The organism is Planococcus lenghuensis (assembly GCF_001999905.1).
Taxonomy (GTDB): Bacteria; Bacillota; Bacilli; order Bacillales_A; family Planococcaceae; genus Indiicoccus; species Indiicoccus lenghuensis.
The window spans coordinates 1,037,682-1,150,948 of the sequence record NZ_CP019640.1; the positions used below are offsets into that span (position 1 = coordinate 1,037,682).

Genomic DNA, 113,267 nt, shown 5'->3' on the forward strand with positions numbered 1-113,267 from the left:
GAAAGAAGGTTCCGGATTCATGTGCAGATAGCGGCGGATTTCCACCATATCATTAAATCGGCTATCCAGCTTTTTGTATAACTCATTCAACATATGCAACACCTCTAAAGTCAGAATTCTTGTACTTCTTTAGAGTAGCATAAAAAAAGAGCGGAGGCGCTCTTTTTTTCAATAGATGAAATTCAAATAAGAAGCGGTGAAGTACACAAGCAAAATCAGAATGGCCGGAGCTGTATATGTCGCCAATGAACCGGTTTTCCCCCTGCGGAGCATATACAGCACAAGAAGAGCCATGGCGATTACACCGGATGCGATAATAACATGCGCACCGGATGCCGCTGACAATACAGCGCCATCCCGATAAGAAAGATCCGCAACTGCTAAGATCACCATGTTGAAAATATTACTGCCTAAAATAGAACCGACAGCAAGATTAGCATTGTTCAGCCGCAGGGCAATGAAGACTGAGACGGCTTCAGGAAGTGAAGTCGTCGCAGCAATCAGGAAGCTGCCGACAAAGCTTGAACCAAGTCCTGTTACAACCGCAATCCGGTCACCCAGCACAGACAAGGCAGTACCGGCTGCCATGATCAGAAGTGCCGCAAGTGCAAAGCGGATGCCTGCCTGCCGAATGGACAGCATGGATTGCGCACGCACGGGTGAATCAGGAGCAGATGCCGGTTCCGCAGGTTCCAGGGGCGGACTCGGCAGTCTGCTGATTACTGCCATACCGATGGCATAGAACAGCAGAATGATTATTGTATCAATGCCAACACCAAAAATAGAGGCGTCGATTTCGAGATATAATGCTGTAAGCGCAAGTACGGTCAGGAAAAGGCCAAGCAAGGCTGTGTATGTATGTGCATAGCTTGCCTGTTCAAGAAGCTTGCGCCTCCGGTAAGCAATATCAAAAACTGCTAAGATAAATAAATTGAATAAATTCGACCCGAATACATTACCGACAGCGATATCAGCATTGCCGATTATGCCGGCTGATATGCTCGTTGTCACTTCCGGGAGGGATGTGGCGCCTGCGAGGAGAAGTGTGCCGACCATCATGCCACCGAGGGCCGACTTCTCACTAATTACGTCAGCATAAGAAGATAATTTGATGGCAGCAAAAACCGTCACTGCCGCTGCGAGGATAAAATAAACAAAAACCATCGGCTAAACTCCTTTCAGTATGGAAAGCCTCCCGTTATTTCAACGGGAGGCTGGCATTGATTATTCATCGTCCGGTTTAGCCCAGTATGTCGTGACGTATGACGAACCGGAGAAAATTTCCTGGCTTTTCAGTCCGCTTCCCGAATCACGCTGAGCATGGGCCTCCTTGTATGCCTGTGATTGCTTCCATTTTTCAAAAAAGATGGGGGCTTCCCACTCTGTTAGGACAACATACGTATCGGATTTCACCGGCCGGAGTAAACGGAAGGCAATAAACCCGGGTTCATTTTCAACTGCTCCGGCCCGGTTGGTGAAGCGATGTTCGAAAATCGGACGGCCTTCATCGGTCACCGGGATATTATTGAAGACAAAAAAGCCTTTTTCCTTCAATTCACCCACGCTGCTGATTACTTCAAAACGGCGCGGAGTGGCAAATTTCGTTTTTTTCTCCGTCTCGTGGAGCACGAGTGTCGTATTTTCGCCCTGCATGACGACCATTGTTTCGTCTGCGTGCTTCTCACGGAGCTTCTGCATATACTCATATGTGCCTGTGGTCATGTAAAGATTCAACCAAAACGCCTCCTTCTATCCTCTTCGTATCTGTTCTTCTCTATTATAAACTTCCCGGAAACGAAACCGGCAAAACAATCTATGACGAAACCGTGAATCAGGAAACGTCTTTTTTATGACATTTCAGTTCCGTCCCTATACAATGTAGAATGGAGCGTCTATAGTGTAAGCGAATATAGAACGGAACTGAACATAGAAGGGAAGACTGATTTATGCCACAGGAGTTTAATGACACTTATCTGCGTGCAGCCCGGGGACAGAAAACTGATCATGTACCGGTCTGGTTCATGCGGCAGGCAGGGCGTTCGCAGCCGGAATACCGAAAATTGAAAGAGAAGTACTCTCTTGAAGAAATTACGAAACAGCCAGAGCTGTGCGCGTATGTAACAAAGCTGCCGGTTGACCAATATAATGTCGACGCAGCAATTTTGTATAAGGATATCGTGACGCCGCTCCCTGCAATCGGTGTGGATGTCGAAATTAAGGCTGGCGTCGGACCTGTCATTTCGAATCCGATCCGTTCAGCTGCAGATGTAGCAAAGTTGGGCGAAATCCATCCGGAACAAGACGTGCCGTATGTGCTTGAGACCATCCGGCTCTTGACCCGGGAACAGCTGAATGTGCCACTGATCGGCTTTGCCGGCGCACCGTTTACGTTAGCGAGTTACATGATTGAAGGCGGACCATCCCGCAGCTACAATAAAACGAAAGCATTGATGGTCTCAGAGCCTGAGACATGGTTCGCACTGATGGATAAGCTGGCGGATACAATCATTCCATATATGAAAGCACAGATTCAGGCTGGTGCGAAAGCGATTCAAGTGTTTGATTCGTGGGTGGGAGCGCTGAATAAAGAAGACTATCGTATTTTTATCAAACCGGTTATGGACCGGATTTTCCGCGAGCTCCGGGAAGAAGGAGTGCCGCTGACGATTTTCGGTGTCGGTGCGAGCCATCTGGCACTGGAATGGCATGATCTGCCGGTGGATGTTGTCGGCCTTGACTGGCGGCTGCCGATTCGCGAAGCGCGGGAAATGGGCATGACAAAGACTGTGCAGGGTAATTTTGATCCTTCCTATCTGCTGGCTGACTGGCCGGTGATTGAAGAACGGGCAAAAGCGATTCTTGACCAGGGTTTGGAGACGGACGGTTATATTTTCAATCTTGGCCATGGCGTATTCCCGGAAGTGAATCCGGATACCCTGAAACGGCTGACTGCATTTGTACATGAATACAGTGCAAAACATAAAGCGAATTCTTAAACTGATATGAGGTGACGGATGATGAAAAAAACAATGGGCTTGTTGGTGATGGCTTATGGCACGCCATATACCGAAGATGATATAGAACGCTATTATACGCATATCCGGCATGGCAGAAAGCCAAGCCAGGAAAGCATCGATGATCTTCGCTCGCGCTATGAAGCGATCGGGGGCATCTCTCCGCTTGCAGCAATCACAAAACAACAGGGAGAAGCGCTGTGCGCCCGGTTGAACGAAGTGCAGGATGAAGTTGAATTTAAGGTGTATTTTGGATTGAAGCATATTGAACCATTCGTAGAAGATGCAGTAGAAGCGATGCATCGTGACGGGATTCAGGAAGCAGTATCGATTGTACTTGCCCCGCATTTTTCTACATTTTCGATTAAATCTTATAACGGACGTGCAAAAGAAGCAGCTGCAAAATTGGGCGGGCCGCATATCGTATCTGTGGAAAGCTGGTATGATGAGCCGAAATTCATCCAGTACTGGAGCTCAAAAGTAAAAGAAATTCTTGATCCCATGTCGGAAGAAGCAAAAAGGAAAACTTGCCTGGTGGTTTCGGCTCATTCACTGCCTGAAAAAATCACCCAGGCTGGTGATCCGTATCCGGAACAATTGCATGAAACAGCCCGCCTGGTTGCAGAGCAGTCCGGTGCGAAAAATGTGGTGGTCGGCTGGCAGAGTGCCGGACAGACACCTGAACCGTGGCTTGGTCCGGATGTACAGGATTTAACACGGGACTTATTCGAACATGAAGGATACACAGCGTTCATTTACACCCCAGTTGGCTTTGTCGCAGACCATCTGGAAGTATTGTATGACAATGATTATGAATGTAAGGTGGTCTGTGACGATGTTGGGGCTGACTATTACCGGCCGGCGATGCCAAACACGGATCCTCTTTTTATCGATGCCATGGCGGATGCAGTCCTGAAAAAACTCGGCAGCGAGTGAGTTCATAACGGAAGTGTGATAAACAGTGACGGAAACAATGCGGAAAGTAACAGTAATCGGCGGTGGTATTACCGGTCTTTCGACAGCTTTTTATCTGCAGAAGGAAGCGCGGGAGAGAGGCATCTCGCTTGAACTGACGCTGATTGAAGCGGCGCATCGGCTCGGCGGTAAAATCCAGACTATAAAACGGGACGGGTTTATCATAGAGCGGGGGCCGGATGCATTTTTAGCACGGAAGGACAGCATGCGAACGCTGGTGAAAGAATTAGGACTGGAAAGCGAACTCATCAGAAGTTCAGCAGGACAGACCTTTGTTTTGGCAGGTGAAGAGCTTCATCCGGTGCCGGGCGGCTCGGCGTACCGGGGGATTTCACTCCGTTTCTGACAAGCAATCTTTTATCATGGAGCGGGAAAATGCGGGCGGCAGCCGATTTGGTGCTTCCGAAGTCGGCAGAATCCGGCGATCAGTCCGTCGGCACGTTCTTCCGCCGGCGTTTCGGCAGGGAGATCGTCGATAACCTTATTGAGCCGCTGCTGTCAGGCATTTATGCCGGGGATATCGACCGGCTGAGCCTGGAAGCGACATTTCCGCAGTTTCGTCAATTGGAGCGAGAGCACAGAAGCCTGATATTCGGCATAAGAAAATCCATCTCACATGCCGGTCCGCAGCCGCTTAATCCGGGGGAAGGCATATATCATACATTCCGGGGCGGACTCAGTACGGTTGTGCGTAAGCTGGAAGCAGCACTGTCAGATGCCGCGATTTTAAAAGGGGTAAAAGCTGAACACATCAGTCAGACAGAGACCGGAGTGTCATTATCCTTGAATAATAAATCAGTCATTGAAGCAGATGCTGTGGTGCTGGCTGTGCCGCATTTTGCAGCACGGCAGCTTTTCCAGTCATTTGGACTTCTTGAGAGTCTTACGGACATGCCTTCCGCTACCATTGCATCCATTTCACTGGCGTTTCGGGCAGATGCCATTCAGCAGCCATTGGATGGAACCGGCTTTGTGGTATCCCGTCACAGTGATTCGGCTATCACAGCCTGTACGTGGACGAGCCGAAAGTGGCCGCACAGTACACCGGAAGGGTTCACCTTGTTCAGAGCATATGTCGGCCGGCGCGGCAATGAAATGATTGTCGACCTGTCAGATTCGGAAATTGAAAAAGCGGTGCTCGAAGACTTGCAGAAAACGATGAAGATCAGCAGAGAACCGGAATTCATGATTGTATCCCGCTTTCCGAATGCCATGCCGCAATACGCAGTCGGCCATATGGAACAGGTTGCGAAGGCGAAGGCTGAACTTCATGCAATGTTTCCAATGATCGAACTGGCCGGCAGCTCTTACGGCGGCGTTGGGATTCCCGATTGCGTGGCCCAGGGAAGAACAGCCGCCCGCCAGCTGATGGACCGGCTGTAATGGAAAGGATGGGCAATTCATGAGGAAAGTGTGGATGGGGCTGGGACTTATAGCTGTTATGACAACAGCTGGTTGTGGAGCAGAAGAAGCTGGGCATAACAGCCCCGAAGAACAAGTTGATGCTGAAGGTACACTGGAAATGATCACTGTTGAAATCATAACTTCCGAAACAGCTGAGCCCGGCGATGAAGTTCGGCTTGCCGCCGAAGTGGTGCAGGGAACAGAAGCAGTGGCTGATGCCGATGAAGTCATGTTTGAAGTTTGGAAATCCGGCCGCCGGGAACAGGGTGAGATGATTGAAGGCATCCATACGGAGAATGGAATTTACGAAGCTTCACGTGTTTTTGAGGAAAAAGGGCTTTATTTTATACAGGCACATACCAGCGCACGAGGTCTTCATATAATGCCGCAACAGGAAATCACAGTCGGCAATCCGGATTCAGAATCCATCGAATCAGATGGTAATGAAACCGGAAGTGCAATGGAAAATATGGAAAATCATTTAGAAGAATAAAGCGGAGACCGGTCTGAAACAGGGACCGGTTTTTTTATTTCTCATGAGCCAGTTGTTTTCCTGAAATAATTATTAGAATTTTAAAAAAACTGTATTGACGAAGCGGTTTGGAAGCGGTTACAATTAAAGCGTTATTTTATTGCAGTCGTCTTTGTGGAGGTGTGGGGTGAAACTGAGCGCTTGCTCAGAATGCAGAAAGGCAATAACGGATGCTTCTGGCCATGGGAATTGAAAAGGAGGAATGTCATGAAAGCGTACAAGAAAGAAGTTCAGTTTACGATTTGGATGACAGTCGCATTTGTGCTGGTGGGGAATGTGGGACTGTTGTTTTCGATTTTCCCTGTTGATGCAATGCTGTTTGGGTTTCCTGTCATGTATATAGTTCCAATCCTGATGGGCTGGTTCGGGGTGTTCTTTTTGACCATTGTCGCTGGCCGGATCGGAAACAAAATCGATGATGAAATCGAAGCGGAGAATGAAGGGCGGATTTTTACTTCAGAACCTGTGCCACTCAGACAGCACGAACCAACTGGAACAGTGACAGCTGCCGGTGAAGAAGTGAAAGGGGTGTAAGAAATGAACGGTGAAAACTGGCAGTTATCTAATCCGGTTATAGGACTTGTTGTTGTTGGCCTTACTTTCTTATTATTTTATGTTGTTGGATTTTTAGCTAACCGGAAAAGTGCTTCAGCGAAAGATTTGTATGTCGGGGGCGCCAACGTAGGGGCAGCGACGAACGGACTCGCAATGGCGGCCACCTACATGAGTTTGGCGACATTCCTGGGAATCACTGCACTGATTCTGCAATTGCAGGTGCCGTTCATCCTGTTGTGGATTCAGCTGATCCTAGCCATTCCGCTGATCACAATTATTTACGGAACAAGCCTGCGCCGGATGGGCGCTTTCTCACCTACTCACTTCATCCGTGACCGCTATGGGGTTTCGGCATCAATTATTGCTGCACTATTTATGATTCTTGTTTCCATCATGTATGCACTTGGCCAAATGATTGGGATTGCGGTGACATTTGAAACGTTGCTGGGTATCCCGTATATGACCGGGCTGATCGTTGGAGGATTGCTCATTGTCGGTTATATTACAATCGGCGGAATGGCCGGTGCTACGAAAAATGCCGCTATCCAAATGTTTATCATAGCGCTGATGTTCATTGTGCCGCTGGCAGCGATCATGAAGGCGGTAGGAGGAACAGGCTGGTTTTTCCCGCCATTGTTCTATGCGGATATGGTGCCGGCAATGATGGAAGCCATGCCGACATTCTTCGACTATCAGTTCTCGCCTAAATGGTATTTCTCCATCATTCCAGCACTGACAATCGGAGCGCTCGGTCTGCCTCACTTGGCGATGCGTGTGTATACGGCTTCAAGCCTGAAAAGCGCCCGCTCAGCTATGGTCTGGTTCGCTTTTATTCTGGGCCTGGTTTTCTCGGCAACTTATGCAATGGGATTTGTGGGTGTGTTCGCAACAGCGACGCAAGGGCTGACAGTGGCACCTGCCGACGCTGATAAACTGACAATCATCCTGAACCTTGTCTATAACCCGGAATGGGTGACAGCTCTCGTTATCGCCGGAGCGATTTCCGCTGGTCTGTCTACGTTGAGTGGGAACTTGCTGGCAATCGGAGCTCTTCTCTCTCAGGATATCGTATCGACACTGAAACCGGATATCTCACAGAAGGCAAGTCTTCGTCTCGGTTATGCGGCAATCTTTTTCGGAGGGGTTGCGAGCATTTTGCTGGCGATTGAACCGCCTGCCTTTTTGGTAGTCAGCATTCTCTGGGCTTTTGGTCTGGCAGGCGTGACGAATGCGCCGCTTATCATCGTTGGCGTATGGTGGAAGGAAGCCAATAAATTCGGTGCCATGGCAGCCGCGGTCGTCGGCGGTCTGCTGTATATCATCGTTTCACCATTCGTCTTCCCGAACATTGTACTGACCGGCCATGCACTGACAGACGGACTCGGCTTATCCGGGGCCATGCTCGCCGTACCGATCAGTTTCATTCTCCTGATCGTGGTTTCGTATATAACAAACCGGATGCCGTCATTGTCTAATAAGCTGACGACACAGGCGGATACCGAGTTAGTGGAGCGGATCCACGGCTGGACCGATGTCCAGTCATACCGCTACAGCAGTAAAATCGGTGCCGGCATCACGGTCGTCGCATGTACGGCTGTTGCTGTGTGGGCATTGATGCCTTGGAATATGTGACGGGGCGGTAGGGGGGATCAAAATGGTCGGGAGAATGGTAGCACTAGATGAACAGTCTTTTCAGGCATTCCTTAGCGCATCGAACACGAAACGAATCAGCCGTATCATTCTGATTGCAGCGGGCATCGGATATGGGGCAATATCCATTATGTCCAATGCTGCTTACGTGGAAAGTTTTGACTCGCAGCTGCTTCAGAATGTTCTGGTCCCGTTCATTTTTATTGTATTTGGCATATTGACTGCCTGGCTGACCAAGGTAGGGTTCTCTCTTTTGCTGTGGGCGAGTGCGAAGGGACTTGGAGGCAAGGGACTGCTTCGGCAGATCAGTCTGGCAGTTCCGGTCATTCTGATTCCGGGCATGCTCGGTGTACCTTTTCTGAGCGGAACAGGTCTTGAAAATCCATTGTACTTGGTACTGCTGGTGATCAGTCTCGTTTGGATGTATCTCATCAGTGTGAAAATCATTATGATTGTTGAAAAATTCGATGCAAAAAAAGCTTATATTGCAGTGGCGCTGGCATTCATTTTCATGGCGAGCATCTATTACTTGGTGATTCCAGCTGCATAAGAGAAACCGGACCAGAAATTGGTCCGGTTTTTTATATATAAAAGTCAACACATACAAAAAACCGAAACCCTGTTACGGTTCCGGCTGTCAGTGTCTGGTTATAGGCTTATACTTTATTGCATGAATCGCATTCATTGCCGTAGCATTCATGCTGTTCTTCGATCGCTTGGCCACAGGATGCACATTGTTTAGGAGGCAGGTTTTTGAAAAATTCGATGACGTTTTCCATGTTTGATCCACTCCTTTGTATTAGCACTGTGTTGATTAAATGAATTGTATTATAACAGTTGCTCGATGTCAACCCAAAGTATGCAACTATTTCGTATTTCCGTTAAAATAAAGAATGGAACTATAAGCAAAGGAAGTGATACTGTGTATTTTGTTGACAATAAAGGTATAACAGATCCCCGTATTAACCTGGCGATCGAAGAGTATGTGCTCAGAAAAGGGGACGTAGAGAAAGATTCCTATTTTCTGTTCTATATCAATGGACCATCGATCATTATCGGAAAGAATCAAAATACAGTAGAAGAGATCAATACAGAATACGTGGATGCGAACGGTATCCACATCGTTCGCAGGTTATCCGGCGGCGGTGCCGTCTATCATGATCTCGGCAATCTCAATTACAGCTTCATCACGAAAGACGATGGCGACAGTTTCCGCAATTTCCGGAAATTCACCGGTCCGATCGTCGATGCGCTGCAATCATTAGGAGTAAACGCGGAATTGTCCGGCCGTAACGACTTAGTGGTGGAAGGGCGTAAAATTTCAGGAAATGCACAGTTCTCGACGCAGGGCCGTATGTTCAGTCATGGCACATTGATGCTGGATACTGAAATCGGGGAAGTCGTGAATGCCCTGAAAGTAAGTAAGGATAAAATCGAGTCCAAGGGAATTAAATCGGTCAGAAGCCGGGTCGCGAATATTTCAGAGTTTCTGGAGAAACCGCTGACAATCGAAGAGTTCCGCAAGTATATTCTGCATTCCATTTTTGAAGGAGAAGCGAATGTAAAGTACTGGGAGCTGTCTGATGAAGATTGGGATAATATTCGCAAGTTATCAGAAGAGCGCTATGGCAATTGGGATTGGAATTTCGGCAAATCCCCAAAATTCAATGTCCGTCATTCCAACCGCTTCCCGGTCGGCGGTATTGATGTCCGGCTGCAGGTGGAAAATGGAACAGTGAAAGAAGCGCATATTTATGGCGACTTTTTCGGACTTGGGGATATCGGTGAAGTGGAACAGGCACTGGCCGGTACAAAGTATGAACGTGCGGCCTTATCGGATGCATTGGAGGGGCTGGATATTCCAGCGCTTCTTGGCGGCATTACGAAAGAGGAATTCGTGAACCTGATTTATTAAGATTTTCTGAAGAGCCTGCAGAAATGCAGGCTCTTTTGCTACAATAAGGGCAGCAGGAAAGGAGGAGAGGGCATAGTGGCACACCGTATTTTTATAGTGGAAGATGACCCTAAAATCGCTGACCTGTTGGCAGCGACACTGCGCAAATACCATTACGAAGTGAAAGCGGCAAAGGATTTTGATGAAATCCTGGGAGAAGCTGCAGCATTCCAGCCGCATCTTATATTACTGGATATCAATCTTCCGTCCTATGACGGCTATTACTGGTGCCGGCAGCTTCGGCAGGAAACCACATGCCCGATTCTGTTCATTTCCGCCAGGTCCGGTGATATGGACCAAGTATTTGCACTGGAGAATGGCGGCGATGATTTCATTACGAAACCTTTCCATTACGAAATCGTCCTTGCGAAGATAAGAAGCTATTTGCGACGGGCATATGGCGAGTATGCACCCAAGCAGGAGGAACGGGCTGTACAGGTCGGGAAATTGACATTATACCTGGAACGGATGGAACTCCATGCGGCTTCTCGTGTAATCCCGCTTCAGAAGAAAGAATGCGCGATTCTTGAGTTGCTGATGAAGCAACATCCGAAAGTGGTGTCACGTGAACAGTTGCTGGAGGAACTATGGGATGATCAGGCGTTTGTTGATGAGAATACGCTGAATGTCAATATGACACGCGTACGCAAAAAGCTGATGGATTATGATGTCCAGTCCACGATTGAAACAGTACGCGGGGCCGGGTACCGCTTTGCGCTGGATGAGAGGGAAGTGTAATGATCCGGCTGTTTTTTCGGGAACATGCAGCTTTTATCATTTTCGAATTTCTCCTTGTTGTGTTCATCCTGCTCCTGTTCTGGCTGGATGGATTCCGCCGCGCCGATACATTCAGTTATGTTTTCATCATCAGCACTGTTCTGATTGCCACATTTCTGCTGGCAAAGTTCGTCCGGCGATACACTTTCTACAAACGGGTGCTTCATAAACCGGATACAATGGAAAAAGCACTGGAGCGAAATGCGAAAACACCGGAATTTCTGGAGGCTGAGCGATATTTACACGATCTGTACAAGCTATATCAAGATGAAGTGCAGGCGCTGTATGCCACCCAGAGCCGACAAATCCGCTTTATGAATCAATGGGTGCACCAGATGAAAACGCCGCTGGCTGTTCTGGAAATGCTGCTGCAGGAAGAGGGCGAGCTCGATAAACGCAGCATGCGGGAAGAGCTGGACCGGATGAAAGCCGGCCTGGAAACTGTCCTGATGAACGCGAGGATAGAAACATTTGAAGAAGATATGCAGATTGACCAAGTCCAGCTCCAGGCGCTTGTACAGGAGACCATATCAGAAAACAAGCGGCTGTTTATTTCAAAGCGGGTGTATCCGGTGATTGATGTGCCGGCGGATTTCATCGTAACAACGGACCGCAAATGGATGAAATTCACGATCGGCCAATTTTTGACAAATGCGGTTAAGTATACATTCGAACCTGAACGGAAAGTATTCGTCACTGCCAACTGCAGGGAGGGGGATATCCTGCTGACAGTGAAAGACGAGGGGATCGGCATTCCAGCTTCAGATCTGGCGCGGATCCGCCGGCCTTTTTTTACAGGAGAAAACGGCCGAAAAACAGGTGAATCAACAGGCATGGGGCTGTACTTGGCAGATGAAGTATGTAAAAAACTTGGACATCAGCTTGATATCAGTTCATCTCCGGGTGAAGGGACAGCAATTTCTGTGTTGTTTCATCAGCAGGAGCAGGCAAGCAAGGAGTGAAACATATGGCGCTTCTAAAAATTGAAGACGTGACAAAAGTATATGAAGGAAAAGTGACTCACCGGGCGCTCAATCAACTGAGCTTCGAAGTGGAACACGGAGAGTTTCTGGCAATCATGGGCCCGTCAGGAAGCGGAAAAACCACTCTTCTCAATGTCATTTCAACGGTCGATTCCTTGACGGGCGGAAGTGTGCAGATCGGTCCAACCAATCCGCATCAGCTGTCGAAAAATGAATTGGCATTGTTCCGACGGAGAGAACTTGGATTTGTATTCCAGGATTTCGGATTACTGGAGATGCTGACGGTGGAAGAAAATCTGGTGCTGCCGCTGACGCTCGATAATGTGCCGGTTGACCGCATGGCCAAACGGGTACTGGAAGTGGCAGGCAAATTGAACCTGACCGGTATTCTCCATAAGCGGCCGAATGAAATCTCAGGCGGGGAAGCGCAGCGGACGGCGATCGGCCGCGCACTGATTCATGAACCTTCCCTTATTCTGGCGGATGAACCAACCGGCAACCTGGATTCCAAAGCTTCCCGGGATGTACTTGAATTGCTGTCAGGCGCAAGCAGGGAACGGGGGGCCACCATTATCATGGTGACCCATGACCCCGTGACTGCCAGCTATTGTGACCGGGTGCTGTTCATCAAAGATGGCGAATTTTTCAATGAGATCTACCGGGATGACCGGCGGCAGACATTTTATCAGCGTGTGCTGAACGTACTGTCGCTGCTTGGAGGCAATGTCAATGACCTTTCAGCAATTCGCCTTTCGTAATGTGCTGAGAAGCAGGCGGAGCTATGCCGCCTTTTTCCTTGCGAGCGTCTTTTCAGTCATGGTGTTTTTCGTGTATTCGATTTTCATCTTCCATCCGCTGTTCAATGGACAGGGACTGGAACAGCTGGCTGTTCGCGGCATGTTCATCGCAGAGCTTGTGCTGTATGTGTTCACGCTGTTTTTTCTGCTGTATTCAATGGGGGCGTTTCTGCAGGCGCGGTCCAAGGAATTCGGCCTGCTCATGCAATTGGGGATGACGAAAGGCCAATTAGGCCGGCTGATATTTCTGGAAACAATGATTATCGGTTCTGTGTCAATACTTGCAGGCACATTATTCGGTTTTGCGTTTTCCAAGTTTTTTCTCATGATCGGCCGGGAATTGATGGCGATGGACAATCTGCCGCTCTATGTGTCATGGAAACCGTTTGCACTGACTTTCCTCTCGTTCTTCAGCTTATTTGTGCTTATTTCCATAATCAGCATGTTTTTTATCCGCACGCGCGAAATAACGGATCTATTGCGCGGTGACTGGAATGGCAGAAGAGCAGGCAGCTATTCATCGCCTCTGGCAGTAGGCGGGATTGTGTTGTTGGGTATGTCGTACATTCTTGCTTCTGTTGTCCAGGATGGTTCCGTCTCTATTATGACAATGGTTATCGTGCCGCTTGCCACTGTCGGCACTTATCTGTTTTTCACCCATACAGTCCACTGGATTTTAGCCTTGTACCAAAATCGCAAGACTGCTTACTGGCACCGGACCCGTCTGATTTCAATTGCAGAATCCGCCGTTAAACTGAAGGAAAGCGCTCATATGTTCTTTCTGGTAACCATTGTTTCCACAGTTGCTTTTCTGACAGTCGGAACGCTGGCCTCCTTTATGTCCTATACGGGAGATTTCCGGCAGCTGAATCCGCTTGGCCTGCTGTATATGTCATATGGGAACGAAAAAGTGGCGGAAACGCATATTGCTTATCTTGAACAGGAACTTGCAGAAGAACAGCTCGGCTATCAACTGGTGCCATTGACAATCAAAAGACAGACCATCGAACAGACGGGGAGCACAGTGGATTTACTGAAGGAATCCGAATTCAATGCGCTGGCCCGGACACTTGGATTTCCTGCTGTTGAACTGGCAAAGGGCGAAAGTGTGCTGCTGGCCGGAGCAGAAGATATACAACAGCACCTGACCGACGGGACTGCAGTCAATTTAACGGAAAGCGGAGTCACCGTGCAGATGCAGGCGGCATACCCGAATTTACTGTTTCCGGCACATACACTCAGCCCCACCGCACTAGTGCTGTCGGACTTTGATTATTTGGCAGTGGATGAGCCGCCGGAAGGACAGCAAAAAGCGGTAGCACTGACCTATTACGCATTCAATGTGAATCAATGGACAGAGACGGCCGGAGTCGGTGAAGTACTGCTTGAAAAGATGCAGGAACTCGGTGAGATACAGCATTCTGCCTCGCTGAGCTATTATTTTGAGAATCCGGGATTCAATTACCGTTGGTTTAAATCGTCATTTGCACTCCTGCTGTTCATCGGGGTACTCGTCGCTGCTGTTTTTCTGCTTGCAGCAGGCAGTTTCATTTACTTTAAGCTATATACCGGATTGGAGCGTGACCGGAAACAATACGCACTGCTAATCCGGCTGGGCATGACAGAAAAAGAGCTTGTTAAAATTGTCAACCGGCAGCTGGTTCCGCAGTTTTTTCTGCCATGGACACTTGCACTGATTCACAGTGTGTTTGCGTTTATCACCTTGCAGACAGTGTGGGATGAATTTGCCGCTTCTTCCATTTTTCTTGAGATGACACTTGTTCTCGCTGCGTTTACAGTTCTGCAGATTCTTTATTTTTATTTGATCCGCTGGCGATACTTGGTCCATTTACAGGCACCGTAAATTTTTCAGTGCCTGTTGTTTTGTCTGAACATTTATTCTATAATGAAAACGATAATAATGAATGAGTATTCATTCAATAGAAAGAGGGATGAGCATGAATCTAGTGACACGGGTCCGCGAAATTGCAGAAGAACAGCCACAAAAAATCGCTTATTTTTTTCAGGGGAAAGAAACATCATACGGTGAATTTGAGCAGACAGTTGCCCGGTTCGCTTCAGCACTTGAAAAACGCGGCGTAAAAAAAGGCGATCATGTCGCTTTTCTTCTTGGTAACACACCACATTTTCTTATCGCTTTATATGCAACCATGCGGCTTGGTGCTACTGCTGTGCCGATCAATCCGATTTATACACCGGATGAGATTGCCTATATCGTCAAAAACAGTGAAGCAAAAGCTGTTATTGCCCTGGATCTCCTGCTGCCGCTTGTTGAAAAAGCCCATGCTGCATTGCCAGATGTAGAGGCATATATAATTTGTGAAACCGATCCTGCAACCGGCGATAAACTGAAAGCGCTTCCTGCTGAAGTGGCTCAGAAAACATACGCGTTTTCAGCTCTTCTGAGCGGAACTTCCGGCGGCATAGAACCAGCGGCAGTGGATATGGATGATACTGCTGTGATTCTCTATACATCCGGTACGACAGGTAAGCCGAAAGGAGCCATGCTCACACACGGCAATCTGTACTCCAATGCACGGGACGTGGGCGATTATCTGCACATTGCAACGGATGACCGGGTGGTTGCCACGCTTCCGGTATTCCATGTGTTTGCGCTGACTGTCGTCGTGAATGCCCCCTTGTTAAAGGGTGCTGAAATTTTACTTGTACCGAAATTCAGTCCCGGCGATGTGTTTGATATTATCCGTTCCCAAAAAGCGACCGTGTTCGCCGGTGTTCCGACGATGTACAATTTCCTGTATCAGTTCCCTGAGGGTAAGACTGAGGACTTTGAAACGATCCGCCTGGCTATCTCGGGAGGCGCTTCACTGCCGGTTGCACTTCTTCATAACTTCGAAGAAAAATTCAAAGTGCGGATATCAGAAGGATACGGATTATCTGAAGCTTCACCAGTGACATGCTTCAATCCGCTGGACCGTGAACGAAAGGCCGGCTCGATCGGTCAGTCCATCCTCAATGTGGAAAATAAAGTCGTCAATGAACTGGGAGATGAAGTATCCCCGGGAGAAGTTGGAGAACTCATCGTCCGCGGCCCGAATGTCATGAAAGGTTATTATAATATGCCCGAAGAGACGAATGCTGCAATCCGTGACGGTTGGCTGTACACAGGGGATCTTGCCCGAGTGGACGAAGAAGGTTATTTCTATATCGTGGACCGTAAAAAAGATATGATCATTGTCGGCGGTTATAACGTGTACCCGCGCGAAGTGGAAGAAGTGCTGTATGACCATCCAGGTATTGTAGAAGCGGCAGTGCTTGGTCTGCCGGATACAGATTTTGGCGAGAAAGTGGTCGCATATGTTGTGTTGAAAGATCAGACACTGACCGAAGAGGATTTATTCGCCTATACACGTAAGCATCTGGCTAAATATAAAGTGCCGAAGCAATTCGAAATCATTGATGAACTTCCAAAAAATACGACCGGTAAAATTTTGCGCCGGGCACTGAAAGATAAAGCAGGTGTTAAATAATTGATGGACCGCCCTTCACACGGAAGGGCGGTTTTTTCAGCAAAGTTTGAAAATTTCCAGCTGCTCAGCTATAGTAGTATGTATTACGGAATTCGAAGTAAAGGGAGGAACACCAGTGAAAAAAGCAGTAGACATCCATGATTTGGCGAAACTGGCATCAGTGACGGATCCGCAGCTGTCGCCGGATGGGCGCCAAGCGGTATTCATTAAAACGGTGATGGACGAAGAAGAGAATACATACCGGGCCCAGCTTTGGCATGCTGATCTGGAAACGGAAAAACTGACCCAATGGACATTCGGGAAAGAGCGGGTATCGCAGCCCCGTTGGTCGGCCGATGGAAAACAGATTGCCTTTCTGTCCGACCGAACGGAGTCGAAGCAATTGTATGTTCTTCAGACAGCCGGCGGGGAAGCGCACGCCATCACTTCTTTTGAAAGAGGAGTGGAAACATTCTGCTGGGCACCATCCGGCAAAAAAATCTGGTTCGGTGCGAATGTGAAAGATGGCGGAACATTTACGGATAAAGAAGAAAAGAAAGAAAAGGAAAAGGAAAAGCCCGAGCCGGTGCGCGTGACGAAGATGAAGTATAAGATGGACGGCGCCGGGCTGCTGCAGCAGGATGTACACCAGCACATCGGCATCGCTGACCTTGAAACAGGTAGCGTCCAGCAAGTGACAGCCGGTAATTTCAATTACCTGCTGCAGACCGTATCCCACGATGGCAATCAGCTTGTCTATGCAGTGACACGGGAAGAAAATCTCGATTTCATTTTCCGGACATCACTTTTTCTGTATGATGTACATTCTCAGGAAGAAACGAAGATCCTGGAAGAAGAAGGTTCGTTCAATGACGCTGCATTTTCAAAGGATGATCAGCGGATCGCATTTGTCGGCAATACCCGAGGGTACGAGAATGCGACGCATGCGGAAGTATATGTATACAATATCGCAGACGGTAGCCGGCAAACGCTGACTGAATCGCTCGATGCACCGGTGGGGGATTACGTCGTTGCGGATATCCAGCAGGGAGCCAGTGCGCCGGGAATCGTCTGGACACAAAATAATGATTTGTACTTCCAAGTGTCGGTGATGGGCGATGTCCGCCTGTATTTCGCCTCACTCGATGGAGCCATTTATCCGGCATCCGGTGAAGGAGAGCATATTTATGGTTATGCCGTTACGTTCGACGGAGAACGGGCAGTAATTGCAGCGAGCAATCCGGTCAACCCGGGAGAGCTTTATATTCTTGACATTGCTTCAGGAGAGCGGAAAGCCTTGACGGCATTCAATAGCGCTTACCTGGAAGAAACAGAACTGATCGCACCGGAAGAACTGTCGTTCAGTTCCGATGAATTTGATGTGAACGGCTGGCTCATGAAGCCATACGGTTATGAGGAAGGACAGAAGTTTCCGCTCGTCGTCAATATCCACGGCGGACCGCATGCTTTTTATGCCAATACGTTTTTCCATGAAATGCAGCTGCTTGCAGCCCGCGGCTTCGGAGTCCTGTATATCAATCCGCGCGGCAGTCACAGCTACAGCCAGATCTTTGTGGATGCGGTGCGTGGAGATTATGGCGGCGGTGACTACCGGGATATCATGCGTGCGTTGGATACTGTGCTTGCAGAAAACGATTGGATAGATGAAAAAAGGCTTGGTGTGACAGGCGGCAGCTATGGCGGATTCATGACCAACTGGATCGTAGGGCATACAAATCGCTTCAAGGCTGCGGTGACGCAGCGGTCCATCTCGAACTGGATCAGCTTTTTCGGCGTATCCGATATCGGTTATTACTTCAGCGAATGGCAGCACTTCACAGATATGCGTGAACCGGATAAACTATGGGAAATCTCGCCGCTGAAATACGCAGAGAATGTAGAAACACCACTGTTGATCCTGCACGGAGAAAACGATTACCGCTGTCCGATTGAGCAGGCGGAACAGCTATTCATCACATTAAAGCATATGAAAAAAGAAACTGAGTTCGTCCGATTCCCGGAATCGAGCCATAATTTGTCTCGGACGGGGAAGCCGAATTTGCGTTATGTGCGGCTTGAAGAAATCGTCGGCTGGATGGAAAAACATTTGAATCAAGAATAAGATGAAGCGGCCTGCGGAAGCGGGCCGTTTTCAAATTGAGTGACATCGAGAAGTTGAGTGCAAAAAGAAAAAGCCGCACATGGCGGCTTTTTCACTTGCCTTTAAATTCCGGTTTGCGTTTTTCACCGAACGCGATAAGTGCTTCAACCCGATCTTCAGTCGGAATCGTGATTTCATACGACTTCCGTTCAATGTGGAGGCCGGTCTGCAAATCGGCATTCATGCCGTTTTTAATGGCAAATTTTGCTTGCTGGACAGCGATCGGGCCGTTCGACAGCATGAGGTCGGCGAATTCACCGGTTGTCTCTGCAAGTCTCTCAAGCGGCGCAATCTGCGTAACGACTCCGTAGTCGAGTGCTTCTTGCGCTGTCAGTCGTTTTGCCGTCAGGATAAGTTCCATTGCCTTCGCTTCTCCGATTAATCTGGGCAGACGCTGTGTGCCGCCCGCTCCCGGGATGATAGCGAGACTGGTCTCGGTCAGCCCGATGAGTGCTTCTTCCGCAAGAATCCGGAAATCACAAGCAAGTGCCAGTTCCATTCCGCCGCCGAATGCATAGCCATTCATCATGGCGATTGTCGGCTGCGGCAAGTTCTCAATGGTCGTGAACACTTCGCCGATTTTGTAAATATTGCGCTTTACCTGCTGTTCATTCAGTGTTTTCCGTTCCTTCAAATCAGCACCGACGCTGAATGCTTTTTCGCCTGCCCCTGTGAATACGACAATCCGGATATCCGGATTAATGCGAATCGACTCAGTCACCTGACTGAGTTCCGCCAGCATTTCATAATTGAATGCATTCATGGCGTCCGGCCGGTCCAGCGTAATAAACGCCAGGTGGCCCCGCTGTTCATAGCGGATTGTTTCCATTTCCATCCCCCCAAGTTCAAGTCCATCCGTATCAAACATACCACTTTTGGACGCAAGCGCCAACTGTCTATATAATAGAGCCAAAAGGAGGTGGCGGCGTGAACAGAATGGCAGCATACCGGATTTACCGCATTGTTTGGCTGGCACTGAAGTTCTATCTGCAGATCATGCTGTTCCGGAAACGGCACCAGGGCACTTGGGACCCGCTCACGGTGAATAAATGGAATCAGCTTGTGACAAAGCAGGCGAAGGAATATAAAAAAGCGGCTCAGCAGCTGGGCGGATTGCTTATTAAAGTGGGCCAATTCCTGTCGACCCGGGCGGATATTATGCCGCCGACCTTTCTGGCAGAGCTTGAAGGGCTGACAGACCGGGTGCCATCCGTATCCCGCGGCAAAATTGTCAGCGTTATTGAGACGGAATGGAATGCCCCATATACTCAGTACCTGCAGACGCTGTCCGATGAAGTGGTTGCTTCCGCTTCAATCGGTGAGGTATACAAAGGCATTTTAAAAGATGGAACAGAAGTGGCGATTAAAGTGCAGCGGCCGGGAACAGAGCGGATTATTCACGCGGATTTTCAGGCGTTTGCATTCATCATGTGGTTTTTCAGGAAGTTCACGCCGCTTGATAAGAAAGCGGATCTGCCGGCACTTTATGGCGAGATGATCCGGACAATCGGCAATGAACTGGATTTTCTGGAAGAACTGAAAAGCGGCCGCTCCTTCTCCGATCGCTTCGGGACATTTCCTGGCGTCCGGATTCCGAGCTATTATGAGGAACTGTCGACAAAACGAGTGCTCGTCATGGAGTGGATCGAAGGTTCGAGAATCACGGATCTGTCATTTATCGAGAAACATGACCTTGAGCGGAAAGAGCTTGCAGAGCGGCTGTTTCTGCTGTTTCTTGAACAGGTGCTGAACGGTGGTCAATTTCATGCGGATCCACATGGCGGAAATATTTTGCTGACAGCTGACGGAACGATTACGTTGATCGATTTCGGGATGACCGGCACCATCACAAAAGCCGATGCACAGGCTGGCCTGCGCATCGCAGAAGGCGTCATTTTCAAGAACTATGATCAGGTGCTTGATGCGCTCGAAGAACTGGGCTTTTTGCTGCCCCATGCCAATCGCAGCCTTCTGAAAGATGCGATCAACCGGACGGTGAAAATGTATGAGTCCTCAGAACTGTTCCAGATGGATAGCCTGATGCTACAGCAATTACTTGAAGATTTGCAGGAACTGGTGCTGACACAGCCGGTTCAGCTGCCTGCGGAATTTGCCTTTTTCGGCCGGGCTGCTTCCACATTCGTCGGTGTGCTGTACGTACTTGACCCGGAAGTTGACCTGCTCGGTCTGGCTCGCCCCCGTGTGCTCGAGTGGGCGAAGAGTCAGGAAACGGGCGGCCGCGTGTTCGGCAGGGAAGACGTCTTGCGCTGGCTGCTGAATGCGACGGATCCGGCACGTGCGCTGCCGCAGAAGCTTGCAGGCTTCCTGGAAGAGCCCGATCGGTTCCGCCATTACCTGCAGCGGCGGGATGAAACGGACCGCGAGTGGAAGCGGACACTCCAGACCCGTACATTTGCCGGTTGCTTCGGCTTGCTGTCATTTATCGGTCTGTCGGTTGGCATCTGGTTTGAGCATGAGCCGTATATCTGGGTATCCGCTGTTGTGCTGCTGGGTTCATTATGGACATTCCGGACGATCGACTGAAGCGCAGAACGATCCGCTTCGCGCCTTTTATAAATACTGAATCAGGGCCGTCTTGAATTTATGTGCCTCTTCGGGAAAGGGGGAATGGCTGATTTCTTCAAATATGACAAGTTCGGCTCCGGGAATCCCGTCTGCTGTTTCGATGGAGTATTCCAGAGGATCCTGGACATCATGCCGGCCGCACATTACGAGTACAGGTGCTGAAATCCGGTTCCAGCATACTGAGCTCATAAGGTTCTTGTGCCTTTTCCGACTGGCTCGCTTTCCGGAGATTCACTGTGATCACCTGATGTTTATCCGCAAACACATCGGCGAATTGGTCACCGGTTTCATTAAATTTCGTATAATGGTGGATGACGCATACAGGCGCTCCTGAATCTTTGCTGAACACTTCAAATGCGCCCCGCGCAGTGCTGATCTTGTTTCTTTTCCAATCGGTCACCGGTTCATCTTCCGCTTTCCTTCTTGATTGTAGATTACTGCATCGCGTTATAGGGAAATGAGAGTACAAGCGACGCAAGAAGTTCGTATTTATTCAGCAGAAGGATTTTTTGCAGAACTCGGAGAGGAGAATAATCATGGCAAATGAACAGGCAAAATCTGCTGCAGGGCGCTACAGTGCAGGTGAGCGATTGAAAATTGCATCCGTGGCAATGTCGAGCAACTCCAGGCTGCATGCCGCTTCTGGCAGTCAAACCCAGCCGCCTGCCGAATTGCAGAACCCGGAAGAAGTGGAGCGGCTTATCGAGGGGTGGCCAGCTACAGCAAAACAAGCTGCAGAAACAACGATGCGTTTCTACGGCCCGCCGAACGAAATGACACCCAGCCGGCTCATCTGGTTCAATAATGCACCATGGAAGCGGACAGTCGTACATCGTGATGAAGTGCCGCATGACTTTCCTGTGCCGCATGCCGATGTGCTTGAACAAGTGATCAATTACCCGGTGCCGGCTGATAAAGTCGGAGAAGTGGGGCTGTTTGATAAAAGTGTCATCATTGCACAGACAATGGGTGAAGTCTCTGCCTGCTGTGATAACGAAGCATCGAATGTACTGGCGCTGAATATGGTGCATGAAATCGTTTCAGGCACTAAAACTCCTGAACAGGCGCGCGAAACTGCGAGTGAGCAAATCACCGCCTGGCTGATGAACCGGCCGGCGCCTTACGCGGAAGATTTTCAGTTTGCGCTTCCGGAAGAGCAGTTTCAGACAGATGAACCGGCTGTGCAGCACGATATCGTTGATCAGGCGATAAAAAAAGTGAAGGATTTCTTTTCCGGAGACGAGCATAAATAAATAGGTAAAACTGAATTGAAAAGCCGCCGGGGGAACTCGGCGGCTTTTAGAGTTAGGAAAAGGACAGAAAGAGAGACTAACCCGCGTTCAGAGATGCCTGATCCTGATCCGCGTTCAGTGTTTCCCTTATTTTAACGCAGTCAATATGTACTGCTGATGGCAGGACTTATTGCGTCTTCCGGCTTCCAGATTTTCCAGCATGCAGTATGTCACATCCGGCGATTCGATTTCCTGAAACGCAAGAGGAGCAGCGGACGGCAGCTTCTGCCTGCTGATTTTTATGAGATGATTTGATGTTTCAGATGAACCATCGGCAGCCGGTACATCAAGCCTCTGCAATCCTTCTGTCTTCCCAGATGATTCGATCAGCAATCGCATTTCTCCTTCAGCCGTTCGATCATACCGGACAGTTCTTCTAAATTCTTGATCACAAAGTCAGCTGAACCCTCATGCCACTGATCATTTTCCTTCCATATGCCCTTCATACCGACGGCCTGAGCCGCCAGCACATCATTCAGCGGATGGTCACCGACGAAACAGCTGGCTTCAGGGGATACATCCAGCATGCGCAGCGCCTTCTGAAAAATCCGCGGATCCGGTTTTTTCAAGCCTTCCTGTTCAGAAACCAAAAGGACATCAAACACTTCTTCAATGCCAAGCGCCCGGATGTTGCCAAGCTGGAATGCCGTGCGGCCATTGGTAATCATACCGAGCCGGACATTCATGTGCTGCAGCTTGCCGAGCATTTTCTCCAGACCGGTGAATGGCACGCAATACTCTCTAAAATTCGTCACATAATCTGCAAGAAGTTCGTCTGCGGAAATCCCGGTGATTTCAAATTCCGAGATGAGCGTCCGGTAAACTTTATCTTTCCAGACGTAGCCGTGTGCATCAAGCGTGATGAAGCGTTCGGTATATAACTTCTTTGGAATATGGCCGACCCAACCCGCCAGCCGGTCATACTGCGCTTCGATAAACAACCGGATTGATGCATCCCGGTCCAGCAATGTTCCATCCAAATCAAACAGGACTGCGTGAATCATGCAATCAATCTCCTTTAAAAAAGTGTTTTCAATCATATGATTTTTGGGTAGAATGAATTAAGAACGTTTGTTCCGATAAAGAAGGAGGTGCTGAAATGCCGGTCATCGCACAGCAAGATCTCCATCACTTTGAAAAAATGATTTATTTGCCAATGGTGCTCACTGTACTGGCACTCGACCGGCAGGCATTTGAAAAAGGCCCCTTCAAACTGAAGCGGCCATACGTTGAAATGGTGGATAGGGCAATGAAGAATATTCATGCCGAATTGCGGGAAACGAAGATTTATTTGCATAAGCGGCAGATGAAGGTGCTGCGCGGTAAGCGTGATGATACATTCACTGAATACATATTCCATCACGGCGGCTACGAACAGCGCCGCCGTTACTTGAATTTGCGCATCCGCAATCGGGTTGAAGAACTGATTTGCGTTTACTTTTCCCAAACGGAAAAACTGGATTAATCTGTGAAATATTTTCTCTGCACGGAGGAAGGATCGCTGATGAACATTTGCTGGCGGAGCGATTTCCGGCTTTCTTCGAAGTACTTTATCAGGAACGAACTATAGACGTACTGCCGGGTAAGGCTCTGGATGGATACATCGACAGGCACTGCCAGGCCGTTTGCAAGATGAACAATACTGCTTCCTGGAACATCGGATGCTTCAAAGAACGTGATGCCGTGAAAAGCAAACCAAGTTGTGTCTTTCCGCATCGGCGAACTGATTGGGAAGAATACACAGGGTGATCCGTACTCATGGCCGATGATAATCGGGGGTTTATGCGGAATGCCGATGGCGTCCTGAGAATACCTGATTGCCTGCCTCAGACTTCCGCCGTAGAAGCCGCAAGTCTTTGAAATGATGCCGTACGGGGAATCCTGGGCGATGAATTCACTCCGGTCCTCGATTACGCGGGTAAAGATCCGATGTCCATCCATGTACGGTTCCAGCATAAGAGTATTGATTGACATGAAGTAGTGCAGAGATAGCTTTTTCCGTCTGCTCAACGCAGCACCTCCTAATATAGTCCTAGATTTATTGTAGCTAAATTTGGAAACTGCACAAGGTGTTTTCTGGAAAAAAGTTTTATTTTCAATGTCATTAGAATTTTCAAAAAAGTTATTGCAAGCTCCGTTTTTTTCCTGTATACTAACGAAAAGCATTCGGGGTGAGACATGATGGAAAACTATCATTCATATGCTGATTTCATGAAAGCCATGAGCCAATCGAAAAAAATGAGCGAAGCTGAGAAGCTGCTCAATGATATCTACCTGGATCTCTTCCTGAAGCACGTGCACCGTTCTCAACTGGAGGCACACTTGATGACGAAAATTGACACTGCCTTGGATTCGCGGGATCAGACCGCGTTTTTGAAATACTCACTTGAGCTGCAGACGCTGCAGCAGGAAGATGAGTTATGAACTGAAACAAAAAAAGCGCCGCTGTCTGCGGCGCTTTTTCTTTTGGGCTATAATTTGTCTGAGAGGGGTTGGTTCTATGAATCACGCATTGGTAATCGGCGGGACCGGTATGCTGGCAGATGTGACCCGGTGGCTGGCGGAACAGGGCTATCACGTATCAGTGGTTGCCCGGAATCCCGATAAAATGCAACCGCTGCGAACGGCTGGTGATGTCCATCCGGTCTTCGCTGATTATACGAACACGGCGGAACTCATCGCCGGCATTATAGAACAGATCCGGCAGCATGGCCCGATTGCATTGGTGGTCGCCTGGGTTCATTCCAATGCACCGCATGCCTTGCCTGCTGTCATCCGCTTAATTGACGAGACCGAAGAAAAATGGTCGCTTTTCCAGGTTCTCGGCAGCAGCTGGGATCAGGAAAATATCCGAAAAGCGGTCGATGTGCCGGCAACGTGCCGCTACCATGGGATCCAGCTCGGGTTTATTGTTGAAGAGGGGCAGTCACGCTGGCTGACGAATCATGAAATTTCTGCTGGTGTCATTGAAGCGATCCGGACAAACGCGCCAATTTCAGTAATTGGAACACTTGAACCGTGGGAACGGCGACCGTAACAGAAGAATCGAGGGATAAAGATGGGGTTGGAACTGGGAAACGGGGCGGCTATTACTGTGCGTCCCTATGAAGACCGGGATTTTGAGCGTATCCAGCGGCTCAATGAAGCAGAAGGCTGGAACGGACTTGTGGAGCGGTACAGCGACACGCGAGCCGCTTGGGAACATTTGAATATCGCGTTCGTTACAGAACAAGATGGCCGCATCAACGGCTGCATCCGGGGAATGACAGATGGCTACATAACGCTCTACATTTGTGAATTGCTAATAGATGAAGCGCATAGAGGGTGGGGAATTGGAAGCGCCTTGCTTCAGCATGTGCACCGGCTGTACCCGAAAACACGGATTGAACTGCTGGCAAGCAGTACATCCCGTACATTCTACGAGGCACAGGGATACCGGCCATTTTACGGATTTCGAAAGACGATTGATGAGTAAATCAAGCAAGGAGAGCTGGATATGAGTTTTGGAAAGTATATGACCGCGTTACTGGCGATGCTGCTCATCAGCCGGCTGACATTTCTGCGATTCGAGTTTTTTGACTACCGGATGTTCGAAAATTCGGCTTCAGTCGGAAAACTGTTCGTGGAGCTGCTGCTGTACGGTTTGATCTTCGGAACGGTTCTTTTCGTAGCGGACCGGTTTCCGGATTGGCGCACACGGGCGAAATACCGAAAGCGGCAACAGGAATCGGATGGCAGTTAATCAGGGAGGGGATAAGCGTGATCAAGCAAATGAAAAGAGGGCGGCTGATCATGCGTGAATTCAAGGTCAGTGACTGGCGGGGCGTCCATGACTATGCATCTGTGGAAGCAGTATGCCGGTATCAGCCTTGGGGACCGAATACGATAGAAGATTCACGGGGATTCGTCCGGCAGGTGCTGACCGACCGGGAAGAAGAACCGCGTATCCGGTATGCGTTTGCAGTGACGGCAAGAGATGAGCAGTTCATCGGTGCCGGTGAGTTGAACATCAAAAGCTTCAATCACCGTTCGGCAGAAATCGGCTATATGGTGAATCCGGCTTTCTGGAGACAGGGGATCGGCACTGAGATTGCGGAACAGCTGTTGGTATTCGGATTCCGGAAATTGAAAATGCACCGGATAGCCGCGACATGCGATGTGCGGAATACAGGGTCGCAGAAAGTGCTGGAAAACATCGGCATGATGCGGGAAGGGACGGTACCGGATCATTTGCTGCTGGCAGATGGCTGGCGGGATTCCTTTTTGTATAGCATATTGGCACCTGAATGGGAAAAGGGGAGAAAAAATGGACGTTAACGTCAGACGGGCAACGGAAGAAGATGCGACGCAATTGTACGGTTTAATGAAGCAGTATATCGTGGATTTTTACGCAAAGGCGGAGCCGGAAGCACAGGAAGTGAAAGCGCATATCCGTTATTTGCTGGCGAATCCGGCAACTGGGCTTCAATTTGTAGCAGAAGAAAATGGCCGGCTGCTTGGTTTCGCGACCTTGTACTTTTCATTCAGCACCTTGCAGCTGAAGCGCCAGGCGATCATGAATGATTTGTTTGTCACAGCGGAAGCCCGAGGTAAAAAAGTCGGGGAAAAGCTGTTTCAGGCATGCGTCAGCTACACCCGGGTCAACGATCTTGCCTATATGTCCTGGGAGACCGGCCGGGATAATGTGCGGGCTCAGGCATTTTACGACAAGATGGGCGGCCTCATCTCTGATCAGGTGTATTACGAAATTGATTAAGGAAAAACAGTTCTGTCCCTTCGACGGAGCTGTTTTTTGTTTAACTTAAAAAAATGAAATTAATGCTAATTTTATAGGAGACAAAAATTTGGTTAGCGGCCACTATTAGAAAAGGAATTCCAGTTTTTTGAAAGTGAGGTAAATGCAATGACTGCATTAAGGGAAATGACCCCTGATGAATTCGACCAGTATTTATCATCTGCTGTCGTTAATTATGCAAATGATCATGCACAGGCAGGAACGTGGACAGAGGAAGAGGCGCTTGGTCAATCAAAACAGCAATATGCAGAGCTACTGCCAAAAGGTACAGACACTAAAAATAATTATTTATACACCGTCGTGGACGGTGCAGAACCGGTCGGTATGATCTGGCTGAAGAAGGAGTCCGACCGGGAAGGGTTCATCTATGATATCTGTATTCGGGAACAGCACCAAAGTAAAGGTCATGGTGAAAAGACGATGAAGCTTATTGAGGGGGAGGGCCGCAAGCTCGGTCTTCAGAAAATCGGCCTGCATGTATTCGGACACAACCAGCCGGCACGTACGTTGTATGAAAAGCTTGGCTATAAAACCACGAATGTCATTATGGCCAAAGATATTATTAACCCGCAGGAAAAGCATTAATGACCGCCGAAAATTGGAGACGGTGAAAAAGGGACTTTTTAATGGCTACGATTGAAATGTATGCTGAATAACTGGAGGAACGGAATGAGGAAGCGGACGCTTGTGTTGCTGACATTATTAATGATTTATGTGGTGACTCACTGTACGCCGGAACTGGCACTGCGAACGCATGTGTTTTTTATGGGGTATCCGGTCATAGCAGTTACAACCGATATTGAAGATGACCCGTATCATAATGATTATCACAGGACAGCATTTGAACAAATGAATGCCCGTGCCTATATGCTGACGAAACCGCCTATTGAAAAGGCGACGGAAAGTGAATTGGTCAGCTTTTTAGTAAAGAAAAAAGGGTTTTTGCATTATGCGGAATACTTGGGAGAAATGTAAGACAATACATAATTGAAATTAAAAGATGAGCGGTGGATAAAAACGGAAGCAAGTATTATCTGGCTTTTTGCTGCTTAAACTGATCGATGAATAATCTTAAGAAAGCAAGCTGGCTGTTGAGAAGGGAATGGGGAAATGGTTCCGCGTGCCAACGCATTAGGATTGATCATCAGGGACGGCTCTTTTCTGCTCGAAGAACAGAAGGGGAAACATTCAAACGGGGATGGGTATTTCTACCGGCCGATTGGCGGCACCATCGAGCTTGGCGAGTGGTCGGAAGAAACACTGAAGCGGGAATTTGTTGAAGAGCTTGGCGTATCAATACGTATACGCCGCTATCTCTCCTGCATGGAAAATATCTACCGGATTGAAGGGAAAATCGGACACGAAATCACCCAAATGTATCTCGTTGAATTCGAGGACGAGCGCCATTATGCGCAGGAAATTTTTGCTGTAGCAGAAGGCGACCGTGTGACACATGCAAAATGGATTCCAAAAGCAGAATTGCTGACAGGCGAATTAGTCCTGTATCCGGAAGGATTAATCGATTTAATCGCAGTGGAATTCTGATTGGATAATATACCTGAAGGTAAGTTCATTTTCTTGCAAAAGTTTGTGAAATTATTCACAAAACCTTGTGATTCTCTATATAAGCTAAAAGCATTTTGGTATAATGAAGGTGGAAGTAAATATAGGAATCGAGGAGGAAACAGCATGAACTTGGACGGAAAAGTGGCAGTTGTAACAGGCGGAGCTTCAGGGATCGGACTGGCGGCAGCGAAATCGTATTTGGAAAAAGGCGCGAAAGTAGTGATCGCGGACTACAACGAAGAAGGCGGACAGCAAGCCGTTGAGCAGCTGAAAAACAGTGGAGAAGTGCTCTTTATTGCAGTCGATGTTGCCAAAGAAGAGTCAGTGGAACAGCTTATCGCTAAAACCGTAGACCAATTCGGCCGGGTGGATATCATGGTGAACAATGCCGGAGTAGGCACGCTGGGTGAAACTCACGAATTGAGTTATGAGGATTACCACCGGGTCATTGCCATCAATCAAGATGGTGTCTTTTTTGGCGCCAAGCACGCGATCAGACAGATACTGAAGCAAGGTGACGGCGGTGTCATCATCAATACCTCCTCGATTCTCGGTTCTGTTGGTGAAGGCGGCGCATTTGCTTATAACGCAACAAAAGGTGCCGTAAATCTGATGACAAAATCCCTGGCACTCCAGTATGCACCGAATGGTATCCGGGTGAATGCGGTGGCGCCGGGTTATGTGGAGTCCGGAATGGTGAACAAAGAAGCACTCGGTGATTTTTATGATGCGCTCGTTGACAGACACCCTGTCGGCCGTCTTGGCCAGCCTGATGAAATCGCCCATGCAATTATCTTCCTGAGCGAAAACGAATTTGTTACAGGCACTACCTTAATGATCGATGGCGGCTACACCGCCCAATAATAATGCAGAGAGCTGCCAGCTGGCAGCTCTTTTATTATGCAGGAAAATATTATTATTGGAATTAATAGATTTTTTTGCAAAATCCCCGCCCGCTTTTTTGTGTTGGAGTATAATGGAGTCAATTAGTATAAAAGGTGGGATGGCCATGTCCTCGTTTTCCCGATTTGCTGAATATGTGAGTGCCCATGCGGAACAATTGGCAGCAGAAGTAGTCGAAACGGTGATGCGGAAAATGCAGTTTTACATATCGGAAAATGAACAGCAATCAACGTTTAATATGTATGTCCAACTCCTTAGCTTTTTCGGGGAGTCCCTTTTGAAGCCGGAGCGGGATGAAATGCCTGCGGCGGTGATTGATTGGAGTAAAAAGAACGCAGCAAAACAAGTGGCTGCAGGCGGTGCTGTCTCAGAAATCGTGATCCGGTACCCGCTGACGAGAAGTACATTCAATGACCTGCTGACGCGGATCAGCATCGATCTCGGTCTTTCCCAGCAGGAGACGGCCCATGTCATTAAACAGATTGACGGGATACTGGATGTCAGTCTCAACGAAACCATCTTTGCGTTTGAAGAGTATTCAGACCGGCTGCAGCGGGAGACACAGCAGGAACTCGCAAAACTTTCTGCTCCTATTGTGCCGGTGAAAGATGATATTGTCATTTTGCCGCTCATCGGAAAAATTGATATGGACCGGGCTGATTACATATTGGATTACATCGTCCCGCAATTGGCGGACCGGGGAGTGACACATGTGATTTCAGACTATTCCGGTGTGTATGCCATCGATGAACAGATTGCGGCAGCGCTCGGCAAAATCGGCAATACGCTGCGCCTTATGGGTATCCGGGTAATCGTAGCCGGACTCAGGCCGGACTTGGCGCAATCGATTGTGAACAGTGGTCTCGATATGAAAAAGATGGAATCGTACGCAACAGTGAAACAGGCCCTGAAGAACCTCAGTTGACGAAATAGCCTGAAATACAGTAAAGGGGAAGAACGATGGAGAGACTGCTTATCTGCCAAAACGGATCTTCGAACAAATTCTGGTTTCTAAAGGTGACTGGAACGAAATACAGCGTGACATACGGAAAAATCGGCACAGCCGGCACAGTGAAAGTAAAGCATTTTGAGTCAGAAGAGGCATGCCGGAGTGAAGCGGAGAGACTGATCCGATCGAAAATGAAAAAAGGATACAGTGAAACCGGACTGAAAACCCCGAATTCCGTTAGGAAAGAAAGTGAAATGGATGATGCGCTCTTTTGGGAACTGATCGAGACGTCACGCATGGAAGCAGACGATTCAGAAGAGCAAGTGGAGTGGCTGATTGGAAAGTTGCGGAAAAGACCGGTTCAAGACATCATCCGATTCGACTGGCTCTTCAATCAGCATTACGCCAAATCTTATACATCTGATTTATGGGCTGCCGCATTCATTGCGATGGGCGGGTGCTCCGATGATTCGTTTGATTATTTCAGAGCATGGCTCATTTCCCTTGGGAAACATGCATACGAAAGAGCTGTGGCGGATCCGGAATCGATTTTGCCGTTTTTGAAAGCTATGGAAGCCGCTGGAGAGGTGCCGGAACTGGAAGGGCTACTGTATGTTGCGGGTCAGGCATATGAGGAGAAAACCGGGCAAGATGATGAACAGTACTTTGAATTGTATACCGAATTGACGGGTGATTTGGCGCTGAATCCCGAAATTGAACTGGATTGGGCAGAAGATGACGAAGAAGAGCTTCGGACCAGGTTTCCGTTATTATGGCATCATTTCGGCGAAACACCGTTGGGATAACTCAATCATGGAGGCACTGCAGATATGCAGTGTTTTTTTATCTTCAATATACCTTGTGCAACGATGCATAGAATGTTACCTTGGAGTCAAGGGGTGATCCCATTGGATAAAGATCTGATGCGCGGCAGTGTGGACATTTTGATTTTATCGCTCATTGCGCGGCAAGACACATATGGCTATGAAATCGTAAAAAATTTGAAAGAATCAAGCCAGGAACTGTATACGATGAGTGAAGGCACACTTTATCCGGCGCTGAAACGGCTGGAGAAAAAGGACTGGATCGAGTCATACTGGGGAGATGCGGAAACGGGTGGGAGACGCAAATACTACCGTATCACTGCTGCCGGCAAGCAAGAGTTGGCAAAGAAGCTGAATGAATGGAACAAGGTGAATCAGCTGATCAGCATGAACTCGGAGGGGATTCCATGGACGAGCAATTTCAGAACTACGTAGACGGCATCATGCGGGAAGTCGTCTGCCGGGATGAACAGAAAGCGGAAATCGCGGAAGAGATGCATGACCATTTGCAGTTGCTGAAAGCGGAATACATGGAAGCGGGCAAAACAGAACAGCAAGCCGCACAGCTGGCAATCTCCGCTTTCGGACAGAAAAAGCAAGTGGGCCGGCAGCTTCAGAAAGAGTTGTTTCCTCATTTGCAACTCTTGAAATGGATCAGTTCAGGACTGTGTCTGTTCATCGCCTATTTTCTTTTGAAGCAAGGACTGGCATTGCAGCAAATGGGAACTGATGTGGATGGTGAGGGAATCGGCATTCACTTCTTCATTTTCGAAGTGAACGACCGGGTGCCTGAAGAGAATATCCCACACTATGCGCTAAGATTTCTGACAGCGGGTGTTGCGATGATGTGGCTTTCTTTACTCGTGTTCAATAAAAAAGTTCTTAATTATATTGCACAGATCTAAGCAGCCCCTCGGAGCTGCTTTATTTTTTTCCATTCTCCTTCCAAAAAGTTCCGAGAAATATTATGATAATATTGAGACGAAATATTCTGAACAAAAAAGTACGGAAAACAATGAGTATCTGGAAGGTGGGAATGCAATTGGGTAAGAACATACTGCTAATTGCACTGCTTGGCATGCTCCTCGCAGGATGTGAAGAAACTGGGGAAACAGAAGCGGCAGTAGAAGTGGAAATGAAAAGCATGGAAGAGCAGCAGAAGCAATTGGAGACATTTACGTATGAAGATTACCGGATGGTTTTCGATGAAGCGGCAGCCCGTGCCGAAGAACTGGCGACTGAAGACGATTTGCTGAATAAATGGATTTTGCGGGTGCTGGCAGATGATGAACTTCTCTACGCATCTGACTTTTCGGATGAAGAAGCCATCCGGTTCGCCAGGCAGGAAATGGTTGAAAATGAAGCATGGAAGCGTTACGCACAGGAAGAATACGGCGTTTCAATTACTGAAACTGAAGTGGATGAATTTATCACAAAAGGACCGATTGCGAGTCTCGACCCCGATTCAGATTTGGCATACGATGAATCTTACATGGCCATGCAAAAAGCCATCGCAGATTCCCTGGGACTGACACAGGAAGAATTGGAATATGAATTTCAGCGGGACCTGTACGAACGTGCTGTGATTTGGGAGAAGCTGGAACCTGAATTGACGGAAAAATACGGTGAGTCTGCTGACGTGCGGGCAGAATATAATGAAGAAGTCAATGCCTATATGAACAGCTGAGGCTGTATGGAGTTGATCCGGACTAAGCAGAAATGCGGAGAAGAGGAACGGATATGCGAAAAGGAAATGTTCTGCCGGTGATTCTGTCAGCTGGGCTGCTGGTCGGGTGTTCAGAGATCGGCATGGGACCTGATGCCGCTGCCTGCCCGCCGAATGCAGTAATTGACTGGATGGATGTCCTCATGGTGAATGGTATCACTTATGCAGCTGATGCTGAAGGCTTGAACGATGGGAATGAAGAGCAGGGCGAACGGATCGGTGAAGTGAAATACTCCATGGATGGTCATGCGTGTTCCGACCATCAATTGAGAAATGGCGATGCCGCTTTTCTGAGTACAGGTACTGATATTTATGAAGTTGCGGAGTACGATCCGGATTTCCGGGTGCTGGCAGGCGGGAAAGTGTACCAAGTGCAGGAGAATCAGCAGGCAGCAACTATCAGTGAACTTGTATGACATCGAAGGTAAAGTGTCGAAAATGAGCCTGGCCAGTCCATTTGACGGCAGTCATGTTACAGACTTTGCACCGGAAGAAACAGCAGTGTTCCTGGAACAGTTCCTGGCGCTCGAATATGTCGGTTTGATGCGGTTTATCCTGAGATTAAAAGTGATAAGAGAGCATTTCTGCGGATTCATTTGGAAGATGGCTCATCATTTCAGATTGTATACTGGCCCACAGAAAACGTTCTGAATCCAGGTGCGAGAGGAACGGCGACCATGCAGGGAATTGTCCAGCAGAAAGTGGAGTCAGTTCAATAGAAAGGGAGGAGAATTCATGAAAATATCAAAAATCCGTACAGTTCTGTACACGACCGCCCGGATTCTCGGTGACATTTCCGCTGTTAAAAACGGAACAATTCATAAACGGATTGCGCGGAGAACACTTGGTAAAGCGGCCGGACGCATCATTGGGAAAATCATCAAATAAACCGGACATCAGGAAAGTGACTAGACCAGCAACACGGAAAGGAAGATTGGATGAATAAAGGGATACTCATACTGCTGCTTGCTGCATTGCTGGCTGCCTGTTCTATAGAAAGCGGGATATCACAGAGTGAAGCGGAAGAAATCGCATTGGAGCAGGCAGCAGCTGACGGCTTTGGGTCTCCTGAACTATGGACCCGCTTTGGGGAAGAAACAGCGCCAGTCTATCAGTATTCCAAAACGCTTAATAAAGATGTGGGAGCATGGGCAGTCAGCATCGAAGCAGAGGGCAATCCGGCAATAAAAAATACTCCTGCCGCCATCTACTACATTAGCAAAGAAAAAGGTGAAGTGGTCGATCAAATCCGCGGAATTGATCCGTCATGAAATACCGCAAAAAGAATTTTCATTTAGATTTTGAAAATAGTTTGCCATACAGAAACAAAAGAAATTGAATGAATAAAAATCGAAAACGGGCAGCCGCCAGTTAAGGCTGTTTTTTTATTGTCTTATAAGAGGATGTCAAATGAGAGATTGACCGAAAGCCTAATGAGTGTAAAAATACACATATGAGGAGGCTGGGTACTTATGGACAAAGAAGAGTTTATCGGCCTGATATCAGGCAAAATGAAATTGGTGCGGACTGAACAGGATTTATCACAAGATAAAATGGCGGAAATCTTAGGCATCTCCAAGAAAACATTGGTTCAGATTGAAAAAGGGCGGATGGATGCCAATTGGACCACCGTCGTTGCGTTCTGTGCACTTTTCAATAATAGCGAGTTACTTAACTCGATTATTGGAGACCGTCCGATGGAATTCGTTCATATGTTCAGCAATAAAGACGCAGCATTCCCGAAAGGCAGGACAAGGGGCGGGAAAGTCTGGTGGAAAGATATCGAACACCGGCAGGATTTCCGTCTGCAGCAAAACCTGATTAGCAATCATTACCGCATCCTGGATAGTGATGAATTCCGCTGGTTCAGTACATTCGATCAAGCGGAGGGCTTGCGGCGATTAAAGGAACTGCAGGATTCGGGGAAATAACTGGATTCATTTAAAGCAGTAATTTCTCTCGAGAAAAAAGAGCGGGGGAAACACCCCGCTTTGAAATCCGGATAAGATAAGTCACTTTAATAAGAGCAGGCAGCGAGTAATGGATTGTTATTCGCTGCCGGTTTTTTTGGTTAACTTTTTTTGACAAAAGCAGTCATTTCCGCTCAGGGCTTGATCATGATTTTTTCCACCCAGCTACCAAATGACTCCAGCTAACGGTATGATGAGAATAAGTTGATAGACCTTTCAGCCATTAAAGATGGATGGCAGCCGAAATGAAGTGACAAATAGTTGAAATGTATCAGGAAGGTCAACGTTATTTACTCGGATGGACTGCGGGAAACGGAAAAGATAAGGGCACGGAAAGGGGAAGTGTGGAATGGCACGACTCATACTGGCATGTCTCGTGATTGTTTCCATTGCTGCAGCTTGGTTGGGATACAGCCGGCTGACCGATGATACGTATGAAGGAATGTCGATCATACCGGAAGAGCATGAGGATATTCCCTTGTATGAAGGGCTTGAACCGCAGGAACATCAGTACACGCTGCAAGGGAATGAATGGCAGGAAGTCCGGGGCTTCTATCTCGATACATTTCCCGGGCTGGGCTGGCGGCTGGTACATGAAGAATCAGCCCTCGATGACCCTGACGTCAGCAATGATTCGAGCGGATTTATGACCCGGTGGCGTAAAGATGGTTTCGATGGTGAACTGTGGATTTCCGGAGGCTATAACCAATTCGATGATAAAACAGAAATCATATTTGATCAAACCCAAATTAGGACACAGTCCGTCTGGCTGGAAGAGGCACCGGACAGCATCTGCATTTATCAGACTGAAGAGGACGACCACTGCAGCCGAACGGAAGACCCCGACATCATCCGCGTCTTGACTGATTTCGTAAATGCAGGAAACGACTGGGAAGATGCTGCGGATCTGAGCGAAGAACTGGCGGTTATTGATTTTGGCACCTTAGAGGTAAAAGTGGCACAGCCGGAAGGTGGAGATGTTTTTCTGCAATCAACTGAAGGCGTGAAAACTATGAAACCGGAACCGGAGTTTCTGAAGTTACTGGAATATGTAGTTGAGCATAACTGATATGCAGGGGTTGATAGATAACCGAATTCACTCAGTTCTGTACGAACTGGGATTTTTTTTGCCGTTTTTTGATTTTCGCTGAACTTTTTTCTTCCCGGTGTGTCTAATGGATACAGACAAAACGAAGGAGGTGCCGGAGTGGATGACAGGGAATTGGCCCAAAAAGCGATTGCCGGGGATGATGAGGCGTTTTTGGCTGTGATGCAATTGCACAAAAAAGATCTGCTAAGAACTGCACTTGCCTTTTTGAAAAATGAGTATGAAGCGCTTGAAGCACTCCAGGAAGTGACGTACCGTGCGTATAAGAAAAGACGGACCGTGAAAGAACCTGCTTACATAAAAACGTGGCTCATCCGCATCATGATCAATTATTGTCAGGATCAGCTGAAAAAGAACAAGCGGTTTATATCACAGGATCGGGTTGCCGACACAGCGGTGACGGATGATTTTTCACGGCTCGAGCTGCAGGAAGCCTTAGCGATACTATCACCGGAAGAACAGCAGCTGATTTACTTAAAGTACTTCCAGGACGTGAAAATCAAAGACTTGGCAAGGCAGGAACAGATTCCGGAAGGAACAGTCAAATCGAGACTCCATAAAACACTTCGCACATTGCGGAAGCATTTCGATGACAAAGGAGGGAGCGACCATGGCAGAACGGGAAGAAGCAAAACTCAATGAGCTCCGGAAGCGGATTGAAGCGACAGAACTGCCGCTGAACAAAGCGGATGGTGCTATTCTGCAAGGCATGGCCCGGGCAAAACGGGAACAGGAGCAGAAGCGCAGAAAACGGAAGCGAGGATTGTTGATGTTCGCTGCAGCGGCTGTTCTGTTTCTTGCGTTGGTCACTTCGATCCGGGTATCGCCGGCGTTCGCCTCATCCGTCGCATCGATTCCTGGAATGGAACGCTTCGTTGAAATGATCCGGTACGATAAAGGGCTGCGGAGCATCGTCGAAAACGACTATGTCCAGAACATTGGCGTTTCACAGACCAAGGAAAAGGTGACACTGACTATTGACGGGGTCATACTCGACGAATCGGGGATCAACGTTCATTACACGCTGACGTCTCCGAAGTCTTTGGAACACGTGACCATCAGGCGGCCATCCATTGAAAATGGAGGCCAAGAGCTGCCGCCCGCGAGCATCGGTTATGGATTTCCGCATAACGGGGAATCGCCGACTGTCTATACGGATGTGATCGAATACCGTTTTTCGGAACTTGTTCAGTATGACAGTCTTGATTTTACGCTGGGACTTGAAGTGGGTCTGGGAAAAGAAAAAATCGGATTCTTGGTGCCGTTCGAGGTTCCGGAACCGCCGAACCCCCCAATCCGGTTTGATGTGAACCAATCCGCGAGCATCGAAGGACAGGCATTTACAGTGGAAACGGTGACCATCCACCCGCTGCAGGTGGCTGTTGATATTAAATTCGATTCGGATAACTCAATGAAAATCTTGAATATTGAAGATATGCGTCTCGTGGACGAAACAGGAGAAATCTGGAGTTCCATCGCGAACGGATTGACATCGACAGGCGAACAGGGAGCAGATGTAACTTACTATCTGCAAAGCAATTACTTCGAAACACCGGAAGAATTGGTTCTGAAAATCGGGAAGTTGCAGGCTGTGGACCAAGAAAACGCGGCGGTTGTTGTCGATACTGAAAGTGAAGTTCTCCTCCGCAGTCCGTCAGACGGACAATTAAAGCTTGATGAAGTGTCAAATGGCCTTATCCGATTTTACATGGAAGATCAGGCGGACGATGGGCATACGTACGATATGTTCGGTCAAGTGACGGATGCAACCGGCAAACAAATCAATTTGTCTGCCATCGGCATGTATCAGGATGGAAACAGAGAGTATTGGGAAGTTATGCTCGACGAAGACTATACAGGTCCGCTTGCCATCGAATTGACCGCTTACCCGACTGTTATCGAAGGAGATGTCGAGATCCCGCTAAAAAAACCACAATAAGCGGTTCGTCAGCAGATGAATTTCTAAGAAAACAGCCTCAAAAAACAGGCGGAGAAGAATCTTGGATTTTTCTTCGCCTGTTTTTGACTTGGGCATGGATTTCTTAATTTTAGTTAAGGGGCTCGAAGTTTCCACTTTCACATGGAGCTCGTCCTTTCTTAGAAGAGAAAATGGATGAAACAGCTAAATTAATTGGAAAAATAATTACTTTTTTGAAACTTTCAACATTGAAGTTCGTACTACAAGTAAGCAAGCAATACATACTAAGGGGGAGAACGAATGGAAACAGCAGGAATTATCACATTCATTATCGTGTTGCTGATTGTGGCAGCGCTCGCGGGGGTCGGGTATTTCTTTTGGATGAAGCTCCGGTACCGGACAGCAAAATCAAATGAAGCGTTGATCATTACAGGGCCGAAACTCGGTGATCCGGAGAAAGACCGTAACATTTTCACGGATGACGAAGGCCGGTCGATGAAGATCATCCGCGGGGGTGGTTATCGCCTCAAGCGGTTCCAGACATCAACGCCGGTCAACCTGACCTCATTTCAATTGAAACTGTCAACACCGCGCGTCTATACGAACGCGGGCGTGCCGATCGTAGCGGATGCCGTGGCGATGGTGAAAGTGGCGGATACCCTGAACGGAATCGCCAATTACGCGGAGCAATTCCTTGGAAAAGCACAGGCGGAAATCGAGACGGAAATCATCGAAGTGCTTGGAAGTAACCTGCGGGCGATCCTATCGAAAATGACGGTGGAAGACATCAATAGTGACCGTGAAAAATTCAACACGGACGTTCAGGAAGTCGCCCAGAAGCAACTCGATCTCATGGGCTTTAAAATCACTTCCCTCGGATTGACGGATCTCCGGGATGCCGATGAGCAGAACGGCTATCTTGAGAATCTCGGCCGGCCACGGATTGCAGAAGTGCGCAAGCAGGCGGAAATCGCCGAGGCGAATACGGAGCGTGAAACGCGGATCCATCGGGCACGGACAGATCAGGAAGCGAAAGAAGAAGAGTATATCCGGCAGATTGCGATTGCTGAATCCAAAAAGCATAAAGACATCCAGGACGCCGCGTTCAAAGAAGAGACGGAACGCGCGCGTGCGAAATCAGAACAGTCCTATGAGCTTGAAAGAGCAAAACTTGCAAAAGAAGTACAGGACGAGCAATTGAACCTGAGATTCATGGAACGTGAACGCGCGGTTCAACTGGAAGCGGAAGAAAGCAAGGTCCGTAAAACGAAAGCCGACGCGACCTACTATGAAACCACCCGCGCTGCAGAAGCGGAGGCCCGCAAAGCGGCGATTGCCGGTGAAGCGAAGGCGAAAATCCGCCGGGAAGAAGGGGCTGCGGAAGCGGAAGTCATCCGTGAACGCGGGAAAGCGGAAGCGGAATCCCGGAAATTATTGGCCGAAGCGATGGAAGAACACGGCGATGTGATTATCACGGAGAAACTTATCGACATGCTGCCGGTCTTTGCAGAAAAAGTGGCACAGCCGCTCAATAATATCGATTCAGTGAAAATCATCGATTCCGGCAATGGCCAAGGCATTCCATCGTTCGGCAAGAGCGTGACAAAAACGATGGTCGATATGCAGGAGCCGCTGAGAGAGATGACAGGCATCGACATCGGCGAACTGCTGAAATCATACGCCAGCGGCAATAAGAAGAAAATATTTTATTCGACACCTGGGGCTCTTCCGGTTGGATCGGAAGAAGCCGCGACCTTGGAGATTAAAGAAGTGGATGAAGATACGGAAGAACAATAACGAAACGATAAAGGGGTGGCCCAATGGGGGTCATCCTTTTCTGATGGGTATTTTTTGAAACTCTTGCCTGCTCATTTCGTCTAACAGCAATAAGGGGATGTGAAAACCATGCGAACTCTATGGACCGGTTTACTGCTGCTGTCAGCAGGATGCAGCGGTCAGCAAATAATGACCGAAACAATCGGCAATCCAACTGTGGAAGAAGTGCTGGATGAAGGCAGGGAAGATATCTTCCTCCTTGATGACATCGTGTATTTGAATGGAGAAGAGATCGATTGGGTACAGGAGCGGGAATATGTTCTCGGAGAAGAAGTCGGTGAAGTCACGGCCCAGGCGACAGAACCTGAAGAATTTAAAGATGGGACAGCGAATGTCCTTCCTGTTGGAACGGTCATTTACACTACCGATACGGAATTAAATATTGCGATTGTAAACGGGAAAAAAATTCCTTACATTCCGTTGGTTGAAGGGTAGAAATATTCAGTCGTAATGGATATCCATTGGATTTATTGAACGACAAGGATTTTGCAGTGCCGGTACAGAAAGAAAAGACAGTCGAAACGAAAAATGGGGAGGCCGAGAGATGCACGGAAAGAAATACATGTCATTGATCATGACAGCCCTGATTTTGAGCGGTTGCAATGCCGGACAGGAAACGGAAGAAGCAGAACCGATCGAAGAAGAATCGGTAGTACCGGATATTGCGGAAGTCAAAGAATCGACAGAAGAATCAGTAGAGGAACCGGCCGAAACAGAAGAACCGGTGCCAGAACTCACTGCAGTTCAATTGGAAGACATTGAAGGAAGTCCGGCTTACGGGATTTCCATGGTGATGGATGAAGAGGGACTTTTCCGTATGAATGTGCAGGTGCGTGTGACCAATGAGACAGAGGAAGCTTGGCAGGACCTCGGCTTTCATTTTGTGCCGAACGCGTTTACAGAAGAGAACAAGCCGCTGTTTCTTGAAGAACCGGCAATTGCTGACATCATCGGTATTAAAATTGAAGAGGAAGAAGTCCCTTATGAACTCGACAGCGGCCGTCTTTTGCTGCAGCTGACTGAACCGCTCGAACCGGGAGCGGAGCAAATGGTGGAAGCCGAATATACACTTGGCCTGCCTGAAAATGGCGTCCGGCTATCTAAGGTGGATGGCAGTTTCTTTCTCGCTCATTGGTATCCGATGCTTGGACGCTATGACGAAGGCTGGAAAATCGAGGACTTCAATCTTAAAGGGGAATCATATGAGACAGGTTACGGCAATTATGTGATCAATTATGAACTGCCCCGTGAATTCCTTGTTGCGAGCTCCGCAGTTGATGATGAAACGAAACCAGTATCGTCAGGTACAGTTGAGGGCGAGCAAATCAAGGATTTTTACATCGCATTTATGGATCCTGAAAATTGGGTGAAGGAGACAACGACTGCAAATGACACGGAATTGCGGATTTTCATGCCTGCCGGTTCGGATTATATAGATAAGGTTGCGATTTCAGCAGAAAATGCATTTGCTTTTTTTGAACAAAAGATCGGAGATAACCCGGCCGCACAGCTGGATATTATCGCGAATAACGGGGCGATGGAATATCCGAACATCATTGAAGTGCGTGACGCACCGGATGATTTCAGGTCAACACTCGTTCATGAAATCGGCCACCAATGGTTCTACTATCTGGTATCAAATGATCCGTTCAGCGATGCGTTCCTTGATGAGGGCCTCACCGAGTGGGCATCAGCCATGTACTTGGAAGAGATGGGGGATGCCAAGGGTTTTGAGCTTTCCGAGCGATTGACCGAGTCGAATTCCATTACTGAGTTTGCCAATGTACGCTTGGATGAGTTTGGAGAAATGGACTATTACGCAACCGTCTATGGCAAAGTGCCGCTGCTTTTACAGGAATACTTTGAAGCGAATGGCGGAGAAGAAAAAGCGTTTGAATTCCTGTCTGCTTATTACAAGGAATTTAAGTACGAGTACGTAGATGCGGAAACATTTGCTGTGTTCTTTGAAGAACAACTTGAAGGCGATCAGCAAGAGTTCCTGAATAGCTGGCTTCGGCTTGAATGAAGATAAAATGGGAAGGAACTTGTTGATGGCTTCAAACGTAAAAGTGCTGGGAGGCAGTAAAATTCACTTGCGTCCATTAGAACTTGCGGACACCAACATACTCTGCCAGGCGCTGAATAATGACAAGAAAATGCGGCATCACACCGGCAAAAAAGCAAAAATCCTTTTTCAATTGGTTACCCTTGTCCACAAAGCCTGCCGAATGGCAGCCGATCAGCTGAAACGGGTCAATGAAGCAAATAAAGCCGCTGCCTGACTTTTATCCGATTATAGAAACCATTCCCTTTTCATCTAGGAGGAACGGGAACTTATGAAATGAGCTCAACTATGTATTTTTAAAATTCCCAGGAGTATCCTTTGAAATTATTGGAAGTATTGGTACAATTAAAGAAAGAGAAATAGTCTGACTATAAAAAGAGGGGAATCCGATAATAAGGAAGGAGATGGGATCGTGTTCTTGCCTGGTGAGTCACTCTGGCCCGTCCTTGTATACGGTGTTCTAATGGTGATTGTGTTGTTGGGGCTGTTTATGTTATATGCGGAAGAGCAGCGGAAATAAAAACGTACGATAAGAGGAGTTGAACACCTGGCGGCTGCCAGGTGTTTTTTTTTTAAAACCCAACCGGTGAAACTATTTGATAGCCTTAATCGTACAAAACCTTATAGAAGGAAAACATGGAGCGGATAAGCTGTGAAAAATCCTCTTTGACTGTTTCATTACAGTGAACTAAGCGGAAAGAAAATGGGAATGGGGGCGAAAAAATCATGAAAAATGCTGCAATGCTACTGGCGGTACTGCTTCTAGTCATAGCCACAGGTTTTAAGATTGCATATGCCAGTTCTCCGACTCAGGAGAATTCCGAAATACAGGTAGCGGCAGTGAATGCTGGGCTCGATGAAAATGGCGATACGGTATTTAAAATATATTTCATGTTTGACTTGGACAAGAACCCCATTTTGGCAAATCGGAATGCGGTACAAGTGGATTGGCCGGATGGCTGGAGGCTTGAAAGTTACAACTTGATGGAAGACGGAAAGTACAGGGACAATGGCACGACGGTTCGGTCTGTTAACAAGCGCAGTGATATCAGAATTGCTGTGGATTCAGCGCGGCACTTTAATCAGTACGGTCAAGGACAAGGCTATATCATCCTTACTTCTGAAGATAAAGAAGTGATCTGCGAGCAGATCAATTCCAGCGTTCACGTCGGATTCCATTACACGAGTCCGGTAAAGAAATTCAAATTCGCTGATTCTGCTGCATGGAATAATGAGGCGGCTGTGGGCTTTCATTAATAACAATTGATCAGATTGCTGTCAGCGACCGGTACTGCGAGTGACTGGTCTTGTTTCTTTCATTTGCGGTCTATCAGGGCAACAGACATTGACGATCATTTACGGAACGTGAATGAGAAGTTTACAGTCAGACAGCTTGACGGAGGTGGAGAAATGAAAAAAGCGATGCTGCTTTTTATTTCATTATTCTTTCTGAGCGTGCCTGCAGTCAGTGCACTTGAGTGGGCGAATTTTTTTGTTGTATGGGATGGGAATATTTATGAGATTACAGAAGAGGAGATTCCTTCAAGTAAAATCGGAGAACGAATTGGAGAAGTTACGTCTCAGGCAAATGATATGACAGGAGATTTTTTCGGGAATGCATCTAATTATTTCCCGACAGGAACAGATTATTTTACCATTGATGGCTTTTCGGCAAACACGGCCATCGCCGTAGAGACAGAAGAAGGAAAGTGGATTCGTGCTGTCTATGCGCATGAAGCCCCAATCAGCTGGCTACCGGTCAGATGGTCAACACTGTCCGGCAAATTGCTGGCGGGAATTGCTGTCTGTATTGCCGGTGCATTGGTGTATGCGGTAGCAGTCAGCAAAAACTGACTACTGGTAATCATCATGAAACGGTGTAGGGGTTGTGCTCGCTTTCAGACTGGAGGACAATAGGGATAACTTACATTTGTCTGGAGGAATTTTCTATGTCAACGATACCGATTATGGCAATGTTAGGTATCGGCTATGTCGTTTTTATGGTGGATAAGAAACAGAAGAACTTTCCGATTCCTGTCGCCTTGTTGCTGGTTGGCATTGGTTTGTCGTTTATTCCGTTCTTTACTCAAATCGAAGTGACGGAAACACTTATTTACCATATTTTCATTCCAGGCTTGCTGTTTGCTTCTGCTTACCAGGTCTCTGTAAAGGCGTTACGGGAAAATGCAAAAGTGATCGGGCTGCTCAGTACAGTGGGTTTACTTTTGACGGTTCTCTTGTTAGGAGCGGGCATTTATTACCTGGGCAATTTCTTTTTCCCGATCTCCTTCATTGAGTCAATGGTGGTTGCAGCTGTGCTGGCCCCGACCGATCCGGTATCCGTAGTAGCAATACTGAAGCAAGCAGCGTCTGACGAAGATATTGCAAACATCGTAGAAGGAGAATCGCTGATCAATGATGGTACAAGCATTGTGCTGTTCAGCGTGCTTGCTGAGATGTACATAAGTCACAATATGTTTAACTTTGGCTCTTTCGCCTATGAGTTTGCTTATGTTTCCATTGGCGGAGCGGCCTTGGGATTACTGGTCGGCTGGCTTTTAAGTAAAGCTGTGAATGTTACCCACCACCATGACTATCAAGTAATGCTCAGCATCATTATTGCTTATGGGGCATTTGAGCTTGCAGAGCAGTTCGGTTTTTCCGGTGTGCTGGCGACTGTTGCAGCGGGTATCATGCTGTCATGGCAATTCACCCACGGAATTAAAGAAAAGGATTATCGAAAATCACTATATGGTTTCTGGTCAGTGTTAGAACCCTCACTGCTTATTATCCTGTTCCTGCTACTGGGCATCGTTGCGACGGAATTCTTATTATATGCGAATTGGGCGATTGCCTTGGGGATTTTGTTATTGTCTCTTGTCGTTCGGTTTCTTGTTGTGTTTGGAACCATGCAGTTATTCAGGGGGCTGCATCACGTGGTGGACTGGAAGAAAGTGTTTCTTATCTCCTGGTCGGGAATTCGCGGATCCATGTCCATCTTTTTATTGCTTACATTGAGTGTGATGGTACTTGGCGATACAAATAAACTGCTTCTGCTGTCTTATCCCGTGGTTTTCCTGTCACTAGTCATCCAAAGTGTAGGTCTTTATCCGTTATCGAGACGTATGGAAGAGTGATAAATGGATTTCTTTAATGGAAAGGAGGATGGCAAATGCCAGTTATCAGGCATGAAATCAGGATAGCTGCACCGATTGACGTCTGTTTCGATTTGGCGCGGAATGTTGAACTGTTCGCTATGGCTTCACCCCAACCGAAACAATGGGCGGTCGCTGGCATGACTACTGGTTTGCTGGAACGCGGAGATACTGTGATATGGGAGAGCCGACATCTGGGAATCAGGCAATACATATCAGCGGTAATCACAGAGATGGAAAAGCCGGTCCATTTCACAGATGTAATGGTGGAAGGGATTTTCCGGTCATTTATAACTCATCATGAATTTGAAGAGGTCAAAGGCGGCACCCGCATGACAACTGTGTTTTCGTATCAGTCCCCGTTCGGCATTGCCGGAAAACTGGCAGACAGGCTGTTTCTTGAAAGATATATGGAACAATTCATTATAGAACGGGCGAACGGTTTAAGGCGGGTTGCGGAGATGAACGAGTCGCAGGTTATGCGCCTGTAAATGCAACCTGGCATTCACTGTTGACGTTGTAGTAACAGAGACTGCGCTGATTAAACTGAGCGGTTATCACGACTAAGGGGATAGTGAACATGGGGAACAGGGCGCTGATTTTGGTCGATATCCAAAAAGCCTTTCATGATCCGAAATGGGGAGAACGGAACAACCCGGATGCAGAGAAAAACGCCGGGAAGATTCTGAAGCTCTGGCGGGAAAAGGGCTGGAAAATAATTCACGTCAGGCACCGAAATGATACGCCGGGTTCTGTCTTCCACCCTGAGGGAGCAGGTTTTGCCTTTCAGGAAGAGGTGATGCCGCTTATAGGTGAAACGATCATCACGAAAACTGTGAACTCAAGCTTCATTGGAACCGGCTTGGAAGAGATATTAAGAGAGAATGGGATTACGACTGCTGTCATTTTTGGACTAACAACCCCACATTGTGTATCTACAACGACGCGGATGAGCGGGAACCTTGGATTCACGACTTACTTGGTCTCTGATGCAACAGCGGCATTCGGCTTAGAGGATCAGCATGGCACATATTATGATCCGCAAACCATCCACGATGTGTCGCTTGCAACCCTACATGAAGAATTCGCGATGATTGTGACAACTGAGGAACTGATAAGTGAAATGGAGCTGGAGGCTCAATCAGTTTAATAAAAAAAGAGGACAGGCCGTCTGCAGGCGGCCTGTCCTTTCTGTGTTATTTCTTCCCGAGTGCCTTTACAAGTTCTTCACCCATCCGTTCAGAGGAAAATGGATCCCGGCTTGTAACAATCTGATCGTCGGCCCAGACGGCATGACCGTTTTGCTCTAGATTGCCCTGGTCATAATCACTGATCTTACGCATTTCCTGCTCGAGGCTGAATGGCAAAATCTCCAGAAGGCCTTCCGGTTCAATTACATCCGGATAACCCGTCACTTTTTTTTCAGCGATAATGCTCTCGCCGTTCGGCCGCATCGTATGGAGCAGCGGTGCCGGTCCATGACATTCCGCTCCGACAATGCCGCCAGCATCGTAAATTGTATTGATGATGTTGTGAAGATCCTGATCTTTCGCAAGATCATACATCGCCCCGTGGCCGCCGACAATCAGTACTGCGTCATAATCGGCCGGATTGATATCTGCCAGTTTTTTTGTTTCATCCGCTTTTCCTGATTCATACAATTCCTTGTAGATCCGTTCCGGGTCCACATCTTCACTCAGGCTTGCCTGGTCGATCGTCGGTTTGCCGCCGAGCGGGGAGGCAAGATCCACTTGGTGGCCCGCTTCCTGAAGAATCTTCATCGGCGCAAATAGCTCCTCTGCCCACCAGCCGGTCTCATACATATGTTCCTCATCTTTGTATCCGCTTGATAATACTGCAAGTACGTTTGCCATTATAAAACCTCCAGTTCTTATTCGTGCCAGTCCTTACTTTACCCGTTACAGGGAAAATGAAATCCGGAAATTTTTTATAAAAATGAAACCAAGTCGTCTTATGGTTTCGTGGGCAACCCATAGTAAACGAAGAGAAATCAGAAGACTGCGGGGAGAAGATAGGCAGTCGATGAGGAGCCTGGAGAATCCATTAAGCTGAAAACAACCGGTTTGTGATCATACAGGCATGGAAGCATCTTAATAGAAGTGCTTTTTCTTTTTGCTAAATCGTATAATGAAAGCAGGAAGGTGAATGAATATGGAATTTCAGTTCCTAACGATGACTCAACAAGAGGCGCAGGAAATCGCTTTTAAATGGCATTACGACGGGCAGTACGCATTTTATGACATGGAAGCGGACCGGGGAGATTTGGAAGAATTTCTGGATCCCGCAGAGCGGAAAGGAATAGTTTTCGCAGCATATATGGCGGGCGCGCTTGCCGGCTTTATCAGTATTACTCGCCAGGATGCCGAAACCATTGAACTTGGTCTTGGAATGCGGCCGGATTTGACCGGACGAGGGCTCGGCAGTTCATTTTTGGCAGCCGGCTTGGCATTTGCGAAAGCGCATTTTTCTTTCTTTCGGGTAACGCTGGCTGTGGCTGCGTTCAACATGCGTGCGATCCGGCTCTATGAAAAATACGGGTTCAGTCAGACAGCCGTCTTTAAACAACAAACCAATGGCGGCGAATATGACTTTCTTAAGATGGACTATCGGCTTCTTCCACCTTCTGCAGAGGCTGTTATCCGAACATTGATGAGCGAAATAGGAACTGTGCTTAATGGTAACTTTGCCGGTTTTTATATTCATGGTTCACTTGCAATGGGCGGCTTTAATCCGGCAAGGAGTGATGCTGATGTGCTGGTTATTACAGCACAGCCGCTTTCAGTGCATGAAAAGCAGCAACTCCGGAAAATTTTGTTGATCCGATCCCTGGAATCTCTTCCTATTGAAATAACTGTCATGAATAAAGAACAATTGACCAAGTGGCAGCATCCATCACCGTTTGATTTCCATTTCAGTGAAGTATGGCGGTACCGGACGGATCAGCCGGCTGCTGATCCGGATCTCGCTGCACATCTGACCGTGCTGAAACACCGGGGATTCTGCATTTGTGGTGAGCCGGCCGCGAAGATAATGCCCGAAATCCCGTGGCCAGACTATGTGGATGCGATTCTCAGTGACTTCGATGATTGCCGAAAAGCGCCAATGATAAATCCGGTTTATAGCGTGCTGAATGCCATTCGGGTGCTGATGGCAGTGAAGGAGCGCATGATTGCTTCAAAAAAAGAAGCGGGAGACTGGGGACTGGGCGAATTGCCGGAAGAGTGGCACGGACTGGTACGCTTGGCTGCGGATAATTATGCCAGTGGCAAGGATAAGGAGATGGACAGCATGAAAGTAGACGAATTTTTGGGATATATAGAAAATGAAATCAAACAGGAAATGAGGAATGGACATGCTGAAGAAAATTACAGATCGGGTTTATTATAAAGAACAGGTAAACGAGACGGACCGGCCGGCACTCGGACTGATTGTAGGAGACATATGCAGCCTAGTGGTAGATGCAGGCAATTCACCAGCTCATGCACGGGATTTTCTCGCTGAAGCTGCTGAAACGGCAACATCTCCACTGAAGTATTTGGCGCTGACGCATTGGCATTGGGATCATAGCTTTGGTACGGAAACGATGGGGTTGACAACCATCAGTCACGAGCAGACGAAAGAGCGGCTGGAACACTTAAAAACGTTGTCCTGGAGCGATGAAGCAATCGATGCCCGGGTGGAAACCGGTGAGGAGATTGCTTTTTGCCGCGATATGATGAAGAAAGAGATGCCGGATAGAAGCGGGCTTACAATCCAATCTCCCGATATCACATTTTCTGAGCGGCTGGAAATCGACCTCGGCGGTGTAACTGTCGTACTCGAGCATATCGGTGGAGATCATGCCCCGGATTCTGTGGTGGTGTTTGTGAAGGAAGAAAAAGTGCTGTTTCTTGGAGATTGCACATCGGTGGATTTATACAGCGGCGACTGGAGCTACGACCGGGACAACGTGGAATCGTTATTGGCGCGCCTCAGCACATTCGACGCGGATGTATTCCTTCATTCACATCATTATCCCGAATCGAAGGAGGAGACGTGGACTTACTTGGAATTGATCCGCAATGCAGGAGAAGCGACGGGCGATGCCAAGATGGTAGAGGAAGCCGTGTCACGTTTTAAGGCGATGTATGAAGCGGCGCCGGATGAAGAAACTTTCGAATTGATGGGGTACTTTGTGAGCGGCAACAAGAAGAAGGAAGGCATCTGATGGATATCTTTCCGCTCACTGCTGCCTGCGCGGAAGCGATTGCCATCGGAAATGCCATTGCTCAGGGGAAGAACGAATTCCATACAATCGTAGCGGTCCGGCAGCCGCATCCGGATGAAGGAAAGATGGAGCCGAAAGTCGTCAGTCCATGCGGCATGTGCAGGGAACTTATCTCCGATTACTCACCTGAATGCTTCGTGATTTTGAAAATGGACGGAGAATTGAAGAAAACGAAGATTGAGGAATTGATCCCGCTGAAGTATATGAGATGAAAAGGGGTAATGGGGATGGAAATCAGAAAAGCGCGTGCGGGTGATGAAGCTGGCATTATCCAAGTCTGCAGTGAAGGATACTGGCATACATACAAGGAACTGCTGCCTGAAAACACGATCAGTCAAATCATCACCGATTTCTATACAGCACAACGAGTCGCTGAAGAAATCCGGAACACCTCACAGAGCTGGAATGGCTGGTTCGTAGTAGACGATGGCCGAGCGATTCTCGGAGCTGGCGAAGGGGGCTTTATTGGAGAACGGATTGCGGAACTGTTCGTTCTCTATTTGGAACCTTCAAGAAAACAGGAAGGCATTGGCAGCCGGCTGCTTGAAATGATTACGCAGGATCAAATCAGCCGGGGAGCTGTCGAACAATGGGTCTCTGTGAGCAAAGGGAATGAGATGGGCATTCCTTTTTACGAAGCCTGCGGATTTGAGCTGCAAAGGGAGGAGCCGATGCATGGAGTGCCTGGAGAACACGGCTTCCGGGCACTGCGCTACAGGAGGATACTCAGGTGATAAGCACTTTCGTGCAATGGGGAGAAGCGACCGTGAAATTGACCTGGGTGCCGGGAGCAGAAGTTCCGGACGCCGGACTGGTCACCAGCGTGCACGGGATGTGTATGCAAGGCGAGGAACTATTGCTTGTCAACTTGGATCACCGCGGATGGGACATTCCAGGAGGCCGGATTGAAGGAAGGGAAGACCCGGAAACTTGTTTTAAGCGGGAAGCCATGGAAGAGGGTTATGTTTCAGGGCAGTGCCGATTGTTGGGTATGTCGTTGTTGATCATACGGATAATCCCTCATGGACAGAGGAAAACGCATATCCCAAAATCGGGTATCAGGTTTATTACAAAATGAAGATCACTTGCTGGCACTTTTTTGAAGGCGGTTTTGAATCCGGCGGGAGAGTATTGCTGCCTGCAGAGCAGGCGGCGGCAATCCATCACGATTGGAATAATGTGTTGCAGGCAATACTGCAGTTTGCACAGGGAAACTAATAACGTTTTTATGTGAAAAGTATTCGCTTACAAGGAAAAGCATTTGATCTGTTTACAAAAGCAGCTTTGATACTTGTATTTGTCTTGACCGACAGCAAAAACGCAGTCAGTCAATGAACAGAAGGGAAGATGTTATCATGAAAGCAGTCATGGTGACCGAATTCGGAAGCGCGGATTCTATGCATTATACAGAAGTGGATATGCCTGATGTGAAAGCGCATGATGTGCTGATCCGGGTGGAGAAAACCAGCGTGAACTTTGCGGATATTAAATCCCGCTATGGGAAGAAAGGGGCACAAATTCCTTTTATTCCAGGACTTGATGCCGCAGGAGTTATTGAAAAAGTCGGAGCGGATGTACAAGCGTTGCGCGCTGGCCAGCGGGTCATCGCTTTTCCGAAACATGGATCTTATGCAGAATTCGTACTGGCATCAGAACAACTGGTTTTTCCGATTCCTGATGGCTTGGATATCAATACGGCAGCAGCTTGCCCGACGGTTTCTTTCTTATCTCACCGCTTATTGACCAATATCGCTGATTTGCAGCAGGGCGAATCGGTGTTGATTCATGCAGCTGCAGGAGGTGTAGGGACGACCGCTATCCAGTTGGCGAAGTTGCTTGGCGCCGGTCAAGTAATTGGGACAGTCGGAAGTTACGATAAGGTGGAGATCGTCCGTGCAAATGGAGCGGATCACATCATTAATTACCGTAAGGAGGATTTTGCGGCAGCAGTAAATGAACTTACGAATGGACAAGGCGTCGATGTTATTCTCGATTCAGTTGCCGGTGAAATCACAGAAACTAGCTTGGAATGCTTGGCTCCATATGGCCGGCTCGTGCAGTTTGGCAACTCAGGGGGTAGAGCAGGGACGATTAAAACTAATGATCTGCATGCAAGCTGTCGATCAGTGCTCGGGTTCAGCCTTGGAACAACAAGAAAAAAGCGGCCGTATTTATTGAAGGAGACAGCAACGCAGATATTCCCATTACTGGCGGATGGCCGGCTGAAGATGAACATCGGTCATGAATTCACCCTTCGCGAGGCGGCTGATGCACACCGGCTGATGGAAAACAGATTGAGCACAGGGAAGATCCTGCTGAATGTCCGAAATGGGGAATGAAAAGAAGGGAAGCGCCTGTCTCTGGTGAGTTTTTGAAAGGAAACAAATCAATTCCTCCGCATATCGGGTGATACGGACTCTTTCTTTGTTCCATGATATAGTAGAGATAAAGATAAACAGTTCAGGCTGACTGAGCTGATTGCCGGAAAGCGGGCGGGACAGCAAAATCAGAGGGGTTGAAAATCATGCCGAGGTGTGAGAACTGCGGCAGGAAATGGCCGTGGCGCGATGCTTTTATAAAATCCTGGTTTCTGATCAGTGGAAAGGCATGCCGGTATTGCGGCGTGAAGCAGTATGTTACACCATCCTCAAGACGCCGGATGGGATTTTTATCGATTATTCCGGTGGCTGTGCTGCTGCTGACAGAGTCGGTAATAGAAGTTAACCTATTAGACCATTTCTATATTGCAGCAGCAGTTGTCGTATTGATTGTTGCATTTCTGCCTTTTTCGATGGAATTGACAAGTGAAGAGCAGCCGTTATGGTGAGAAGTTATAACACACAAAAACGAGGAACAGGAGTCCTCGTTTTTGTGTGTTATTATTCAGTTATTCCACTTCCCGCAGAACTTTTTCAATCCCTGTTAAGCGCTCATTCAATTCACTGATCATTTGAGTCTGCTGCAGCTGAATGTCAGCATTCTCTTTATCAAGCTGGAGCCGTTCTTCGGCCCGCCGTTCTGTCCGGCGCACGAGCCGGACGACGTATACAATGACCGCCACCAGCAAAGCGAGCGGCAGAAGCGTGAACAGGAACATCGTGATGAGCGGGACTAACGGAACTAAACCTTCCATCGAAACACCCTTTCCGGATACTGTTTACTGGACATCTTTCAAAAACTTTTCAATCGTTGTCAATCGTCTGTTCAGACTCTGGAGCATCTCCAATTGTTGCGTCTGAGTTGCACTTTTTTCCTTATCGAGCTGAAGCCGTTCCTCTGATCTGCGTTCTGTCCGCTTTACCAGCCGGATAATATAAACAGCCGCCGCCACCGCGAGAATCAGCGGAATCAGCATAAAACCAATTGTCAGTAATGTGAAAATGAGATCTCCGGTGTTCATAACATTACTTTCCGTCATCCATTCAACTCCTTTGATCCGCAACTTTGGGCATGACGTCTTAATGATTTGCTATTCCCTTATGCAATTTACTCCTTTCGCTTAGCAGGGAGGCTGTCCCTGTGTTTTTCAATCACTTCTCCAGTCAACTGGAGATCGAACGGTTCAAGTTCATAGTACTTCATCGATTTCCCTGTATCGGAGACTTCATGGTACCCATTGATCAGTCCAGCTTCCTCCAATTTCTGCAGATGCAAGTAAAGGAGTGGACGGCTGATGCCAAGCTCACGGGAAAGCTGGCTGACATACTGCCGTTCGGCGTGAAGAATGGCGATGATCTTCAGCCGGTACGGATTTGATAAAGCCTCCAGCGTCTGCAGTAACTGACTTCCATTCATTATTTCTTTCATATGTAAGTATTTTATTACTGGTTAGAAGGAAATGCAAATGAATTTAGAAAATTATGTTATGTATCTGAAAAAGTTGCTTCTTAAGCTGTTTCCGGATAAAATAAAACGAATCATGAAACTACATACTGTATCACATCCTTATTAAGAGAGGCAGAGGGACTGGCCCAATGACGCCCGGCAACCGCTATTTTTTAAATAGCATGGTGCCAAATCCTGCGGAACATGAAAGTTCTGAGTGATAAGGAAGAGCTGACATCAGATGAAACTCTTCCTTTTTGACAGGGAAGAGTTTTCATTTTGTTGAAAAAGGGGGAGAAAAAATGAAATTGAATAAAGCTGAACGCATTAAACGCACCCGGGTTCCGGTGACCGATCCGGCACTCGGCGATCGGTTGCCGCCGGGCCAGGTATTAACAGAGCGGTTCCCGGTCCTCCATGAAGGTGACGTTCCGGAATATGATTTGAACACGTGGACGCTGAAAGTATGGGGACATGGCGGTGAGGAAATCATATTGTCGTATGAAGATATTCTCGGAATGCCACAGACGACAGTGACTCGGGATATTCACTGTGTAACGCGCTGGTCCCGTTTTGATAATACGTTTACGGGCGTGAAGTTTCAGGATTTGCTGAAGGAAATCGGCGTCACGCCGACCAGTGAATACCTCATGCTTCATGGCGATTACGATTATACAGCAAATGTGGCGCTGAGTGATTTGGACTGTGAGGATGTGCTGCTGGCACATTCACTCGACGGAGAACCATTGACGGCAAAGCATGGCTTCCCACTGCGGTTCGTCGTACCTCACCTCTATTTCTGGAAAAGTGTAAAGTGGATTCGCGGAATCGAATTTATTGGAGAAAATCAGCCTGGCTTTTGGGAACAGAACGGATTCCATATTAATGGAGATCCATTTAAAGAAGAACGGTTTTCAGGGGAAGATTTGGATATCCCGGAAGATGAATGGGAAAAGAAAGAATTTGACTGAATGAATAAGCCCAGCAGGTGACGATTTCTTGTTACCTGCCGGGCTTTTTTGCATTTTGCGGGAGCAACTTTTGCTGACAAAGAAGAATAGCGACGTGGAAAAGATTTATTAAGATAGGAAAAACGATTTTTTTAAACAAATCGTAAAAAGAAAGTTATTGTGTTCTTGCTTGGATTTTCCAATTTATCAATGAAAATAAGAAAGATTTCACATAGCAAACCTGCATAACAGCTTGGTTTCTTAATATAATGTAATATTATTCCATGTAAATTTTTCTCCTCTTTTATTTTCTATATTCTGAAAAATAATACAATAGACTAATTTAATTTGTCAGAAATAAGTGCTTTTAACCTATTTAAAAAACTCAGAATCTTTATATACTTGAAAACAGACAGTAAAAAACAACAGCAGCAACTCAGAGAGGAATGGACAATTTGATCAAAGTTTTATCGACAACAGCGTTAGTAACAGCATTAGCCGGAACTGCCGTATTCGCAGGAACAGCTGGGACAACTGATTCCGCAGCGGGGCAGCAGGAAGCAAAACCCAATTTAGAACTCGCTCATTATGTAGGAGCTTCTCCGGAACTTGCACAAAAAGCGAAAGAATTTGGTGTGGATGTATCCAAAGCAGATCCGGCTGAAAAAATCGCTAATCATGGTGCGAAGTTTGAACAGGCTGGCGATAACCACGTAGCTTATAAAGAAGCAACAGGCGATGTGCCGGTTCTTGTAATCTTGGCAAAATATAAAGATGGCGATGAACCAATAGGCGATCTGGAAGGACAAGTTCCAGCTCACTACTATGAGGATTTGATTTTTGGTACTGAATATAATCCGTATGAATATGGGCCATTCCAGAAATATGCAGAGCTAAATGGACAAGAAGCACCGACAGACAGCACGATGCAGAATATTTATAAAGAATCGAGTAATGATAGAATAAATCTTGTCCGCAAAGAAAATACGGAATTTGTGTGGGTAGAGCTTCCGCATGGTGCTTCTTACTATCTCGACCAGACAGGCGAGCATGCTGAAAACGGGACATACGTTAACGGCAACGCTAACGGAGATGCCCATACGGGTGAATTCATTCGTGATTTGCTTAAAGCGGCGGATGAGCAGATTGATTTTTCTAACTATGCAGTAGAAGGTGAAGTTCCATCCGTGTTTGTTGTACATGAAGGAACAGGGGCGGAATTCAGCCGCGATCCGGCGCAGTTCTGGTCGCATAAATGGGGACTTTTAAGTGCTCTGTACTATGGAAAGTACTATGAAACTGGATTCGTCGCTGCAGATAAAGACAGAGATGGAAAAGTTTCAGATGAAGAATGGGTAGCATGGCGAACTGCTGTTGATTCTGATCTAAAATATGATGGCGTCACAGTTAACACATATAACATCCAGCCGGGTATCGGCGGGAATGTCGCTGGGTACGATCTTGTAACAGACGGATACAAAGATGAACTGAAAGAAGGTCCGTTCCCAGCCCAGCCTGGCGTGTATGCACATGAATTCGGCCACGCACTCGGATTGCCTGACTACTATGATACAGAGTATGATTCTCAGGGAGTCGGTAACTACTCCATGATGGCCGGTGGCTCTTGGATGCGTTATCCGGATGCTGCACCATATTCCGGTAACTCGCCGACAGCTTTTGATCCATTCTCGAAAGTCTTCCTCGGTTGGGCTGAGCCAATTGAAGTGACGCCGGAAGAGGGTGTTCAGGAAATCACACTTCCGGCAATCAATGCAGCGACTGCTGAAAACGGCATCGTGAAGATGGAAGTTCCAGGTTCTAACGGAACTGAATACTTCCTGTTCGAAAACATTCAACAGGAAGGGTTCAACAAAGGCCTGATCCGTCAGGGAGCGGACTCTGAAGGACTTGTTGCATGGCATGTTGATGAAAACATTCTCAGCCTTTATCAAACTGAAGGAATGCGCATCAACAACGTAGAGAATTATATGAACAAGCGTTTCCAAAGCAACAAAACAGTAATTGCTCCAAATGGATATGAAGTGGATCACTATGGTCTGGCAGTCGTCCAGGCTGACGGTAATTACGATCTTGAGAAGTACGTAAACCGTGGCGACGCTGGTGACTTCTTCAACGAAGGTGAAGACCTTACACCTGTTTCCGGCAAAGCACACACTGGGTCGTACTACTTCTGGAAAGGCAACGGTTCAACACCGGCTGATTCCGGAATCCATGTAACAGATATCACAGAGAACGAAGACGGATCCATCTCTGCTAAGTTCTTCTATGATACAAACTCAAGTTCGAATGGCAAGAAGCAGTAATTAAAGAAAATCCCGTGACCGGATAACTTTCCAGTCACGGGATTTTTCTGTTTATTTGAAGATAAAGTAAAGAACAATGACAGCAATCACCACTGCACCGCCAATTGTCGGTGTGCCGAGGAATGTTCTGCTGTATGAATCATCTTCATTATTAATTTTGCTTTTCTCTCTGGAGTTCCGGTCGTTTCTCAAGAAGCTGCCACCTCCCAAAAATTGCATATGTCTATTGTAACTTTTATCCCTGTTTCCAGTCTAATGGCAAAAGAGAGATGGAAAGAATTTAAAAATTTATAACGCGGTGTCACTGATTTCAATGTTGAGTGGGTGCACAGCGCTGAACTGCGATATGAGAAAATGGAAAGCGGACTAATCGGCTTCTGTTTGTTGAAAAACATTCGGCCAGATGGAGGGATGAAATATGTGGAAACTGATCGGTTTCGTGGGACTGCTCATCTTAGGGATTTGGGGATTCAATGCATATGCTGAATCACAGGCTCATCCTATTCCGGAAGTGACAGCGAACGGAGAAGCGCTGGAAGTGAGGGAAGGTTCTTACTGCTGGGACGGATTCATGAATGCAATGTGTGCCGATATGGTCTATACCTCCGCTTTTGAGATGGGCGATCGGGAAAAGGCTCCGGCACTTTCGACGGATGATGTCATTCAATTCCGGTTTGACCGTAAACCGCTGCCCGGAACGCTTACTGCTGAACTTTGGAGCGGTACGGAGCAGTCGATGCCAATTGATTTTCAAAATGGAACAATACCGGTGCCTGACCAGGAAGGATATTATGTTATCAATCTGTCGGCGCGGTGGGAGCAAGGGAGCGGAAACTATGGATTTGGCTTTTACGTCAACAATTCCTACGAAGAGACCGGGGTAGTGGTTCCGTTCATCCATCCTCCCGCATTGACCGTCCGAGCTGGAGATGAAGTAAAAGTTATTGAGGCCGGTACTAGTGAGTGGACATATACAGACCCATCCAGTGAGACGGTCAGCACCAGCGGTATTGCACCGCCTCGGCAGGAACTGATGGCTTCATTGGATCCACTGTTGGTCAGATCCAATGAGGGAATCGCATTTGAATTCGGGCTGGAGCCGCTCAAGACGGATCTTGAAGTGTGGAAAGCAGACGGCAGTTCACTGCCCATATCGGAAAAACCGGATTTATCAGGTTTTGAAGGAGTTACCGTTTTCGAGTTGACCGCAACTTGGGAGCAGGGAAACGGTCAATATGTCTTCGCATTGGACATCCAGAACTGACCGGAATATGTTACTATTTGGAAAAGAGGAAAGAAGTGACACAATGAGACAAGGAATTGCCCTGTTAATCCTGGCTACAATGCTATGGGGCGGCAATTACATCTGCGGCCGCTTTCTGGCCGATGCATTGCCGCCCACTTTACTGAACACAGTCCGCTGGACCATTTCATCTGTTCTGCTTTGGGGGCTGCTTGTATTCAATAAGAAGAAATTCCCGATTCTATCAATGTGGAAAGAATTTCTGATTCTCGGGTTCTTCGGTATTTTTGCGTTCTCCACGCTGGTTTACGCTGGATTGCAATCCATCAGTGCCTCTTCTGCCGGTATGATCACGGCAGGAATTCCCATCGGGATTCTCTTTTTCACCCCCCTGATCCTGAAAGAGAAAATCAGCAAAAAAGCGTGGATTGGGAGCATTATTTCAATCTTTGGCGTAATCCTGCTGTTTCAGGGAATGCGGGAGGGTAATGCGAATGATTCGTGGACTGGCCAGGTCGCCATCTTGTTAGCGTGTATTGCCTGGGCGCTGTATACCGTGCTCGGAAAGCGTTACGGCAGGAAAACCGACCCGTTGACCTTAACAGCGGGAGCCGCAGTGTATGGAACCGTGTTGAGCGCCATTAGCTGCATCGGAACGGTCGATCCAAGTGCGATTCAACTGGACGGTGCAGCGTACCTTGCCATTTTGTATGTCAGCACATTTGCTTCTGTCATTGCGTATCTAGCCTGGAATGCGGGCGTGAAGAAAGTCGGCCCCGGAACTGCTGCCCCGTTCATTAACCTGCTGCCCGTCTGGACGGTCGTTTTCGGGCTCGTCCTGCTCGATGAACAACTGGCCATGCTGACACTGATTGGCGGCATTATCACGATTTTCGGTGCGCTGCTTGCAAGCATCCGAAAACCTGTGCGTAAAGAAGTCAGGAGAACAGCATGATTAAGAAAAAGGAGAACAAAATGAATATCAGTCAATTTAGAGATGCCATGACAAAATTATTTCCGGAAGAATTGCTTGCGGAATTCGAAGGTGATTTCGGATTTCTCAATACCTCGAACAATAATATTGCAACCATCGGCTATGCGACCAATATTTCACTGGAAGTGATCGATCAGGCGGCCGCTCTCAGCGTCGACCTCATCGTTACCCACCACGACGCCTGGGATTTCATTTACGGCTTGCGGGAAGCTTGTGTAAGCAGATTGAAGGAACACAATATCAGCCATTTTTTTATCCACGGGCCGCTTGATTTCATCTCATTCGGAACCTATGCAGCGTTGATGGATGTGATGGGTATTAACCGCATTGAACAGCATTCTGTTTACGAAGAGGAGGAGTTTCCGGGGATTGGTGAATTCAATGAACCGGTTTTATTCAAAGACCTTGTACAGAAGATGAGAACAGAACTGGATGAACCGGTGAGAGCCTGGAGAAATAATGATCGGAATGTAAAGCGGGTCGGCGTGCTGACAGGGGCAGGCCATGCAACGAATCATATTCAATGGGCGCTTGATCATGACTGCGATACATACATAACGGGTGAAGCAACGCTCTATTCCATTCAATATGCCCAATATGCCGGCATCAATCTCATTGCGGGCAGCCATACGTTCACTGAAATTTTTGGGGTGAAGAATCTGGCAGAAAAAACGAAAGATACCCACCCTGAACTCGAACTGATTCAGTTAAAGGAATCTCATTTTGAATTAAATCACTGACGCGGAGGACTTTATGAAACTTGTACTTCTATTCGGCCCGCAGGCGGTCGGTAAAATGATGGTCGGCCAGGAATTGGAAAAGCTGACTGGTCTGAAATTATTCCATAATCATATGACCATCGATCTGCTGCATCCGTTCTTTGGCTTCAGCAAAGAAATGTGGCGGCTATCCGGAATGTTCCGGGAAGAAATTTTCAAATCAGTTGCATCCAGCGAGCTTGAAGGACTGATTTTCACCTATGTGTGGGCGTTTGATCTGGAAGAGGATTGGGCATTCATCCAGAAACTGACCGGCATTTTTGAAGAGGCAGGAGCTGATGTCTGTTTTGTGGAATTGGAAGCGGATGTGGCTGAACGATTAATACATAACAATACACCGAACCGGCTGACGCATAAACCGACGAAACGGAATCTTGCAGAATCGGAAGGTAATCTGAAAGAGACGATGGAGAAACACCGGCTGAACTCACGGGAAGGCGAAATTCAGCGGGCCAGCTATCTCCGGATTAATAACACCAACCTGTCTGCATCAGAGACCGCTGAATTGATTCAGAGCCGGTTCGCATTATGAGAAATAGAGGAGCAGCCGTTATTATTCAAAACGGGCAAGTCGTTTTGATTAAACGGGTCAGGGAAGGCATTACGTATTATGTCTTTCCCGGCGGAGGAATCGAAGAAGGGGAAACGCCGGAACAGGCAGCAGGGCGGGAAGCGTTCGAAGAATTGGGTGTCACCGTTGAAGTGACGGAGCTGCTGACCACGATGGATCATGATGGAAAGCAATTCTTTTTTACGGCTGGCCTCCTGACAGGGGCAATCGGCAAGGGAACTGGCGAGGAATTCACAGACCTTGAAAGAGGAAGAGGGACGTATGAACCGATGTGGGTCCCGATTGATCAACTGTCTTCTTTGGATCTTCGACCGAAAAGAATTGGAACTCTGCTGCTGGAAAAGGAGAGAAATGATGACCGGCCAAGCTAGAAAGATCCATATCATAGGTTCTGTCGGCAGCGGAAAAACGACATTGGCGCGGAAATTATCAGAGCAGCTCGGCATCCTGCACATTGAACTCGATAATGTTGTATGGAAACGTGGGCCCAATGGTGATATCCGCCGGACAATAGTGGAACGGGATTCCGTGCTGCACAAGATCTTGGAAACGGAGGACTGGATAATCGAAGGAGCGCATTTCGGCTGGGTGGCTGCCAGTTTTGAACAAGCTGATCTGATTATTCTGCTCGATACAAACTGGCGGGTGCGTACATACCGAATCATACGACGCTTTTGTCTGCAGCGATTCGGCAGCGAACAGGCGAATTACAAACCGACGTTTCACATGTTACGAAAGATGTTCCGGTGGAGTGCAGATTTTGACCGACAGCATCGAACCGAAATCCTGAACTCCCTTCATCAGTATGGAGATAAGGTAATCGTCGCAGCGACCGATAGGGATATCCGGAGCATCAGCGGGTAAAAGGGGGGATTGGATGCTGGAAAAGAAGTTTGGTGACCGCAATGGCTGGGAGCGCATCAAGCGTAAAGAAACAGCGAAGACCTATATCGAAACTGAAGAATTCGTCGGGTATGTCACATTGTTCCGGGCACTGCAGGTGACAGAACCGCTGGAATTCGAATACCGGGGGCAAGTCGTCCGGGTCCTTGGCGACGGATATACGTGGCTGCAGCATTTCCCGGAACACGAGCGGTATTCATTGACGACGATGTTCGATGAGAACGGGAAAGTCGTGCAATGGTATATCGATGTGTGCAGAAGGAATGGTGTGGAAAATGACCGGCCGTTTATGGAGGATTTATTCCTTGATATTATTGTGCTGCCGGATGGGGAAGTGCTTCAAGTGGATACGGCTGATCTCGAGCAGGCGCTAGAAGATGGCGTTATAGGCGAGGATCTTTATGAAACCTCCTGGAACGAAATGAACAGAATTTATAACTTGGTCGAAAACAACGAATTCAAGTTGCTGAAAGAAGCGAAAGCCCACCGGGAACATTTGCTCCGGCAGTTAAGCTGATACCGAACCGGTTCCGGAAAAGGGACCGGTTTTAGTTTTCAGATCATTCGCTTTTTAATGGGAAATTCATGGTAAAATGGAAGAGAGGAGGAAATTCTTTTGCCTTATAATCTATTCGATTACATACCGTGGACCCGCCTGCTTGTATTGATAGCAGGGATATTCCTTTTGCAGGCAGTGTTCAATGCGGGGATGAGGAAGATACTGAATATTAAAAAACGGAAGACTTTCGGCTATCAATATGTCAATGAAACGCATAAGGAGCGGGCTGCGACAGTCAGAATTATTCTTATCATCATTTTTTTCCTTTTGCTTCTCTGGCAAGTGTTGACCGGTTTTCACTTTGCGCTGTTTCCCTTGTTGCCGATCGTCATTCCCGTTACATTAGCAATTCTGCAGGCATACGTGGAATGGAAGCACGGAAACAGTAAGAAGGAAGCGATTCAAACCTTGTCAGAAATGGGGGTTGTGCTTCTGGCTGCAGCGGCTTTGACATTCCTCCTGTTTCCGGAGATTTTTGTATAACTTAAAAATAAAACAAGAGAATTGGTGCTGTCAGTTGGAAAAACAGGGAGAAAAGAGTAACATTTCATATAGAAGGCGAATTTGGGGAAGTGGGGTGTTAATGTGATCGATATTTCATCAGATGGAAACATCTCAAACGAAGAAAGAGAAGATATGTACAGGCAGATTGTTGAGTATTCTTTCGAGACGACAGTCATCCACGCAGACCAGCAGGTGCTCTACATCAATCAGGCGGGTGCTGATTTCATAGGTGCTTCAAAAGAAGAATTAATCGGCTCGAACGTCATCGAAATATTTCCTGTAGAGGAACGAGAGCACATCATCAAGCGGGCAGAACGGGTCGCTGAAAGCAACCAGGCCGGTGAATTGATTGAAACAGTTATCTTTAAAGCTGACGGATCGCTTGCTGAAGTGGAGTTGTATTGCCATCCGGCTATGTTTGGTGATAAGCCGGCCATTCAGTCAATCATGCGGGATGTTTCCGGCCGGAAAGAAGCTGAACGGAACCTTCGGAGAGCAAAAATGGAAGTGGCAACGCCAATTGTTCCTGTGTCTGAAGGAATCTCTGTTGTCCCACTCGTCGGCACAATCGATGCTGACAGAGCCGGACAGCTGCTGGAACTGATCCCTAAAAAAGTGCAGGGGCAGCAATTACGGTATCTTATATTAGACTTTTCAGGCATTCACAGCATTGATGCGACCGTCATCGATTTCATGTACAATATCAATTCAACGCTGAAGTTGCTCGGGATTTCACCGGTATGTACGGGGTTGAGACCGGAACTGGCACGCAAAGCGATTGAGACATGCCGTTCAATCACCGGACTTTGGACAATGGCTACTGTCAAGCAGGCGTTGAACCGATTGGCCGATTGATTTTGAATAATTAAGCAAAAGGAACGGAGAGGTTATATGGCGAAAGCGAAAGGAAAAGGCGGGACTGGCCGGGGAACAGGCAAGAAAGGCTGGACCCGCTGGCAGACCGGCGCTAACAAGGCGAAAACGAAGCCCTATGTAAGTAAGCGAACGAAAAAGGCGGCCGAATCGAAAGCCGACAGCCGCAAAAACGATTCGTCGGATTAAGAGTCAAGCTGATTCTTCCTGTCTAAGTTGTCCGTAGCGGCAGCTTTTTTTATTTTTGCACAGATGAATGATGAGCAGCATCAACAATGAATAAGGAGTGACTGTATGGATATTCGAATCATTCTTGCCTACGGGCTGGCAATCATCTTATGGGGATCGGCATTTCCGGGAATCCGGGTAGCCCTGGAATCCTATAATCCGTATCACTTGGCGCTTCTTCGCATGGTAACAGCGGCATTGATCCTGCTGATTTTCGCTGTTGCCGTCAAAATGAAACTGCCGGATAAAAAGGATATCCCAATCATTTTGCTGCTCGGCTTCCTCGGGTTCTCAATCTATCATACGTTCTTAAGCATCGGGGAAAAGACTGTCAATGCCGGGGCGGCAAGCTTGCTGATCATGACAGTGCCGCTGATGTCCGCACTGCTCGCCACTATTTTCTTGCGGGAGAAGTTTGGTGTGTTTGGTTGGATCGGGTCGCTTGTCGCATTTGTGGGCGTTGCCTTGATATCCATCGAAACCGGCGGCCAATTCAGCATTGAATGGGGAGCAGTCATCATCCTCCTCGGCGCGCTCGGGGAGAGCTGTTATTTTGTGTTTCAATCATCTTACTTACGGAAGTACGGCTTTTTGCCGTTTACAGTTTATACGATTTTTGCTGGCACGCTGTTCATGCTGCCGTTCAGCGGCGGCCTTTGGTCAGCAGTCACGCAGGCATCGATGGAAAGTACATTGACTGTTATTTACTTGGGTATTTTCCCGACGGTGATTCCATATTTCGCCGTTGCGTATGCGACCGCGAGACAAGGAGCTTCGGAAGCAACAAGCTTTTTATATTTGGTGCCGGCTGCCGCTATTTTCATTTCATGGATTTGGCTGGATGAAGTTCCGGCGCTGCTGTCAATTGCTGGTGGTGCGCTGGCACTGGTCGGTGTTTCCCTCACGAAACTGCGCACAGCTCCCGGGCGGGAAAATTCCCTGTCCAATTGATAAAGGCAATGAAACCGGCAGGAACGAAGAGGGTAAACAGCGAATGGAATAAGAGAGAAGGCAAATCGGGGAGGCGGAGAAATGGCAATCCAAGCGGAGCAGACATTCATCAATATGTCAGTGAAAAACCTGGATAAGTCCAGAACTTTTTTTGAACAGATCGGCTTCGAGTTCAATGAAAATTTTTCGGATAATAATGCAGCCTGCATGATCATTAATAGCCAGACATTTGTTATGCTGCTGGGTGAGGAGTTTTTTCAAACGTTCACCAAAAAGAGCGTAGCAGACAGCACGAAGATGACAGAAGTGATCATCGCCTTGTCGGCAGATAGCCGGGAAGCGGTGGATGAGTTGGTCAATAAGGCATTTGCGGCCGGTGCGTCGCCTTCAGGAGACCAGATGGATCATGGGTTCATGTACGGCTGGAGTTTTCAGGACCTCGATGGACACTTGTGGGAAGTAGCCTATATGGAAGAACCGGAATTGCCGCTTGAATAGCAGATAGAATGAGACACAGCCCTGGAAAGGTCTGTGTCTTTTTTATAAAGGGAGGCCAAGCAATGGTAGAGCTTCGCAATGTAGACAAAAACAACTGGCTGTCCGTGATTCGCCTGAGCTGCGCGGAAGATCAGCAGAACCGCATTTTTGAAAAAACGATTGCCTCCAATTGCCTGTCACTTGTCCAGGCGAGCATGGAAGAAGGCTGGACTACACAGGCACTTTATGATGAAGAAATAGTAGTTGGCTTTGTCATGTTCGGCTATTCTGCAGAACTGCAAGGGCTGGAAATTTGCAGATTGATGATTGACCACCGCTTCCAAGGGCGGGGATATGGCCGTGAAGCGCTGCATCAGACTGTGGAAGTATTGCGGGAACAGTATCCTGAAGAACCCATTTTCATTTGCTTTCAAGAAGAAAACACAGCGGCCAAGAAATTATATGAGCGTTACGGGTTCATTAATTCGGGCAGTACGATTGAAGGGAATGTGGAAGAATTGATCTATGTGTTGCTGCCGGAACCAGCGACCGATCACATGGAAGGTGCCGGCAGTGGAAGTCCGAAAATACATTCCTGAAGACTTGGAGAACATCGTCCGGTTATTTCGTAATACAGTTCAGTCGGTGAACAGGCAGCATTATTCCGCAGAACAGATAGCGGTCTGGTCAGATAGCGCAATACTTGTGGAATGGGAAAAACGTTTCCGTACAGGAACAACGGTTGTAGCTCTTTGGGATGACAGGATCATTGCGTTTGGCAGACTGAGCGAGACAGGCTGGCTGGACCTGCTTTACACCGACCGGGAATTTCAGAACAAAGGAGCGGGTTCGGCGATCCTGCAGCGATTGGAAGCAGAAGCGAAGACGCAGGGACGGGCGGAACTATGGACGGAAGCCAGTATCAACGCGAAACCTTTTTTCCTTTCCCGAGGATATAAAGTCGTGCGGGAGCAAGAGAAAGTGCTTTCAGGAATCGGATTCACCAATTATCTCATGTATAAACGGTTTTAAAGTGAGAGAGGGAATCTCTCCTGAATTCCGTTATTTTAGTAATTTTTCGCTCTCTTATCCGTCTGATCGGATAAGGAGGGTGATGTCAGATGAAACAGAAACTGGCGGTGATCGGTCTGGTCTCTCTTGTGATCACCGGATGATGTCGTAAATGAGCACGGCGACATTAACAATATGGATGAGCTGGAAGCATTCATGGCGAACATGGAAGAGGGAGAAGAAGACCCTGTCCGTGTGGTGACTTATACCACGGAAGGTGATCCGATTTTGCTGGAGTTAACTTGCGACGGTGAGCGAAGTGAAGCAACATTCGATTCTACAAGGGACGCCTATGGCACGGGAAGCGTGGAGACCACAACGTGTGACAGTATTGTTGTAAATGAAACAACGGAATTCACGGAATATGTGCTTGAAGGTTGTGAAACCGCAAACTTCGATACAACCGTTTTCGTACAATAAACTAAAAAGGCTGGAGGGACGGTAATGAGTAAATTATTCACCAATGTGTACGACCCCATTATGAAACCGCTGGAAACCGGCGGATTCGGAGCCATCCGGGAAAATTTGTTGCGGGAAGCAACTGGCCGTGTCTTGGAGATCGGTGCGGGTACCGGAGTGAATTTTCCTTACTATGATGCAGCTGTGGAAGCAGTGGATGCCATCGAACCGGATGATGATATGAGAAATCAGTCGCATGAACGGGTAAGGGAAGCGACTGTGCCAATCCGGCTGCATGCCGTACGTGCAGAAAACCTGCCGTTTCCGGATCAGTCGTTCGACACGGTTGTTGCGACACTAGTGTTCTGCACAATTCCGCATCCGACGCTTGCGCTCCGGGAAATCGAACGCGTCAGCAAGCCAGGCGCCCGCGTGCTGTTCTTTGAACATGTGCGGCTTGACCAGCCGGCCTTAGGAAAGATTCAGGATGCCCTCACGCCGCTGTGGAAAAAAGCGGCGGATGGCTGTCACTTGAATCGCGATACGCTCGGTATGATTCAGCAATCTAAGCTTGATGTCACGAACGTGGACTCCCATTACAAGGGTGTATTCCTTACAATTCACGGCAACTATCCCGAGTAATCAAAAGTGGCTACAAAAAAGGAACCTGGATAACTCCAGGTTCCTGTAGACAAAAAATTTTATACAAAAAACTGCAAGTGACCTGTCGATTCATGAAAAGGCGCTTATATTCTGGAAAAGGACGCTCCCGCCCTTTCCGTGCCAGGCTAGTTGAAGGAGACAATCATACAGGATGCATAAAGGCGGGAAGAAGACTCCAGTCCTCTTCCCGCCGTTTTTAATTTATTGTTTGCTAATCCTGTTCGCTGAAAGCGTCCGGTTTCCCCATACCGGGCCAGGAGGTATCGTAAACGAGGCTTTGAGCTTGTCTGGCAGCCCCTACTCTTTTACTCTCAGAAGGCGTAAGCCATTTAATGTCACCAGCAGTGTTGCGCCCATATCGGCAAAGATCGCCATCCATAATGTCAACCAGCCGGGCAGGACAAGCAGGAGTGCAAGCAGCTTGATACCGAGCGAGAATGTAACATTTTGCTTAATAATCTGCAGCGCTTTTTTACTGAGCTTGATAGTGAACGGCAGTTTCTTCAAGTCATCCGCCATCAAGGCGATATCAGCGGTTTCAAGTGCAGTATCCGTACCGGCACCGCCCATTGCGATCCCCACAGTCGAGGCTGCAAGCGCCGGCGCATCATTCACCCCATCGCCGACCATGGCAACATTTAATTTCCGGTTCCGCAATTCTTTAATATAAGCCAGTTTATCTTGCGGCATCAATTCCGCCTGTACGTCATGAACTCCCACACTGCGCCCGATTGCCTGAGCGGTCGCATGATTATCACCGGTCAGCATCACGGTCTGGCGAATACCGAGCGCATGCAGCGACTGGATGGCTTCTTTTGAAGTTTCCCGCACTTCATCCGCAACGGCAATCAGCGCCAAAATCTGCTGCTCCGTACCAAGCGCCATCACGGTTTTTCCTTCATTCTGCAAACTGTCAATCTGCTGGTGGACTTCGGGATTAATATCTGCTCCAAGCTTGTCCGTCAATAATGCAGGACTTCCAATCCAATGCACTTGTCCATTGAGCCGGCCCTGAATCCCTCGACCGGTGATGGAAGAAAACTCTTCCATCTCAAAAGAGTCGGCCCGGTGCTTTGCTGCTTTGTCTGTAATGGCTGCAGCAAGCGGATGCCCTGACGCTTTTTCCAAAGTAGCTGCAAGACCAAGCACATAACGCTCATCAAGACCAGCAACAGGGAGGATATCAGTGACTGCCGGGATCCCTTTTGTCAGCGTCCCGGTTTTGTCGAATGCAATGGCATTAAGCTTAGCTGCTTCTTCCAGATAGACGCCGCCTTTGATCAGAACACCATGTTTTGCTGCATTGCCGATGGCCGTTACAATGGCGACTGGTGTCGAAACCACGAGGGCACAAGGGCAGCCGACAACAAGAACCGTCAGCCCGCGGTAGATCCATTCGCTCCAGTCTGCGCTGAACAAAAGCGGAGGGAGGACGGCAAGCCCGAGAGCAAACAGGATAATCGCTGGGGTATAGTAACGGGCGAATTTATCCACAAATGCCTGAGAAGGGGCCCGTTCTGCCTGCGCTTCTTCCACCAAGTGAATGATTTTCGCGATGGTCGTGTCTTCTGCCCGCTTTGTGACTTGAACTTCGAGCAGCCCTTCTTCATTCAGCGTGCCGGCAAACACTTCATCTTGCGGCAATTTGGCAACAGGCACTGATTCCCCTGTGATGGCAGCCTGGTTAATTGTTGATTGGCCTTTTACAACTACACCATCCATGGCAAGTTTCTGTCCCGGTTTGACGATCATAATATCATCAATCCGGATATCGTCTACCGGAATTACCATTTCCTCCTGTCCCCGCCGGATAAGCGCTTCTTTCGGCGCGATGTCCATGAGAGACCGGATCGATTGGCGGGCTTTATCCATCGAATAGTTTTCAAGTGCTTCACTGACGGCAAATAGGATTACAACAACTGCCCCTTCGACCCATTCGCCGATAAGGGCAGCTCCGATAACTGCGACAGTCATCAGCACATTCATTTCAAACTGAAGATGAACCAGACCTCTAAATCCTTTGATAAAGAGTTTATAGCCGCCCAGCACGATCGTTGTAACATACAGGAGAATGGCCGGCAGACTATCATCGCCGTATTGCTGTCCTGTTGCCCAAGCCGCGATTAACAGGATAGCGGACGTCAGGACCCGCAAATGATCCGGCTGTTTCCAAAATGGGATTTTCACTTCTTCTACTCGCTCGTTCTCCGGGCGGATTTTTAAGTTTTCAAATGCGCCGGCTTTTTCGATTTCATCAATGGAAGCCTCACCGCTGACAGCGACTTTAGCGGCACCGAAATTCACTTTTGCTTCCCTTACCCCGGGAAGGTTTTGCACATTCCGCTCAAACTGAGCGGCACAACTGGCTCAGGATAAACCTTGAACGCGATAAACTGTGCGATTCTGTTCATTGATGGTTGCCGTATTAGCTGCCATGGATTCCCGCCTCCTTTCGGTGATCAAGGGCGATGAGGAGCAATTGCCGGATATGATCATCATCCAGGGAATAAAAGGCGAGCTTGCCGTCTTTCCGGTGTTTGGCAAGTCCCATTGTCTTCATCGCCCGGAGATGATGGGAAGCGGTAGCGACGGATGAACCGATGATGTTTGCAATATCACATACACATAATTCATCTTCTTCACATAGAGCGAATGCAATCTTTGCACGGTTTTCATCACCAAGGACCTTGAAGATTTTTGCCATTCCAGTGATGTCTTCCTGTTTAATCCGGTCTTGGGTCCGGGCAACCACTTCTTCATTAAAGCAATACACTTCACAGCTGTCTTTTTGCACCTCAAGCACCTCCTTCATTCAAATGAATATTTGATTATGACTTCATCTTACCGCAAAACATGCTATCATTCAAATGTAGATTAGAATATCCGTTTTATTTAATCAGAAGGAGGACATATGCTGAAAAAACTGTTCACTATCAACCTTTGGCAATCCATATTGATTGTCACTTTTTTCAGTCTGCCGCTGTTCCTGTTCATTGGTACAATGGATGGCGGGTTCAGACAGGCATTGTTTGCAGGCAGGGCAGCGGCAGTCTATTTCCTGCTGTCTTTTGTATTATATCTCCTTCTCTATGCCATCAGTCATATGCCGAGAAGCCGGGCGCACAGAAAGCTGGTCATCTTCACCCGCATCTACATACGTTTTCATATTTCCTTTGCCGTAATTGGAACTGTGCTGATTACCGGGCATATTCTGTATATGACCATGCTGCCTTTGACAATTGTTTCCCTTGCCGGATTTGCGGCGCTTGTTGCTTTGCTGCCTCTTTTGTATACCGGCTATTTGCGGAAACGGAAGTCTTCCGGCAGGCGGCGACGCTTCCACAGGTATACTGCCTTTGTGTTTGCTGTATTGGTGTTCGTCCATTTGGTCATTTAGCACAAGAAGGGAATGGAGGACAACATGAGGCAGGCATGCTTACCGGTTAAAGGAGTTGACAATGTAATAAATGAGGAGTAAGATACGGGTATAGGGTATATAAAACATTAAAGAGGTGGCTCCGTGGAAAAAACAACCATTCAGCCGAACAAGCAGCAGCTGCTCAACCGCCTGAAACGCATTGAAGGGCAAGTGCGCGGTGTCCACCAGATGGTGGATAATGACCGGTATTGTGTGGACATTCTGCACCAGATCAGTGCGATTCAATCCGCCATGAATAAAGTATCGCTGGCACTCCTTGAAGATCATGCGCATCATTGTGTGATGAATGCTGTTCAGAATGGGAACGGGGACGAAGCAATCAGCGAACTGATGGATGTCATGAAAACGATGACTAAGTAAAAAAACGGGAGGAATTTATCATGAACGAAACATTGAAAGTACAAGGAATGTCTTGCGGTCATTGCGTCAATGCTGTAGAAACAAGCGTGGGAGAACTTCAAGGCGTCTCCAATGTGAAAGTGGACCTCGATAAAGGGGAAGTTGCAGTTGCTTACGACAACAGCACCACGTCACTTGCGGAAATTAAAGAAACAATCGAAGATCAGGGATACGACGTCGTCTGATCGGGCATAGATCATTGAGAGAGATCGTACCAGGGGGTATGGTCTTTCTTTGAATTGAAAATATACCCCTGTTATGTATGGATAGGAGGGACGGACATGGCAACTCAGGAAAAAACATTCCAAATCAGCGGCATGACATGCGCAGCCTGCGCCAATCGAATTGAAAAAGGCTTATCGAGAATGGAAGGCGTTGAAAAGGCGAACGTCAATTTGGCATTGGAGCGATCAACGATTGTATATGATCCTGAAAAACGAAATGTGCAGGATTTTAAGGAAAAAGTGGAGAAGCTCGGATACGGCGTAGTGGAAGAAAAAGCGGAATTCGATGTAACGGGTATGACATGTGCAGCCTGCGCCGCCAGAATTGAGAAGCGGCTTAATAAGATGGAAGGCGTCTCACATGCCAATGTCAATCTGGCGCTTGAGACAGCCGTCGTGGAGTATGATGCAGCTCAAGTAAAAGCGGCTGACATGATGGAAGTCGTCAAAAAACTGGGGTATGGACTCGTCGCCAAACAGGACAACCAGGAGAAACTGGATTATAAAGAGCAGGAGATCCGAAAGCAGACAAGACGCTTTGTGCTGTCACTTATCCTGACGCTGCCGCTGATCTGGACGATGGTTGCACATTTCGAGTTCCTGTCATTCCTGTACGTGCCGATGTTCCTCTTGAATCCATGGGTACAGTTTGCTTTTGCGGCACCGGTGCAGTTCATCGTTGGGGCCCGTTTTTATGAAGGCGCTTATAAAGCGCTTCGCAGCGGAAGTGCCAATATGGACGTGCTCGTCGCATTGGGGACAAGTGCCGCCTTCTTCTATAGCTTCTATTTGACGATTGAATGGACGCTGGCTGGAAGCGTCGGCATGGCGGAACTTTATTATGAAGCTTCGGCTGTGATCATTACACTTATTGTGCTCGGCAAACTCTTTGAAGCGCGGGCAAAGGGCAAAACAAGCCAGGCCATTCAGAAACTGCTTGGTCTGCAGGCGAAGACTGCCCGTGTGATTCGCGATGGAGAACAAGTGGAAGTGCCGGTTGAGCAAGTGGCGGCTGGAGATATTCTCCTTGTTAAACCGGGCGAAAAAATCCCGGTTGATGCTGAAGTGCTTGAAGGACGATCGGCTGTGGATGAATCGATGCTGACAGGCGAAAGTGTGCCGGTCGATAAAGCGGCAGGGGATGCCGTCATTGGTGCCACCATCAATAAAAACGGTTCGCTGACGTTAAAAGCGGTAAAAGTCGGCAAAGATACAGCACTTGCACAGATTGTGAAAGTAGTGGAAGATGCACAGGGCTCAAAGGCGGATATCCAGCGGCTTGCCGACCGGATATCCGGCGTGTTTGTTCCTGTAGTGGTCGGGTTTGCAGCAGTTACGTTCCTGGTCTGGTTCTTTATTGTAGCGCCAGGAAATTTCAGTGCAGCATTGATTCCGACCATTTCCATTCTCGTTATTGCCTGTCCATGTGCACTCGGTCTTGCAACACCGACGTCCATCATGGCCGGCTCCGGCAGGGCTGCAGAGATGGGTCTGCTGTTTAAAGGCGGCGAGTATTTGGAAAATACCCAGTCAATCGATACGATTGTTTTAGACAAAACCGGTACGGTGACCAAAGGCGAACCGGCGTTGACTGATGTTTCCGTCACAGCCGATTTTACGGAAGAAGAAGTGCTGCGGCTGATCGGTTCCGCCGAAAACGCTTCTGAGCATCCGCTTGCTCAGGCAATTGTGAACGGTGTAAAGGATCGGGGAATCACACTTGCACAGCCGACAGACTTTGAAGCATTGCCAGGCTATGGAATCCGGGCAGTCGTGGAAGGCAAAGAATTATTTGCCGGCACAAGAAAGTTGCTGACAGAGCAGGCGATCGAAATTGCGGAAGCCGAAAATCTCATGGAAGAATTGGAACGTGAAGGGAAAACGGCGATGCTGCTTGCCGTTGATGGAAAAGTGGCAGGTGTCATTGCCGTGGCTGATACGATCAAAGAAACTTCGAAAGAAGCGATCAGCCGGCTTCAAAAACTGGGACTGCAAGTCATCATGCTGACGGGTGACAATAGCCGGACTGCTCAAGCGATTGCGAAGCAAGTCGGCATTACAGAAGTGATTGCGGAAGTGCTGCCGGAACAGAAAAGCGAACAGATTAAGAAACTCCAGGCCACTGGTAAGAAAGTTGCGATGGTTGGGGACGGTATTAACGATGCACCGGCTCTTGCCACAGCGGATATCGGCATGGCTGTTGGCACCGGTACGGACATCGCGATTGAAGCGGCGGACGTGACATTGATGCGCGGAGATCTGAACAGCGCAGCAGATGCAGTCATCATGAGCCGGAAGACGATGCGCAATATCAAGCAAAACCTGTTCTTTGCGTTCATCTATAACACAATCGGGATTCCGATTGCAGCAATCGGCCTGCTTGCTCCATGGGTGGCCGGCGCTGCAATGGCGTTCAGTTCTGTATCTGTTGTGCTGAATGCCTTACGTCTCCAACGAACAGATCTTGCAAGACACTGAAACCTCCTGAAAAAATCCCTGCAGGCAGAGAATCTTGCCTGCAGGGATTTTTGGTGGTTCCGTTTTGGTGGTTCCGGTAATTATGCGATTGTTCTGCAGGCTTCTGCACAGCGGCGGCAAGCTTCCGCACAGCGCATGCAATGATCGTGGTGTCCGTGTTTTTCACATTCATCCGCACAGGTATCACAGACTTCCGCACAATAGCCGGCAAGCCGGACATGGAATTGCGAGTTTCTGGCGACGGCTTGTTCAGTGAATGCACATGTGTCTGCGCAGTCCCGTGCCAGCCGGATTGCATTTGAAAGCATATCCAAATGCTCCGTATCATTCAGGCATTCATCAAAGCAAATATTGCAATGCAGTGAGCAGTCATGCAAGGCCTGGATCAATTCCTGATGATGTTCATGTGCCATCAATATCCCTCCACTTATAGTTTTTAATAGAATTATCATGCGGCGTTTCTGCAGACTTCCGCTTACTCTTTACAAGGCTCATATTCAGTGAATGCACAGGCAACAGCACATTCAAGGTTCAGTCCGATACATTCGGCCATCATTCAAGCTGCGATGCAATCACGCAGAACTTAAATCAATTCATCCTGTTTAGTTTTCTGTCTTCCCTTTCTCGGGGAATTTAAACTGAAAGTTCAGAATGTAAAGAATTCTAATTTGCAGGAAGTATTCATCACCGCTTCATACTTTCTTCAAATTTATCATGTAAGATAGCAACAGTGGAACAGCTGTTAGATGCAGAGGAGGCAATCAACGTGAGAAAAATATCAAAGGCACTGTTGATCGGAGTAACGACGATGAGTTTGGCAGCATGCACAGAGACTGAAGAAGCCGTACAGACAGAAGAAGTTGCTGCAGAAGAAGAAAATGAAAACGAAGTTACAGAAGAAGTCGAAGAAGCTGAAGCCGAAACAGAAGAAGTTCAGGAATCAGCTGAGGTGGCGGCGGAACAAGTAACACCGGAAGAAAGCGAGATTGAGCTGACGCATATTCATGGGCTTGGAATCACCGAAGAGGAAGGGGCTCTGTATGTACCTTCCCATCATGGTTTGATGGTGTTTAAAGAAGGCGTCTGGAGTGCGGCAGAAGGGGAAACGCACGATTATATGGGATTCGCCATGGTTGATAATGGCTTCTACACGAGCGGGCACCCGGGAGAAGGTTCAGAGCTGGCCAATCCGTTCGGTGTCAGCCGGTCAACGGATATGGGCCAAACACTTGAAATGCTTGATCTGTATAAAGAAATTGATTTCCATGTGATGGATGTCGGCTATGACTCCCATGCCATTTATGTCGTGAACCCGCAGCCGAATTCCCGGATGGATCAGGCAGGTATCCATTATTCGATAGATGATGCGGAGACGTGGACTTACAGTGCAGCAGAAGGGCTTGAGGGTCAGCTGATGTCGATCGGCGTACATCCGGCTGACGAAGCGGTAGTGGCAGCCGGAACGGATCAAGGGGTATTTGTATCAGAAGACTACGGCCAATCCTTTGAAGCGATCTCCGATGTGCCGACGACGGCCGTTACATTTTCTCCTGAAGGAACATTATTCACCGGTGGAGTGACGAATGCTTTTACATTGACAGCGTTCGATATTACTACAGGGGAACAGACCGATTTTGCAATTCCTGAACTATCCGGTCAGAATGCGATTGGCTACATTGCAATCAATCCGCAGAATGAGCAAGAGATTTACTTCTCGACGTTTGAAAAGGACATCTATTTGTCAGAGGACGGCGGAGAAACATGGACGCAAATTGCAGATAAAGGCATTGGAATCGACTTCCGCTAAAGAAACTGCAGTCTCATAAAAATAAGGACAGCCGGAAATTCCGGCTGTCCTTATTACTGTCCTCATTACTCGTCTTCCTCTTCTTCAAGATCATCGATCAATTTTTTCATTTTTGCAATCTCTTCGCGCTGGGCTTTAATGATATCCTGAGCCAGTTGTTCAACGCGCGGATCCGAAATTTCTGCCCGTTCACTGGTCAGAATCGCAATGGAATGATGGGGAATCATCGCTTGCATGTAGTCCACGTCATCGATTGTCGCTTGATTGCGTGCGAGCCAAAAAGACCCGATAATCAGAAGGGCGCTTACGGCGTAAATGGCTATGTTCATTTTCTTGTTTGTATACATATGCCGCATAAATGCCAGCATGACAATGGCCATGACGCCGCCCATATAAACTGCCATGTAAGTTCTCATTTCACTGAAAAATATATGATCCCATCGGTAAACGGTTGAATACATCAATCCGTACATTATGACGGTTGCTGTCAACACCATCGCAAAAAATACTAAGTATTTTTTCTTCATTATCAGTTACACTCCTTTCTTTAAAATAGATTTTACTAGAATAATAATTTAATTATTCATTTCCCTTAGAGAGATCAATTAAACAAAAGTTGTGCCGCGGTTTTCTGCAGGATTAATATTCAGCTGGTTTAACCTAAGGGTCCGGTCTGTGCCGAAAGGCGGTTCCCGTCACAGAATTTCCCCAGTTTTTCTGTCATTCAGCACAGAAATCGGTTAAGATAAGGGATGGTCAAAAGTCTGATGAATTTATGTGTAAGAGTGGAAGTGAAAGAGGGGTCAAGAAACCATGAAGAGAAAGCTGATCGTGTTGCTAACGCTGGCAGCAGCATTGATCTCCGGCTGTTCCAATTTAGAAGCGGCAGACGAAGAAACAGCATCTGAAATCACGTTTGTTAAAGAAGAGAGAACCGATGCAGCGGTCGCTGCTGACAGCAACAGTAGTCAGCGTCAAACAGAAGCGGAACCGGTAACTGTAGAGAGCGGAATAGCCATGCAGCACGTTCATGGCTTAGGTGTATCCGGGGATGGGACTGAAGTATATGTCCCGGCACATGCCGGACTGAAAATATACAAAAGCGGAAGATGGACAGAGACCAGTGGGGCGTTGCATGATTACATGGGCTTTTCCATGGTGGATGACGGATTCTACAGCAGCGGTCATCCGGGGGAAGAGTCGGATTTAGCTGATCCTTTCGGTATTGTCCGTTCTGTTGATATGGGAGAATCGCTGGTTCTGCTTGATCTGTATGAAGAAGTGGATTTTCACCTAATGTCTGCAGGTTATTATTCCCATGTAATATATGCTGTAAATCCGAAGCCGAATTCCCGAATGGAAGAAGCGGGAATTTACTACTCAACTAACGATGCGCAAACATGGAAAAAAAGCGGTGGAGAAGGCCTGAAAGGTCAGTTAGTCACGATTGATGTTCATCCGGATGATGAAGCCATCGTTGCCATTGGAACAGACCGGGGCGTTTTTGTTTCGGTAAACCATGGTCAGGACTTCAAGGCGGTGACGGACGCACCGGTCTCAGCGATCGCATTTTCCCCACAAGGGAATTTGCTGGCAGCCAGTGAATCTGATTCTCCTGGACTGCAAGTGATCGATCTAAAGACAAAAAAAGGGAGTGTTCTGCCCTTGCCGGATTTAGCAGAAGGAAATGACATCAACCACCTGGCGGTCAATCCGGAGAATGACGGAAATGTCGTTTTTTCAACCATAGAAAGTGATATCTATATTTCTGAGGATAGCGGCACAAGCTGGACCAAGATTGCACACAAAGGAAATGCATTGGATTTGAAGCAATAGATGTTTTCAAGAAGATAGAGATACAATAACCTCAAAATACAAGTACTGCAAACCGCCCCTAATAATAGAGGTGGTTTTTTTGTTAAAACATACGTTCGCTTTTCATTCGAGCTTTTTTCGGGCATATGATACACTAAAGGCATTGAAACAGAACGGGGGAACACCGATGAAACAGGAATTTAAACTGCAGGCACCGTACGAGCCGGGAGGCGATCAGCCGCAAGCTATCGAGCAGCTGGTCGAGGGCGTGACGAATGGAAAACGCCATCAGACCCTTCTGGGTGCCACAGGAACAGGTAAGACGTATACAATTTCAAACGTGATCCAGGAAGTGAAAAAACCGACACTGGTTATCGCCCATAATAAAACGCTTGCCGGCCAGCTTTACAGTGAATTCAAGGAATTCTTTCCAGATAATGCCGTCGAGTATTTTGTGAGTTATTATGATTATTATCAGCCGGAAGCTTACGTGCCACAATCGGATACATTTATAGAAAAAGATGCAAGCATCAATGACGAGATTGATAAATTACGTCACTCAGCGACAAGCTCACTGTTTGAACGGGACGATGTCATCGTCATTGCTTCGGTTTCCTGCATTTACGGTCTCGGTTCCCCGAAGGAGTACCGGGAACTTGTCGTTTCGCTCCGGACGGGCATGGAGATCGAGCGGAACCAGCTGCTGCGTAAATTGGTGGATGTGCAATATGAACGCAACGACATCAATTTCATCCGCGGAACGTTCCGCGTGCGTGGTGATGTAGTGGAGATCTTCCCGGCTTCACGCGATGAACGCTGCATTCGCATCGAGTTCTTCGGCGATGAAATCGACCGGATCCGGGAAGTGGATGCGCTGACCGGTGAAATTCTGGGCGACCGGGAACATGTTGCCATTTTCCCTGCGTCTCACTTCGTCACCCGCGAGGAAAAAATGGTGAAAGCCATTGAAAATATCGAGCAGGAACTGGAAGAGCGCCTGGCTGAACTGCGGGCGGAAGACAAGCTGCTGGAAGCTCAGCGGCTGGAGCAGCGGACCCGCTATGACCTTGAAATGATGCGGGAAATGGGCTTCTGTTCAGGAATCGAAAACTATTCCCGTCATTTGACTCTCCGGCCGGCAGGTGCGCAGCCGTATACGCTGATTGATTACTTTCCGGAAGATTTTCTGCTCGTGGTGGACGAGAGTCACGTGACCTTGCCGCAAGTGCGCGGCATGTTCAATGGCGACCAAGCGCGGAAGAAAGTGCTGGTGGACCACGGATTCCGTCTGCCGTCGGCGATGGATAACCGGCCGCTGACGTTCGATGAATTCGAAAAGCATATCAGCCAGTCTATTTTCGTATCCGCGACTCCCGGGCCATATGAACTCGAACATACACCTGACATGATCGAGCAGATCATCCGGCCAACCGGGCTGCTGGATCCGGAAGTGACTGTGCGGCCATCAAAAGGCCAAATTGATGATTTGCTGGATGAGATTCAGATTCGGACAGCCCGCAACGAACGAGTGCTTGTCACTACGCTGACAAAAAAGATGTCCGAAGATCTGACCGATTACTTGAAAGAAGCAGGCATTAAAGTGAATTATCTTCATTCAGAGATCAAAACCCTTGAACGCATCGAGATTATCCGGGAACTCCGGATGGGCACATACGATGTGCTGGTCGGTATTAACCTGCTACGGGAAGGGCTTGATATTCCGGAAGTATCGCTTGTTGTTATACTGGATGCAGACAAAGAGGGGTTCCTCCGCTCGGAGCGGTCACTGATTCAGACGATTGGACGGGCAGCGAGGAACTCCAACGGTCAAGTCATTCTTTATGCCGATAAAATAACTGACTCCATGCAAAAAGCGCTGGATGAAACGGCACGCCGTCGTTCGATTCAGCAGGAGCATAATGAAAAGTATGGTATCACACCGACAACGATCAATAAGAAAATCCGTGATGTGATCCGGGCTACAGTGGCGGCAGAGGAAGAGGAAACATATCTTTCCAAAGTCTCCAAAGCTGCTGCCGGCAAGAAATTGAATAAAACGGAACGCAGACAGCTGGTGGATCTGCTGGAACAGGAAATGAAAGAAGCGGCACGGGCGCTGGACTTTGAGCGGGCTGCCGAACTTCGCGATACCGTGCTTGAACTGAAAGCGGAAGGGTGAAGCCGATGAAGAACCAAGTAATTCGTATACAGGGCGCCCGCGCCCATAATTTAAAAGATATCGATGTGGAAATTCCGCGTGATCAACTTGTCGTAATGACCGGACTTTCGGGGTCAGGAAAATCTTCACTTGCGTTTGATACGATTTATGCTGAAGGGCAGCGCCGGTATGTGGAGTCACTGTCCGCCTATGCCCGGCAGTTCCTTGGTCAAATGGATAAGCCGGACGTCGATTTGATCGAAGGGCTGTCGCCGGCCATTTCCATCGATCAGAAGACCACGAGCCGTAATCCGCGTTCGACAGTGGGTACAGTGACCGAAGTTTATGACTATCTGCGGCTTCTGTTCGCCCGTGTCGGAAAGCCGGTCTGTCCGATTCATGGTATTGAGATTTCATCGCAGACAATTGAGCAAATGGTGGATCGACTGCTGGAATATCAGGAACGGACACGCATGCAGATTCTCGCGCCGATTGTGTCCGGCCGGAAAGGGACGCATGTCAAACTCCTTGAAGACATTAAAAAACAAGGATATGTCCGTGTGCGGGCAGATGGGGAACTGCGGGATCTCGATGACAATATCGAGCTGGATAAAAACAAAAAGCACACAATCGAGGTGGTCATTGACCGGGTGGTTATAAAAGAAGGGGTGGCTGCACGGCTCAGTGACTCGTTGGAATCCGCCCTTCGCCTGGCTGATGGCCGGGTGCTGGTGGATGTAATGGACCATGAAGAGCTGTTGTTCAGTGAGCATCATGCCTGTCCGATCTGCGGTTTTTCAATCGGTGAATTGGAACCCCGGATGTTTTCATTCAACTCCCCTTTCGGTGCCTGTCCGGAATGCGACGGTCTTGGCATGAAGATGGAAGTGGATCCTGACCTTGTCATGCCGGATAAATCGCGGACACTGCGGGAGCATGCGGCCGCTCCGTGGGAACCGACAAGTTCCCGGTACTACCCTGAACTTTTGCAGGCAGCCGCAAAGCATTTCGGCATCAATATGGATGTCCCGGTAAATGAGTTGCCGGAAGAAGAACTGCAGATTATCCTGCACGGTTCCGGAAAAGAAAAAATCCGTTTCCGCTATGAAAATGATTTTGGGCAAATCCGCGATAACCATATTTATTTTGAAGGAGTCATTCCGAACGTGGACCGTCGTTTTCGGGAAACCGCTTCAGACTGGATTCGGGACCAGATGGAGAAATACATGGCTGAACAGCCTTGTCCGGCGTGCCATGGCTATCGCCTGAAACCGGAATCCCTGGCTGTCAAAGTCGGTAGCCTCCATATTGGACAAGTAACGGAATTCTCGATTACAGAAACAGCTGCATTTTTCGATGGACTTGAGCTGTCAGAGAAAGATATGCAGATCGCCCGGCTGATTTTACGGGAGATTCAAGAACGGGTTGGCTTTCTCATCAATGTCGGGCTTGATTATCTGACGCTCAGCCGAGCTGCCGGCACACTGTCCGGCGGGGAAGCGCAGCGCATCCGCCTCGCAACGCAGATCGGTTCGCGTTTAACCGGCGTTCTTTATATTCTGGATGAGCCATCGATCGGTCTCCATCAGCGCGACAATGACCGGCTGATCGCTACATTGAAATCGATGCGGGATATTGGCAATACGCTGATCGTTGTTGAGCATGATGAAGATACGATGATGGCAGCCGATCACTTGATTGACATAGGGCCAGGTGCAGGTGTGCATGGAGGCGAAATTATCGCTGCCGGTACGCCGCAGGAAGTGATGGCCAATGAAGCCTCTATCACCGGGCAGTATTTGAGCGGCAAAAAGTTCATCCCGCTGCCACAGAACCGCCGCAAGTCAGATGGCCGTTCAATTTCGATCAAAGGTGCCAGCGAGAATAATTTGAAAAATGTTAACGTGGATATTCCGCTTGGTGTCTTCACTGCTGTTACTGGCGTATCCGGATCCGGGAAAAGCACATTGATCAACGAGATTCTCTATAAGTCTCTTGCTCAGCAGCTAAACCGGGCAAAAGTGAAACCCGGTGCTCATAAATCCGTCAAAGGCATAGAAGCACTAGAAAAAGTGATTGATATCGACCAGTCACCGATCGGCCGGACACCCCGTTCGAACCCGGCCACATATACAGGTGTATTTGACGATATCCGCGACGTATTTGCTTCAACAAATGAGGCGAAAGTGCGCGGGTACAAAAAAGGCCGGTTCAGCTTTAATGTCAAAGGCGGGCGCTGCGAAGCCTGCCGTGGAGACGGCATCATCAAGATTGAAATGCATTTTCTGCCGGACGTTTATGTTCCATGTGAAGTGTGCCATGGCAAACGCTACAACCGGGAAACACTGGAAGTCGCCTATAAGGGCAAGAACATTGCCGACGTGCTGGATATGACAGTGGAGGATGCACTTGATTTCTTCACTAACATTCCGAAAATCAGCCGCAAACTGCAGACGATTGTGGATGTTGGTCTTGGTTATATTAAATTGGGCCAGCCGGCGACAACGCTATCCGGGGGTGAAGCACAGCGGGTGAAATTGGCATCTGAACTGCATAAGCGATCAAACGGAAAATCTTTCTATATCCTTGATGAACCGACGACAGGGCTGCATGTGGATGATATTGCCCGGTTGCTCAACGTATTGCAGCGGCTGGTGGAAAACGGCGATACTGTGCTGACAATCGAGCACAATCTCGATGTCATTAAGACTGCGGATCACATTATCGACCTTGGTCCGGAAGGCGGTGATCGGGGAGGTTCCATCCTCGCGACAGGCACACCTGAAAAAATTGCCGGCACTGAAAATTCATATACCGGTCATTATTTAAAGCCCGTGCTTGAGCGTGACAGACAACGGATGCGGGATCAGCTGAAAAAGGCGGAACATGAGAAAGAACCGGTCAAGTGAAACCTTTACTGCTGCAAAGCGTAGTAAGTAATTGAATAGAGCATGAGGAGGAAGAAATAATGGGAGACGAGAGACAGCGCATTTTAGATATGGTCGAAAATGGAACAATCACTGCACAGGAAGCCGTGGATTTACTGAAGGCAATGGAAAGCAGCAAAGAACCCGTCAGCGATCCATTTGGCGGCCAAAATGACTATCGCGAAAAACAGGGAAAATCAAAATTCAGCCCGGATGAATTGATCCGCAAGCTGGCAAAAGATTTTTCGCGCGACTTCTCCCGTGATTTCTCCAAGGACTTCAAACGGGATTATTCCAGCGACTTCAACCAATTCGGTGACAAGATGATGCGGTTTATGCAGGACTCACTCGGCAAGCTGAAAACAATGGATTTGGAGTCCCCGTTTGGAGAAGCGTATAGCTTTACGCAGAGTTTCACTGAAACGAATGCCAATATCGAAGAGATTATCGCTGACATTTCGAATGGCCAACTGGAAATTTTCCCTGTATCAGGTGATGAAGTGAGAGCCGAATGTACAGTGAAAGCTTACCGGGCTGAATCGGAAGAACAGGCGAGGCAGGATTTCTTTGATAAGTTCGTCTTTGTGGCTGACGGAACGAAAGTCCGGATTATCAGCGATTTGAAAACGACGCAAGTGAATGTAGTTCTCTATGTTCCTGAAAAAGCGTATGAGCAAGTGACAGCCCGGCTCTTTAACGGCGGTTTTGTCATGAAGCGACTTGATGCTGAAAAGGTCCAGGTTAAAACGGCGAATGGAAAGATCGAATTGAAGAGCGGCCGGATAGAGGATATGGAATTGGAGACAGCAAATGGAGCGATTCAGGTCCAGGAAGTAGCCGGACGGAATCTGGATGCAGAAACATTGAATGGCCGGATTTATATCGACGGGGATCTTGAGGCCATTGAAGCGAAATCGCTGAACGGTAATGTAGTGATCACAACCAGAAGCGATAAGGCCCGCAAACTTGAAGGGAAAACCGTTGCCGGGAACATTGAATTGTATGTTCCGCAGCATTTACCGTTAAAAGGCGAAGTCACCTCCAATTTGGGGCGGATGGACGTTTTCCTGGACGATGCAGAACGGGTGCGCGAGCAGGAACAATTCCTCCAGAAATCAGTGAAGTTCACGAAGAACACAGAAGGCAGTGAGGAAATCCCGTTGCTTATCTATGGAGAGACAAAGACCGGATCTGTGCTTGTCCGCTATTTCACAACGATATAATATAAAGAAAAAAGCCCCTGGCAACCGGGGCTTTTTTGCATTTTGAGTTTACGAAGATCAACAGCAGTGCGGGGGTTCCTCTCCGGCAGCATAAGCAATAAGTGCCGCTGAAACAGCAGTGGCGCATGAAGTCCGGTATTTTGATGATTTCAGCAATGCCAATTCTTCCAGGTTGGTCATAAAACCGCATTCAACAAGCACTGCCGGCATGACAGTTTCCCGTAACAGCATAAAATTGGCCCGTTTCACACCGCGGTCCCGCCGTTTTACTGCTGCGATCAATCGGGTGTGAATTCCTGATGCCAACCGGGCAGAAGCAGCCAGCGGTTTCGTATAAGTGTACGTTTCAATACCGGCGACTGGATTGAAGCCCGATCCAAAGGCATTGGCGTGGATGGAGACCAGCACTTCACCTTTCAGGCGATTTGCCAGCTGTACCCGTTCAGCCAATGGCACGTCACGTTCCGGCTGGTGTGTAAAAAGAACAACATGACCAGCAGCGGCTAATTGCCGTTTAACTTGAACAGCCACCTCTGCATTGAACTGGAATTCGCGCAGGCTGCCATCGGGCGAACGCTTTCCAGGTGTTGCAGGGCCATGTCCTGCATCAATGATAATTTTCATTTCATCTCCTCCTTTCCTTCATAGATAGTCGGAAGAGGGGAAGAAAGAGACAAGGGACTGGTCTGTCCGGCTGGAAAACAACGATTTGGAGGACGATTTTTTTCGAAAGTATGTTAAAATAAGGCGTAGATTTGCAGAAAGCAATACAGCGAACAGCTGGGGAAAGAGGGCAAATATGGACCAGGTATCAGTAAATCAAGTTATGGATATGTTCAACCTCACACTGGTCAGTGGGCAGGAAGGGATCGGCAGGCACATCACGGTGAGTGACCTTTCACGGCCAGGGCTGGAAATGGCTGGTTATTTCACGCATTATCCGGCGAATCGTGTTCAGCTTCTCGGAAAAACAGAGCTTTCATTTTTTTCGATGCTCGAGCAGGATGAGCGGCGTTCCCGCATGATGAAGCTCTGCACGGTTGAAACACCGGCTGTCGTTGTGGCGCACGGTGAGGAAGTGCCGTCTGAATTGATCACGGCGTCAAATAAAAAACATGTACCTGTTCTCACTACATCCATGACCACCACCCGCTTCTCGGGCCGACTTACGAATTTTCTGGAAAGTCAATTGGCACCGACAACAGCTGTGCATGGCGTGCTGGTGGATGTGTATGGAATCGGCATTCTGATTACGGGGAAAAGCGGTGTCGGAAAAAGTGAGGCTGCTTTGGAATTGGTGAAAAAAGGGCATCGACTTGTTGCGGATGACTGCGTGGAAATCCGGCAGGAGACAGAGAATCTGCTGGTTGGAGGAGCGCCGAAACTGATTGAACATTTGCTCGAAATTCGGGGAATCGGGATCATTGATGTTATGACATTATTTGGAGCAAGTGCAATTCGTACACAAAAACGGATTTCACTTGTGATCGATTTAGAAATATGGGATGGCGGCAAGACCTATGATCGTCTTGGATTGGAAGAGGAAAAAACAAAGATTATCGATACGGAATTGACAAAACTGACAATTCCGGTAAGACCGGGCCGAAACTTGGCTGTCATTATTGAAGTGGCTGCCATGAATTACCGGTTGAAGCGCATGGGCGTCAATGCAGCTGAAGATTTTTCCAAGCGGCTTGATAATGTGATTTCAAATAACCCCATGTAAGTAATAGAGAGGAGCACCACATGAATTTCATACTTGCTGCAATTGACCCGATCGCAGTTTCACTCGGGCCGATTGATGTCCGCTGGTACGGGGTCATTATCGTTACCGGCATTATTCTTGCTTATCTTCTTGGGCAGCGGGAGATGGTCAGACGGGGGTTCGACCAGGACTTCCTGACGGATATGCTGCTGTGGGCAGTCCCGCTCTCCATATTGGGAGCTCGCCTTTATTATGTGATTTTCAAATGGGAATATTACAGTCAGAATCCCGGTCAGATTTTCCAAGTGTGGGAAGGCGGATTGGCAATTCACGGTGCAATCATTACTGCAGTAATCGTCGCCTATTTGTTTACCAAAAAACGGAATGCGCCATTCTTTAAAGTGGCAGACATTCTTGCGCCAAGCCTGTTGCTTGGACAGGCAATCGGACGCTGGGGCAACTTCATCAATCAGGAAGCGCATGGCGGGCCGGTAACACGGAACTTTTTGGAGAATCTTTTGATTCCGGACTGGATTATCAATCAGATGTACATAGACGGGTCGTATTACCATCCGACGTTTCTGTACGAATCACTTTGGAATTTCCTGGGGGTCCTTATCATGGTGTTGCTGCTGCGGCGATTGAACTTGGTAAGGGGAGAAATCTTCTTTTTTTATTTGGCCTGGTATTCGATCGGCCGATTCTTCATTGAAGCGATGCGGACAGACAGTCTGATTCTTGAACTGTTTGGCGGATTGCGCGCTGCGCAGGTGATTTCAGTTGTCATTATTCTGATTGCTGCCGGTTTTGTTATTGCACGGCGGGTTACCCTCAAAAAACCCGCTCATTACCTCGATTGATCGGAAGGTGGATTCGCATTATATGTCAACGTTAAAAAACGGCATCGCCGCAGGTCTCCGGACAACCTGGTCGCTTGGTAAAGTTATTTTTCCAGTGACTCTCATCGTCGTGATGCTGCAGTATACACCGGTTTTGCCATTCATCATAGAGTTTGTTGCTCCCTTTATGAACATATTCGGATTAAGCGGAGATGCGGCAATTCCGCTGGTTCTCGGGAATGCGCTGAATCTGTATGCCGGCATCGCCGGGATTCTGTCGCTGGATTTGACGGTGAAGGAAGTCTTCATATTGGCTGTGATGCTGTCGTTTTCTCACAACCTGTTTATAGAGACTGGTGTCGCACTGAAAGTAGGCGTGAAACTTTGGGTGGTGCTGCTCGTTCGGTTCGGATTGGCAGCTGTTTCCGCGATTGTAATCAATCTTGTGTGGCAGGGCGGGTCTGAAACGGCACAGTATGGACTGGCGCCGACTCAGGAAGCCATCCCTGCCAACTGGTTTGAAATTTTCCTTCTGGGGCTGGAAAAAGCGACATTCGGCGTTTTGCAATTGGCGATGATCGTTATTCCGCTGATGATTGCATTGCAATTCCTGAAAGAACGGGGCTACCTTGGCCGGTTTGCTTCACTGCTTGAACCATTTACCCGGATGCTCGGTATTCAGAAGAATGCTTCCACAACCATTGTGGCCGGACTGCTGATCGGTCTTGCAATGGGGGCAGGTGTGATGATCCAAGCTGTACAGGAAGATGGAGTCAGCCGCAAAGATGCCACACTTGCCTTCATCTTTCTGGTTGCCTGCCATGCAGTGATAGAAGACACATTGATTTTCATCCCACTGGGCATACCTGTATGGCCGCTCTTGTTGTTGCGGGTCAGCACAGCACTTATCCTGACGATAACGGTTGCCTGGTTTTGGCGCAGGGCAGATGCAAACAAGAAAGAGGTGGCGACCGCATGACTAATGCTTTTCAAGCATTGCTGTTTGATTTCGATGGCACGCTGCTTGATACGAATGAATTGATCGAACAGACCTTCCTTGGCGTGCTGGATGAATTTTTTCCCGGCCGTTACACATCCGAAGATGTAATTTCTTTCAATGGCCCTCCATTGCACGAAACATTCAAAGCCGTTGCCCCGGAACAGACAGAACAGCTCATCAAGGCGTACCGTGAACTGAACCAGGAATTACATGACGATCTTGTGAAGGAATATGATGGTGTCCGGGAAACGGTCAGGCTCTTGAAAGCACGAGGGCACAAGCTGGCGATTGTTTCGACAAAACGCCGTTCAGTGATTGAACGGGGACTAGCTCTCATGGACTTGGGTGATGTATTTGACCTGATTATCAGTCTTGATGATGTTACGCATGCAAAACCGCACCCGGAACCGGTTCAGCTGGCTCTTGAGAAGCTTGGTGTACAGGCGGAACATGCGCTGATGATTGGGGATAACTCACATGATATTGAAGGGGGCCAAAACGCGGGAGTCCGGACCGCTGGCGTCGCCTGGTCTGCAAAAGGCGAAGTATTCCTTGCTCGGTTCAATCCGGACTTCATGCTGACACACATCTCAGATCTGCTGGACATCAGCAAGGAGCGGGTGCGATGAGAAGGACAGAACGCTATCCGGTGAGCGGCAGTAATTCACTTTGGCAAATTTATCGGACCGTATCTTTTTGGAAAGTTGCTCGAAACTTTGCCGTAATCCAAGTAGGCCGGTATACGCCATGGTTGTCAGTGAAGAATTGGCTGTACCGTACGTTTCTCGGTATGGAAGTCGGCAAGCAAACAGCCTTCGCCTTGATGGTCGTGCCGGATGTTATGTTTCCGGAACGTATTTCTGTGGGAGATAATTCGGTCATCGGCTTCAATACGACTCTGTTGGCACATGAATACTTGATCGAGGAATACCGGCTCGGAGACGTGGTGATTGGCAATAATGTAATGATTGGAGCCAATACGACTGTGCTTCCCGGTGTATCAATCGGTGATGGGGCCATTGTATCGGCGGCCACGCTCGTAAATCAGGATGTACCACCGGGAGCCTTTGCCGGCGGAAATCCGATGAAGATCATTTATACAGCGGAAGAAATGGCTGAACGCCGTACCGCATCCCTGAAAGCATAACGCTTCAGGGATTTTTTTGTTGACTCTGAAGTATGTTATAATGAACCGATAGACAGACAGGGGAATTGAATTTACAAACGGACGGGAGGTTCAAAATTGGAAAACAAAAAGAAAACGCCAAAAGAGAATGTTGTATCATTTATCCCGACCGGTGATTATTATTTCAAAAAAGCACTCACGGCATTAAACCGGAGTCAATTTGATAAAGCGCAGAAGTATTTGCGGCGAGCTGCAGAATTGAGCCCCGAAGACCCTATGATTCTGATGCAGTATGGCGTCATTTTACTGGAGATTGAGGATTTTGACGGCGCGCTCGATGCATTGCTGACCGCTCACGCTTTCGATCCGGCTGAGACTGATATTTATTATTTTCTGGCCGAGACGTATGCACATCTCGGGCGATTCATAGAAGCACGGAATTATGCAACTCAATACGTGGAACAAGACGAACAGGGAGACTATATCGAAGAGTCGCTTGAAATCATTGAATTTGCAGAGCAGGAGGATTGGCAGCTATTCGATGGTAACGAAGCGGCTGATTCGGAATTGTACCACCGGCAGGAACAAGCACGGCGGCGCATGGAGCAAGGACATTTCGAAGAAGCGGTTGAAATGCTGGAAAAACTTATTGATGAAGAGCCGGATTTCTATGCAGCTTACAATAATCTGTCACTTGCTTATTTCTATATGGGTGAAGCAGAGGAAGCCGAAGCGCTCCTGCATGAGGTATTGCGGCGCAACCCGGGGAATTTGCATGCGTTATGCAATTTGGCGGTTGTGTATTACTACGAAAAAAATGAAGATCTTGCTGCGGTCCTGAAACTCCTTAAAAAAATAAAGCCTTATGTGTTTGAACACCGCTACAAACTTGGCGCTACTTTCGCATTAGTCGGTGAACATCAAGAAGCGTTTCATTGGTTGAGAAGCCTGCAGCGACGGGGGTTTGAAGGGGATCCAGGCTTTTACTTCTGGCTCGCAAACGCCGCTTACCATACCGGACAGCCTCAAACGGCAAGACAGGCATGGAAACAGTTGGTCCAGATGGATTCGTCGAAAGAAGGATATGAACCTTGGGCCGAACAAAGCGAAACACTGAATATGAATGCACTAGAGCATGTCCGCAGCTTCCTCGTGGAAAAACTGGATCATCAACTCAGAAGTGAACGGTTGTTTGGACTGTTCCTGTTGGGCAAATCTTCTCATAAACAGGAAATTATCGCTCACCCCAAATGGCTCCAGACAGATGAGCTTTCGGTTACGGAAACTTATGTGTTGGGGTATACACTGGGGCATCAATTCAATCCGTCGAATCCCTCTGAAAAAGCGTTTCTTTCATTCATGGAAGTCACTGAACTTCTGTATGGGCTGGAAGATATGGTGAGTGAAGACAATCGGGATCTGTTCCAATTGTGGTTCATGCTGGGAGATAAAGCCCTGTCCCAAGGATATGCATTCAGAAATCCGCGGGCCATAGCTGCTGCAGCTTATTATTTGAGTGAGTCTGCCCGAAGCAGCACAGGGACGAAAAAAGAAGCAGCATCAGTATTTGGTGTGTCAGTGGCTACTTTGACGAAATATGCAGATCAGTTAATACAGTTCCTTCCATATTATGGGGAGTAAGCAGAAAAGTTGATAGAAGGCCAATTATTGATTACGATTTAGTCAGCGATCAGACAGGAGGGACAACAATGGCGGAAGAGAAAGTATTTGATGTCATTATTATTGGTGCGGGGCCAGCTGGACTGACAGCGGCAGTTTATACATCACGCGCAAACTTATCCACGCTTATGCTGGAGCGCGGAGTGCCGGGCGGCCAGATGGTCAACACCGAAGAAATTGAAAACTATCCGGGGTTCGATCACATTCTCGGACCGGATCTTTCTACTAAAATGTATGAACATGCACAAAAATTTGGTGCCGAATATGCATATGGTGACGTCTCAGAAATTACAGACGAAGGCGATTATAAACGGGTAAAAGCAGGATCGAAAGAATACAAAGCACGCGCAATCATCATATCTTCCGGCGCTGAATACAAAAAGCTCGGCGTGCCGGGCGAACAGGAATTCAGCGGACGCGGTGTCAGCTACTGTGCTGTCTGTGACGGAGCTTTCTTTAAAGAAAAAGAATTGGTGGTCGTCGGAGGCGGAGATTCCGCTGTGGAAGAAGGGATTTATCTCACCCGGTTTGCCAGCAAAGTAACCATAGTTCACCGGCGTGACGAGCTCAGGGCGCAAAAAATTATTCAGGACCGGGCCTTTAAGAACGATAAGATCGATTTCATCTGGAATACAACAGTGGATGAAATCAGAGGACAGGAAGGCAAAGTAAGTGGAGTCCTGCTGAAATCAACAGAAGATGAATCCGACCGGACGTTTAAAGCGGAGGGTGTATTCATCTATATCGGCATGCTTCCACTGACTAAACCGTTCCAATCGCTTGGAATTCTGAATGATGAAGGCTACGTCAAAACAAATGACCAGATGGAAACAAGCGTTCCAGGTATCTATGCGGCAGGAGATGTCCGTGAAAAGACACTTCGCCAAGTTGTGACAGCGACAGGCGATGGCAGTATTGCTGCACAGGCTGCACAGCATTATATTGAAGAATTGAAAGAAAAAGCAGGAGTCGAAGCCTGATTTAACTTGTTCTTAACAATACTGTAATCGTTATGACATGTAAACGAGGTATAGTAAGAGTAGTAATTGACCCCCTTTTTAATAGTAAGACTTTGAAAGGCCGTTTGCCGGCATGCCCGGCAGACGGCCTCTTTTTGCTTTCCTTTTTACGGCACGCCCGGAACACTGTATAATAGGGATTAGTTTACGAGAGATGCGGAGTGTCGAATGTGCAGCGAATTGCAAATCTATTAGTGATACAAGACGGACAGGTATTGCTATTAAAGAAACCAAGACGCGGTTGGTATGTCGCACCGGGCGGTAAAATGGAGCCGGGAGAGTCGATTTATGAAGCAGCGGTCCGTGAATTTACAGAAGAAACAGAAGCAGTGCCAGTCGGGACTCATTTAAAAGGCGTTTATACAATGGTTATTAAAGAAGATGGAAAAGTGATTGACGAATGGATGCTTTTTACTTTTGCAGCCAGCGGATTGCTCGGAAGACCGGCTGAGGAAAATAGAGAAGGCGTGCTTGAATGGCATCCGGTTTCCAGCTTACAAACCTTGCCGATGGCTGAAGGCGACCGGACAAATTTACTGTTTGCTGCTCATCAGGCGGGGACGCAATATGGAACATTTACTTACACACCGGATTTTTCACTCATCCGGGAAACGATTCAGTATTCGGATGGAGGAGTGAAAGCCAATGGGACCGACTGATCAACAAACAGAGCTGATTATCATAACGGGTATGTCAGGAGCAGGCAAGACCGTGGCTATCCAGAGTTTTGAAGACTTAGGCTTTTTCACAATTGATAATCTGCCGCCCGAACTGCTGCCGACTTTCCTGCAGCTGATGAGGGATTCAGGCAAGTCAATGAAACGGGTTGCAGCGGTGATGGATCTCCGTGGCGGCAATTTTTTTGACAGCCTGCTTGATGCAACTGAAAAACTTGAAAATGATCCGCATGTCTCCCTTCAGATTGTGTTTTTAGATGCTGATAACCAAACACTTGTAAGCCGCTATAAGGAAACAAGGCGCTCGCACCCGCTATCCAGCGGGGGACTTGTACTGGAAGGTATCAAAAAAGAACGGGACATGCTGATGGAACTGCAGGGGAAAGCCCGGTATATCTATAATACGACAGGTATGAACCCGCGGGAGCTGAAAGAGCGGATCACTGCTGATTTTGGTGCGTCGGAAGAAAATGTTTTCACGATTAATGTCATGTCATTCGGGTTTAAACACGGCATTCCAATAGATGCCGACCTGGTTTTTGATGTGCGTTTTCTGCCCAATCCCTATTATATTGAAGAGCTGAAACCACAGTCAGGTCTGGATAATCCGGTTTCGGAATATGTGCTCGAGCAGCAGGAGACTCAGGAATTGATCGGTAAGTTGACTGATCTTTTTGAGTTTATGATTCCGCAGTATAAACGGGAAGGGAAAGCGCAGCTGACCATTGCATTCGGCTGTACCGGCGGTCAACATCGGTCGGTGACATTAGCGGAATACTATGGAAAAATACTCGGAAGTACGGATCGGACAATTGTAACTCACCGGGATGTTAAGACAAGGAAGGCGTGATAGCATGGAACGACTCACTCCCCAAAAGAAAGTTGTAATTATTGGAGGGGGCACAGGCCTGTCCACGCTGTTACGGGGACTGAAAGAATTGGATCTGGATTTAACTGCAGTGGTAACCGTTGCGGATGACGGCGGAAGCTCCGGCCGATTAAGGAGCGCATTGGATATACCGGCTCCGGGGGATATACGGAAAGTAATGGCGGCTTTGTCTGATGTGGAACCGCTTGTGGAAGAGATGTTCCAGTTTCGCTTCCGGCAATCCGTCGATCTCAGTGGTCATTCACTCGGCAATCTGATGCTCGCAGCATTGACTGAAATCACCGGCGATTTCGCCCATGCCGTGAGGGAGATGAGCCGTGTGCTGAACATCAAAGGGACAGTGCTGCCTGCTGCCAATCAGATTGTCACCTTACATGCAGAATTGATGGATGGCACGATTGTAAGCGGTGAATCCAAGATTCCGAGCTATATGCAGCCGATCAGACGGGTCTACATTGATCCGCCGAATGCCCGGGCACTTCAGGACTCTGTGAAAGCCATAATGGCGGCAGATGTAATCATGATTGGACCCGGATCCCTGTATACAAGTATTCTGCCAAATCTGCTTGTGACGGATATTCAAAAAGCGGTACTTGATTCAAAAGCAAAGAAGCTGTACATTTGTAATTTGATGACGCAAGCAGGGGAAACACTCGATTATACATCCGCCGATCATGTTCGGGTCCTTTATGAGCATGTCGGTTCCTCTTTTCTGGATGGCATTTTGCTGAACATGGCGCAAGTGCCGCCGAAAACGGCAGAACGCTACAGATTGGAAAAAGCGGCTCCAGTTATGTTTGATGTGGATCGGCTCACCAGTCTTGGTCTGGAAGTATACCGGGAAGACATCGCATCGATTCAGGAAGGGTCTGTCCGGCATGAACCAAAGAAAGTAGCAGAATGGCTGTACAATTATGCGCTCCGTCACTGACTCAGAGAATGAGTCAGTAAATGAATGAGAGAGAGGGGGAGTGGTATGTCGTTCGCTTCTGAGACAAAGAAAGAACTGACACAAGTGGAAGCAGATGATTGCTGTGGAAGAGCTGAGTTATCAGCGCTCATTCAAATGAACGGCGTGCTGTCTTTTTCAGATCGTAAGATGAGTCTGGATATTCAAACTGAAAATGCTGCGATTGCCCGTCGTATTTATACATTCCTGAAACGGTTTTATCCCTATACGGTAGAGTTGCTGGTTCGTAAGAAAATGCGGCTGAAAAAGAATAACGTCTATATTTGCCGACTGCGTGAGGGGGCGAAGCACGTACTTCAGGATTTAGGGATTCTTTCAGATGAATTCGGATTCCGGCGTCATATAGACCCTGAACTGATCCGCAAGAAATGCTGTAAGCGGGCTTATTTAAGGGGGGCTTTCCTTGCGGGCGGATCGGTCAATAATCCTGAAACGTCTTCTTATCATCTTGAGATTTACTCGCTGTATAAGGAACACGCAGAAGCATTGGCGAAGCTGATGAACGTGTTTCATCTGAATTCCAAAACCATTGAACGAAAGAAAGGCTTTGTGACTTACCTGAAAGAAGCAGAGAAAATAGCGGATTTTCTAAGCGTTGCAGGCGCTCACATGGCTCTTCTGAAATTTGAAGATGTACGCATTATCCGGGACATGCGGAACAGCGTGAACCGGCTTGTGAACTGTGAGACCGCAAATTTAAATAAGACAATCGGAGCAGCAATCCGTCAAGTGGAAAACATCCGTTACATCGACGATACAATCGGAATTGACCAGTTGCCGGAACGGCTCCGTGAAATTGCCCGGCTCCGTGTCGAGTATCAGGATGTCACCTTGAAGGAATTGGGGGAGATGGTATCGGCCGGAACCGTCAGTAAGTCCGGTGTTAATCACCGGCTTCGGAAAATTGATGAAATTGCAGAAGCGCTGAGACGGGGAGAAGCGGTTCAGCGCTGACCGGACTTTTCTTCTGAGAGAAAGTCCGATATGATAAGTTAAGATGCCAAGGAGGCTTTGGAATGACAGAAAAACAAGTGACAGTCCAATTGAAGGCTGGTCTGCAGGCCAGACAGGCAGCGCTTTTTGTGCAGGAAGCAAACCGCTATAATGCGGATGTCTATCTGGAAAAAGAAGAGAAGAAAGTAAATGCAAAGAGCATTATGGGGATTATGAGTCTGGCCATCAGCCGAGGGACAGAAGTTATCATTTCGGCAGACGGTTCTGACGAAGAATCAGCGGTTGAGGGACTTGCAGCACTCGTAGAAAACAACGGCTGAACCAAAAAAAACGGAAGCGATTAAAATCGCTTCCGTTTTTTTGACTTTTACTTATTGTCTTCAAGTTTATTGCGTGTAATAATCTGATCGACAAGTCCGTACTCAAGTGCACGCTCAGCTGTCATGAAGTTATCGCGGTCTGTATCGCGGGAAATCACTTCAAGGGGCTGACCTGTACGGTCTGATAGGATCTGGTTCAGTTTTTCGCGCAGGAATAAAATTCGTTTTGCTGCGATTTCAATTTCCGTTGCCTGGCCTTGAGCGCCGCCGAGTGGCTGATGGATCATGACTTCCGCATTCGGCAGTGCATAGCGCTTGCCTTTTGTGCCGGCTGCCAGCAGGAACGCGCCCATTGAAGCAGCCATACCAATGCAGATTGTCTGGACGTCCGGACGGATGAACTGCATGGTATCATAAATAGCCATTCCGGCTGTGATGCTGCCGCCAGGGCTGTTAATATAAATCGAAATTTCTTTCTCCGGATCTTCTGCTTCAAGGAACAGCAACTGTGCCACAATTGAATTTGCCACATTGTCATCAATACCGCTGCCAAGCATGATGACGCGGTCTTTCAGAAGACGTGAATAAATGTCATATGCACGCTCGCCGCGGCTTGTCTGTTCAATTACTGTAGGAATAAGATTCATGGATGTGTAGCCTCCCCATCGATTTGTTTTGCTAAATTCACTTCTTCGCTGAGTGTTTCAGCTGTATTCTTATGATACACATTAACGTCAATAAAGGTCAAATTTAAAGATTTTCGAAATTACACCTTGCAAAGAATCGATATTCTTTGTATACTAGAAAAGTCGTTAAGAGACATGCCCTCGTGGTGTAATGGATAACACGTAAGATTCCGGTTCTTGAGATGGGGGTTCGATTCCCTCCGAGGGTATACAAAAAGCGCTTTTCTGCCAGCCGGAAAAGCGCTTTTTTCATGTGGAAGGAAAGCAGGTGAAGCTATGCTGGTGTTTTATACAAAAAAGAATTGCGGCTTGTGCGAAGAAGCGGAACGGATGCTGGAGCTGATCAAAGAAGATTTTCCAATTGAATACCGGAAAGTGGATATCGAACAGGATGAACAGCTGCACGAGAAATACATGCTGATGATTCCGGTTATTGAACAAGAAGACAAGGTGCTGCTGTACGGAAATATCGGCTATGTTGATTTGCTGGAGGCGCTAAAACTGTAAGAGGAGAATTCATCGATTAATTTAACTATATAAGTTGCGGTAAACATTCACCATCCCGTCCGGCAACGGAAGGAGTAAGAGGAGGCTTGGCCGTTCGTCCGCGGCAAACGGTTTTGACTGCGACGAGCTTGCGCAGGAGCAAGCGAGCTTTTACGGTCTGAATGCCGGTCTTGAAAAAATGTGAATTCTTTAGATCAACTTATATACCGGCATTCATTTGTCTGCCTCTGAAGTGCTGCGTCTGCAGCGCTTCTTTTTTGTTGCATTTTTTCAGTCTATTCGATAGACTGAAAGTGACGGGACAGAAATAACCATAGCGGGACAAAAAACGTCCAGGAGAACGGGGTGGTTTTTATGAATCCTGTGTCTGATGCGCAACAGAAGTTGCTTCCCGAAATGACGGAGCTGCTGAAAAAAAGATATTCCATTTTAAGTGCCGTACAGCTGGAAGGCCCGATCGGCCGCCGGGCACTCAGTGAAATGGTCCGGCTGACTGAGCGTGATGTCCGGAAGGAAACTGATATTCTGCGGAATCAGAATCTCCTTATCATTCAAAATGGCGGCATGGCAATTTCACAAGAAGGCATCAGTGTTCTGGAGCGGCTGAAGGAAACGATGCGGCAATGGAGCGGGTTGTCTGACATGGAATCTGCGTTGGAAACTGTTCTTGGGATTTCACGGGTCGTAATCGTGCCACAGGACAGTGATGAAATCGCAGCGGTACAGACTCAGATCGGCCGTGAAGCCGCGCGGTATCTTGAAAGCCGGTTTACAGAGTTTAAACGCATTGCAGTCACTGGAGGAAGCACAATGGCTGCGGTAGCAGATGAACTGAAAACGGAAAAGCCGGACAGCCAGCTGGAATTCATCGCCGCCCGGGGTGGCCTCGGTGAAGATGTCCTGCACCAGGCCAATACGATTGCATCCGCTTTTGCCAAAAAAACAGGTGCTTCCTGCCGAACATTGTATTTGCCGGATCATCTCAGTGCCGAAGCCTATGAAATGATGATGCGTGAACCGTTTATCCGGGAAATGAATACCCTTTATGATAAAGCTGAAATCATTGTCCATGGAATCGGTGATGCACAGGAAATGGCCGCGCGGCGCCGATCAACTCCGGAAGAGCTGAAAGTGATTTTGGATGGCGGTGCAGTCGGGGAATCGTTCGGTTATTATTTCAACGAGTCCGGTGAAGTAGTTTACCGGATCCGTACAGTGGGTATTCAATTGGAGCAGCTCAAAAAAGTTCCGGTCATCCTGGCGGTGGCCGGCGGGAAAACGAAAGCGAAGGCTATTCTGTCTTATATGAAACACGCGCCAAAGCAAACCATTCTCTTTACAGATGAAGGTGCTGCTGAAGCAATGCTTAAAAAATATAATTTAACTGGAGGAAACAGACATGACTTTAAAATTAGCGATTAACGGTTTCGGCCGTATTGGACGTCTTGTATTCCGCAATGCACTCAAACATGATGAAATCGAAGTGGTCGCAGTCAATGACCTGACTGACGCAAAAATGCTTGCACACCTGCTGAAGTACGATTCTTCACACGGAACATATGACGCGGAAGTATCTGCTGATAATGGAAATCTTATCGTTAACGGCAAACAAATCCGCGTATATTCTGAAAAAAATCCTTCACAGATTCCATGGAAAGATCATGATGTGGATGTAGTGGTTGAATCAACAGGTTTCTTTACAACTGAAGCGGACGCATCGAAGCATCTGGAAGCTGGCGCGAAGAAAGTCATCATTTCTGCTCCTTCCAAAGATGCAAAAATGATTGTCATGGGCGTCAACGATAAAGACTACAATCCGGAAGAGACGGATGTCATTTCAAACGCTTCATGTACTACAAATGGACTTGCGGGGATTGCGAAAGTCTTAAACGACAGCTTTGGACTGAACCGTGCAATCATGACAACAATCCATTCATACACAAACGACCAGATCCTGCTTGATTCACCGCACAAGGACTATCGCCGTGCACGTTCTGCTGCCCTGTCGATGATCCCGACTACTACCGGTGCAGCATCAGCAGTAGGTAAAGTTCTACCTGAGCTTCAAGGTAAACTGGACGGGATGGCAATCCGCGTTCCGACACCGAACGTTTCTCTTGTAGACTTGACGGCTGAACTTGATAAGGATGTAACTGCAGAAGACGTGAACAACGCACTGAAAGCGGCGTCTGAAAATGAATTGAAAGGTTACCTGGATTACAGTGAACTTCCGCTTGTGTCCACTGACTATAATGGTAATCCTGCCTCTTCAACAGTTGACGCACAATCCACGATGGTCCTCGAAGACCGCATGGTAAAAGTGCTGGGCTGGTATGACAACGAATCCGGTTATTCCGCACGCTGCATCGACCTTGCGCTTCTGATGTATAACAAAGGACTGTAAACCGGTAAATCATGGCGTTAGCCAAGAGGAACCTCTATAATGAAAGAGGGTAAGAGGAGCAGGGGACATTACCCTGCTCTTTCTTTATGAATAAATCGAATGGAGGGTTTGGAGAATGCAGAAAAAAACCATGCAGGATGTAGATGTGAAAGGAAAACGGGTGTTTTGCCGCGTTGACTTCAATGTACCGATGGAAAATGGTGAAATCACGGATGATACACGGATCCGTGCCGCTGTTCCGACAATCGAGTATCTCGCAGAGCAGGGGGCAATCGTAATTCTCGCAAGCCATCTCGGACGTCCAAAAGGCAAAGTCAATGAAGAGATGCGGCTGACAGCTGCTGCCAGAAGATTGAGTGAATTGCTTGGCAGGGAAGTCGCAAAACTTGATGAATCGACCGGAGACAGTGTCCGTGAATCCACCAGCCGCATGAATGGAGGAGACATCATCCTTCTGGAGAATGTCCGATTCCATGCCGGCGAAGAGAAAAATGATCCGGAACTCGCAAAAGAATTCGCATCACTGGCTGATGTGTATGTAAACGATGCATTCGGTGCCGCTCACCGTGCCCATGCATCAACTGCGGGAATCGCGGAACACATCCCGGCAGTAGCGGGATTCCTGCTTGAGAAGGAGCTGGACGTGCTTGGCAAAGCGCTGTCTGATCCAGAACGGCCGTTCACAGCCATTATTGGCGGATCTAAAGTAAAAGACAAAATCGGCGTCATTGATAATCTGCTGGAAAATGTCGATAACCTGCTTCTCGGCGGCGGACTGACGTACACATTCATCAAAGCGCAGGGAAAAGAAGTAGGCAAGTCGCTGCTGGAAGAAGATAAGCTGGACCAGGCCCGGTCATTTATAAAGAAAGCGGAAGAAAAAGGCGTAAAGCTTTACATGCCGGTCGATGTAACGGTAGCTGATGATTTCTCCAAAGATGCCAATACGAAAGTGGTTAGCATTGACGAGATTCCGGCGGACTGGGAAGGTCTTGATATCGGACCGGAAACAATCAAGCAGTATGCAGACATCATCAAGGATTCGAAGCTCGTCATCTGGAATGGGCCGATGGGTGTGTTTGAATTGAAACCATTTGAAGCGGGCACTCGAGGAGTTGCTGAAGCGATGGCGGAAACAGAAGGCTATACGGTGATTGGCGGCGGTGATTCAGCAGCCGCAGTTGAAAAATTCGGTCTTGCGGAAAAAATGGATCATATCTCGACCGGTGGCGGCGCTTCCCTTGAATTCATGGAAGGAAAAGAACTGCCGGGCGTTAGCGCTTTGAATGATAAGTGAAAGGGGAGAGACAGATGAGAAAACCGATTATTGCCGGAAACTGGAAAATGTATAAAACCCACGAGGAAGCAAAGCGATTTGCCGCAGAAGTCAGAGGGCTTGTACCGGATGCTGGACAAGTGGACGCTGTTATTTGCGCACCTGCTTTATTCCTTGAGCAATTGGTGACTGAAACAAAAGGGCAAAACCTGCACATTGGCGCGCAGACAATGCACGAAGAAGATTCCGGTGCATTCACCGGAGAAATCAGCCCGGTGCAGCTAAAGGATATCGGCGTGGAATATATTATTATCGGGCATTCAGAACGCCGCCAGTACTTCAATGAAACAGATGAATCCGTCAACCGGAAAGTGAAAGCTGCACTCGCACATGGACTCGTGCCGATTATGTGCGTGGGTGAAACGCTGGAGCAGCGTGAGAATGGCGATACCAACCGGGTTGTACAGGAACAGGTTAAGGCAGGTCTTGCAGACATTTCTGCAGCTGACGTACAAAAAACCGTAATCGCCTATGAGCCGATCTGGGCCATTGGAACTGGAAAAACAGCAACAGCGGAGGACGCAAACACCGTATGCCAGGTGATCCGCGAAAAAGTGGCCGAACTGTCCGGACAGGAATCAGCAGATGCAGTGCGGATCCAGTACGGCGGCAGTGTAAAGCCAGCGAACATACAAGAATTGATGGGCATGGAACATATTGATGGGGCACTTGTCGGCGGTGCGAGCTTGGAATCTGAATCGTTCCTGAAGCTGCTGGAGGCGGGCGCCAATGCCTGAAGCACAGACACCTGTAGCATTGATCATTCTGGATGGATACGGCTGCCGTGAAGAACAGTCCGGTAATGCGGTCGCCCAAGCAAACACACCGGTGTTTGATAGGCTCTGGAATACGTATCCGCATGCGCATCTGAAAGCATCCGGTGAAGCTGTCGGCCTGCCGGAAGGTCAGATGGGGAACTCGGAAGTCGGTCATTTGAACATCGGTGCCGGAAGAATCGTCTATCAGAATTTAACGCGGATCAATAAGTCGATCCGGGACCGGGAGTTCTTTGACATTGAAGCTTTCCTGTCTGCAGTTCGGCATGTAAAGGAGAACGGATCAGCCCTTCATTTGATGGGGCTGCTGTCGGATGGCGGTGTGCACAGCCATTACAGCCATCTGTTTGCACTGCTTGAACTTGCAGCTGCCCATGGACTTGAAGAAGTATACGTGCATGGCTTTTTGGACGGACGGGATGTCGGGCCGAAAACAGCGTTGCAATATATCGAAGAGACTGAAGAAGTCATGGAAAAAACCGGTGTTGGCCGGTTCGCTTCTATCAGTGGCCGCTATTATGCAATGGACCGGGATTTGCGCTGGGAACGTGTCGAGAAAGCATACAATGCAATGACTGGCGGACCGAGTGAGCAGGCTCCTTCTGCAGCGGCGGGAGTCCGGTATTCATATGATCTTGGCGTGACGGATGAATTTGTGATCCCATTTCAGGTTGTGGAAGAGGGAGGACGGCCTGGTGCCATCAAAAACGGCGACGCAGCCATTTTCTTTAACTTCCGTCCGGATAGAGCCATTCAATTGTCCGGCGCACTGACCCAGCCGGGTTTCACTGGCTTTGAACGCGAACTGTTGAAGAATTTTTCATTCACCGGATTTACCCACTATAGTTCAGAGTTGGAGATGGGGGTAGCATTCGGGAAAGAGAACCTGGAAAACACGCTCGGGGAAACACTTGCTGTAAATAATCTGCGTCAGCTGCGGATTGCAGAGACCGAAAAGTATCCACATGTCACTTTCTTTATGAGCGGCGGTCAGGAAGAGAAGTATCCCGGCGAAGGGCGTATTCTGATCAATTCGCCGAAAGTCGCTACGTATGATCTGCAGCCGGAGATGAGCGCATTTGAAGTGACAGATGCGCTTGTGCAGGAAATCGAATCCGATAATTATGATGCAGTGATCTTGAATTTTGCTAATCCGGATATGGTAGGGCACAGCGGTCTGCTGGAACCGACGATCAAGGCGGTAGAGACGGTCGATGAATGCCTCGGAAGGATTATTGAGGCATTGCAGGCAAAAGGCGGTTCTGCAATCGTGACAGCGGATCATGGGAACGCAGATGAAGTTGTAACGATGGAAGGGCAGCCGATGACAGCCCATACAACGAATCTCGTGCCTGTTATCGTTACAAAGGACGGGGTAACGCTCCGCAAAGACGGCATTCTCGCTGATCTCGCACCAACGATGCTTAAATTGGCAGGCGTAAAACAGCCGGCCGAAATGACAGGGAAATCATTATTTTAACTTAAATCTAAGGAGATGTTTTTATGCCAACAATCAGTCAAGTCTATGCACGCGAAGTACTGGATTCACGAGGAAACCCGACAGTGGAAGTGGAAGTATTTACAGAAAGCGGTGCGTTCGGCCGGGCAATCGTGCCCTCCGGTGCATCAACTGGTGAATACGAAGCTGTGGAATTGCGTGATGGCGATAAATCCCGTTATCTCGGAAAAGGCGTACTGGAAGCTGTGGAGCATGTGAACAATGAAATCGCAGAAGCGCTTGTCGGCAATTACGTTGTGCTTGATCAAGTGTCAATCGATGAAGCGTTGATTGAACTTGACGGCACAGAAAACAAAGGCCGCCTTGGCGCCAATGCAATTCTTGGCGTATCGATGGCTGCAGCGCATGCGGCTGCGGATTATTTGGATGTACCGCTTTACCAGTACCTCGGCGGCTTCAATTCAAAACAGCTGCCAGTGCCGATGATGAATATCCTCAACGGAGGCGAACATGCCGATAACAACGTGGATATTCAGGAATTCATGGTTATGCCGGTCGGTGCGGAATCGTTCCGCCAGGCACTCCGGATGGGTGCGGAAATTTTCCATAACCTGAAGAGCGTCCTGAAGTCAAAAGGCTACAACACCGGCGTTGGTGACGAAGGCGGCTTCGCACCGAACTTGGGATCAAACGAAGAAGCTCTGGAAACCATCATGGAAGCCATTGAGCGCGCAGGCTACAAAGCGGGCGAAGAGATCATGCTGGCGATGGATGTCGCGGCGTCAGAAATCTATGATAAAGAAAAAGGCACTTACAACCTGGCAGGCGACAATGTTGAGAAATCGTCTGAAGAAATGGTGGACTGGTACGAAGAACTCAGCAATAAATACCCAATCATTTCAATTGAAGACGGACTGGATGAAAACGACTGGGCTGGTCATAAATTGCTGACAGAGCGCATCGGAAACCGCGTTCAGCTTGTTGGGGATGACCTGTTTGTAACGAACACGAAGAAATTGGGGCGCGGCATTGAAGAAGGTGTCGGCAATTCCATCCTAATCAAAGTGAACCAGATCGGTACGTTGACTGAAACGTTTGATGCGATTGAAATGGCAAAACGTGCAGGCTATACAGCAGTCATTAGCCACCGATCAGGTGAATCGGAAGATGTGACGATTGCGGATATCGCAGTTGCGACGAATGCGGGCCAGATTAAAACAGGCGCCCCATCACGGACAGATCGTGTTGCGAAGTACAACCAACTGCTCCGAATTGAAGATCAGCTGAACGGCACGGCTCAGTACTTGGGCAAAGAAACATTCTACAATATCAAGTGATTGGAATACGTTTGGTAAAGGGGCAGGATTTTCCTGCCCCTATTGTCATTTCATCATCATTTTGCTAAAATAGGATTATTGTGATTATCTTTGTCAGGAGGTGGAATTTATGCACGAACTGCTAATGATCTTGCTTATAATCGTGTCAATTTCGTTAATCGTGGTAGTTTTATTGCAATCAGGAAAAAGTGCAGGCCTTTCGGGCGCCATCTCCGGCGGAGCGGAACAGCTTTTTGGCAAACAGAAAGCACGCGGCGTCGATCTCGTGCTGCACCGGGTAACGATCGTGCTTGCAGCGCTGTTTTTCATATTGGCTATTGCTGTAACAAAAGTGTAAAACTGACAATAAAACGCCTGACCATTCGCTGGTTGGGCGTTTTCTTTTCATTTCTGGAACAGGAGGAGAATTATGCGGATTACACCACCCAAACCCTTTTTCTTTAAAGCTGGACCACGGGCAGTACTGCTGCTTCACGGATTTACCGGCAACTCAGCTGATGTGCGGATGCTGGGACGCTTTCTTGAAAAAAAAGGCTATACGACACTCGCCCCGCATTATGAAGGTCATGGCGTTGCTCCGGAGGAACTGATCCATACCGGTCCGGCAGACTGGTGGCAAAATGTCATTGATGCATACGAACAGCTGAAAAGTGAAGGATATGAAGAAATTGCCTTGGCCGGATTATCACTTGGCGGTGTATTTTCATTAAAATTAGGGTATACAGTGCCCGTAAAGGGTATTGTGACAATGTGTTCACCTATGACGATGAAGACGACCGATCTGATGTATGAAGGGGTAAAAGAGTATGCCCGGGATTTTAAAAAATATGAAGGCAAAGATCAGGATACCATAGAACGGGAAATGGCGGAGTTTGAGAAGACGCCGATGGAATCACTGCCTGAACTCCGCGAATTGATCAAAGATGTGCGCACTCATGTTGACCATGTGTATGCACCGCTGTTCGTTGTTCAAGGCAGCAAAGATTCGGTCATTGATCCTGATTCAGCAAATGTAATTTATGAAGGAACGGAGTCATTGGATAAACACATAAAATGGTACGAGAAGTCCGGACATGTAATTACGCTTGGACCTGAAAAAGAGCAATTGCATGAAGATATTTTCGAATTTCTTGAATCGCTTGAATGGACGGTATAATTCCATTGGAAAAGCGATCATTCAAGCCAGCTGCGTTAAATCGCAGCAATTACATAGTCCGTACTGCGCGGAAAAAGGAGGAACTTGCATGAGTCGACAAGAAGGATCACTGGAACAGCGATTATTAGATTTTATGCGAAAAGATGCATACAGTCCGCTGACCGTTCAGGAAATCGAAGAGCAATTCGGTTTTGAGGATGCGGACGAATTCAAGGAATTGGTAAAAACATTGGTCAGACTGGAAGGACAAGGGCTGTTAGTCCGCTCGCGGGCGAACCGCTATGGTGTACCGGAACGCATGAACCTGATGCGCGGGAAATTTATCGGCCATCAGCGCGGCTTTGGTTTTGTGGCGCCTGAAGAATCCGGCATGGATGATGTCTTCGTGCCGCCGACCGAAGTGAATGGCGCTATTAACGGCGATAAAGTGTTGGTTCGGGTATCTGAATCTTCGTCTGGTGACCGCCGGGAAGGGACCATTGTCCGGATTCTGGAGCGGGGAACTACAAAAGTCGTCGGGACATTTCAGGCAAACCGCGGCTTTGGTTTTGTGGTGCCTGATGATAAAAAACTGAATATGGATGTCTTCATTGCAAAAGATGATACGCTCGGTGCTGTAGACGGCCATAAAGTAGTTGTCGAAATTACTGGCTGGCCGGAAGGGCGGATGTCTGCTACAGGCATCGTCACACAGATTCTCGGCCATAAAAACGATCCGGGCGTCGATATTCTGTCCATTATCCATAAACATGGAATTGAAACTGAATTTCCACCGGATGTGCTGGCGGAAGCTGAAGCGATTCCTGATGAGATTGACCCGGCTGACTTATCAGACCGGCGGGATCTCCGAGATGAAATGATTGTCACCATCGATGGAGCCGATGCGAAAGACCTGGATGATGCTGTCCAAGTGAAAAAGCTCGACAACGGAAATTATAAATTGGGCGTCCATATTGCAGACGTCAGCCATTATGTGAAGGAAGGCTCTGCCATCGACCGGGAAGCATTCGACCGGGCGACCAGTGTGTATTTGACTGACCGGGTCATTCCGATGATTCCGCACCGGCTGTCAAACGGTATTTGTTCATTGAATCCGCGTGTTGATCGTCTGACGCTGTCTTGTGAAATGGTGATGAACAGCAGCGGTGAAGTTGTGTCGCATGAAATTTTCCAAAGTGTCATCAAGACTGATGCCCGAATGACTTATAAAGAAGTATATGAAATCCTGGAAGAAGACAACCAGGAATTGAAAGAGCAGTATGCCGATCTCGTACCGATGTTTGAACAAATGCGGGATCTGGCGGCTATTCTCCGTAATAAGCGGATGGACCGCGGAGCAATCGACTTCGACTTCAAGGAATCTAAAATTATCGTTGATGAAGATGGCTATCCGGTGGATGTGGTCGTGCGGGAGCGGACCGTCTCCGAGCGCTTGATCGAGGAATTCATGCTGGCGGCCAATGAGACGATCGCTGAACATTTTCACTGGATGGATGTACCGTTTCTGTACCGGATCCACGAAGAACCGAAAGCGGAAAAACTGCAGCGTTTCTTCGAGTTTGTTACTAATTTCGGTATTGTCGTGAAAGGTACCAGCAATCAGGTTCATCCGCGCGCCTTACAGGAGATTGTGGATTCTATAGAAGGCACACCGGAAGAGCCGGTCATTTCAACGATGCTTCTGCGTTCCATGCAACAGGCGAAGTACAGCGAAGACAGCGTTGGCCATTTTGGCTTGTCGACAGAATTCTATACACATTTCACATCACCGATCCGCCGCTATCCCGATTTGATCGTGCACCGGTTGATTCGCACGTATCATATAAATAAGGATTTATCTGCGGGTACACGAGCTCACTGGGATGCAAACATGCCGGAAATCGCGCAGCATACATCCGATCGGGAGCGTAGGGCTGTAGATGCCGAACGGGACACGGACGCATTGAAGAAAGCCCAGTATATGGCGGATAAAATCGGAGAAGAATTCGAAGGTATTGTCTCTTCTGTTACTAACTTTGGAATCTTCGTCGAGCTGCCGAACACCATCGAAGGACTGGTTCATGTCAGCAATTTGACGGATGATTTCTACCGGTTCGACGACCGCCAGATGATGATGATCGGTGAACGCACCAAGAAGCAGTTCCGGATCGGTGATGAAGTCACTGTGCGTGTCTTGGATGTTAAACCGGAAGAAGCATCGGTCGACTTTGAAGTGGCCGGCATGAAACCGCGTGAACGTCGTGAACGGAAGGATGCACCTAAAGTCATCCGGACTTCCAGCCAGGGAGGCGACGGAAAAGGCGATAAGGGCGGCAAAGGCCGGAAAAAGGATGGGGAAGACGGACGTCCGAAAAAAGGCAAGAGCCAGAAAAAGAAATTCTATGAAGATGCTGCAAAGAAACCAAAGCGCAAAAAGAAAAAGTAAACAGGGGGCGGCAGAATGCCGCCTCCCTTCTTAATGGAGAGGTGAGAATAAATGCCAAAAGGTGAAGGGAAACTTCTCGCCCAGAACAAGCGGGCGAATTTCGACTATGCGATAGAAGAAACCATTGAAGCCGGAATTGTGCTGAATGGAACAGAAATTAAATCTGCCCGGAACGGCAAAGTGCAGATTCGGGATGCGTTTGTCCGCATCCGCGGAGGGGAAGCATGGATTTCCAATATGCATATCAATCCATATGAGCAGGGAAACCAGTTCAATCATGATCCGCTGCGTGCTCGGAAACTGCTGCTGCATAAAAAGCAGATTAATACGCTGATCGGGAAAGTACAGCGGGAAGGTGCTACCATTGTGCCGATCAAGATGTATTTGAAGAACGGGTATGCAAAAGTGCTGATCGGTGTCGGTACCGGAAAGAAAAAGTATGATAAACGGGAAGATTTGAAAAAGAAAGACGCCAACCGTGCGATTGCCCGTGCAATGAAAGACCGGCTCAGATAAGCAGACTGCTTGAAACCGCCGGGATTCTATTCTATAATAAGAATATACACGTTACATCTGCTGTTTCTGGCAGATGGCCGTGGCGCAACCTCTGATAATATATAGGGGACGTTACGGATTCGACAGGAATGGTCCAAGCTTGGACTGCGCGTCGGAGGGCTCGGCTCCGTATCAACGGCACAAATAGTAACTGGCAAAAACCAAAACCTCGCTTTCGCAGCGTAAGCTAGCGTAGCAGTCTGCCTGTCCATCACCCATGTGGATCTGCAGACTTCAACTTAAGTGGGATACGGTAGGCGGTGCGATCCGAGCCGCCTGCAAGAGATCAGTGGATTAGTGCCTGTGACGCCTGCTTACTGGCAGATCAGTGCACGAACCTTTAATAAGTAAGCTATGCGCGTAGACGTTCAAGTACAGGAGTTTCTGGACGCGGGTTCGACTCCCGCCGTCTCCATAGTGAGTCAAAGCCCCGCTGCTGAAAGCAGCGGGGCTTTTTTTAGTTCTGTTTGTTTAAGTAATTCAAGTATTTCTTCTATACCAGTAAAATAATTAACAGAGTTTTTCAATCTTTCGTGGCTCGAATCTATTTCTTGACAGTGGCTTCTGATATCTAGTAGCCTGAACAATTGGGTCTTCATTATTCGTGATTTATTATTAAAGGAGGAAATATGAAAAAAATAACGAATGTTTTCTGGGTTTCTGTCGCACTCGTATTATTGGCTGTCGGTTACGGAGCAATTGCGCCGACAAGTTTTGAAGAAGCAACGAGCAACCTGCAGGGTGCCATCACCACTTCGGTCGGCTGGTATTATCTGCTGATTGTCTCAATCATGGTTCTGTTCTGCCTGTTTTTCCTGATCAGTCCGATGGGTCAGATCCGGTTAGGGAAAGATAAGGAAAAACCCGAGTATTCGATGGTTACGTGGCTGTCCATGCTATTCTCAGCAGGGATGGGAATCGGCCTTGTGTTTTGGGGTGCGGCTGAGCCGCTGGCGCATTACGCGGTGAATCCGGCAACTGCTGAACCCGGCACTGCAGAAGCTTTTCGTGAGTCCATGCGCTTCACGTTTTTCCATTGGGGGATTCATGCGTGGGCCATTTATGCTGTAGTAGCAATGGCGCTTGCGTACTTCCAATTCCGCAAAGGAGAACCAGGATTGATTTCCTCAACGCTGAGACCGATTTTTGGAGACAAAATGAAGGGGCCTTGGGGTGTACTGGTTGATGTTATCGCCGTATTTGCTACCGTTGTTGGTGTTGCCACCACTCTTGGCTTCGGTGCGATTCAAATCAATGGCGGTTTAGCATTCTTGATAGATGGGATACCCGGGGATAGCTACCCTGTTCAAATTATTATTATTGCTGTCGTAACTGTTCTGTTCATGTTTTCTGCGTGGACAGGCTTGAGCAGAGGCATCAAGTACTTGTCGAATACCAATATGGTGCTGGCACTTACTTTGCTTGCACTGGTCATTATCTTGGGGCCGACTCTGCTGATTTTCAATACATTCACAGACTCAATCGGAAGTTATATTCAAAATCTGCCGCGGATGAGTTTCCGGGCTGCGCCGGTTGATCCGGACCAGCGGGCATGGATTGATGGCTGGACGATTTTTTATTGGGCATGGTGGATCTCCTGGTCACCATTTGTAGGTATTTTTATCGCCCGTGTATCAAGAGGGCGGACAGTCCGGCAATTCCTTGCTGGTGTCCTGCTCGTGCCGACTGTTATCAGTTTCCTATGGTTTTCTGCATTCGGTTCAACTGCCATCACTGTGCAAAACAGCGGTATTGATCTGACAGAATTGCTGACAGAAGAAACACTGTTTGCAGTTTTCGGTCAGCTGCCGTTCGGTATACTCTTATCGATTGTTGCCGTACTGCTGATTACAACGTTTTTCGTTACATCTGCTGACTCGGCGACATTTGTGCTGGGTATGCAGACAACGAATGGTTCACTGCAGCCGCCGAATGCCATCAAACTGACATGGGGATTGGCGCAGTCTTTAATTGCGGTTATCCTGCTGTCCGCTGATGGTCTGAATGCACTGCAGAGTGCGCTCATTATAGCGGCACTGCCATTCTCGATCATCATGCTGCTGATGATGGTATCTTTCTATAAAGCGATGAGCCTGGAATATCAGGCAACTAAACGGAAGTAAGATGAGGACCTTAGAAAAGCCGCCCAAATCGGGCGGCTTTTCATTTATAATTGGAATAAGCGACTTAATTATTGGAGGATCTTTAAGAATGAATAAACCACATATATTGTTAGTTGACGGTATGGCTGTCCTGTTCCGGAATTATTTTGCGACAGCAGCTGTAAATCAGTTTATGCGCACACCTGAAGGACTGGCGACGAATGGCGTACAGGGATTTGTCCGTCACGTACTGACAGCAAAGACACTGATGAAACCGACCCATATGGCCGTGTGCTGGGACATGGGCGCCATTACATTCCGCAATGATCTGTTTGATGGCTATAAAGCCAATCGGCCGGCGCCGCCTGAAGATATGGTGCATCAATTCGATTTAGCAAAAGAAATATCTGAACAGCTTGGCTGGCAGAACTACGGAAAAGTGGGAATTGAAGCGGATGATTTCATCGGTTCATTTACGGAACAGTGGAAGGGTGATGTGAAGATCACCATCATCAGCGGGGATAAGGACCTGCTGCAGCTGCTGTCGCCGGATGTCAGGGTTTCATTCATGAAAAAAGGCTTCCATGTCTATGATCATTACACGGAAGCCCGGTTTCGGGAAGAGTATGAAATTGAGCCGATCCAATTTGCGGATGTAAAAGCGTTCATGGGAGATGCCAGTGATGGCTACCCGGGTGTAAAAGGAATTGGACCGAAACAAGCATTGCAGTTCATCAAGGCGTACGGAAGCGTGGAAGGCGTGCTTGAAGCGATCGATGACTTGAAGCCGGGGCAGCGAAAGAAAATTGAAGATCAGCTTGATATGCTGCATTTATCAAAAGAACTGGCGGAAATCCGCCGGGATATTCCACTGGATGTACAGCTGGCTGATTTGCTGATGCCGACTTATTCAGCCGAATTGGTTTCCATACTTGAGCAGCGGGGGCTGGGCCTCGTCGCCCGGCATATAGAAAAAATATCCGGTGCTCCTGTCGAAGATCCGTTTGCTTAAGAAAGGGAGTCAACAGGAACGATTTTCACGAAAGACAACACATCCCGGTTTCGTTTCCACGAAGTCTTCCGAAGCCGGCTTTCTCTGCCGCGCCCCCCGTTATCATGAAAGAAAAGGGTGACATCATCTTCTTCATCATGGAAGCCGACCAGCGGAACCCAATGATAGCGGTATGCCGGTTTCTGGAACCAGCGGAATGAAAAATGTTTATCAAATTTCATGGCAACCGGCCGACCGGCCAGAAGTTCCTGTTTGACATCCTCCAGCGAAACAGCTTTTGCTATGTGATAGCGGGAACCGAGCGACCTGCGGAGCCGGCGAATCATCCGCCAAGTGAACAGCCCGATTCGCGTGCCGCCGATCTGTTTATAAAAATCGTCGACTACAATTTGGTTTTTTTCATGATGCTGCAGAATGACTGCCACAGTGACAGGGCCACAGGCTGATCCCTGCAGCCGGGGGTGAATGGCAGCGTCATATTGCGACTGGCCGCGGAAAGGAATAAGTGTTTCCATGTGGTTCACCGCCTGATTAAAAGTATTTCCTGCTTTTACAATAAGGAAAAACACCGTTTTATTCAATAAGGAAGACCTGCAGAAAAATTCAAAAAAGAGAAAAGGTTTTTTCCTATACTGCGGTCAGTTATGAATGCTAGAATAGTACCATATACGGATGTACTATTGTGCGGTCGTTGGCCGTCGTGGGAGGTAAGGACATGGTTGAAGAAACAATGAGAGATTTTTTTCTGTTTTTATCGAAAAACAAAGCGATGACAAAAGCGGCTAAGAAGTACGGTCATCAGTTCGGAGCAAAACGTTTCGTTGCAGGTGAATCAATTGAGGAAGCGGTACGTACGATCAAAAACCTCAATGCAGAGGGCCTTCCTGTCACAATCGATTACCTCGGTGAATTCGTTGACTCGGTTGAGGAAGCAAAACACATGGCGGATAACTGCATCGAGGCGATTCATGCGATCGGCCGTGAACACCTCGACTCTCAGATGTCTCTAAAACTCACGTCGATGGGGCTTGATATCTCGGATGAAGTTGTCTTGAACAATATGCGGCGTATTCTTGACGCTGCTACTGAAGAAAATGTGTTTGTGACAATCGATATGGAGGATTATGAACGCTGTGGCAAGACACTCGACGTTTTTAAGCAGCTGAAGTCCGAATACGAGAATATTGGTACTGTCATCCAAGCGTACCTGTACCGCACAGAAAAGGATGTCGAAGAGCTGGATGCATACAATCCAAACCTGCGCCTTGTAAAAGGGGCGTATAAAGAATCTGTGGAAGTGGCATTCCCGGTTAAAGCGGATGTTGATGAGAACTTCAAGAAAATCATCAGAATGCACTTGCTGAACGGCAATTATACAGCGATCGCGACGCACGATGATGCGATCATTGAATATACGAAAGCGCTTGTAAAAGAACACGATATTCCGCTGGACCGGTTTGAGTTCCAGATGCTTTATGGAATCCGGATTGACCGGCAGCGTGAACTTGCCGCAGAAGGATATAAGATGCGTATTTATGTGCCTTATGGAACAGACTGGTACGGCTATTTCATGCGCCGTCTCGCAGAACGACCGGCAAACGTTGCTTTTGTGGCGAAAGGCATAATTAAGAAATGACCAGAACCGGCCGGGTAAATTCCCTGGCCGGTTTTTTTGCCGATTAAATATTGCGAAAAAATGAAATATGAATTACACTTAATGGCATAACGATCCATTTATTTTTTTTGGTGTAAAAATGAATGAGTGTTCATTCAAAAATTTGGGAGGGCTTGACTGTGGCGTATCAAATCAAAAAAGCGGCTGTTCTGGGATCAGGAGTCATGGGGTCCGGAATCGCGGCACATCTTGCGAATATCGGAATTCCGACATTGCTGCTGGATATTGTACCGAAAGAACTCGCAGCCAATGAAGAGAAAAAAGGACTGACACTTGAAAGCGGGGAAGTCCGAAACCGGCTTGCACAAGGAGCGCTTAAAAAACTAGGGAAACAGAAACCGGCACCGCTTGCTGCAAAAAAGAATCTGCAATTGATCACGCCGGGCAACCTGGAAGATGACCTCGATCAATTGAATGAAGTGGACTGGATTATTGAAGTCGTTGTCGAGAATCTCGATATCAAAAAGGACTTATATGAAAAAATTGATCAAGTGCGAAAACCGGGAACGATTATCTCATCCAATACGTCCGGTATTTCAATTGAAGCAATGGCGGAAGGACGCTCAGAAGATTTCCGGAATCATTTTCTCGGTACCCATTTCTTCAACCCGCCGCGTTACCTGAAGCTATTGGAAATTATTCCGACGCAGGCGACAAAGCCGGAAGTCGTGGAATTCATGACGACGTTCGGGGAAGATGTCCTTGGGAAGGGCGTTGTGCTTGCAAAAGACACCCCGAATTTCATCGCTAACCGCATCGGTACTTACGGGTTGCTGATTACAGTCCGTGAAATGGTCAATAGAGGGTACTCTGTCGGTGAAGTAGATTCAGTGACCGGGCCGCTGATCGGACGCGCTAAATCGGCAACTTTCCGAACACTCGATGTCGTGGGATTGGACACATTCCTGCATGTTGCCAAGAACGTGCACGATTTGACGGAAGGCGAGGAGCAGCAAGTATTCAAAGCGCCGGACTTCTTGAAGAAAATGGTGGAGAATGGCTGGCTCGGCGCGAAATCCGGACAAGGGTTTTTTAAGAAGGAAGGCAAGGAGATCCTGGAGCTGGACCCGCAGACATTCGAATATTCACCCGCCAGAAAATTGAAAACGCCTTCACAGGAAGCTGCCAAACAGCAAAAGGGGCTTGCGGCAAGAGTCCGGACGCTCGTTTATGCGGATGACCGCACAGGTGAACTGCTCTGGAATATCATGTCGCCGACACTCCGTTACTCGGCGGAACTGCACGGCGAAATAGCGGATGATATCGTGGCCATCGATAATGCAATGAAATGGGGCTTCGGCTGGGAACAGGGGCCGTTTGAGGTCTGGGATGCCATCGGTGTTCAAAAATCGGTTGAGAAAATGAAAGAAGAAGGACATAGCGTTCCGGCGTTCGTTCAAGCACTGCTCGACAAAGGGTTCGATTCTTTTTATAAAGAGGAGAATGGCGACCTTTATTACTTTACGGGGACAGACTATGCCCCGGTGCCGTTCAATGAAAAGGCAATCAACCTGAAGCGTTATAAGAAAAAGCACGGGGTGATCAAATCGAATGCCGGGGCAAGCCTGATCGATCTTGGGGACGAAATTGCCCTGCTGGA

The 113,267-nt window shown here is 48.0% G+C and carries 130 protein-coding genes, 1 tRNA gene, 1 other RNA gene, 3 pseudogenes and 1 riboswitch (2 of these 136 cut by a window edge); of the genes and pseudogenes, 114 read left to right on the plus strand and 21 right to left on the minus strand.

What is annotated here, in order from left to right:
• The 3 genes from B0X71_RS05250 to B0X71_RS05260 form a co-directional block, all read right to left on the minus strand.
• On the minus strand, positions 1 to 93 hold the start of the coding sequence (locus B0X71_RS05250) for a M20 family metallopeptidase (RefSeq protein WP_077588446.1). The gene continues 1,083 nt to the left of window position 1, outside the view; the window shows 93 of its 1,176 coding nt (coding positions 1-93); its start codon is at positions 91 to 93; its stop codon lies beyond the left edge, outside the window.
• Positions 94 to 168: 75 nt separating this feature from the next.
• Positions 169 to 1,164, minus strand: coding sequence for a sodium:calcium antiporter (locus B0X71_RS05255; protein ID WP_077588447.1), 996 nt, complete (start codon positions 1,162 to 1,164; stop codon positions 169 to 171).
• 60 nt (positions 1,165 to 1,224) lie between these two features.
• On the minus strand, positions 1,225 to 1,734 hold the full coding sequence (locus B0X71_RS05260; protein WP_077588448.1) for an antibiotic biosynthesis monooxygenase family protein: 510 nt from the start codon (positions 1,732 to 1,734) through the stop codon (positions 1,225 to 1,227).
• A 212-nt stretch (positions 1,735 to 1,946) separates the two neighbouring features.
• Here B0X71_RS05260 and hemE point away from each other — a divergent pair, with 212 nt between their 5' ends.
• From hemE to B0X71_RS05295, 8 genes are all read left to right on the plus strand, one after another.
• The gene (hemE, locus tag B0X71_RS05265) at positions 1,947 to 2,996 is read left to right on the plus strand and encodes a uroporphyrinogen decarboxylase (protein WP_077588449.1); all 1,050 of its coding nucleotides are present in this window, start codon (positions 1,947 to 1,949) and stop codon (positions 2,994 to 2,996) included.
• An 18-nt stretch (positions 2,997 to 3,014) separates the two neighbouring features.
• Positions 3,015 to 3,950: a ferrochelatase gene (gene hemH / locus B0X71_RS05270; RefSeq protein WP_077588450.1), complete on the plus strand. Its 936-nt coding sequence runs from the start codon at positions 3,015 to 3,017 to the stop codon at positions 3,948 to 3,950.
• Positions 3,951 to 3,975: 25 nt separating this feature from the next.
• The gene (gene hemG / locus B0X71_RS21665) at positions 3,976 to 4,335 is read left to right on the plus strand and encodes a protoporphyrinogen oxidase (RefSeq protein ID WP_332309466.1); all 360 of its coding nucleotides are present in this window, start codon (positions 3,976 to 3,978) and stop codon (positions 4,333 to 4,335) included.
• Between the two features lie 29 nt (positions 4,336 to 4,364).
• Positions 4,365 to 5,372 (plus strand): protoporphyrinogen oxidase, encoded by a 1,008-nt coding sequence (gene hemG / locus B0X71_RS05275; protein WP_332309467.1) that lies wholly within the window; start codon positions 4,365 to 4,367, stop codon positions 5,370 to 5,372.
• A gap of 19 nt (positions 5,373 to 5,391) precedes the next feature.
• The gene (locus tag B0X71_RS05280) at positions 5,392 to 5,886 is read left to right on the plus strand and encodes a FixH family protein (protein ID WP_077588451.1); all 495 of its coding nucleotides are present in this window, start codon (positions 5,392 to 5,394) and stop codon (positions 5,884 to 5,886) included.
• Between the two features lie 246 nt (positions 5,887 to 6,132).
• On the plus strand, positions 6,133 to 6,459 hold the full coding sequence (locus B0X71_RS05285; protein ID WP_232336791.1) for a hypothetical protein: 327 nt from the start codon (positions 6,133 to 6,135) through the stop codon (positions 6,457 to 6,459).
• Positions 6,460 to 6,462: 3 nt separating this feature from the next.
• On the plus strand, positions 6,463 to 8,112 hold the full coding sequence (locus B0X71_RS05290) for a solute symporter family protein (protein ID WP_077588452.1): 1,650 nt from the start codon (positions 6,463 to 6,465) through the stop codon (positions 8,110 to 8,112).
• Positions 8,113 to 8,134: 22 nt separating this feature from the next.
• Positions 8,135 to 8,680 carry a hypothetical protein gene (locus B0X71_RS05295; protein ID WP_077588453.1) on the plus strand — a complete coding sequence of 182 codons (546 nt, stop codon included), beginning with the start codon at positions 8,135 to 8,137 and terminating at the stop codon, positions 8,678 to 8,680.
• A gap of 106 nt (positions 8,681 to 8,786) precedes the next feature.
• On the opposite strand, the gene yhfH is transcribed toward B0X71_RS05295, so the two are convergent.
• Complete coding sequence (gene yhfH / locus B0X71_RS05300) at positions 8,787 to 8,909, minus strand: protein YhfH (protein WP_077588454.1); 123 nt, start codon at positions 8,907 to 8,909, stop codon at positions 8,787 to 8,789.
• A 143-nt stretch (positions 8,910 to 9,052) separates the two neighbouring features.
• Here yhfH and B0X71_RS05305 point away from each other — a divergent pair, with 143 nt between their 5' ends.
• The 7 genes from B0X71_RS05305 to B0X71_RS05335 all read left to right on the plus strand — a co-directional run bounded on the left by B0X71_RS05305 (position 9,053) and on the right by B0X71_RS05335 (position 18,254).
• Complete coding sequence (locus B0X71_RS05305; RefSeq protein ID WP_077588455.1) at positions 9,053 to 10,045, plus strand: lipoate--protein ligase; 993 nt, start codon at positions 9,053 to 9,055, stop codon at positions 10,043 to 10,045.
• Between the two features lie 72 nt (positions 10,046 to 10,117).
• A complete protein-coding gene (locus tag B0X71_RS05310; RefSeq protein WP_077588456.1) occupies positions 10,118 to 10,822 on the plus strand; it encodes a response regulator transcription factor in 705 nt (234 codons plus the stop codon).
• Complete coding sequence (locus tag B0X71_RS05315; RefSeq protein WP_077588457.1) at positions 10,822 to 11,823, plus strand: sensor histidine kinase; 1,002 nt, start codon at positions 10,822 to 10,824, stop codon at positions 11,821 to 11,823. The genes B0X71_RS05310 and B0X71_RS05315 overlap by 1 nt, the downstream gene beginning before the upstream one ends.
• A gap of 5 nt (positions 11,824 to 11,828) precedes the next feature.
• Positions 11,829 to 12,602: an ABC transporter ATP-binding protein gene (locus B0X71_RS05320; protein ID WP_077588458.1), complete on the plus strand. Its 774-nt coding sequence runs from the start codon at positions 11,829 to 11,831 to the stop codon at positions 12,600 to 12,602.
• Positions 12,574 to 14,505, plus strand: a complete 1,932-nt coding sequence (locus tag B0X71_RS05325; RefSeq protein ID WP_077588459.1) for an FtsX-like permease family protein — start codon at positions 12,574 to 12,576, stop codon at positions 14,503 to 14,505. The genes B0X71_RS05320 and B0X71_RS05325 overlap by 29 nt, the downstream gene beginning before the upstream one ends.
• 94 nt (positions 14,506 to 14,599) lie before the next feature.
• The gene (locus B0X71_RS05330; RefSeq protein ID WP_077588460.1) at positions 14,600 to 16,153 is read left to right on the plus strand and encodes a fatty acid--CoA ligase family protein; all 1,554 of its coding nucleotides are present in this window, start codon (positions 14,600 to 14,602) and stop codon (positions 16,151 to 16,153) included.
• Positions 16,154 to 16,268: 115 nt separating this feature from the next.
• Positions 16,269 to 18,254: a S9 family peptidase gene (locus tag B0X71_RS05335; RefSeq protein WP_156889797.1), complete on the plus strand. Its 1,986-nt coding sequence runs from the start codon at positions 16,269 to 16,271 to the stop codon at positions 18,252 to 18,254.
• A gap of 91 nt (positions 18,255 to 18,345) precedes the next feature.
• Here B0X71_RS05335 and B0X71_RS05340 read toward each other — a convergent pair whose 3' ends face one another.
• Complete coding sequence (locus B0X71_RS05340) at positions 18,346 to 19,122, minus strand: enoyl-CoA hydratase-related protein (protein WP_077590904.1); 777 nt, start codon at positions 19,120 to 19,122, stop codon at positions 18,346 to 18,348.
• Between the two features lie 107 nt (positions 19,123 to 19,229).
• Here B0X71_RS05340 and B0X71_RS05345 point away from each other — a divergent pair, with 107 nt between their 5' ends.
• A complete protein-coding gene (locus B0X71_RS05345) occupies positions 19,230 to 20,837 on the plus strand; it encodes an ABC1 kinase family protein (RefSeq protein ID WP_232336836.1) in 1,608 nt (535 codons plus the stop codon).
• A 169-nt stretch (positions 20,838 to 21,006) separates the two neighbouring features.
• Here B0X71_RS05345 and B0X71_RS05350 read toward each other — a convergent pair whose 3' ends face one another.
• Positions 21,007 to 21,279 (minus strand): hypothetical protein, encoded by a 273-nt coding sequence (locus tag B0X71_RS05350; protein ID WP_408634114.1) that lies wholly within the window; start codon positions 21,277 to 21,279, stop codon positions 21,007 to 21,009.
• A gap of 136 nt (positions 21,280 to 21,415) precedes the next feature.
• On the opposite strand from B0X71_RS05350, the gene B0X71_RS05355 reads away from it, so the two are divergent.
• The gene (locus B0X71_RS05355; protein WP_077588462.1) at positions 21,416 to 22,132 is read left to right on the plus strand and encodes a hypothetical protein; all 717 of its coding nucleotides are present in this window, start codon (positions 21,416 to 21,418) and stop codon (positions 22,130 to 22,132) included.
• 126 nt (positions 22,133 to 22,258) lie between these two features.
• Here the strand turns inward: B0X71_RS05355 and B0X71_RS05360 are convergent, their stop codons facing one another.
• On the minus strand, positions 22,259 to 22,504 hold the full coding sequence (locus B0X71_RS05360) for a hypothetical protein (protein WP_077588463.1): 246 nt from the start codon (positions 22,502 to 22,504) through the stop codon (positions 22,259 to 22,261).
• On the minus strand, positions 22,498 to 23,175 hold the full coding sequence (locus B0X71_RS05365; protein ID WP_077588464.1) for an HAD family hydrolase: 678 nt from the start codon (positions 23,173 to 23,175) through the stop codon (positions 22,498 to 22,500). The genes B0X71_RS05360 and B0X71_RS05365 overlap by 7 nt, the downstream gene beginning before the upstream one ends.
• Positions 23,176 to 23,270: 95 nt before the next feature.
• Here B0X71_RS05365 and B0X71_RS05370 point away from each other — a divergent pair, with 95 nt between their 5' ends.
• Positions 23,271 to 23,636, plus strand: coding sequence for a YhjD family protein (locus tag B0X71_RS05370; RefSeq protein ID WP_077588465.1), 366 nt, complete (start codon positions 23,271 to 23,273; stop codon positions 23,634 to 23,636).
• Here the strand turns inward: B0X71_RS05370 and B0X71_RS05375 are convergent.
• Complete coding sequence (locus tag B0X71_RS05375) at positions 23,633 to 24,181, minus strand: competence protein ComK (protein ID WP_198038689.1); 549 nt, start codon at positions 24,179 to 24,181, stop codon at positions 23,633 to 23,635. The two genes, B0X71_RS05370 and B0X71_RS05375, sit on opposite strands and share 4 nt — an antisense overlap.
• Before the next feature lie 171 nt (positions 24,182 to 24,352).
• On the opposite strand from B0X71_RS05375, the gene B0X71_RS05380 reads away from it, so the two are divergent.
• From B0X71_RS05380 to B0X71_RS05530, 32 genes are all read left to right on the plus strand, one after another.
• Positions 24,353 to 24,595, plus strand: coding sequence for an IDEAL domain-containing protein (locus tag B0X71_RS05380; protein WP_077588467.1), 243 nt, complete (start codon positions 24,353 to 24,355; stop codon positions 24,593 to 24,595).
• A gap of 76 nt (positions 24,596 to 24,671) precedes the next feature.
• Positions 24,672 to 25,208, plus strand: coding sequence for a short-chain dehydrogenase (locus tag B0X71_RS05385; protein WP_077588468.1), 537 nt, complete (start codon positions 24,672 to 24,674; stop codon positions 25,206 to 25,208).
• 21 nt (positions 25,209 to 25,229) lie between these two features.
• Positions 25,230 to 25,646 (plus strand): GNAT family N-acetyltransferase, encoded by a 417-nt coding sequence (locus tag B0X71_RS05390; protein ID WP_077588469.1) that lies wholly within the window; start codon positions 25,230 to 25,232, stop codon positions 25,644 to 25,646.
• Between the two features lie 21 nt (positions 25,647 to 25,667).
• The gene (locus B0X71_RS05395) at positions 25,668 to 25,913 is read left to right on the plus strand and encodes a hypothetical protein (protein ID WP_077588470.1); all 246 of its coding nucleotides are present in this window, start codon (positions 25,668 to 25,670) and stop codon (positions 25,911 to 25,913) included.
• Positions 25,914 to 25,930: 17 nt separating this feature from the next.
• Positions 25,931 to 26,488, plus strand: coding sequence for a GNAT family N-acetyltransferase (locus tag B0X71_RS05400; protein WP_232336792.1), 558 nt, complete (start codon positions 25,931 to 25,933; stop codon positions 26,486 to 26,488).
• Positions 26,478 to 26,927, plus strand: coding sequence for a GNAT family N-acetyltransferase (locus B0X71_RS05405; protein ID WP_077588471.1), 450 nt, complete (start codon positions 26,478 to 26,480; stop codon positions 26,925 to 26,927). The genes B0X71_RS05400 and B0X71_RS05405 overlap by 11 nt, the downstream gene beginning before the upstream one ends.
• Before the next feature lie 147 nt (positions 26,928 to 27,074).
• Positions 27,075 to 27,551, plus strand: coding sequence for a GNAT family N-acetyltransferase (locus tag B0X71_RS05410; RefSeq protein WP_077588472.1), 477 nt, complete (start codon positions 27,075 to 27,077; stop codon positions 27,549 to 27,551).
• A gap of 84 nt (positions 27,552 to 27,635) precedes the next feature.
• Complete coding sequence (locus B0X71_RS05415; RefSeq protein ID WP_077588473.1) at positions 27,636 to 27,941, plus strand: hypothetical protein; 306 nt, start codon at positions 27,636 to 27,638, stop codon at positions 27,939 to 27,941.
• A 135-nt stretch (positions 27,942 to 28,076) separates the two neighbouring features.
• A complete protein-coding gene (locus B0X71_RS05420) occupies positions 28,077 to 28,511 on the plus strand; it encodes an NUDIX hydrolase (RefSeq protein WP_077588474.1) in 435 nt (144 codons plus the stop codon).
• A 144-nt stretch (positions 28,512 to 28,655) separates the two neighbouring features.
• Positions 28,656 to 29,396: an SDR family NAD(P)-dependent oxidoreductase gene (locus tag B0X71_RS05425; RefSeq protein ID WP_077588475.1), complete on the plus strand. Its 741-nt coding sequence runs from the start codon at positions 28,656 to 28,658 to the stop codon at positions 29,394 to 29,396.
• Between the two features lie 145 nt (positions 29,397 to 29,541).
• Positions 29,542 to 30,360 carry an STAS domain-containing protein gene (locus B0X71_RS05430; protein WP_077588476.1) on the plus strand — a complete coding sequence of 273 codons (819 nt, stop codon included), beginning with the start codon at positions 29,542 to 29,544 and terminating at the stop codon, positions 30,358 to 30,360.
• 35 nt (positions 30,361 to 30,395) lie between these two features.
• A complete protein-coding gene (locus B0X71_RS05435) occupies positions 30,396 to 31,190 on the plus strand; it encodes a DUF4240 domain-containing protein (protein WP_077588477.1) in 795 nt (264 codons plus the stop codon).
• Positions 31,191 to 31,292: 102 nt separating this feature from the next.
• Positions 31,293 to 31,643 carry a PadR family transcriptional regulator gene (locus tag B0X71_RS05440; protein WP_077588478.1) on the plus strand — a complete coding sequence of 117 codons (351 nt, stop codon included), beginning with the start codon at positions 31,293 to 31,295 and terminating at the stop codon, positions 31,641 to 31,643.
• Positions 31,616 to 32,113: a permease prefix domain 1-containing protein gene (locus tag B0X71_RS05445; RefSeq protein ID WP_077588479.1), complete on the plus strand. Its 498-nt coding sequence runs from the start codon at positions 31,616 to 31,618 to the stop codon at positions 32,111 to 32,113. Before B0X71_RS05440 ends, B0X71_RS05445 begins: the two co-directional genes overlap by 28 nt.
• 137 nt (positions 32,114 to 32,250) lie before the next feature.
• Complete coding sequence (locus B0X71_RS05450; RefSeq protein WP_077588480.1) at positions 32,251 to 32,895, plus strand: hypothetical protein; 645 nt, start codon at positions 32,251 to 32,253, stop codon at positions 32,893 to 32,895.
• A gap of 53 nt (positions 32,896 to 32,948) precedes the next feature.
• Positions 32,949 to 33,350 (plus strand): hypothetical protein, encoded by a 402-nt coding sequence (locus B0X71_RS05455; RefSeq protein WP_077588481.1) that lies wholly within the window; start codon positions 32,949 to 32,951, stop codon positions 33,348 to 33,350.
• Entirely contained in the window at positions 33,337 to 33,585 is a 249-nt protein-coding gene (locus B0X71_RS05460) for a hypothetical protein (RefSeq protein ID WP_156889798.1), read from the plus strand. The genes B0X71_RS05455 and B0X71_RS05460 overlap by 14 nt, the downstream gene beginning before the upstream one ends.
• A gap of 84 nt (positions 33,586 to 33,669) precedes the next feature.
• Positions 33,670 to 33,822, plus strand: coding sequence for a hypothetical protein (locus B0X71_RS21205; protein ID WP_198038690.1), 153 nt, complete (start codon positions 33,670 to 33,672; stop codon positions 33,820 to 33,822).
• Positions 33,823 to 33,872: 50 nt separating this feature from the next.
• Complete coding sequence (locus tag B0X71_RS05465; protein WP_077588483.1) at positions 33,873 to 34,205, plus strand: hypothetical protein; 333 nt, start codon at positions 33,873 to 33,875, stop codon at positions 34,203 to 34,205.
• A gap of 201 nt (positions 34,206 to 34,406) precedes the next feature.
• Positions 34,407 to 34,865: a helix-turn-helix transcriptional regulator gene (locus B0X71_RS05470; RefSeq protein WP_077588484.1), complete on the plus strand. Its 459-nt coding sequence runs from the start codon at positions 34,407 to 34,409 to the stop codon at positions 34,863 to 34,865.
• Positions 34,866 to 35,253: 388 nt separating this feature from the next.
• The gene (locus B0X71_RS05475; RefSeq protein WP_077588485.1) at positions 35,254 to 35,973 is read left to right on the plus strand and encodes a hypothetical protein; all 720 of its coding nucleotides are present in this window, start codon (positions 35,254 to 35,256) and stop codon (positions 35,971 to 35,973) included.
• Between the two features lie 138 nt (positions 35,974 to 36,111).
• Complete coding sequence (locus B0X71_RS05480) at positions 36,112 to 36,654, plus strand: RNA polymerase sigma factor (protein ID WP_077588486.1); 543 nt, start codon at positions 36,112 to 36,114, stop codon at positions 36,652 to 36,654.
• Positions 36,623 to 37,951: a DUF4179 domain-containing protein gene (locus B0X71_RS05485; RefSeq protein WP_198038691.1), complete on the plus strand. Its 1,329-nt coding sequence runs from the start codon at positions 36,623 to 36,625 to the stop codon at positions 37,949 to 37,951. Before B0X71_RS05480 ends, B0X71_RS05485 begins: the two co-directional genes overlap by 32 nt.
• 279 nt (positions 37,952 to 38,230) lie before the next feature.
• Positions 38,231 to 39,727 (plus strand): flotillin family protein, encoded by a 1,497-nt coding sequence (locus tag B0X71_RS05490; protein WP_077588488.1) that lies wholly within the window; start codon positions 38,231 to 38,233, stop codon positions 39,725 to 39,727.
• A gap of 108 nt (positions 39,728 to 39,835) precedes the next feature.
• A complete protein-coding gene (locus tag B0X71_RS05495; protein ID WP_077588489.1) occupies positions 39,836 to 40,201 on the plus strand; it encodes a hypothetical protein in 366 nt (121 codons plus the stop codon).
• A 109-nt stretch (positions 40,202 to 40,310) separates the two neighbouring features.
• Positions 40,311 to 41,792 (plus strand): M1 family aminopeptidase, encoded by a 1,482-nt coding sequence (locus B0X71_RS05500; protein WP_077588490.1) that lies wholly within the window; start codon positions 40,311 to 40,313, stop codon positions 41,790 to 41,792.
• Between the two features lie 25 nt (positions 41,793 to 41,817).
• The gene (locus tag B0X71_RS05505; protein WP_077588491.1) at positions 41,818 to 42,048 is read left to right on the plus strand and encodes a hypothetical protein; all 231 of its coding nucleotides are present in this window, start codon (positions 41,818 to 41,820) and stop codon (positions 42,046 to 42,048) included.
• Positions 42,049 to 42,557: 509 nt separating this feature from the next.
• Positions 42,558 to 43,088: a hypothetical protein gene (locus tag B0X71_RS05510; RefSeq protein WP_077588492.1), complete on the plus strand. Its 531-nt coding sequence runs from the start codon at positions 42,558 to 42,560 to the stop codon at positions 43,086 to 43,088.
• A 153-nt stretch (positions 43,089 to 43,241) separates the two neighbouring features.
• Positions 43,242 to 43,685 (plus strand): hypothetical protein, encoded by a 444-nt coding sequence (locus tag B0X71_RS05515; RefSeq protein WP_077588493.1) that lies wholly within the window; start codon positions 43,242 to 43,244, stop codon positions 43,683 to 43,685.
• A gap of 95 nt (positions 43,686 to 43,780) precedes the next feature.
• Positions 43,781 to 44,968 carry a cation:proton antiporter gene (locus B0X71_RS05520; RefSeq protein ID WP_077588494.1) on the plus strand — a complete coding sequence of 396 codons (1,188 nt, stop codon included), beginning with the start codon at positions 43,781 to 43,783 and terminating at the stop codon, positions 44,966 to 44,968.
• A 35-nt stretch (positions 44,969 to 45,003) separates the two neighbouring features.
• A complete protein-coding gene (locus tag B0X71_RS05525) occupies positions 45,004 to 45,477 on the plus strand; it encodes an SRPBCC family protein (protein ID WP_077588495.1) in 474 nt (157 codons plus the stop codon).
• A gap of 89 nt (positions 45,478 to 45,566) precedes the next feature.
• Entirely contained in the window at positions 45,567 to 46,136 is a 570-nt protein-coding gene (locus B0X71_RS05530; RefSeq protein WP_077588496.1) for a cysteine hydrolase family protein, read from the plus strand.
• A 46-nt stretch (positions 46,137 to 46,182) separates the two neighbouring features.
• Here B0X71_RS05530 and B0X71_RS05535 read toward each other — a convergent pair whose 3' ends face one another.
• Complete coding sequence (locus B0X71_RS05535) at positions 46,183 to 46,860, minus strand: type 1 glutamine amidotransferase domain-containing protein (RefSeq protein ID WP_077588497.1); 678 nt, start codon at positions 46,858 to 46,860, stop codon at positions 46,183 to 46,185.
• A gap of 292 nt (positions 46,861 to 47,152) precedes the next feature.
• On the opposite strand from B0X71_RS05535, the gene B0X71_RS21355 reads away from it, so the two are divergent.
• From B0X71_RS21355 to B0X71_RS05570, 7 genes are all read left to right on the plus strand, one after another.
• Positions 47,153 to 48,394, plus strand: coding sequence for a GNAT family N-acetyltransferase (locus B0X71_RS21355; RefSeq protein ID WP_232336793.1), 1,242 nt, complete (start codon positions 47,153 to 47,155; stop codon positions 48,392 to 48,394).
• Entirely contained in the window at positions 48,360 to 49,214 is an 855-nt protein-coding gene (locus tag B0X71_RS05545) for an MBL fold metallo-hydrolase (protein WP_232336794.1), read from the plus strand. The genes B0X71_RS21355 and B0X71_RS05545 overlap by 35 nt, the downstream gene beginning before the upstream one ends.
• Entirely contained in the window at positions 49,214 to 49,486 is a 273-nt protein-coding gene (locus B0X71_RS05550; protein ID WP_077588498.1) for a cytidine/deoxycytidylate deaminase family protein, read from the plus strand. The genes B0X71_RS05545 and B0X71_RS05550 overlap by 1 nt, the downstream gene beginning before the upstream one ends.
• 15 nt (positions 49,487 to 49,501) lie before the next feature.
• Entirely contained in the window at positions 49,502 to 50,008 is a 507-nt protein-coding gene (locus tag B0X71_RS05555) for a GNAT family N-acetyltransferase (protein ID WP_077588499.1), read from the plus strand.
• Entirely contained in the window at positions 50,005 to 50,352 is a 348-nt protein-coding gene (locus tag B0X71_RS05560; protein ID WP_232336795.1) for an NUDIX hydrolase, read from the plus strand. The genes B0X71_RS05555 and B0X71_RS05560 overlap by 4 nt, the downstream gene beginning before the upstream one ends.
• 277 nt (positions 50,353 to 50,629) lie before the next feature.
• Complete coding sequence (locus B0X71_RS05565; protein ID WP_077588500.1) at positions 50,630 to 51,613, plus strand: quinone oxidoreductase family protein; 984 nt, start codon at positions 50,630 to 50,632, stop codon at positions 51,611 to 51,613.
• A gap of 185 nt (positions 51,614 to 51,798) precedes the next feature.
• Positions 51,799 to 52,101, plus strand: coding sequence for a TIGR04104 family putative zinc finger protein (locus tag B0X71_RS05570; RefSeq protein ID WP_077588501.1), 303 nt, complete (start codon positions 51,799 to 51,801; stop codon positions 52,099 to 52,101).
• A gap of 60 nt (positions 52,102 to 52,161) precedes the next feature.
• Here the strand turns inward: B0X71_RS05570 and B0X71_RS05575 are convergent, their stop codons facing one another.
• The 3 genes from B0X71_RS05575 to B0X71_RS05585 form a co-directional block, all read right to left on the minus strand.
• Positions 52,162 to 52,407 (minus strand): hypothetical protein, encoded by a 246-nt coding sequence (locus B0X71_RS05575; RefSeq protein WP_077588502.1) that lies wholly within the window; start codon positions 52,405 to 52,407, stop codon positions 52,162 to 52,164.
• A 24-nt stretch (positions 52,408 to 52,431) separates the two neighbouring features.
• Entirely contained in the window at positions 52,432 to 52,692 is a 261-nt protein-coding gene (locus B0X71_RS05580; protein ID WP_077588503.1) for a hypothetical protein, read from the minus strand.
• Between the two features lie 68 nt (positions 52,693 to 52,760).
• A complete protein-coding gene (locus B0X71_RS05585; RefSeq protein WP_232336796.1) occupies positions 52,761 to 53,069 on the minus strand; it encodes an ArsR/SmtB family transcription factor in 309 nt (102 codons plus the stop codon).
• Between the two features lie 147 nt (positions 53,070 to 53,216).
• Positions 53,217 to 53,326, plus strand: a riboswitch (SAM riboswitch).
• 81 nt (positions 53,327 to 53,407) lie between these two features.
• On the opposite strand from B0X71_RS05585, the gene B0X71_RS05590 reads away from it, so the two are divergent.
• Together B0X71_RS05590 and B0X71_RS05595 are read left to right on the plus strand one after the other, a co-directional pair.
• Entirely contained in the window at positions 53,408 to 54,070 is a 663-nt protein-coding gene (locus B0X71_RS05590) for a sulfite oxidase-like oxidoreductase (protein ID WP_077590906.1), read from the plus strand.
• A gap of 434 nt (positions 54,071 to 54,504) precedes the next feature.
• Positions 54,505 to 56,373, plus strand: coding sequence for a M6 family metalloprotease domain-containing protein (locus tag B0X71_RS05595; protein ID WP_077588505.1), 1,869 nt, complete (start codon positions 54,505 to 54,507; stop codon positions 56,371 to 56,373).
• Positions 56,374 to 56,424: 51 nt separating this feature from the next.
• Here the strand turns inward: B0X71_RS05595 and B0X71_RS20830 are convergent, their stop codons facing one another.
• A complete protein-coding gene (locus tag B0X71_RS20830) occupies positions 56,425 to 56,565 on the minus strand; it encodes a hypothetical protein (protein WP_156889799.1) in 141 nt (46 codons plus the stop codon).
• A gap of 226 nt (positions 56,566 to 56,791) precedes the next feature.
• On the opposite strand from B0X71_RS20830, the gene B0X71_RS05600 reads away from it, so the two are divergent.
• The 17 genes and pseudogenes from B0X71_RS05600 (at position 56,792) to B0X71_RS05675 (ending at position 66,567) form a co-directional block, all read left to right on the plus strand.
• A complete protein-coding gene (locus B0X71_RS05600) occupies positions 56,792 to 57,637 on the plus strand; it encodes a hypothetical protein (RefSeq protein ID WP_077588506.1) in 846 nt (281 codons plus the stop codon).
• Between the two features lie 43 nt (positions 57,638 to 57,680).
• Positions 57,681 to 58,073, plus strand: a pseudogene (locus tag B0X71_RS21725) (DMT family transporter); the annotation flags it as partial.
• 60 nt (positions 58,074 to 58,133) lie between these two features.
• Positions 58,134 to 58,571: pseudogene (locus B0X71_RS21730) on the plus strand (DMT family transporter); the annotation flags it as partial.
• Between the two features lie 20 nt (positions 58,572 to 58,591).
• Entirely contained in the window at positions 58,592 to 59,350 is a 759-nt protein-coding gene (locus tag B0X71_RS05610; RefSeq protein ID WP_077590907.1) for a Nif3-like dinuclear metal center hexameric protein, read from the plus strand.
• Positions 59,351 to 59,363: 13 nt separating this feature from the next.
• Positions 59,364 to 59,921 (plus strand): DEAD/DEAH box helicase family protein, encoded by a 558-nt coding sequence (locus B0X71_RS05615; protein ID WP_077588508.1) that lies wholly within the window; start codon positions 59,364 to 59,366, stop codon positions 59,919 to 59,921.
• Positions 59,915 to 60,331 carry an NUDIX hydrolase gene (locus tag B0X71_RS05620; protein ID WP_077588509.1) on the plus strand — a complete coding sequence of 139 codons (417 nt, stop codon included), beginning with the start codon at positions 59,915 to 59,917 and terminating at the stop codon, positions 60,329 to 60,331. Before B0X71_RS05615 ends, B0X71_RS05620 begins: the two co-directional genes overlap by 7 nt.
• Positions 60,315 to 60,824, plus strand: coding sequence for an AAA family ATPase (locus tag B0X71_RS05625; protein WP_232336797.1), 510 nt, complete (start codon positions 60,315 to 60,317; stop codon positions 60,822 to 60,824). Before B0X71_RS05620 ends, B0X71_RS05625 begins: the two co-directional genes overlap by 17 nt.
• 13 nt (positions 60,825 to 60,837) lie before the next feature.
• Positions 60,838 to 61,380, plus strand: a complete 543-nt coding sequence (locus B0X71_RS05630) for a ribonuclease FAU-1 family protein (protein ID WP_077588511.1) — start codon at positions 60,838 to 60,840, stop codon at positions 61,378 to 61,380.
• 99 nt (positions 61,381 to 61,479) lie between these two features.
• Positions 61,480 to 61,905 (plus strand): DUF4181 domain-containing protein, encoded by a 426-nt coding sequence (locus B0X71_RS05635; RefSeq protein ID WP_077588512.1) that lies wholly within the window; start codon positions 61,480 to 61,482, stop codon positions 61,903 to 61,905.
• An 81-nt stretch (positions 61,906 to 61,986) separates the two neighbouring features.
• Positions 61,987 to 62,781: a PAS domain S-box protein gene (locus tag B0X71_RS05640; RefSeq protein ID WP_232336798.1), complete on the plus strand. Its 795-nt coding sequence runs from the start codon at positions 61,987 to 61,989 to the stop codon at positions 62,779 to 62,781.
• 36 nt (positions 62,782 to 62,817) lie between these two features.
• The gene (locus B0X71_RS05645; protein ID WP_077588513.1) at positions 62,818 to 62,988 is read left to right on the plus strand and encodes a DUF3934 family protein; all 171 of its coding nucleotides are present in this window, start codon (positions 62,818 to 62,820) and stop codon (positions 62,986 to 62,988) included.
• Between the two features lie 105 nt (positions 62,989 to 63,093).
• A complete protein-coding gene (locus tag B0X71_RS05650; protein ID WP_077588514.1) occupies positions 63,094 to 63,978 on the plus strand; it encodes a DMT family transporter in 885 nt (294 codons plus the stop codon).
• An 81-nt stretch (positions 63,979 to 64,059) separates the two neighbouring features.
• Entirely contained in the window at positions 64,060 to 64,476 is a 417-nt protein-coding gene (locus B0X71_RS05655) for a VOC family protein (RefSeq protein WP_077588515.1), read from the plus strand.
• A 62-nt stretch (positions 64,477 to 64,538) separates the two neighbouring features.
• Positions 64,539 to 65,054 carry a GNAT family N-acetyltransferase gene (locus B0X71_RS05660; protein WP_198038693.1) on the plus strand — a complete coding sequence of 172 codons (516 nt, stop codon included), beginning with the start codon at positions 64,539 to 64,541 and terminating at the stop codon, positions 65,052 to 65,054.
• Positions 65,029 to 65,487, plus strand: coding sequence for a GNAT family N-acetyltransferase (locus B0X71_RS05665; protein WP_198038694.1), 459 nt, complete (start codon positions 65,029 to 65,031; stop codon positions 65,485 to 65,487). The genes B0X71_RS05660 and B0X71_RS05665 overlap by 26 nt, the downstream gene beginning before the upstream one ends.
• Before the next feature lie 150 nt (positions 65,488 to 65,637).
• A pseudogene (locus tag B0X71_RS05670) lies at positions 65,638 to 65,946 on the plus strand (DUF4362 domain-containing protein); the annotation flags it as partial.
• A 24-nt stretch (positions 65,947 to 65,970) separates the two neighbouring features.
• Entirely contained in the window at positions 65,971 to 66,567 is a 597-nt protein-coding gene (locus B0X71_RS05675; RefSeq protein WP_077588519.1) for a class I SAM-dependent methyltransferase, read from the plus strand.
• Positions 66,568 to 66,885: 318 nt separating this feature from the next.
• Here the strand turns inward: B0X71_RS05675 and B0X71_RS05680 are convergent, their stop codons facing one another.
• Both B0X71_RS05680 and B0X71_RS05685 read right to left on the minus strand, forming a co-directional pair.
• Positions 66,886 to 69,024, minus strand: coding sequence for a heavy metal translocating P-type ATPase (locus B0X71_RS05680; protein WP_077588520.1), 2,139 nt, complete (start codon positions 69,022 to 69,024; stop codon positions 66,886 to 66,888).
• Positions 69,014 to 69,382, minus strand: a complete 369-nt coding sequence (locus B0X71_RS05685) for an ArsR/SmtB family transcription factor (RefSeq protein ID WP_408634115.1) — start codon at positions 69,380 to 69,382, stop codon at positions 69,014 to 69,016. The genes B0X71_RS05680 and B0X71_RS05685 overlap by 11 nt, the downstream gene beginning before the upstream one ends.
• 117 nt (positions 69,383 to 69,499) lie before the next feature.
• Here B0X71_RS05685 and B0X71_RS05690 point away from each other — a divergent pair, with 117 nt between their 5' ends.
• From B0X71_RS05690 to B0X71_RS05705, 4 genes are all read left to right on the plus strand, one after another.
• Positions 69,500 to 69,985, plus strand: a complete 486-nt coding sequence (locus B0X71_RS05690; protein WP_077588522.1) for a hypothetical protein — start codon at positions 69,500 to 69,502, stop codon at positions 69,983 to 69,985.
• Between the two features lie 123 nt (positions 69,986 to 70,108).
• Positions 70,109 to 70,387, plus strand: coding sequence for a metal-sensitive transcriptional regulator (locus tag B0X71_RS05695; RefSeq protein ID WP_077588523.1), 279 nt, complete (start codon positions 70,109 to 70,111; stop codon positions 70,385 to 70,387).
• Between the two features lie 20 nt (positions 70,388 to 70,407).
• Positions 70,408 to 70,611 carry a copper chaperone CopZ gene (gene copZ, locus B0X71_RS05700; RefSeq protein WP_408634116.1) on the plus strand — a complete coding sequence of 68 codons (204 nt, stop codon included), beginning with the start codon at positions 70,408 to 70,410 and terminating at the stop codon, positions 70,609 to 70,611.
• Between the two features lie 96 nt (positions 70,612 to 70,707).
• Positions 70,708 to 73,128, plus strand: a complete 2,421-nt coding sequence (locus tag B0X71_RS05705; RefSeq protein ID WP_077588525.1) for a heavy metal translocating P-type ATPase — start codon at positions 70,708 to 70,710, stop codon at positions 73,126 to 73,128.
• An 80-nt stretch (positions 73,129 to 73,208) separates the two neighbouring features.
• Here B0X71_RS05705 and B0X71_RS05710 read toward each other — a convergent pair whose 3' ends face one another.
• Entirely contained in the window at positions 73,209 to 73,541 is a 333-nt protein-coding gene (locus B0X71_RS05710; RefSeq protein ID WP_077588526.1) for a four-helix bundle copper-binding protein, read from the minus strand.
• Between the two features lie 353 nt (positions 73,542 to 73,894).
• On the opposite strand from B0X71_RS05710, the gene B0X71_RS05715 reads away from it, so the two are divergent.
• A complete protein-coding gene (locus B0X71_RS05715) occupies positions 73,895 to 74,935 on the plus strand; it encodes a F510_1955 family glycosylhydrolase (RefSeq protein ID WP_077588527.1) in 1,041 nt (346 codons plus the stop codon).
• A gap of 65 nt (positions 74,936 to 75,000) precedes the next feature.
• Here the strand turns inward: B0X71_RS05715 and B0X71_RS05720 are convergent, their stop codons facing one another.
• The gene (locus tag B0X71_RS05720) at positions 75,001 to 75,462 is read right to left on the minus strand and encodes a DUF305 domain-containing protein (protein WP_077588528.1); all 462 of its coding nucleotides are present in this window, start codon (positions 75,460 to 75,462) and stop codon (positions 75,001 to 75,003) included.
• A 286-nt stretch (positions 75,463 to 75,748) separates the two neighbouring features.
• Here B0X71_RS05720 and B0X71_RS05725 point away from each other — a divergent pair, with 286 nt between their 5' ends.
• The 4 genes from B0X71_RS05725 (at position 75,749) to B0X71_RS05740 (ending at position 83,058) form a co-directional block, all read left to right on the plus strand.
• Complete coding sequence (locus B0X71_RS05725; protein WP_077588529.1) at positions 75,749 to 76,771, plus strand: F510_1955 family glycosylhydrolase; 1,023 nt, start codon at positions 75,749 to 75,751, stop codon at positions 76,769 to 76,771.
• A gap of 166 nt (positions 76,772 to 76,937) precedes the next feature.
• Complete coding sequence (gene uvrB, locus B0X71_RS05730; RefSeq protein ID WP_077590909.1) at positions 76,938 to 78,929, plus strand: excinuclease ABC subunit UvrB; 1,992 nt, start codon at positions 76,938 to 76,940, stop codon at positions 78,927 to 78,929.
• 5 nt (positions 78,930 to 78,934) lie between these two features.
• Positions 78,935 to 81,817 carry an excinuclease ABC subunit UvrA gene (gene uvrA / locus B0X71_RS05735; RefSeq protein WP_077588530.1) on the plus strand — a complete coding sequence of 961 codons (2,883 nt, stop codon included), beginning with the start codon at positions 78,935 to 78,937 and terminating at the stop codon, positions 81,815 to 81,817.
• A 59-nt stretch (positions 81,818 to 81,876) separates the two neighbouring features.
• Positions 81,877 to 83,058, plus strand: a complete 1,182-nt coding sequence (locus tag B0X71_RS05740) for a DUF4097 family beta strand repeat-containing protein (RefSeq protein WP_077588531.1) — start codon at positions 81,877 to 81,879, stop codon at positions 83,056 to 83,058.
• 57 nt (positions 83,059 to 83,115) lie between these two features.
• Here B0X71_RS05740 and B0X71_RS05745 read toward each other — a convergent pair whose 3' ends face one another.
• Positions 83,116 to 83,682: an N-acetylmuramoyl-L-alanine amidase gene (locus tag B0X71_RS05745; RefSeq protein WP_077588532.1), complete on the minus strand. Its 567-nt coding sequence runs from the start codon at positions 83,680 to 83,682 to the stop codon at positions 83,116 to 83,118.
• Between the two features lie 175 nt (positions 83,683 to 83,857).
• Here B0X71_RS05745 and hprK point away from each other — a divergent pair, with 175 nt between their 5' ends.
• From hprK to B0X71_RS05805, 12 genes are all read left to right on the plus strand, one after another.
• The gene (hprK, locus tag B0X71_RS05750; protein ID WP_077588533.1) at positions 83,858 to 84,784 is read left to right on the plus strand and encodes an HPr(Ser) kinase/phosphatase; all 927 of its coding nucleotides are present in this window, start codon (positions 83,858 to 83,860) and stop codon (positions 84,782 to 84,784) included.
• Positions 84,785 to 84,804: 20 nt separating this feature from the next.
• A complete protein-coding gene (gene lgt, locus B0X71_RS05755) occupies positions 84,805 to 85,623 on the plus strand; it encodes a prolipoprotein diacylglyceryl transferase (RefSeq protein ID WP_077588534.1) in 819 nt (272 codons plus the stop codon).
• A gap of 22 nt (positions 85,624 to 85,645) precedes the next feature.
• Entirely contained in the window at positions 85,646 to 86,581 is a 936-nt protein-coding gene (locus B0X71_RS05760; protein WP_077588535.1) for a nucleoside recognition domain-containing protein, read from the plus strand.
• Positions 86,578 to 87,231, plus strand: a complete 654-nt coding sequence (gene ppaX, locus B0X71_RS05765; RefSeq protein WP_077588536.1) for a pyrophosphatase PpaX — start codon at positions 86,578 to 86,580, stop codon at positions 87,229 to 87,231. Before B0X71_RS05760 ends, ppaX begins: the two co-directional genes overlap by 4 nt.
• Positions 87,228 to 87,749 (plus strand): acyltransferase, encoded by a 522-nt coding sequence (locus B0X71_RS05770; protein WP_077588537.1) that lies wholly within the window; start codon positions 87,228 to 87,230, stop codon positions 87,747 to 87,749. Before ppaX ends, B0X71_RS05770 begins: the two co-directional genes overlap by 4 nt.
• A 96-nt stretch (positions 87,750 to 87,845) precedes the next feature.
• Positions 87,846 to 89,369, plus strand: a complete 1,524-nt coding sequence (locus B0X71_RS05775; protein ID WP_077588538.1) for a tetratricopeptide repeat protein — start codon at positions 87,846 to 87,848, stop codon at positions 89,367 to 89,369.
• 68 nt (positions 89,370 to 89,437) lie between these two features.
• The gene (trxB, locus tag B0X71_RS05780) at positions 89,438 to 90,388 is read left to right on the plus strand and encodes a thioredoxin-disulfide reductase (RefSeq protein WP_077588539.1); all 951 of its coding nucleotides are present in this window, start codon (positions 89,438 to 89,440) and stop codon (positions 90,386 to 90,388) included.
• 209 nt (positions 90,389 to 90,597) lie between these two features.
• On the plus strand, positions 90,598 to 91,086 hold the full coding sequence (locus B0X71_RS05785; RefSeq protein ID WP_077588540.1) for an NUDIX domain-containing protein: 489 nt from the start codon (positions 90,598 to 90,600) through the stop codon (positions 91,084 to 91,086).
• On the plus strand, positions 91,073 to 91,954 hold the full coding sequence (rapZ, locus tag B0X71_RS05790) for an RNase adapter RapZ (protein ID WP_077588541.1): 882 nt from the start codon (positions 91,073 to 91,075) through the stop codon (positions 91,952 to 91,954). Before B0X71_RS05785 ends, rapZ begins: the two co-directional genes overlap by 14 nt.
• Before the next feature lie 4 nt (positions 91,955 to 91,958).
• Entirely contained in the window at positions 91,959 to 92,924 is a 966-nt protein-coding gene (locus B0X71_RS05795; RefSeq protein ID WP_077588542.1) for a gluconeogenesis factor YvcK family protein, read from the plus strand.
• 45 nt (positions 92,925 to 92,969) lie between these two features.
• Positions 92,970 to 93,917, plus strand: coding sequence for a DNA-binding protein WhiA (gene whiA, locus B0X71_RS05800; protein ID WP_077588543.1), 948 nt, complete (start codon positions 92,970 to 92,972; stop codon positions 93,915 to 93,917).
• A 62-nt stretch (positions 93,918 to 93,979) separates the two neighbouring features.
• Positions 93,980 to 94,237: an HPr family phosphocarrier protein gene (locus tag B0X71_RS05805; protein ID WP_077588544.1), complete on the plus strand. Its 258-nt coding sequence runs from the start codon at positions 93,980 to 93,982 to the stop codon at positions 94,235 to 94,237.
• Between the two features lie 47 nt (positions 94,238 to 94,284).
• Here B0X71_RS05805 and clpP read toward each other — a convergent pair whose 3' ends face one another.
• Positions 94,285 to 94,884 (minus strand): ATP-dependent Clp endopeptidase proteolytic subunit ClpP, encoded by a 600-nt coding sequence (gene clpP, locus B0X71_RS05810; RefSeq protein ID WP_077588545.1) that lies wholly within the window; start codon positions 94,882 to 94,884, stop codon positions 94,285 to 94,287.
• A 176-nt stretch (positions 94,885 to 95,060) separates the two neighbouring features.
• Here clpP and B0X71_RS05815 point away from each other — a divergent pair.
• The 15 genes from B0X71_RS05815 to B0X71_RS05885 all read left to right on the plus strand — a co-directional run bounded on the left by B0X71_RS05815 (position 95,061) and on the right by B0X71_RS05885 (position 109,992).
• A tRNA-Arg gene (locus B0X71_RS05815) sits at positions 95,061 to 95,132 on the plus strand.
• Between the two features lie 67 nt (positions 95,133 to 95,199).
• Positions 95,200 to 95,430, plus strand: coding sequence for a glutaredoxin family protein (locus B0X71_RS05820; RefSeq protein WP_077588546.1), 231 nt, complete (start codon positions 95,200 to 95,202; stop codon positions 95,428 to 95,430).
• A gap of 354 nt (positions 95,431 to 95,784) precedes the next feature.
• On the plus strand, positions 95,785 to 96,852 hold the full coding sequence (locus B0X71_RS05825; RefSeq protein WP_077588547.1) for a sugar-binding transcriptional regulator: 1,068 nt from the start codon (positions 95,785 to 95,787) through the stop codon (positions 96,850 to 96,852).
• The gene (gap, locus tag B0X71_RS05830; RefSeq protein ID WP_077588548.1) at positions 96,830 to 97,834 is read left to right on the plus strand and encodes a type I glyceraldehyde-3-phosphate dehydrogenase; all 1,005 of its coding nucleotides are present in this window, start codon (positions 96,830 to 96,832) and stop codon (positions 97,832 to 97,834) included. The genes B0X71_RS05825 and gap overlap by 23 nt, the downstream gene beginning before the upstream one ends.
• A gap of 115 nt (positions 97,835 to 97,949) precedes the next feature.
• Positions 97,950 to 99,131, plus strand: a complete 1,182-nt coding sequence (locus tag B0X71_RS05835; RefSeq protein WP_077588549.1) for a phosphoglycerate kinase — start codon at positions 97,950 to 97,952, stop codon at positions 99,129 to 99,131.
• Between the two features lie 14 nt (positions 99,132 to 99,145).
• A complete protein-coding gene (tpiA, locus tag B0X71_RS05840) occupies positions 99,146 to 99,907 on the plus strand; it encodes a triose-phosphate isomerase (protein ID WP_077588550.1) in 762 nt (253 codons plus the stop codon).
• A complete protein-coding gene (gene gpmI / locus B0X71_RS05845) occupies positions 99,900 to 101,426 on the plus strand; it encodes a 2,3-bisphosphoglycerate-independent phosphoglycerate mutase (RefSeq protein WP_077588551.1) in 1,527 nt (508 codons plus the stop codon). Before tpiA ends, gpmI begins: the two co-directional genes overlap by 8 nt.
• A 23-nt stretch (positions 101,427 to 101,449) precedes the next feature.
• A complete protein-coding gene (gene eno / locus B0X71_RS05850) occupies positions 101,450 to 102,742 on the plus strand; it encodes a phosphopyruvate hydratase (RefSeq protein WP_077588552.1) in 1,293 nt (430 codons plus the stop codon).
• 109 nt (positions 102,743 to 102,851) lie between these two features.
• A complete protein-coding gene (gene secG / locus B0X71_RS05855; protein WP_077588553.1) occupies positions 102,852 to 103,079 on the plus strand; it encodes a preprotein translocase subunit SecG in 228 nt (75 codons plus the stop codon).
• Positions 103,080 to 103,151: 72 nt separating this feature from the next.
• Complete coding sequence (locus tag B0X71_RS05860; protein WP_077588554.1) at positions 103,152 to 103,898, plus strand: alpha/beta hydrolase; 747 nt, start codon at positions 103,152 to 103,154, stop codon at positions 103,896 to 103,898.
• A gap of 88 nt (positions 103,899 to 103,986) precedes the next feature.
• The gene (rnr, locus tag B0X71_RS05865; RefSeq protein WP_077588555.1) at positions 103,987 to 106,323 is read left to right on the plus strand and encodes a ribonuclease R; all 2,337 of its coding nucleotides are present in this window, start codon (positions 103,987 to 103,989) and stop codon (positions 106,321 to 106,323) included.
• 51 nt (positions 106,324 to 106,374) lie between these two features.
• Positions 106,375 to 106,839, plus strand: coding sequence for an SsrA-binding protein SmpB (gene smpB / locus B0X71_RS05870; RefSeq protein WP_077588556.1), 465 nt, complete (start codon positions 106,375 to 106,377; stop codon positions 106,837 to 106,839).
• A 104-nt stretch (positions 106,840 to 106,943) separates the two neighbouring features.
• Positions 106,944 to 107,296: a transfer-messenger RNA gene (gene ssrA, locus B0X71_RS05875) on the plus strand.
• A gap of 211 nt (positions 107,297 to 107,507) precedes the next feature.
• Entirely contained in the window at positions 107,508 to 109,001 is a 1,494-nt protein-coding gene (locus B0X71_RS05880; protein ID WP_077588557.1) for a glycine betaine uptake BCCT transporter, read from the plus strand.
• Between the two features lie 88 nt (positions 109,002 to 109,089).
• On the plus strand, positions 109,090 to 109,992 hold the full coding sequence (locus B0X71_RS05885; RefSeq protein ID WP_077588558.1) for a 5'-3' exonuclease: 903 nt from the start codon (positions 109,090 to 109,092) through the stop codon (positions 109,990 to 109,992).
• Here B0X71_RS05885 and B0X71_RS05890 read toward each other — a convergent pair.
• Positions 109,989 to 110,507 (minus strand): C39 family peptidase, encoded by a 519-nt coding sequence (locus B0X71_RS05890; protein WP_077590910.1) that lies wholly within the window; start codon positions 110,505 to 110,507, stop codon positions 109,989 to 109,991. The two genes, B0X71_RS05885 and B0X71_RS05890, sit on opposite strands and share 4 nt — an antisense overlap.
• A gap of 200 nt (positions 110,508 to 110,707) precedes the next feature.
• Here B0X71_RS05890 and B0X71_RS05895 point away from each other — a divergent pair, with 200 nt between their 5' ends.
• Positions 110,708 to 111,628, plus strand: coding sequence for a proline dehydrogenase family protein (locus tag B0X71_RS05895; RefSeq protein ID WP_077588559.1), 921 nt, complete (start codon positions 110,708 to 110,710; stop codon positions 111,626 to 111,628).
• Between the two features lie 158 nt (positions 111,629 to 111,786).
• On the plus strand, positions 111,787 to 113,267 hold the 5' portion of the coding sequence (locus tag B0X71_RS05900; RefSeq protein WP_077588560.1) for a 3-hydroxyacyl-CoA dehydrogenase/enoyl-CoA hydratase family protein. 904 nt of this gene lie beyond the right edge of the window; only the first 1,481 of its 2,385 coding nucleotides appear in the window; the start codon lies at positions 111,787 to 111,789; the stop codon falls past the right edge of the window.

Bases quoted from the DNA above. Each gene is read 5' to 3' on its own strand.
- B0X71_RS05255 (WP_077588447.1), bottom strand. From the start codon at position 1,164: ATGGTTTTTGTTTATTTTATCCTCGCAGCGGCAGTGACGGTTTTTGCT.
- hemE (WP_077588449.1), top strand. From the start codon at position 1,947: ATGCCACAGGAGTTTAATGACACTTATCTGCGTGCAGCCCGGGGACAG.
- hemH (WP_077588450.1), top strand. From the start codon at position 3,015: ATGATGAAAAAAACAATGGGCTTGTTGGTGATGGCTTATGGCACGCCA.
- hemG (WP_332309467.1), top strand. From the start codon at position 4,365: ATGCGGGCGGCAGCCGATTTGGTGCTTCCGAAGTCGGCAGAATCCGGC.
- B0X71_RS05280 (WP_077588451.1), top strand. From the start codon at position 5,392: ATGAGGAAAGTGTGGATGGGGCTGGGACTTATAGCTGTTATGACAACA.
- B0X71_RS05285 (WP_232336791.1), top strand. From the start codon at position 6,133: ATGAAAGCGTACAAGAAAGAAGTTCAGTTTACGATTTGGATGACAGTC.
- B0X71_RS05290 (WP_077588452.1), top strand. From the start codon at position 6,463: ATGAACGGTGAAAACTGGCAGTTATCTAATCCGGTTATAGGACTTGTT.
- B0X71_RS05295 (WP_077588453.1), top strand. From the start codon at position 8,135: ATGGTCGGGAGAATGGTAGCACTAGATGAACAGTCTTTTCAGGCATTC.
- yhfH (WP_077588454.1), bottom strand. From the start codon at position 8,909: ATGGAAAACGTCATCGAATTTTTCAAAAACCTGCCTCCTAAACAATGT.
- B0X71_RS05315 (WP_077588457.1), top strand. From the start codon at position 10,822: ATGATCCGGCTGTTTTTTCGGGAACATGCAGCTTTTATCATTTTCGAA.
- B0X71_RS05320 (WP_077588458.1), top strand. From the start codon at position 11,829: ATGGCGCTTCTAAAAATTGAAGACGTGACAAAAGTATATGAAGGAAAA.
- B0X71_RS05325 (WP_077588459.1), top strand. From the start codon at position 12,574: ATGACCTTTCAGCAATTCGCCTTTCGTAATGTGCTGAGAAGCAGGCGG.
- B0X71_RS05330 (WP_077588460.1), top strand. From the start codon at position 14,600: ATGAATCTAGTGACACGGGTCCGCGAAATTGCAGAAGAACAGCCACAA.
- B0X71_RS05340 (WP_077590904.1), bottom strand. From the start codon at position 19,122: ATGGAAACAATCCGCTATGAACAGCGGGGCCACCTGGCGTTTATTACG.
- B0X71_RS05345 (WP_232336836.1), top strand. From the start codon at position 19,230: ATGGCAGCATACCGGATTTACCGCATTGTTTGGCTGGCACTGAAGTTC.
- B0X71_RS05355 (WP_077588462.1), top strand. From the start codon at position 21,416: ATGGCAAATGAACAGGCAAAATCTGCTGCAGGGCGCTACAGTGCAGGT.
- B0X71_RS05365 (WP_077588464.1), bottom strand. From the start codon at position 23,175: ATGATTCACGCAGTCCTGTTTGATTTGGATGGAACATTGCTGGACCGG.
- B0X71_RS05370 (WP_077588465.1), top strand. From the start codon at position 23,271: ATGCCGGTCATCGCACAGCAAGATCTCCATCACTTTGAAAAAATGATT.
- B0X71_RS05380 (WP_077588467.1), top strand. From the start codon at position 24,353: ATGGAAAACTATCATTCATATGCTGATTTCATGAAAGCCATGAGCCAA.
- B0X71_RS05385 (WP_077588468.1), top strand. From the start codon at position 24,672: ATGAATCACGCATTGGTAATCGGCGGGACCGGTATGCTGGCAGATGTG.
- B0X71_RS05390 (WP_077588469.1), top strand. From the start codon at position 25,230: ATGGGGTTGGAACTGGGAAACGGGGCGGCTATTACTGTGCGTCCCTAT.
- B0X71_RS05395 (WP_077588470.1), top strand. From the start codon at position 25,668: ATGAGTTTTGGAAAGTATATGACCGCGTTACTGGCGATGCTGCTCATC.
- B0X71_RS05405 (WP_077588471.1), top strand. From the start codon at position 26,478: ATGGACGTTAACGTCAGACGGGCAACGGAAGAAGATGCGACGCAATTG.
- B0X71_RS05410 (WP_077588472.1), top strand. From the start codon at position 27,075: ATGACTGCATTAAGGGAAATGACCCCTGATGAATTCGACCAGTATTTA.
- B0X71_RS05415 (WP_077588473.1), top strand. From the start codon at position 27,636: ATGAGGAAGCGGACGCTTGTGTTGCTGACATTATTAATGATTTATGTG.
- B0X71_RS05420 (WP_077588474.1), top strand. From the start codon at position 28,077: ATGGTTCCGCGTGCCAACGCATTAGGATTGATCATCAGGGACGGCTCT.
- B0X71_RS05425 (WP_077588475.1), top strand. From the start codon at position 28,656: ATGAACTTGGACGGAAAAGTGGCAGTTGTAACAGGCGGAGCTTCAGGG.
- B0X71_RS05430 (WP_077588476.1), top strand. From the start codon at position 29,542: ATGTCCTCGTTTTCCCGATTTGCTGAATATGTGAGTGCCCATGCGGAA.
- B0X71_RS05435 (WP_077588477.1), top strand. From the start codon at position 30,396: ATGGAGAGACTGCTTATCTGCCAAAACGGATCTTCGAACAAATTCTGG.
- B0X71_RS05445 (WP_077588479.1), top strand. From the start codon at position 31,616: ATGGACGAGCAATTTCAGAACTACGTAGACGGCATCATGCGGGAAGTC.
- B0X71_RS05455 (WP_077588481.1), top strand. From the start codon at position 32,949: ATGCGAAAAGGAAATGTTCTGCCGGTGATTCTGTCAGCTGGGCTGCTG.
- B0X71_RS21205 (WP_198038690.1), top strand. From the start codon at position 33,670: ATGAAAATATCAAAAATCCGTACAGTTCTGTACACGACCGCCCGGATT.
- B0X71_RS05465 (WP_077588483.1), top strand. From the start codon at position 33,873: ATGAATAAAGGGATACTCATACTGCTGCTTGCTGCATTGCTGGCTGCC.
- B0X71_RS05470 (WP_077588484.1), top strand. From the start codon at position 34,407: ATGGACAAAGAAGAGTTTATCGGCCTGATATCAGGCAAAATGAAATTG.
- B0X71_RS05475 (WP_077588485.1), top strand. From the start codon at position 35,254: ATGGCACGACTCATACTGGCATGTCTCGTGATTGTTTCCATTGCTGCA.
- B0X71_RS05485 (WP_198038691.1), top strand. From the start codon at position 36,623: ATGGCAGAACGGGAAGAAGCAAAACTCAATGAGCTCCGGAAGCGGATT.
- B0X71_RS05490 (WP_077588488.1), top strand. From the start codon at position 38,231: ATGGAAACAGCAGGAATTATCACATTCATTATCGTGTTGCTGATTGTG.
- B0X71_RS05495 (WP_077588489.1), top strand. From the start codon at position 39,836: ATGCGAACTCTATGGACCGGTTTACTGCTGCTGTCAGCAGGATGCAGC.
- B0X71_RS05500 (WP_077588490.1), top strand. From the start codon at position 40,311: ATGCACGGAAAGAAATACATGTCATTGATCATGACAGCCCTGATTTTG.
- B0X71_RS05505 (WP_077588491.1), top strand. From the start codon at position 41,818: ATGGCTTCAAACGTAAAAGTGCTGGGAGGCAGTAAAATTCACTTGCGT.
- B0X71_RS05510 (WP_077588492.1), top strand. From the start codon at position 42,558: ATGAAAAATGCTGCAATGCTACTGGCGGTACTGCTTCTAGTCATAGCC.
- B0X71_RS05515 (WP_077588493.1), top strand. From the start codon at position 43,242: ATGAAAAAAGCGATGCTGCTTTTTATTTCATTATTCTTTCTGAGCGTG.
- B0X71_RS05520 (WP_077588494.1), top strand. From the start codon at position 43,781: ATGTCAACGATACCGATTATGGCAATGTTAGGTATCGGCTATGTCGTT.
- B0X71_RS05525 (WP_077588495.1), top strand. From the start codon at position 45,004: ATGCCAGTTATCAGGCATGAAATCAGGATAGCTGCACCGATTGACGTC.
- B0X71_RS05530 (WP_077588496.1), top strand. From the start codon at position 45,567: ATGGGGAACAGGGCGCTGATTTTGGTCGATATCCAAAAAGCCTTTCAT.
- B0X71_RS05535 (WP_077588497.1), bottom strand. From the start codon at position 46,860: ATGGCAAACGTACTTGCAGTATTATCAAGCGGATACAAAGATGAGGAA.
- B0X71_RS21355 (WP_232336793.1), top strand. From the start codon at position 47,153: ATGAATATGGAATTTCAGTTCCTAACGATGACTCAACAAGAGGCGCAG.
- B0X71_RS05545 (WP_232336794.1), top strand. From the start codon at position 48,360: ATGCTGAAGAAAATTACAGATCGGGTTTATTATAAAGAACAGGTAAAC.
- B0X71_RS05550 (WP_077588498.1), top strand. From the start codon at position 49,214: ATGGATATCTTTCCGCTCACTGCTGCCTGCGCGGAAGCGATTGCCATC.
- B0X71_RS05555 (WP_077588499.1), top strand. From the start codon at position 49,502: ATGGAAATCAGAAAAGCGCGTGCGGGTGATGAAGCTGGCATTATCCAA.
- B0X71_RS05565 (WP_077588500.1), top strand. From the start codon at position 50,630: ATGAAAGCAGTCATGGTGACCGAATTCGGAAGCGCGGATTCTATGCAT.
- B0X71_RS05570 (WP_077588501.1), top strand. From the start codon at position 51,799: ATGCCGAGGTGTGAGAACTGCGGCAGGAAATGGCCGTGGCGCGATGCT.
- B0X71_RS05575 (WP_077588502.1), bottom strand. From the start codon at position 52,407: ATGGAAGGTTTAGTTCCGTTAGTCCCGCTCATCACGATGTTCCTGTTC.
- B0X71_RS05580 (WP_077588503.1), bottom strand. From the start codon at position 52,692: ATGACGGAAAGTAATGTTATGAACACCGGAGATCTCATTTTCACATTA.
- B0X71_RS05585 (WP_232336796.1), bottom strand. From the start codon at position 53,069: ATGAATGGAAGTCAGTTACTGCAGACGCTGGAGGCTTTATCAAATCCG.
- B0X71_RS05600 (WP_077588506.1), top strand. From the start codon at position 56,792: ATGTGGAAACTGATCGGTTTCGTGGGACTGCTCATCTTAGGGATTTGG.
- B0X71_RS05610 (WP_077590907.1), top strand. From the start codon at position 58,592: ATGAATATCAGTCAATTTAGAGATGCCATGACAAAATTATTTCCGGAA.
- B0X71_RS05615 (WP_077588508.1), top strand. From the start codon at position 59,364: ATGAAACTTGTACTTCTATTCGGCCCGCAGGCGGTCGGTAAAATGATG.
- B0X71_RS05625 (WP_232336797.1), top strand. From the start codon at position 60,315: ATGACCGGCCAAGCTAGAAAGATCCATATCATAGGTTCTGTCGGCAGC.
- B0X71_RS05630 (WP_077588511.1), top strand. From the start codon at position 60,838: ATGCTGGAAAAGAAGTTTGGTGACCGCAATGGCTGGGAGCGCATCAAG.
- B0X71_RS05645 (WP_077588513.1), top strand. From the start codon at position 62,818: ATGGCGAAAGCGAAAGGAAAAGGCGGGACTGGCCGGGGAACAGGCAAG.
- B0X71_RS05650 (WP_077588514.1), top strand. From the start codon at position 63,094: ATGGATATTCGAATCATTCTTGCCTACGGGCTGGCAATCATCTTATGG.
- B0X71_RS05655 (WP_077588515.1), top strand. From the start codon at position 64,060: ATGGCAATCCAAGCGGAGCAGACATTCATCAATATGTCAGTGAAAAAC.
- B0X71_RS05660 (WP_198038693.1), top strand. From the start codon at position 64,539: ATGGTAGAGCTTCGCAATGTAGACAAAAACAACTGGCTGTCCGTGATT.
- B0X71_RS05675 (WP_077588519.1), top strand. From the start codon at position 65,971: ATGAGTAAATTATTCACCAATGTGTACGACCCCATTATGAAACCGCTG.
- B0X71_RS05690 (WP_077588522.1), top strand. From the start codon at position 69,500: ATGCTGAAAAAACTGTTCACTATCAACCTTTGGCAATCCATATTGATT.
- copZ (WP_408634116.1), top strand. From the start codon at position 70,408: ATGAACGAAACATTGAAAGTACAAGGAATGTCTTGCGGTCATTGCGTC.
- B0X71_RS05705 (WP_077588525.1), top strand. From the start codon at position 70,708: ATGGCAACTCAGGAAAAAACATTCCAAATCAGCGGCATGACATGCGCA.
- B0X71_RS05710 (WP_077588526.1), bottom strand. From the start codon at position 73,541: ATGGCACATGAACATCATCAGGAATTGATCCAGGCCTTGCATGACTGC.
- B0X71_RS05720 (WP_077588528.1), bottom strand. From the start codon at position 75,462: ATGAAGAAAAAATACTTAGTATTTTTTGCGATGGTGTTGACAGCAACC.
- B0X71_RS05725 (WP_077588529.1), top strand. From the start codon at position 75,749: ATGAAGAGAAAGCTGATCGTGTTGCTAACGCTGGCAGCAGCATTGATC.
- uvrB (WP_077590909.1), top strand. From the start codon at position 76,938: ATGAAACAGGAATTTAAACTGCAGGCACCGTACGAGCCGGGAGGCGAT.
- uvrA (WP_077588530.1), top strand. From the start codon at position 78,935: ATGAAGAACCAAGTAATTCGTATACAGGGCGCCCGCGCCCATAATTTA.
- B0X71_RS05740 (WP_077588531.1), top strand. From the start codon at position 81,877: ATGGGAGACGAGAGACAGCGCATTTTAGATATGGTCGAAAATGGAACA.
- B0X71_RS05745 (WP_077588532.1), bottom strand. From the start codon at position 83,682: ATGAAAATTATCATTGATGCAGGACATGGCCCTGCAACACCTGGAAAG.
- hprK (WP_077588533.1), top strand. From the start codon at position 83,858: ATGGACCAGGTATCAGTAAATCAAGTTATGGATATGTTCAACCTCACA.
- lgt (WP_077588534.1), top strand. From the start codon at position 84,805: ATGAATTTCATACTTGCTGCAATTGACCCGATCGCAGTTTCACTCGGG.
- B0X71_RS05760 (WP_077588535.1), top strand. From the start codon at position 85,646: ATGTCAACGTTAAAAAACGGCATCGCCGCAGGTCTCCGGACAACCTGG.
- ppaX (WP_077588536.1), top strand. From the start codon at position 86,578: ATGACTAATGCTTTTCAAGCATTGCTGTTTGATTTCGATGGCACGCTG.
- B0X71_RS05770 (WP_077588537.1), top strand. From the start codon at position 87,228: ATGAGAAGGACAGAACGCTATCCGGTGAGCGGCAGTAATTCACTTTGG.
- trxB (WP_077588539.1), top strand. From the start codon at position 89,438: ATGGCGGAAGAGAAAGTATTTGATGTCATTATTATTGGTGCGGGGCCA.
- rapZ (WP_077588541.1), top strand. From the start codon at position 91,073: ATGGGACCGACTGATCAACAAACAGAGCTGATTATCATAACGGGTATG.
- B0X71_RS05795 (WP_077588542.1), top strand. From the start codon at position 91,959: ATGGAACGACTCACTCCCCAAAAGAAAGTTGTAATTATTGGAGGGGGC.
- whiA (WP_077588543.1), top strand. From the start codon at position 92,970: ATGTCGTTCGCTTCTGAGACAAAGAAAGAACTGACACAAGTGGAAGCA.
- B0X71_RS05805 (WP_077588544.1), top strand. From the start codon at position 93,980: ATGACAGAAAAACAAGTGACAGTCCAATTGAAGGCTGGTCTGCAGGCC.
- clpP (WP_077588545.1), bottom strand. From the start codon at position 94,884: ATGAATCTTATTCCTACAGTAATTGAACAGACAAGCCGCGGCGAGCGT.
- B0X71_RS05820 (WP_077588546.1), top strand. From the start codon at position 95,200: ATGCTGGTGTTTTATACAAAAAAGAATTGCGGCTTGTGCGAAGAAGCG.
- B0X71_RS05825 (WP_077588547.1), top strand. From the start codon at position 95,785: ATGAATCCTGTGTCTGATGCGCAACAGAAGTTGCTTCCCGAAATGACG.
- gap (WP_077588548.1), top strand. From the start codon at position 96,830: ATGACTTTAAAATTAGCGATTAACGGTTTCGGCCGTATTGGACGTCTT.
- B0X71_RS05835 (WP_077588549.1), top strand. From the start codon at position 97,950: ATGCAGAAAAAAACCATGCAGGATGTAGATGTGAAAGGAAAACGGGTG.
- tpiA (WP_077588550.1), top strand. From the start codon at position 99,146: ATGAGAAAACCGATTATTGCCGGAAACTGGAAAATGTATAAAACCCAC.
- gpmI (WP_077588551.1), top strand. From the start codon at position 99,900: ATGCCTGAAGCACAGACACCTGTAGCATTGATCATTCTGGATGGATAC.
- eno (WP_077588552.1), top strand. From the start codon at position 101,450: ATGCCAACAATCAGTCAAGTCTATGCACGCGAAGTACTGGATTCACGA.
- secG (WP_077588553.1), top strand. From the start codon at position 102,852: ATGCACGAACTGCTAATGATCTTGCTTATAATCGTGTCAATTTCGTTA.
- B0X71_RS05860 (WP_077588554.1), top strand. From the start codon at position 103,152: ATGCGGATTACACCACCCAAACCCTTTTTCTTTAAAGCTGGACCACGG.
- rnr (WP_077588555.1), top strand. From the start codon at position 103,987: ATGAGTCGACAAGAAGGATCACTGGAACAGCGATTATTAGATTTTATG.
- smpB (WP_077588556.1), top strand. From the start codon at position 106,375: ATGCCAAAAGGTGAAGGGAAACTTCTCGCCCAGAACAAGCGGGCGAAT.
- B0X71_RS05880 (WP_077588557.1), top strand. From the start codon at position 107,508: ATGAAAAAAATAACGAATGTTTTCTGGGTTTCTGTCGCACTCGTATTA.
- B0X71_RS05885 (WP_077588558.1), top strand. From the start codon at position 109,090: ATGAATAAACCACATATATTGTTAGTTGACGGTATGGCTGTCCTGTTC.
- B0X71_RS05890 (WP_077590910.1), bottom strand. From the start codon at position 110,507: ATGGAAACACTTATTCCTTTCCGCGGCCAGTCGCAATATGACGCTGCC.
- B0X71_RS05895 (WP_077588559.1), top strand. From the start codon at position 110,708: ATGGTTGAAGAAACAATGAGAGATTTTTTTCTGTTTTTATCGAAAAAC.